This window comes from Sphingopyxis panaciterrulae, assembly GCF_014199295.1.
Lineage (GTDB): Bacteria > Pseudomonadota > Alphaproteobacteria > Sphingomonadales > Sphingomonadaceae > Sphingopyxis > Sphingopyxis panaciterrulae.
Genome location: NZ_JACIJH010000004.1, coordinates 1 through 115,343, shown reverse-complemented (window position 1 = coordinate 115,343; position 115,343 = coordinate 1). Strand labels below are relative to the sequence as shown.

95 protein-coding genes, 2 tRNA genes and 1 pseudogene (1 of these 98 running past the window's edge) are annotated in these 115,343 nt (G+C 66.5%); 60 read left to right on the top strand and 38 right to left on the bottom strand.

Annotation, left to right across the window (positions count from 1 at the left end):
• From ilvC to miaA, 4 genes are all read right to left on the bottom strand, one after another.
• Positions 1–1,007: the 5' portion of a ketol-acid reductoisomerase gene (ilvC, locus tag FHR21_RS08890; RefSeq protein WP_184097354.1), read on the bottom strand. The gene continues 28 nt to the left of window position 1, outside the view; the window shows 1,007 of its 1,035 coding nt (coding positions 1–1,007); it begins with the start codon at positions 1,005–1,007; the stop codon falls past the left edge of the window.
• 124 nt (positions 1,008–1,131) lie between these two features.
• Positions 1,132–1,647, bottom strand: coding sequence for an acetolactate synthase small subunit (ilvN, locus tag FHR21_RS08885; protein ID WP_184097352.1), 516 nt, complete (start codon positions 1,645–1,647; stop codon positions 1,132–1,134).
• 162 nt (positions 1,648–1,809) lie between these two features.
• Positions 1,810–3,564 carry a biosynthetic-type acetolactate synthase large subunit gene (gene ilvB / locus FHR21_RS08880; RefSeq protein WP_184097350.1) on the bottom strand — a complete coding sequence of 585 codons (1,755 nt, stop codon included), beginning with the start codon at positions 3,562–3,564 and terminating at the stop codon, positions 1,810–1,812.
• A gap of 88 nt (positions 3,565–3,652) precedes the next feature.
• On the bottom strand, positions 3,653–4,606 hold the full coding sequence (gene miaA, locus FHR21_RS08875) for a tRNA (adenosine(37)-N6)-dimethylallyltransferase MiaA (RefSeq protein ID WP_184097348.1): 954 nt from the start codon (positions 4,604–4,606) through the stop codon (positions 3,653–3,655).
• Here miaA and serB point away from each other — a divergent pair.
• Positions 4,605–5,489: a phosphoserine phosphatase SerB gene (serB, locus tag FHR21_RS08870; protein ID WP_184097346.1), complete on the top strand. Its 885-nt coding sequence runs from the start codon at positions 4,605–4,607 to the stop codon at positions 5,487–5,489. The genes miaA and serB overlap by 2 nt on opposite strands.
• Positions 5,490–5,533: 44 nt before the next feature.
• Here the strand turns inward: serB and FHR21_RS08865 are convergent, their stop codons facing one another.
• Complete coding sequence (locus FHR21_RS08865) at positions 5,534–6,565, bottom strand: fatty acid desaturase family protein (RefSeq protein ID WP_184097344.1); 1,032 nt, start codon at positions 6,563–6,565, stop codon at positions 5,534–5,536.
• 452 nt (positions 6,566–7,017) lie between these two features.
• Here FHR21_RS08865 and FHR21_RS08860 point away from each other — a divergent pair, with 452 nt between their 5' ends.
• Positions 7,018–9,645 (top strand): EAL domain-containing protein, encoded by a 2,628-nt coding sequence (locus FHR21_RS08860; protein WP_184097342.1) that lies wholly within the window; start codon positions 7,018–7,020, stop codon positions 9,643–9,645.
• A 63-nt stretch (positions 9,646–9,708) separates the two neighbouring features.
• Here the strand turns inward: FHR21_RS08860 and FHR21_RS08855 are convergent, their stop codons facing one another.
• From FHR21_RS08855 to FHR21_RS08845, 3 genes are all read right to left on the bottom strand, one after another.
• Positions 9,709–10,554 carry an RcnB family protein gene (locus tag FHR21_RS08855; protein ID WP_184097340.1) on the bottom strand — a complete coding sequence of 282 codons (846 nt, stop codon included), beginning with the start codon at positions 10,552–10,554 and terminating at the stop codon, positions 9,709–9,711.
• 124 nt (positions 10,555–10,678) lie between these two features.
• Positions 10,679–11,224, bottom strand: coding sequence for a (2Fe-2S)-binding protein (locus FHR21_RS08850; RefSeq protein ID WP_184097338.1), 546 nt, complete (start codon positions 11,222–11,224; stop codon positions 10,679–10,681).
• A 27-nt stretch (positions 11,225–11,251) separates the two neighbouring features.
• Positions 11,252–12,016 carry a class II aldolase/adducin family protein gene (locus tag FHR21_RS08845; protein WP_184097336.1) on the bottom strand — a complete coding sequence of 255 codons (765 nt, stop codon included), beginning with the start codon at positions 12,014–12,016 and terminating at the stop codon, positions 11,252–11,254.
• Between the two features lie 267 nt (positions 12,017–12,283).
• On the opposite strand from FHR21_RS08845, the gene rpsU reads away from it, so the two are divergent.
• Together rpsU and FHR21_RS08835 are read left to right on the top strand one after the other, a co-directional pair.
• Positions 12,284–12,490: a 30S ribosomal protein S21 gene (gene rpsU, locus FHR21_RS08840; RefSeq protein ID WP_003047635.1), complete on the top strand. Its 207-nt coding sequence runs from the start codon at positions 12,284–12,286 to the stop codon at positions 12,488–12,490.
• 333 nt (positions 12,491–12,823) lie between these two features.
• On the top strand, positions 12,824–13,327 hold the full coding sequence (locus FHR21_RS08835; RefSeq protein ID WP_184097334.1) for an FKBP-type peptidyl-prolyl cis-trans isomerase: 504 nt from the start codon (positions 12,824–12,826) through the stop codon (positions 13,325–13,327).
• Positions 13,328–13,638: 311 nt separating this feature from the next.
• Here the strand turns inward: FHR21_RS08835 and FHR21_RS08830 are convergent, their stop codons facing one another.
• From FHR21_RS08830 to pyrE, 5 genes are all read right to left on the bottom strand, one after another.
• Positions 13,639–14,751 (bottom strand): AI-2E family transporter, encoded by a 1,113-nt coding sequence (locus FHR21_RS08830; protein ID WP_184097332.1) that lies wholly within the window; start codon positions 14,749–14,751, stop codon positions 13,639–13,641.
• 4 nt (positions 14,752–14,755) lie between these two features.
• Positions 14,756–15,607, bottom strand: a complete 852-nt coding sequence (gene lepB / locus FHR21_RS08825; RefSeq protein ID WP_184097330.1) for a signal peptidase I — start codon at positions 15,605–15,607, stop codon at positions 14,756–14,758.
• A complete protein-coding gene (acpS, locus tag FHR21_RS08820; RefSeq protein WP_184097328.1) occupies positions 15,607–16,011 on the bottom strand; it encodes a holo-ACP synthase in 405 nt (134 codons plus the stop codon). The genes lepB and acpS overlap by 1 nt, the downstream gene beginning before the upstream one ends.
• A gap of 121 nt (positions 16,012–16,132) precedes the next feature.
• Positions 16,133–16,882, bottom strand: coding sequence for a pyridoxine 5'-phosphate synthase (locus tag FHR21_RS08815; protein WP_184097326.1), 750 nt, complete (start codon positions 16,880–16,882; stop codon positions 16,133–16,135).
• The gene (gene pyrE, locus FHR21_RS08810) at positions 16,879–17,463 is read right to left on the bottom strand and encodes an orotate phosphoribosyltransferase (protein ID WP_184097324.1); all 585 of its coding nucleotides are present in this window, start codon (positions 17,461–17,463) and stop codon (positions 16,879–16,881) included. Before pyrE ends, FHR21_RS08815 begins: the two co-directional genes overlap by 4 nt.
• A gap of 229 nt (positions 17,464–17,692) precedes the next feature.
• Between pyrE and coxB the strand changes: the two genes are divergently transcribed.
• The 10 genes from coxB (at position 17,693) to FHR21_RS08760 (ending at position 26,583) form a co-directional block, all read left to right on the top strand.
• A complete protein-coding gene (coxB, locus tag FHR21_RS08805) occupies positions 17,693–18,787 on the top strand; it encodes a cytochrome c oxidase subunit II (RefSeq protein ID WP_184097322.1) in 1,095 nt (364 codons plus the stop codon).
• Between the two features lie 19 nt (positions 18,788–18,806).
• Positions 18,807–20,477 carry a cytochrome c oxidase subunit I gene (gene ctaD / locus FHR21_RS08800; RefSeq protein WP_184097320.1) on the top strand — a complete coding sequence of 557 codons (1,671 nt, stop codon included), beginning with the start codon at positions 18,807–18,809 and terminating at the stop codon, positions 20,475–20,477.
• A 208-nt stretch (positions 20,478–20,685) separates the two neighbouring features.
• The gene (locus tag FHR21_RS08795; RefSeq protein WP_184097318.1) at positions 20,686–21,597 is read left to right on the top strand and encodes a heme o synthase; all 912 of its coding nucleotides are present in this window, start codon (positions 20,686–20,688) and stop codon (positions 21,595–21,597) included.
• Positions 21,594–21,743, top strand: a complete 150-nt coding sequence (locus tag FHR21_RS08790; protein ID WP_184097316.1) for a hypothetical protein — start codon at positions 21,594–21,596, stop codon at positions 21,741–21,743. Before FHR21_RS08795 ends, FHR21_RS08790 begins: the two co-directional genes overlap by 4 nt.
• Positions 21,740–22,306: a cytochrome c oxidase assembly protein gene (locus FHR21_RS08785; protein ID WP_184097315.1), complete on the top strand. Its 567-nt coding sequence runs from the start codon at positions 21,740–21,742 to the stop codon at positions 22,304–22,306. The genes FHR21_RS08790 and FHR21_RS08785 overlap by 4 nt, the downstream gene beginning before the upstream one ends.
• 76 nt (positions 22,307–22,382) lie before the next feature.
• Positions 22,383–23,258, top strand: a complete 876-nt coding sequence (locus tag FHR21_RS08780; protein WP_184097314.1) for a cytochrome c oxidase subunit 3 — start codon at positions 22,383–22,385, stop codon at positions 23,256–23,258.
• A 4-nt stretch (positions 23,259–23,262) separates the two neighbouring features.
• Entirely contained in the window at positions 23,263–23,658 is a 396-nt protein-coding gene (locus FHR21_RS08775; protein ID WP_338113114.1) for a DUF983 domain-containing protein, read from the top strand.
• Positions 23,651–24,289 (top strand): SURF1 family protein, encoded by a 639-nt coding sequence (locus FHR21_RS08770; RefSeq protein WP_246427136.1) that lies wholly within the window; start codon positions 23,651–23,653, stop codon positions 24,287–24,289. The genes FHR21_RS08775 and FHR21_RS08770 overlap by 8 nt, the downstream gene beginning before the upstream one ends.
• 13 nt (positions 24,290–24,302) lie before the next feature.
• The gene (gene thrC, locus FHR21_RS08765) at positions 24,303–25,700 is read left to right on the top strand and encodes a threonine synthase (RefSeq protein WP_184097310.1); all 1,398 of its coding nucleotides are present in this window, start codon (positions 24,303–24,305) and stop codon (positions 25,698–25,700) included.
• Positions 25,701–25,704: 4 nt separating this feature from the next.
• Positions 25,705–26,583, top strand: a complete 879-nt coding sequence (locus FHR21_RS08760; protein ID WP_184097567.1) for a class I SAM-dependent methyltransferase — start codon at positions 25,705–25,707, stop codon at positions 26,581–26,583.
• A gap of 144 nt (positions 26,584–26,727) precedes the next feature.
• On the opposite strand, the gene FHR21_RS08755 is transcribed toward FHR21_RS08760, so the two are convergent.
• Positions 26,728–28,428 carry a sulfatase family protein gene (locus FHR21_RS08755; RefSeq protein WP_184097308.1) on the bottom strand — a complete coding sequence of 567 codons (1,701 nt, stop codon included), beginning with the start codon at positions 28,426–28,428 and terminating at the stop codon, positions 26,728–26,730.
• An 82-nt stretch (positions 28,429–28,510) separates the two neighbouring features.
• A complete protein-coding gene (locus FHR21_RS08750; RefSeq protein ID WP_184097306.1) occupies positions 28,511–30,775 on the bottom strand; it encodes a TonB-dependent receptor in 2,265 nt (754 codons plus the stop codon).
• A gap of 447 nt (positions 30,776–31,222) precedes the next feature.
• Here FHR21_RS08750 and FHR21_RS08745 point away from each other — a divergent pair, with 447 nt between their 5' ends.
• The 9 genes from FHR21_RS08745 to FHR21_RS08705 all read left to right on the top strand — a co-directional run bounded on the left by FHR21_RS08745 (position 31,223) and on the right by FHR21_RS08705 (position 44,911).
• Entirely contained in the window at positions 31,223–34,252 is a 3,030-nt protein-coding gene (locus tag FHR21_RS08745; RefSeq protein WP_184097304.1) for a TonB-dependent receptor, read from the top strand.
• A 111-nt stretch (positions 34,253–34,363) separates the two neighbouring features.
• Positions 34,364–35,899 (top strand): tryptophan halogenase family protein, encoded by a 1,536-nt coding sequence (locus tag FHR21_RS08740; RefSeq protein ID WP_184097302.1) that lies wholly within the window; start codon positions 34,364–34,366, stop codon positions 35,897–35,899.
• Positions 35,899–36,615 (top strand): SapC family protein, encoded by a 717-nt coding sequence (locus tag FHR21_RS08735; protein WP_184097300.1) that lies wholly within the window; start codon positions 35,899–35,901, stop codon positions 36,613–36,615. The genes FHR21_RS08740 and FHR21_RS08735 overlap by 1 nt, the downstream gene beginning before the upstream one ends.
• Positions 36,608–37,639 (top strand): cupin-like domain-containing protein, encoded by a 1,032-nt coding sequence (locus tag FHR21_RS08730; protein WP_184097298.1) that lies wholly within the window; start codon positions 36,608–36,610, stop codon positions 37,637–37,639. Before FHR21_RS08735 ends, FHR21_RS08730 begins: the two co-directional genes overlap by 8 nt.
• Positions 37,636–39,138, top strand: a complete 1,503-nt coding sequence (locus FHR21_RS08725) for a tryptophan halogenase family protein (RefSeq protein ID WP_184097296.1) — start codon at positions 37,636–37,638, stop codon at positions 39,136–39,138. The genes FHR21_RS08730 and FHR21_RS08725 overlap by 4 nt, the downstream gene beginning before the upstream one ends.
• On the top strand, positions 39,135–40,079 hold the full coding sequence (locus FHR21_RS08720) for a glycoside hydrolase family 16 protein (protein WP_184097294.1): 945 nt from the start codon (positions 39,135–39,137) through the stop codon (positions 40,077–40,079). Before FHR21_RS08725 ends, FHR21_RS08720 begins: the two co-directional genes overlap by 4 nt.
• The gene (locus tag FHR21_RS08715) at positions 40,079–41,149 is read left to right on the top strand and encodes a LacI family DNA-binding transcriptional regulator (RefSeq protein WP_184097292.1); all 1,071 of its coding nucleotides are present in this window, start codon (positions 40,079–40,081) and stop codon (positions 41,147–41,149) included. Before FHR21_RS08720 ends, FHR21_RS08715 begins: the two co-directional genes overlap by 1 nt.
• Positions 41,142–42,338: an MFS transporter gene (locus FHR21_RS08710; RefSeq protein ID WP_184097290.1), complete on the top strand. Its 1,197-nt coding sequence runs from the start codon at positions 41,142–41,144 to the stop codon at positions 42,336–42,338. Before FHR21_RS08715 ends, FHR21_RS08710 begins: the two co-directional genes overlap by 8 nt.
• A gap of 89 nt (positions 42,339–42,427) precedes the next feature.
• Positions 42,428–44,911, top strand: a complete 2,484-nt coding sequence (locus FHR21_RS08705; protein ID WP_184097288.1) for a glycoside hydrolase family 3 protein — start codon at positions 42,428–42,430, stop codon at positions 44,909–44,911.
• Between the two features lie 16 nt (positions 44,912–44,927).
• Here FHR21_RS08705 and FHR21_RS08700 read toward each other — a convergent pair whose 3' ends face one another.
• Positions 44,928–45,932 (bottom strand): LacI family DNA-binding transcriptional regulator, encoded by a 1,005-nt coding sequence (locus tag FHR21_RS08700; RefSeq protein ID WP_184097286.1) that lies wholly within the window; start codon positions 45,930–45,932, stop codon positions 44,928–44,930.
• Between the two features lie 54 nt (positions 45,933–45,986).
• Between FHR21_RS08700 and FHR21_RS08695 the strand changes: the two genes are divergently transcribed.
• The 6 genes from FHR21_RS08695 (at position 45,987) to FHR21_RS08670 (ending at position 57,483) form a co-directional block, all read left to right on the top strand.
• Positions 45,987–47,519: an MFS transporter gene (locus FHR21_RS08695; RefSeq protein WP_246427135.1), complete on the top strand. Its 1,533-nt coding sequence runs from the start codon at positions 45,987–45,989 to the stop codon at positions 47,517–47,519.
• A 279-nt stretch (positions 47,520–47,798) separates the two neighbouring features.
• Positions 47,799–51,167 (top strand): TonB-dependent receptor, encoded by a 3,369-nt coding sequence (locus FHR21_RS08690; RefSeq protein ID WP_184097284.1) that lies wholly within the window; start codon positions 47,799–47,801, stop codon positions 51,165–51,167.
• A gap of 235 nt (positions 51,168–51,402) precedes the next feature.
• Entirely contained in the window at positions 51,403–52,947 is a 1,545-nt protein-coding gene (locus FHR21_RS08685; protein ID WP_184097282.1) for a tryptophan halogenase family protein, read from the top strand.
• Complete coding sequence (locus FHR21_RS08680) at positions 52,944–54,407, top strand: tryptophan 7-halogenase (protein WP_184097280.1); 1,464 nt, start codon at positions 52,944–52,946, stop codon at positions 54,405–54,407. The genes FHR21_RS08685 and FHR21_RS08680 overlap by 4 nt, the downstream gene beginning before the upstream one ends.
• Positions 54,400–55,434: a cupin-like domain-containing protein gene (locus FHR21_RS08675; protein WP_338113113.1), complete on the top strand. Its 1,035-nt coding sequence runs from the start codon at positions 54,400–54,402 to the stop codon at positions 55,432–55,434. The genes FHR21_RS08680 and FHR21_RS08675 overlap by 8 nt, the downstream gene beginning before the upstream one ends.
• A gap of 27 nt (positions 55,435–55,461) precedes the next feature.
• Positions 55,462–57,483 (top strand): glycoside hydrolase family 97 protein, encoded by a 2,022-nt coding sequence (locus FHR21_RS08670; protein WP_184097276.1) that lies wholly within the window; start codon positions 55,462–55,464, stop codon positions 57,481–57,483.
• A gap of 140 nt (positions 57,484–57,623) precedes the next feature.
• Here FHR21_RS08670 and sciP read toward each other — a convergent pair whose 3' ends face one another.
• Positions 57,624–57,923, bottom strand: a complete 300-nt coding sequence (gene sciP, locus FHR21_RS08665) for a CtrA inhibitor SciP (RefSeq protein ID WP_184097274.1) — start codon at positions 57,921–57,923, stop codon at positions 57,624–57,626.
• Between the two features lie 373 nt (positions 57,924–58,296).
• Here sciP and FHR21_RS08660 point away from each other — a divergent pair, with 373 nt between their 5' ends.
• The gene (locus FHR21_RS08660) at positions 58,297–59,565 is read left to right on the top strand and encodes a sensor histidine kinase (protein WP_184097272.1); all 1,269 of its coding nucleotides are present in this window, start codon (positions 58,297–58,299) and stop codon (positions 59,563–59,565) included.
• A gap of 21 nt (positions 59,566–59,586) precedes the next feature.
• Here FHR21_RS08660 and FHR21_RS08655 read toward each other — a convergent pair whose 3' ends face one another.
• Both FHR21_RS08655 and FHR21_RS08650 read right to left on the bottom strand, forming a co-directional pair.
• On the bottom strand, positions 59,587–60,387 hold the full coding sequence (locus FHR21_RS08655; RefSeq protein ID WP_184097270.1) for a LytR/AlgR family response regulator transcription factor: 801 nt from the start codon (positions 60,385–60,387) through the stop codon (positions 59,587–59,589).
• Entirely contained in the window at positions 60,384–60,542 is a 159-nt protein-coding gene (locus tag FHR21_RS08650; RefSeq protein WP_184097268.1) for a hypothetical protein, read from the bottom strand. Before FHR21_RS08650 ends, FHR21_RS08655 begins: the two co-directional genes overlap by 4 nt.
• A gap of 112 nt (positions 60,543–60,654) precedes the next feature.
• Here FHR21_RS08650 and FHR21_RS08645 point away from each other — a divergent pair, with 112 nt between their 5' ends.
• The 3 genes and pseudogenes from FHR21_RS08645 to FHR21_RS21295 all read left to right on the top strand — a co-directional run.
• A complete protein-coding gene (locus FHR21_RS08645; protein ID WP_184097265.1) occupies positions 60,655–65,163 on the top strand; it encodes an autotransporter domain-containing protein in 4,509 nt (1,502 codons plus the stop codon).
• A 940-nt stretch (positions 65,164–66,103) separates the two neighbouring features.
• A complete protein-coding gene (locus tag FHR21_RS08635; protein WP_338113111.1) occupies positions 66,104–66,724 on the top strand; it encodes a hemerythrin domain-containing protein in 621 nt (206 codons plus the stop codon).
• A 278-nt stretch (positions 66,725–67,002) separates the two neighbouring features.
• Positions 67,003–67,596: pseudogene (locus FHR21_RS21295) on the top strand (AraC family transcriptional regulator); the annotation flags it as partial.
• A 31-nt stretch (positions 67,597–67,627) separates the two neighbouring features.
• On the opposite strand, the gene FHR21_RS08625 reads toward FHR21_RS21295, so the two are convergent.
• Both FHR21_RS08625 and FHR21_RS08620 read right to left on the bottom strand, forming a co-directional pair.
• Positions 67,628–67,703, bottom strand: a tRNA-Thr gene (locus FHR21_RS08625).
• Positions 67,704–67,720: 17 nt separating this feature from the next.
• Positions 67,721–68,593 carry a hypothetical protein gene (locus FHR21_RS08620; protein ID WP_184097262.1) on the bottom strand — a complete coding sequence of 291 codons (873 nt, stop codon included), beginning with the start codon at positions 68,591–68,593 and terminating at the stop codon, positions 67,721–67,723.
• A gap of 208 nt (positions 68,594–68,801) precedes the next feature.
• On the opposite strand from FHR21_RS08620, the gene FHR21_RS08615 reads away from it, so the two are divergent.
• From FHR21_RS08615 to FHR21_RS08575, 9 genes are all read left to right on the top strand, one after another.
• Positions 68,802–69,380: a NifU family protein gene (locus tag FHR21_RS08615; protein WP_184097260.1), complete on the top strand. Its 579-nt coding sequence runs from the start codon at positions 68,802–68,804 to the stop codon at positions 69,378–69,380.
• Positions 69,381–69,420: 40 nt separating this feature from the next.
• Positions 69,421–70,014 (top strand): malonic semialdehyde reductase, encoded by a 594-nt coding sequence (locus tag FHR21_RS08610; protein WP_184097258.1) that lies wholly within the window; start codon positions 69,421–69,423, stop codon positions 70,012–70,014.
• 13 nt (positions 70,015–70,027) lie between these two features.
• Positions 70,028–70,645, top strand: coding sequence for a tRNA (adenosine(37)-N6)-threonylcarbamoyltransferase complex dimerization subunit type 1 TsaB (tsaB, locus tag FHR21_RS08605; RefSeq protein ID WP_184097256.1), 618 nt, complete (start codon positions 70,028–70,030; stop codon positions 70,643–70,645).
• Positions 70,642–71,115, top strand: a complete 474-nt coding sequence (locus FHR21_RS08600) for a GNAT family N-acetyltransferase (protein WP_338113110.1) — start codon at positions 70,642–70,644, stop codon at positions 71,113–71,115. The genes tsaB and FHR21_RS08600 overlap by 4 nt, the downstream gene beginning before the upstream one ends.
• A gap of 118 nt (positions 71,116–71,233) precedes the next feature.
• Positions 71,234–71,665 (top strand): Ros/MucR family transcriptional regulator, encoded by a 432-nt coding sequence (locus FHR21_RS08595; protein WP_184097254.1) that lies wholly within the window; start codon positions 71,234–71,236, stop codon positions 71,663–71,665.
• 126 nt (positions 71,666–71,791) lie between these two features.
• Positions 71,792–72,217 (top strand): Fur family transcriptional regulator, encoded by a 426-nt coding sequence (locus FHR21_RS08590; RefSeq protein ID WP_184097252.1) that lies wholly within the window; start codon positions 71,792–71,794, stop codon positions 72,215–72,217.
• Positions 72,189–72,983, top strand: a complete 795-nt coding sequence (locus tag FHR21_RS08585) for a 1-acyl-sn-glycerol-3-phosphate acyltransferase (protein ID WP_184097250.1) — start codon at positions 72,189–72,191, stop codon at positions 72,981–72,983. The genes FHR21_RS08590 and FHR21_RS08585 overlap by 29 nt, the downstream gene beginning before the upstream one ends.
• Positions 72,984–72,990: 7 nt before the next feature.
• A complete protein-coding gene (gene miaB / locus FHR21_RS08580; protein WP_184097248.1) occupies positions 72,991–74,328 on the top strand; it encodes a tRNA (N6-isopentenyl adenosine(37)-C2)-methylthiotransferase MiaB in 1,338 nt (445 codons plus the stop codon).
• 150 nt (positions 74,329–74,478) lie between these two features.
• On the top strand, positions 74,479–75,486 hold the full coding sequence (locus tag FHR21_RS08575) for a PhoH family protein (RefSeq protein ID WP_184097246.1): 1,008 nt from the start codon (positions 74,479–74,481) through the stop codon (positions 75,484–75,486).
• 420 nt (positions 75,487–75,906) lie between these two features.
• Here FHR21_RS08575 and FHR21_RS08565 read toward each other — a convergent pair whose 3' ends face one another.
• Entirely contained in the window at positions 75,907–76,287 is a 381-nt protein-coding gene (locus FHR21_RS08565; RefSeq protein WP_184097244.1) for a DoxX family protein, read from the bottom strand.
• Positions 76,288–76,425: 138 nt separating this feature from the next.
• Between FHR21_RS08565 and FHR21_RS08560 the strand changes: the two genes are divergently transcribed.
• The 8 genes from FHR21_RS08560 (at position 76,426) to FHR21_RS08525 (ending at position 84,739) form a co-directional block, all read left to right on the top strand.
• Positions 76,426–76,884, top strand: coding sequence for a carboxymuconolactone decarboxylase family protein (locus tag FHR21_RS08560; protein WP_184097242.1), 459 nt, complete (start codon positions 76,426–76,428; stop codon positions 76,882–76,884).
• Positions 76,884–77,750, top strand: a complete 867-nt coding sequence (locus FHR21_RS08555; RefSeq protein ID WP_184097240.1) for a sigma-70 family RNA polymerase sigma factor — start codon at positions 76,884–76,886, stop codon at positions 77,748–77,750. Before FHR21_RS08560 ends, FHR21_RS08555 begins: the two co-directional genes overlap by 1 nt.
• Positions 77,751–77,897: 147 nt before the next feature.
• On the top strand, positions 77,898–79,961 hold the full coding sequence (locus tag FHR21_RS08550) for a transglycosylase domain-containing protein (protein WP_184097238.1): 2,064 nt from the start codon (positions 77,898–77,900) through the stop codon (positions 79,959–79,961).
• 219 nt (positions 79,962–80,180) lie between these two features.
• Positions 80,181–80,702 carry an rRNA maturation RNase YbeY gene (gene ybeY, locus FHR21_RS08545; protein WP_184097236.1) on the top strand — a complete coding sequence of 174 codons (522 nt, stop codon included), beginning with the start codon at positions 80,181–80,183 and terminating at the stop codon, positions 80,700–80,702.
• A gap of 33 nt (positions 80,703–80,735) precedes the next feature.
• Positions 80,736–81,677, top strand: a complete 942-nt coding sequence (locus FHR21_RS08540; protein ID WP_184097234.1) for a hemolysin family protein — start codon at positions 80,736–80,738, stop codon at positions 81,675–81,677.
• Positions 81,678–81,898: 221 nt separating this feature from the next.
• Positions 81,899–83,053, top strand: coding sequence for a glycosyltransferase family 4 protein (locus FHR21_RS08535; protein WP_184097232.1), 1,155 nt, complete (start codon positions 81,899–81,901; stop codon positions 83,051–83,053).
• A 4-nt stretch (positions 83,054–83,057) separates the two neighbouring features.
• Entirely contained in the window at positions 83,058–84,389 is a 1,332-nt protein-coding gene (locus FHR21_RS08530) for a replication-associated recombination protein A (protein WP_184097230.1), read from the top strand.
• On the top strand, positions 84,386–84,739 hold the full coding sequence (locus FHR21_RS08525; protein ID WP_184097228.1) for an MmcQ/YjbR family DNA-binding protein: 354 nt from the start codon (positions 84,386–84,388) through the stop codon (positions 84,737–84,739). The genes FHR21_RS08530 and FHR21_RS08525 overlap by 4 nt, the downstream gene beginning before the upstream one ends.
• Here FHR21_RS08525 and FHR21_RS08520 read toward each other — a convergent pair.
• A complete protein-coding gene (locus FHR21_RS08520) occupies positions 84,736–85,143 on the bottom strand; it encodes a GFA family protein (protein WP_184097226.1) in 408 nt (135 codons plus the stop codon). The genes FHR21_RS08525 and FHR21_RS08520 overlap by 4 nt on opposite strands.
• 128 nt (positions 85,144–85,271) lie before the next feature.
• Between FHR21_RS08520 and FHR21_RS08515 the strand changes: the two genes are divergently transcribed.
• Positions 85,272–86,996 carry a hypothetical protein gene (locus tag FHR21_RS08515; RefSeq protein WP_184097224.1) on the top strand — a complete coding sequence of 575 codons (1,725 nt, stop codon included), beginning with the start codon at positions 85,272–85,274 and terminating at the stop codon, positions 86,994–86,996.
• Positions 86,997–87,021: 25 nt separating this feature from the next.
• Here the strand turns inward: FHR21_RS08515 and ptsP are convergent, their stop codons facing one another.
• The 3 genes from ptsP to FHR21_RS08500 all read right to left on the bottom strand — a co-directional run bounded on the left by ptsP (position 87,022) and on the right by FHR21_RS08500 (position 91,226).
• Positions 87,022–89,319 (bottom strand): phosphoenolpyruvate--protein phosphotransferase, encoded by a 2,298-nt coding sequence (ptsP, locus tag FHR21_RS08510; protein WP_184097222.1) that lies wholly within the window; start codon positions 89,317–89,319, stop codon positions 87,022–87,024.
• Positions 89,320–89,412: 93 nt separating this feature from the next.
• Positions 89,413–90,183: a hypothetical protein gene (locus FHR21_RS08505; RefSeq protein ID WP_246427132.1), complete on the bottom strand. Its 771-nt coding sequence runs from the start codon at positions 90,181–90,183 to the stop codon at positions 89,413–89,415.
• Positions 90,184–90,215: 32 nt separating this feature from the next.
• Positions 90,216–91,226: an NAD(P)H-dependent flavin oxidoreductase gene (locus FHR21_RS08500; protein WP_246427148.1), complete on the bottom strand. Its 1,011-nt coding sequence runs from the start codon at positions 91,224–91,226 to the stop codon at positions 90,216–90,218.
• 191 nt (positions 91,227–91,417) lie between these two features.
• Here FHR21_RS08500 and FHR21_RS08495 point away from each other — a divergent pair, with 191 nt between their 5' ends.
• Together FHR21_RS08495 and FHR21_RS08490 are read left to right on the top strand one after the other, a co-directional pair.
• Complete coding sequence (locus FHR21_RS08495) at positions 91,418–91,588, top strand: YezD family protein (protein WP_184097218.1); 171 nt, start codon at positions 91,418–91,420, stop codon at positions 91,586–91,588.
• A gap of 87 nt (positions 91,589–91,675) precedes the next feature.
• Positions 91,676–94,111, top strand: a complete 2,436-nt coding sequence (locus tag FHR21_RS08490; protein ID WP_184097216.1) for a TonB-dependent receptor — start codon at positions 91,676–91,678, stop codon at positions 94,109–94,111.
• Between the two features lie 60 nt (positions 94,112–94,171).
• Here FHR21_RS08490 and FHR21_RS08485 read toward each other — a convergent pair whose 3' ends face one another.
• Positions 94,172–94,333 (bottom strand): hypothetical protein, encoded by a 162-nt coding sequence (locus tag FHR21_RS08485; RefSeq protein WP_184097214.1) that lies wholly within the window; start codon positions 94,331–94,333, stop codon positions 94,172–94,174.
• Positions 94,334–94,634: 301 nt separating this feature from the next.
• Between FHR21_RS08485 and katG the strand changes: the two genes are divergently transcribed.
• Positions 94,635–96,824: a catalase/peroxidase HPI gene (katG, locus tag FHR21_RS08480; protein WP_184097212.1), complete on the top strand. Its 2,190-nt coding sequence runs from the start codon at positions 94,635–94,637 to the stop codon at positions 96,822–96,824.
• 80 nt (positions 96,825–96,904) lie between these two features.
• Here katG and FHR21_RS08475 read toward each other — a convergent pair whose 3' ends face one another.
• On the bottom strand, positions 96,905–97,348 hold the full coding sequence (locus tag FHR21_RS08475) for a hypothetical protein (RefSeq protein ID WP_184097210.1): 444 nt from the start codon (positions 97,346–97,348) through the stop codon (positions 96,905–96,907).
• 289 nt (positions 97,349–97,637) lie between these two features.
• Between FHR21_RS08475 and FHR21_RS08470 the strand changes: the two genes are divergently transcribed.
• The gene (locus FHR21_RS08470) at positions 97,638–98,222 is read left to right on the top strand and encodes a septation protein IspZ (RefSeq protein WP_184097208.1); all 585 of its coding nucleotides are present in this window, start codon (positions 97,638–97,640) and stop codon (positions 98,220–98,222) included.
• A gap of 38 nt (positions 98,223–98,260) precedes the next feature.
• Here the strand turns inward: FHR21_RS08470 and FHR21_RS08465 are convergent, their stop codons facing one another.
• Positions 98,261–99,508, bottom strand: a complete 1,248-nt coding sequence (locus FHR21_RS08465) for an aspartate kinase (RefSeq protein ID WP_184097206.1) — start codon at positions 99,506–99,508, stop codon at positions 98,261–98,263.
• 158 nt (positions 99,509–99,666) lie between these two features.
• Between FHR21_RS08465 and ubiG the strand changes: the two genes are divergently transcribed.
• On the top strand, positions 99,667–100,392 hold the full coding sequence (ubiG, locus tag FHR21_RS08460; protein ID WP_184097204.1) for a bifunctional 2-polyprenyl-6-hydroxyphenol methylase/3-demethylubiquinol 3-O-methyltransferase UbiG: 726 nt from the start codon (positions 99,667–99,669) through the stop codon (positions 100,390–100,392).
• A gap of 251 nt (positions 100,393–100,643) precedes the next feature.
• Here ubiG and FHR21_RS08455 read toward each other — a convergent pair whose 3' ends face one another.
• The 8 genes from FHR21_RS08455 to FHR21_RS08420 form a co-directional block, all read right to left on the bottom strand.
• Positions 100,644–101,315 (bottom strand): glutathione S-transferase family protein, encoded by a 672-nt coding sequence (locus tag FHR21_RS08455; RefSeq protein WP_184097559.1) that lies wholly within the window; start codon positions 101,313–101,315, stop codon positions 100,644–100,646.
• A gap of 92 nt (positions 101,316–101,407) precedes the next feature.
• Positions 101,408–101,842, bottom strand: a complete 435-nt coding sequence (locus tag FHR21_RS08450; protein ID WP_184097202.1) for a hypothetical protein — start codon at positions 101,840–101,842, stop codon at positions 101,408–101,410.
• Between the two features lie 123 nt (positions 101,843–101,965).
• Positions 101,966–106,492: a glutamate synthase large subunit gene (gene gltB / locus FHR21_RS08445; RefSeq protein ID WP_184097200.1), complete on the bottom strand. Its 4,527-nt coding sequence runs from the start codon at positions 106,490–106,492 to the stop codon at positions 101,966–101,968.
• A 62-nt stretch (positions 106,493–106,554) separates the two neighbouring features.
• On the bottom strand, positions 106,555–107,715 hold the full coding sequence (locus tag FHR21_RS08440) for a DUF2059 domain-containing protein (RefSeq protein WP_184097198.1): 1,161 nt from the start codon (positions 107,713–107,715) through the stop codon (positions 106,555–106,557).
• Between the two features lie 16 nt (positions 107,716–107,731).
• Positions 107,732–108,331, bottom strand: a complete 600-nt coding sequence (locus tag FHR21_RS08435; RefSeq protein WP_184097196.1) for a DUF2059 domain-containing protein — start codon at positions 108,329–108,331, stop codon at positions 107,732–107,734.
• A gap of 23 nt (positions 108,332–108,354) precedes the next feature.
• On the bottom strand, positions 108,355–109,797 hold the full coding sequence (locus FHR21_RS08430) for an NAD(P)-dependent oxidoreductase (RefSeq protein ID WP_184097194.1): 1,443 nt from the start codon (positions 109,795–109,797) through the stop codon (positions 108,355–108,357).
• A gap of 157 nt (positions 109,798–109,954) precedes the next feature.
• Entirely contained in the window at positions 109,955–110,752 is a 798-nt protein-coding gene (locus tag FHR21_RS08425) for an undecaprenyl-diphosphate phosphatase (protein ID WP_184097192.1), read from the bottom strand.
• A 173-nt stretch (positions 110,753–110,925) separates the two neighbouring features.
• Complete coding sequence (locus FHR21_RS08420; RefSeq protein WP_184097190.1) at positions 110,926–111,864, bottom strand: complex I NDUFA9 subunit family protein; 939 nt, start codon at positions 111,862–111,864, stop codon at positions 110,926–110,928.
• A 201-nt stretch (positions 111,865–112,065) separates the two neighbouring features.
• On the opposite strand from FHR21_RS08420, the gene FHR21_RS08415 reads away from it, so the two are divergent.
• The 4 genes from FHR21_RS08415 to FHR21_RS08400 all read left to right on the top strand — a co-directional run bounded on the left by FHR21_RS08415 (position 112,066) and on the right by FHR21_RS08400 (position 114,746).
• A tRNA-Leu gene (locus FHR21_RS08415) sits at positions 112,066–112,152 on the top strand.
• A gap of 217 nt (positions 112,153–112,369) precedes the next feature.
• Positions 112,370–113,587, top strand: coding sequence for a tyrosine-type recombinase/integrase (locus tag FHR21_RS08410; RefSeq protein ID WP_184097188.1), 1,218 nt, complete (start codon positions 112,370–112,372; stop codon positions 113,585–113,587).
• Between the two features lie 72 nt (positions 113,588–113,659).
• Positions 113,660–114,034, top strand: coding sequence for an MbcA/ParS/Xre antitoxin family protein (locus FHR21_RS08405; protein ID WP_079639557.1), 375 nt, complete (start codon positions 113,660–113,662; stop codon positions 114,032–114,034).
• Positions 114,012–114,746: an RES family NAD+ phosphorylase gene (locus FHR21_RS08400; protein WP_246427131.1), complete on the top strand. Its 735-nt coding sequence runs from the start codon at positions 114,012–114,014 to the stop codon at positions 114,744–114,746. The genes FHR21_RS08405 and FHR21_RS08400 overlap by 23 nt, the downstream gene beginning before the upstream one ends.
• Positions 114,747–114,910: 164 nt before the next feature.
• Here the strand turns inward: FHR21_RS08400 and FHR21_RS08395 are convergent, their stop codons facing one another.
• On the bottom strand, positions 114,911–115,222 hold the full coding sequence (locus tag FHR21_RS08395; protein WP_221235100.1) for a hypothetical protein: 312 nt from the start codon (positions 115,220–115,222) through the stop codon (positions 114,911–114,913).
• Between the last annotated feature and the right edge of the window lie 121 nt (positions 115,223–115,343).

Genomic DNA, 115,343 nt, shown 5'->3' with positions numbered 1-115,343 from the left:
TTCTTGGCGATCCATGGCATCATCGCGCGCAGTTCGCTGCCGATCTGTTCGATCGGGTGCGCGGCGGCGGCCTTGCGGCTGGCCTTGAGTTCGGGCTGGCCGGCCTGGTTGTCGAGAACGAAATCCTTGACGAAGCGGCCCGAGGTGATGTCGGCGAGGACGCGCTTCATCTCGGCCTTGGTCTCGTCGGTGATGATGCGCGGGCCGGTCTTGATGTCGCCATATTCGGCGGTGTTCGAGATCGAATAGCGCATGTTGGCGATGCCGCCCTCATAGAGGAGGTCGACGATCAGCTTGGTTTCGTGGAGGCACTCGAAATAGGCCATTTCGGGGGCGTAGCCCGCCTCGACCAGCGTCTCGAAACCCGCCTGGATCAGGTGGGTGATGCCGCCGCAGAGCACCGCCTGTTCGCCGAACAGGTCGGTCTCGCACTCTTCCTTGAACGTCGTCTCGATGATGCCGCTGCGGCCGCCGCCAACCGCCGAGGCATAGCTGAGCGCGAGCGCCTTGGCGTGGCCGTTGCCGGCATTGCCGCTCGCTTCCTGCGCGACCGCGATCAGGCAGGGGACGCCGCCGCCGCGCTGATATTCGCTGCGCACCGTGTGGCCGGGCCCCTTGGGCGCGACCATGAAGACGTCGATGTCGCCGCGCGCCTCGATCAGGCCGAAATGGATGTTGAGGCCGTGCGCGAAGGCGAGCGCGGCGCCGGGCTTCAGATTGTCGGCGAGGTCGTCATAATAGATTTTCGCCTGATGCTCGTCGGGGGCGGCGATCATGATGACGTCGGCCCAGGCGGCGGCGTCCTTGTTGGTCATGACCTGGAAGCCCGCGCCTTCGGCCTTCTTTGCGGTCGCCGAACCGGGACGGAGCGCGATCGCGACCTCGCGCACGCCGCTGTCGCGCAGGTTCTGCGCGTGGGCGTGGCCCTGGCTGCCATAGCCGACGATGACGACCTTCTTGCCCTTGATGAGATCCTGGTCGGCGTCGCGATCGTAGTAAACCTGCATGTCATTCTTCCCTATTCTTCTTTCGTCACCCCGGACTTGATCCGGGGTCCCGCTCAGCAACGGTGGAAAGCGGGACCCCGGATCGAGTCCGGGGTGACGGTGATTGAAACCCGATGCGTAAACCCTAAAGCGCCTCCGGCCCGCGGGCGATGGCGACGACGCCGGTGCGGCCGACCTCGACCAGCCCGCATTCGCGCATCAGCGCGATGAAGCGGTCGACCTTGTCGCTCGAACCGGTGATTTCGAAGATGAAGCTGGTCAGCGTCGTGTCGACGACCTTGGCGCGAAAGACGTCAGCCATGCGCAGCGCCTCGATCCTTTTGTCGCCGGTGCCCGCGACCTTGACCAGCGCGATCTCGCGTTCGACATGCGCGCCCTGGTCGGCGAGATCGATGACCCGGTGGACGGGGACGAGCCGGTCGAGCTGCGCGATGATCTGGTCGATGACCGCGGGCGGGCCCGAGGTGACGATGGTGATGCGCGACACCGCATGGTCGGCGGTGATGTCCGCCACGGTCAGGCTTTCGATATTATAGCCGCGCGCGGTGAACAGGCCGGTGATCTTGGCGAGTACCCCGGCCTGGTTGTCGACGGTGACGGCGAGCACATGGCGCTCGCCCGTTTCGGTGGTGATTTTCATGTCTTTACTCCCCCTCCCGCAGGCGGGAGGGGCCAGGGGTGGAGCGAGCGCAGCGAGCTTCTGCCGGTGCAGATGCCCACCCCGCTGCGACCAGGGAGCAAGCTCCCAAACCTCGCTGCCCCTCCCGCTTGCGGGAGGGGATATGAAAGCCGGAATGTCGCATCACACCAGCGCTTTCGCTTCGTCGTCCATCGTGCCGATGACGTCGCTCGGCTGGAGGATCATCTCGGTGTGCGCCGCGCCCGACGGGATCATCGGGAAGCAGTTGGCGAGCTTGGCGACGCGGCAGTCGACGATGACCGGGCCGGGCGTGTCGATCATGGTGCGGATGCCGTCCTCCAGCTCGCCGAGCGTATCGATGCGCAGGCCGGTCCAGCCATAAGCCTCGGCGAGCTTCACGAAATCGGGCAGGCTGTCGGAATAGCTGTTGGAATAGCGGCTTTCGTAGGTCAGTTCCTGCCACTGGCGGACCATCCCCATCCATTCATTGTTGAGGATGAAGATCTTCACCGGCAGGCGGTGCTGGCTGACCGTGCCCATTTCCTGGATGTTCATCTGCAGGCTGGCCTCGCCCGCGATGCAGATGACGAGGCGGTCGGGCCGGGCGACCTGCGCGCCGACCGCGGCGGGGAAGCCATAGCCCATGGTGCCGAGCCCGCCGCTGGTCAGCCAGCGGTTGGGGGCGGAGAAGCCGAAATGCTGCGCCGCCCACATCTGATGCTGGCCGACCTCGGTGGTGATGATCGGGTCGCGGCCGCGCGTCGCCTCGAACAGCGCCTTGACCGCGCGCTGCGGCATGATGTCGGCGTCGGGTTCCTTCTTCTCCGGGAAGTCGAGGCAGCGGGTCGCGCGCCAGCCGTCGATACGCCGCCACCATTCGCCGAGATCGCGCGCCTTATGGCCTTTTTCCTGCCACGCGGCGATCAGCGCGTCGAGCGCGCGTCCGGCGTCGCCGAGCACCGCGAGGTCGACGGGGACGATCTTGTTGATCGAGCTGCGGTCGATGTCGATGTGGATCTTCTTCGCGTGCGGCGCGAAGGCATCGAGGCGGCCGGTGACGCGGTCGTCGAAGCGCGCGCCGACCGCGATGATCAGGTCGGCACGGTTCATCGCCATGTTCGATTCATAGGTCCCGTGCATGCCGAGCATGCCGAGCCACTTCGGATCGTCCGCCGGAAAGGCGCCGAGCCCCATCAGGGTCGAGGTGATCGGCGCGCCGGTCAGGCCGACGAGCTGGCGCAGCGCTGCGCTCGCGTCCGGTCCCGCGTTGATGACGCCGCCGCCGGTGTAGAAGATCGGGCGCTCGGCCGCCGCGATCAGGTCGATCGTCGCCGCGATGGCGTCGGCGTCGGGCTCGACCTGCGGGCGATAGCTGTGATGCTCGATCAGCTCGGGCACGCTGTAGGTGCCGGTCGCGACCTGCACGTTCTTCGGAATGTCGATGACCACCGGGCCGGGGCGGCCGTGGGTCGCGATATGGAAGGCCTCGTGGATGATCGGGCCGAGCCGGTCGGGGTCCATGACCAGATAATTATGCTTGGTGCAGTGGCGCGTGATGCCCACCGTATCGCATTCCTGAAAGGCGTCGGTGCCGATCAGCGTCGTCGGCACCTGGCCGGTCAGCACGATCATCGGGATCGAATCGAGCAGCGCGTCGGTGATGCCGGTGACGGCATTGGTCGCGCCGGGACCGGAGGTGACGAGCACCACGCCCGGCTTGCCGGTCGAGCGCGCATAGCCCTCCGCCGCGTGGGTCGCCGCCTGTTCGTGGCGGACGAGGATGTGGCGGATCGTCGGGTGGTTGTAGAGCGCGTCATAGATGGGAAGGACTGCGCCGCCCGGATAGCCGAACACCGTATCGACCCCGAGGTCGACCAGCGCCTGAACCACCATGTCGGCACCGCTCATTTCCGTCACGACGAATCTCCTTTCCTGGCCCAGCCCGTGCGCGCGTCAGGGCGCGCTTGTGCGCTGCAACAGAATGGCGGGCAATAGGTGCATGATTCTATCCTGTCAACAGTCTATCACGTAATATTATTGCTATTTCCTTGATAGATTCGATGGATAATGATTCTCTTTGGCGCGGCCAGTCGGCCGAGAGCTGGTGGCGGAACCACGTGTACTGGCGCTTCGCATATTGGCGCGTCGCCGCCTGCGCCCGGTCGAGCGCCTCGTCGCGCGATATGTCGCCGCGCAGCCACGCCGCGATCTGCGGCACGCCGATCGCGCGCATGACGGGAAGGTCGGGGTCGAGACCGCGAGCAAGCAGCGCCTTGACCTCCTCGGCCGCGCCGGCCGCGAACATCGCCCCGAGCCGCGCGTCGCAGCGGGCGCGCAGCCACTCGCGCGGTGGCAGGAGGATGAGCGGGACGAGCGCCACCTCGTCCGCGATGCCGCCTTCGCGCGCGCGCTGCCAGTCGGCGAGCGGGCGGCCGGTTGCGCGCACCACCTCCAGCGCGCGGGCGACGCGTGCGGCGTCGGCGGGGGCGAGGCGCGCTGCGGCGGGGGCATCGAGCCGGGCGAGCGCGGCGTGGGCGTCGGCGACGTCCATTGCGCGCACCTCGGCGCGCACGGCTGGGTCGATCTCTGGCACCGGGGCGATGCCATAGAGCAGGGTGCGCAGATAGAGGCCGGTGCCGCCGACGAGGATCGGCACCTCATCATCCTCCCACGCTCGAGCGAGGGCGCGGCGGGCGTCGGCGGCCCAGCGTGCGGCGTTGCAGGCTTCGGCTCCGTCGATATGGCCGAACAGGCGGTGCGGCACTCCGGCCATCTCGGCCGGGGTCGGGCGCGCGGACAAGATCGCGAGATCGCGATAAACCTGGCTGGCGTCGGCATTCACCACTTGCGCGCGCCCCACCGCCTGCGCCAAAGCGACGGCAAGGGCGGACTTGCCGCTCGCGGTGGGTCCGGCGATAAGTGCGAGCCGAGGCCGCGAGGATGAAGAAGGAGATGCCATGTTCGTTGCGACGCTGATAGCAGCCGGAAAGCTGACGGGCGAGGTGGTGCGCGAGGCGATCGACCGCCTCGACGCGACGGGGCACGAGGTCGGCGCCCCGCACTGGCTCGACGAGGGCGATGCCGCCGATATCGTCTTTCACGGCAGCCTGGTCAGCGCGCGCGCCGAACTGGCGAAGATGGACCATGGCGCGCTCGACGTCATCGTCCAGCCGCTCGGCGACCGGACCAAGAAGCTGATCATCGCCGACATGGATTCGACGATGATCGGCTGCGAGTGCATCGACGAGCTGGCCGACTATGCCGGGATCAAGGCCGAGGTCGCGGCCATCACCCAGAAGGCGATGCGCGGCGAGGTCGATTTCCGCGGCGCGCTGATGGAACGCGTCGCGCTGCTCGGCGGGCTGGCCGAGGGCGTGCTCGCCGAATGCCGGATGGAGCGGGTGCGGCTGACCCGCGGCGCGCGCACGCTGGTCCAGACGATGAAGGCCTATGGCGCGCATTCGGTGCTGGTCACCGGCGGCTTCACTGCCTTTGCGGCGCCGGTCGGCGAGGCGATCGGCTTCGACCGGGTGGTCGCGAACGAGTTGCTGATCGAAGGCGGAAAGCTGAGCGGCAAGGTCGCCGAGCCGATCGTCGACAAGGATACCAAGCTCGAAACGCTGAAGAGCGAGGCGGCGAAGCATGGCCTGCCGCTCGCCGAGACGCTGGCGGTCGGCGACGGCGCCAACGACATCCCGATGCTGACCGCGGCGGGGCTCGGCGTCGCCTATCACCCGCATCAGGCGGCGGCCGACGCGGCCGACGCGGTGATCCGTCATCATGATTTGACCGCGCTGCTCTGGGCGCAGGGCTATGCGCGGCGGCAATGGGTGCTGGGGTAGCTTTCGAATAATCCTCCCCACGGCTGCGCCGCAGGGAGGATCGTCTATCCCGCCGCCGTCACCTGACGCAGCACCGCCGTGTAGCTGGGTGCGATGGTCATGGCGTCGTGCTTGCCGGCGCGGCCCAGGGCGGCATGGACCTGCGGCAGGCGGTAGCAGGGGACGCCCATGAACAAATGGTGCTCGGCGTGATAATTGACCCAATAGGGCGCCACCGTCGCGCGGGCGAGCCAGCCGGCGTGGGTGGTGCGCGCGTGGGTGAAGGGATCGTCGCTGCCGGTGGTCGTGCAGGCGTGCTCGGCGATGTTGCGGACGCGCAGATAAAGCTGGAAGGTCGTTGCCAGCGCCGCGAGCCAGAGCAGATACGGCGTCCAGCCGTAGAGGGTGAGCGAGGCGGCGAGCAGCACCGCCTGAACGAGCAGGAAGCGGCCGACCGCGCGCGTCACCGCCATCGCGCCGGCGATGTCGGCGGTCGGTGACGTCATGCCGTCGTCGGACTGCCTGTTGAACACCGTGCCGGCGCGGGTGCTGGCGCGGCCCTTTTCGGCCCGCTCGCCGCGCAGCATCGCCTTCAATCCCACGAGCGCATAGCCGAACTGCGCGACGCGCTGCTTGAAGAAGGTCTGGCCGGTGAGATCGCGCAGCACCTTGCGCCAGAGGCTGGCGCGCGTCGTCGGAAAGGGTTTCGACAGCGAGAGGTCGGGGTCCTCCGGTTGCTGCGTATATTTGTGATGCTGAAGATGATAGGTGCGATAGGCGATCAGGTCCGAGCCCACCGCGGCGCCGGTCAGCCATTGGCCGAGGAAATTGTTGAGTTTTCGGTTCGGATGCAGCGCGCCGTGCGCCGCGTCGTGCATCAGGATCGCGAACCCGAGCTGGCGGCCGCCGAGAAAGACGATCGCGAGCAGCCACGCGGCCGGATTCTGCGACCAGGCCGCAAGACCGACGAGTGTGAAGCTGACGATCCAGGCGTGTGCGACGAGCCAGATACCGCGCCACGACGAGGCGCGCGTCAGCGCCGACCATTGGGCGCGGTCGAAGAAGCGGTCGGGCGGCAGGAGGCGGACGGCAGGCATCGGGCGAGTGTAACAAGTTGCGAAGAGAAACTAAAGTGCTTCGATTGTGGGGATGAAGCCGATTGTCGATTATCCCCTCCGCATCCGTAGACGTCATTGCGAGCGGAGCGAAGCAATCTCCAGCAGGCGTCCCACCTTGTCGATGGCTGGAGATTGCTTCGTCGCGACGCTCCTCGCAATGACGAAGGGAGGCTACGGATGTCGCGGGGATAATCGCCGACCTGATCCGGGGTCCCGCTCAGCGACGCCGGAAACGCGGGAGCCCGGATCGACTCCGGAGTGGCGAAGCTTGTAAGATCGTGGCGAGGCTCATGAATGGTGCCCCGTTCTTAACCCGAAATATCCCCCATTTTGGCACAGCAATGGGGCGATTCATCCTTTGGAAATAAGGATTTGGAAACCCCTTTCTGCGAGGGCTCCAGCCGGGTCGAAAACAGCAGGATCGACGGATTTTGGCGGGGAAGGCGAATATCGTCCGGCAGCTTGCGAGCGTGGCGTCGAGCGACGAAACGCTGCTCGACTCGCCCGAATTCGTCGCCCGGCTGACCCGCGTCGCACAGCTTTGGCATTATGTGCTGATCGCGCGCACGCTCGCCTTCTTTTCCTTTGCCTTCTTTCCCGGCATCCCCGGATTTCTGACCGGATCGTGGCAGGGGCCGGTCATGGCGGCGGGGATCGCGTGCGACGTGGTGCTGACGGTGCTGGGGCAGGTGGCGCGGGTGAAGCGCGCGCGGTCGGCGCGGCAGTTGCGGCGGGCGGCGGCGCTCGGCATGGCGATGATCGCGCTCGGCACGCTGGCGAGCGCGGCCACAATGTTTGCGGCGACCGCGGTGCCCGACGGGCGTTTCTTCTTCGACGCCTTCACCGCGGTGCAGCTTGGCGCGATGCTGGTTGCGGCCTCGGCCTCGGCGATCGCGCGGCCGGCCTTCTTTGCCTTTGCCGGCGCGGCGGCCTTCGGCGGGGCGATCGGCGCCGCATCCTGGCCCTTCGCGCTGGCGGGAATCCTGTTCCTTGCGCTGCTGATCGTGATGATGCGCGAGGATATCCGTCACCAGCGCCGCGCGACGCGGGCGCGCCGACAGGCGGTCACCGAACAGCAGCGCGCGATGGGTCTGCTGCGCGAATTCGAGCGCGCCGGGCGCGGCTGGTTCTGGGAGACCGACCGCTATGGCCAGCTCGTCTATATCTCGCCGACCGTCGCGGCGAAACTGGGGCGGCCGCTGGACGAACTGCTCGGCCGGCCCTTTACCGAGATCATCAAGAAGCGCATCGGCAACGACGAGAATGAAGAGCGCACGCTGGGCTTCAGCCTGTCGTCGCGCACGCCGTTCAACGAGCTGATGGTGCGCGCCGCGGTGCCGGGCGAGGAGCGCTGGTGGTCGATATCGGGCCAGCCGATCGGCAACGCGCTCGGCCATTTCCAGGGCTTTCGCGGCAGCGGCACCGACCTGACCGAAAAGAAACGGTCGGAGCGCGAAATCAACCAGCTTGCGCGTTACGACACGCTGACGGGCCTTGCCAACCGGCTGCACATCACCGACCTGCTCGAACGCGCGCTGCGCAACCATATGGGGCAGCCGCAGCCCTGCGCGCTGCTGTTGCTCGACCTCGACCGCTTCAAGGCGGTCAACGACACGCTCGGCCATCCGGTCGGCGACCAATTGCTCCAGCAGGCGGCGGGGCGGCTGACCCAGATCATCGGCGACAAGGGGCAGGTCGGGCGGCTGGGCGGCGACGAATTCCAGATCGTGCTGCCGCAGATCATCCAGGCCGAGAAGATCGCGAGCATCGCCAATGCGATTATCCTGAGCCTCGCCAAGCCCTTCGCTATCGAGGGCGAGCAGGTGCGGATCGGATCGTCGGTCGGCATCGCGGTCGCCGACGGCGCGGCGGTGAGCGCGGCGGCGCTGGTGCGCAACGCCGACCTGGCGCTCTATGCCGCCAAGGACGCGGGGCGCGGCGTCTATCGCTTCTATGCCGACGCGATGCACGACGAGGCGAACGAGCGCAAGGCGATCGAGGATGCGCTGCGCGATGCGCTGGCGCGCGGCGAGCTGCGATTGCTCTATCAGCCGATCGTCGACGTCTCGCGCGAGCGGATCACCGGTTTCGAGGCGCTGATCCGCTGGGAGCGCGACGGCGGCGGGGTGAGCCCGGCGAAATTCATTCCCATCGCCGAGGAATCGAACCTGATCGTGCCGATCGGCGAATGGATCATCCGCACCGCCTGCGCGACGATCGCCAAGCTGGGGTCCGGCTATCGCGTCGCGGTGAACGTGTCGCCGCGTCAGTTCGCCAACGACAAATTGCCCGCGACGATCCTGAGCGCGGTGTCAGCCGCCGGGATCGCGCCCGAGCAGCTCGAGCTGGAGATCACCGAGGGGGTGTTCCTCGACGAAAGCGCCGAGAATCTGGCGATGTTCCAGCGGCTGAAGCGCACCGGGGTGCGGCTGGCGCTCGACGATTTCGGTACCGGCTATTCGGCGCTCGGCTATCTGAAGAAGGCGCCGTTCGACAAGATCAAGATCGACCAGAGCTTCGTGCTCGGCGCCGCCGACGCGGACAGCATGAACGCGGCGATCATCTCGTCGATCGTCGGCCTCGCGACCGCGCTCGGCATGGAGACGACCGCCGAGGGGGTCGAGACGCACGACGACCTGGCGTTGATCCGGCGGCTGGGTTGCAGCCATGTCCAGGGCTATATCTATGGCCGACCGATGAACCTGGATGGGGTGCTGGCGCTGATCGGCGAGGGCGGTGGGCGCGTCGTCGCGCAGGGATATCAGAGCGCGCGCGAGCCGCGGCGACATATCCTGCGGCGGATCGAGGTGACGAGCGGCGGCTATCGCTATGACGCGAACGTGCGCAACATCGCGTCGGGCGGGGCGCTGATCGAAGGGCTGTGGAATGTGCCGCCCGGCGCGGCGCTGACACTGGATTTCGGCGGGGGGACGCGGCTGGAGGCGACCGCGCGCTGGTCGGACGGCAACCGAGTCGGGGTGCAGTTCGCCGAGACGATCGAGGTCGAAGCGCTGATCGGGGCCGCGGGATCGGGTGCCAAGGGGCGCCGCGCGGCATAGCGGCATAAAAGAAGGGCCGGCAAGGCCAGCCCTTCAGTTGGTCTTCCGGTAACCGAAAGGATATTACCAGAAGAAGTCGTAGATGACGTCCACCACTTGGCCCGAATAGATGTCGACGAGCAGCGCGTCGTCATAATAGCGGACCCAGCGATAGCTGCCGTAGGCGGGCGGCAGACGATAATACCAGGGGTCGTTGATCCAGTAGCGCTCGCCGTAGAAGAGCGACCCCAGGGTGAAGCCGATGCTGAATCGCGTGTAGCGATGGTTGCGGTACGGCGAATAATAGCGCGGCATGCGGTAATAGCTGCGGTGCGCCTGGCGGTAATTCCGCCAGTCGTAGCGGCGGTCATGCCGCCAGTCGCGGCTCCAGTTGCGACGATCGCTGCGATTGCGGTCCCAACGACGGTCGTTGTCGCGGTCCCAGCGATGATCGTTGCGCCGATCGTTCCGGTCCCAGCGGCGATTGTCATTGCGGTTCCAGTCGCGGCCATCGCGGCGGTCGCCCCGGTTCCAATTCCGATTGTCGTTCCGATTGCGGTCGCGCGTGTCGCGCCGGTTGCGATCCGCCCAGTTGCGAGTTTCGCCACGGTTCCGGTCGACCCGGTTGCGATTCTCGCCGCGGTTGCGATCGGCCCAGTTGCGGTTCGTGCGGGTTTGCGGGCGCTGACGCTCGACGTGCGAGCGTTGGCGCTGCACCTGCGGCCGTTCGCGTCGGACTTGCGGACGGGTCTGGCGCTGTTGCACCCGCGGGCGCGATTCGCCGCGATGATTGCGCTGCGCATTCTGGCTGCGCGAATGATCGCCGCGCTGCGCATTGTGGGTGCGGGGGCTGTCGGGCCGCGCGAAGGCCGGGCCGAGCGGGGTGAGGATGGTCGCCGCCATCAGCAATCCCCCGAAAAACTTCTTCATCGTGCCTGTCTCCATTCCATGTCCCATGGGCCGAAGAGACCAGCCGGGAGCTTGGGACAAGTTATAGGCCTGGCAAGATGATCGGGTGCTGAACCGCATTGTTGCCTGCGGTTCAGCTTGCACCTCACGAACCCGGCGGCGCGCGCATCGCGGGGACGGCGCGCGCGGCGTCCTCTGGCCGAATGCCGGGCGGCGGGGCGGCGGCGATGCGCTCCTCGCCGCGCAGCACCCGCCCGGCGCGGCGCACCGCGGCGCGGATGCGCGGATAGGTGCCGCAGCGGCAGATGTTGGTGATCGCAGCGTCGATCTCGGCATCGCTGGGGCTGCTGTTGCCGCGCAGCAGCACCGCCGCGGCCATGATCATCCCCGACTGGCAGAAACCGCACTGCGGCACCTGTTCGGCGACCCACGCCTGCTGCACCGGATGGCTGCGGTCTCGCGACAGACCCTCGATCGTCGTGACGAGGCGTCCCTCGCACTCGGCGATGGTGACGAGGCAACTGCGGATCGCCTCGCCGTCGATGTCGACGGTGCAGGCGCCGCAATCGCCGGTGCCGCAGCCATATTTGGTGCCGGTCAGGTTCGACGCATCGCGCAGCGCCCACAGCAGAGGCGTTTCGGGGTCCATGCGATATTCGACCGGCCGGTCGTTGACCGAGAATTTCGTCATGCGATCCGCAATAGCGAAACGGCGAGATTAGTCACGCCAACTCGTGTCGATCTTGTCGACCTTGCGCACCATCGCGTCGAACTCGGCCTTGCCCGCGCCGCCGGGAATCTGTGCCTGATAGAGGTCGCGCTGGTGGACCTTGACGACATCGTCGCCGATCAGGATCGGCTTGCCCATACTCATCGTCGCGAGCTGGATCTCGCAGGCGCGCTGGAGCGCCCAATATTTGATGAACGCTTCGGACAGGGTGCGACCCATGACGACGGGGCCGTGGTTGCGGAGCATCAGGATGCGCTTGTCGCCGAGATGCTCGAGCAGCCGTACGCCTTCCTCCTCGCGCACCGTGATGCCCTCGAAATCATGATAGGCGATCTGGCCCATATAGTTGCAGGCATAGAAATTGGTCGGCTGCAGTCCGCCCTCGAGCGCGCAGACCGCCATCGTTGCGGTCGTGTGGGTGTGGATGATCGCGTGCGCGTCGGGCAGTTCGCGGTGGAACAGGCTGTGCTGGACGAAGCCCGCCTTGTTGACGTGCCACGGATTGTCGGCGTCGACCTTGTTGCCGTCGATGTCGATCTTGATCAGGCTCGACGCGGTGACCTCGCTGAAATGCATGCCATAGGGGTTGATGAGATAGCTGCCGTCCTCTTCGGGCACCTTCACCGTGATATGGTTGAAGATCATCTCGTCCCAGCCCATCATCGCGAAGATGCGATAGCAGGCGGCGAGTTCCTGCCGCGCCGTCCATTCGGCTTCGCTATATTTGCTGTTGCGCTTGAGCTGGGTCGCCATCGGATATCCTCTTTTCGCTATCGGTTTCGTCCTGCTACCTATGCCACAGGGGAAGGGGACGGCACAATGGCGGAGCGCCCGGCCGGGTACGTGCGACGGCCTGCCACGCGGGGGCTTGCATTTCGGCGCGAATCTCTCTAGTGGCGCTCCATCGGACGCCCGCGTTTTCGCGGCGCTCTTTTTATTGCCCGAATATCGGTGGCCAGCGGCGAACCGGACTTTTCCCGGAACCGCAGGCCGTCCGACGAACAGGAGACGACACGGCGTATGCAGATCATCGTTCGCGACAATAATGTCGACCAGGCCCTTCGCGCGCTCAAGAAGAAGCTGCAGCGTGAGGGCGTGTATCGCGAAATGAAGCTGCGCCGCCACTATGAGAAGCCGAGCGAGAAGCGCGCGCGCGAACGCGCCGCCGCCGTCCGCCGCGCCCGCAAGATGGAGCGCAAGCGGATGGAGCGCGACGGGATCAAGTAGCCGTCCATCCCGTTCGGGATCCTGATTCGAGAAACGGGCGCTGCGGCAACGCGGCGCCCTTTTTCGTTGGGGAAGGGGCGGACGGCGGGACACGGCGGTCAGCATTTCATAACCTTGTCATTCCCGCGAAAGCGGGAATCTCGTGTAGGGCTAGCCAACGCACGCTCTGGATTCCTGCTTTCGCGGGAATGACAAGGGTGGGCGAGTGGCCGCTTCCCACCCCGAGGACATGTGACCGTCGCCGCCAACTTCCCGCTGGACCGCTTGCGTTCCGTCCGCCTATAGGCGTGCCCGACATTCGCGCCCGCGGGCGCCAGCGAAGGATCAGCGACGATGAGTGTGACGACGGTTCCATTGCGCCCGGTAGGCAAGGGCGGGCTGTGGCTGCTGTGGATCGGCGTGGCGGCGCTGCTTGCGATCGCGGCGGGCGTCGCCTGGTCGCAGACCCGGGTGAACGGTTTCGAAGTCGTCAAGGCGGGTGAGGGGCCGAGCCCGACCGACGAGGATATCGTGCTGATCAAATATACCGGCCGCCTGTCCGACGGTACGGTGTTCGACCAGCAGGAACAGGCGCCGCTGCCGGTCGCCGGCTCGGTCCCGGGCTTTTCGAAAGCACTCAAGAAGATGCAGCGCGGCGGCAAGTACAAGATCGTGATCCCGCCCGAGGAAGGTTATGGCGAGCAGGCCGCCGGGCCGATCCCGCCGAACAGCACGCTCTATTTCGACGTCGAACTGCTCGATTTCCGCAATGCCGCCGAGGTGCGCGCGATGATGCAGCAGATGCAACAGATGCAGGGCGGCCCGGGTGGCCCGCCGTCGGACGCGCCGCAGCCGTAGGCGCGCACGGCGACGACTGCCGTTTTATCTCAAGGGCGCGATTCCCGGCCGCCTTTCTATTCCGTCTTCGTGCCTCTGTGCGCGTTCCCGAAAATCTCGCACGAGGGCACGAAGGAAAGCGTCATTCCCGCTTTCGCGGGAGTGACGAGGAACGGGAGCGGCGAGCCGTAAATCTGCAACACCCTTTTTCCGTTCGCCCTGAGCTTGTCGAAGGGCCGTTCTTTCCTTCGGGCGTCGCAAAGAAGGACGGTGCTTCGACAAGCTCAGCACGAATGGGAGTTAGGGCGGTCCGATAGACGGACGAGCGACGGCTATGCGGGCTCGGGGCGCGGCGCCGCTTTTCGTTTCGGCTGGTCCGCCGCATTGCGTTCGGCTTCGCGTTCGAGCGCGACCTTGATCATCGCGACGATCGGATCGGCGAGGAAGAGGCCGAGGATGCCGAGCAGAGTGCCGAGCAGGATCTGCGCGGCGAGGACGAGCGCGGGGGCGAGGTCGACGGTCTGTTTCGCGACCATCGGCACGATCAGATAGCCGTCGACCGTCTGGACGATGAAATAGATGGCGATCGCCCACAGGCCGGTGTCGGTGCCCGCCGAGAAGCCGACGAGCACGAGCAGCACGCCCGACACGATCGCGCCAATATTGGGGATGAAGGCGAGCAGGCCGGTGAGCAGGCCCATCAGCGCCGCCATCGGAATGCCGACGGCGAGGCAGGCGAGCCAGGTGCCGACGCCCTCGACCGCCATGCCGAGCAGCCGCCCCGCCATCAGCCGGCGCAGCGTGAAGCCCATGCGGGCGGTGGTGATGTAGAAATCCTCGCGCGCCTTCATCGGCAGCATCCAGGCGACGCCGCGTTCGTAGAGACGCGGCTCGATCGCGAGGAAGATGCCGAGCACCATGATCATGACGACACTGGTCAGCGCGCCGACGACGGTGCCGAGCGCCGCGGTGACGCGCCCGACGGTGCCGGCGAGATTGTCGGTGATCGTCTTGGTATCGAGCTGGAGATTGCCCATGCCGTGATCGCTTGCCCAGGCGGCGATGCGTTCGACCTGCGCCATCACGACCTTTTGCAGCGTCGCCGCCTGGTCGGCGATCTGCGAGCCGGCGAACATGACGGTCCAAGCCATGAAGGCGATGATCGCGAGGCAGACGATGAGCAGCCGCCAGCCGCGCGCGATCGGCAGGACGCGGCCGAGAAGGCGGGTGCCGCCGTCGAGCATCGACGCCATGACGATGCCGGCGAAGATCAGCAGGATCGGCTGGACGAGGATAATGCAGGCGCCGACAAGCAGCGCGAGGCCGACCCAGACGCTCGCCTTGATCAGTTCGGTGCGGACGAGCTCGGTGCGGATTTCGGTGGGGCCGGGGGCGTCGTCGCCGACCTTGGCGCGCGCCTTTGCCTGTTCCTTCTGCTCGGCCATCGCTTCACTCCCTGTCCGCGCCAGCGTCACGCGCGGGCCGGAGATCGGTTCCCGCACGGCCCGAACGCAGCGCGGTGAACCAGCTTAGCGGATTATACCATTTCACGCTGCCGTCGGTCGAAAAGCTGATGAATTCGGCGCGGCCCGCGATCACGTCGAAGGGAACGGGGCCGCCGAGCCCCTTGGCATAGACAGGGACGCGGCTGTCGGCGCTGCCGTCGCGGTTGTCGCCCATCAGGAACAGATGATCCGCGGGCACCTCAATCGGGCCGTAATCGTCTGTGACATAGCCCGGACCCATGTCGATCGTGTCGAAGGTCGCGCCGCCGGGCAGCGTCTCGCGCACGACGGGGAGCTCGAGCACCGCGCGGCCGTTCGCGTCGCGGGTGACGAAACGGAAGAGGTTCGAATCGGGGCCGGGGAGATTGGCGTCGACCGGGATCGACAGCATCGGCTGCACCTCGCGCCGGATCGGCTTCCCGTTGATGATCAGCGCACCCTGCCGCAGCTCGATCGTGTCGCCGGGCAGGCCGATCACGCGCTTGATATAGTCGATCCGCGTTACCGGATGTTCGAGCACGACGATGTCGCCGCGTTTGGGCAGCGTGCCGAACAGCCGCCCCTTCACCTTGGGCGCGAGGTGGAAGCTGACCGAAGCGTAGGACCAGCCATAGGGATATTTGCTGACGATGAGTTGATCGCCGTTGCGCAAGGTCGGCATCATCGAATCGGACGGGATATAGAAGGGCTTGGCGACACAGCTATGGATGCCGAGCACGAGCAGCAGGATCACCACGATGTCGCGGACCAGCTTGCCCCAGCTTCCCTCGTCGGCCGCTTTCTTCTTCTTCGCCATCATTCGTCCCGGATCGCTTCGATGATGACGAAGGCCTGCGCCCAGGGATGATCGTCGGTCAGCGTGAGGTGGATATGCGCGCTGTGCCCCGGCGGGACCATCTGCGCGAGCCGCGCCGCGGCGCCGCCGGTCAGCGCGAGGGTGGGAGCGCCGGAGGGGGCGTTGACGACGCCGATGTCCTTCATGAAGACGCCGCGTTTGAAGCCGGTGCCGACGGCCTTGGAGAAGGCCTCCTTGGCGGCGAAGCGCTTGGCATAGGTGCCGGCGCGGGTGAAGGGACGGCGTGCCGCCTTGGCGCGCTCGACCTCGGTGAAGACGCGTTTTTCGAAGCGCTCGCCGAAGCGGTCGAGCGAGGCCTGAATACGCTCGATATTGCAGAGGTCAGAGCCGAGGCCGATGATCATGACGGTCTCGACAGGCCGTCACCCCTGCGAAAGCAGGGGTCGCAGGAAGCTTGCCGCGCCGGCGCGGGGATGAACCGACAGCGGCCCCAGCTTTCGCTGGGGCGACGATGGGTGTTTCGGCTCACCCTCTCGCCTCGTCCATCAGCTCGCGCATCCGGCGCACGGCGCTTTCCAGCCCGGTGAAGATCGCTTCGCCGATCAGATAATGGCCGATGTTGAGCTCGGCGAGCTGGGGGATGGCCGCGACGGGGACGACATTGTCGTAGGTCAGGCCATGGCCCGCGTGCGGCTCGATGCCGTTCTTCCACGCGAGCGCGGCGGCGTCGGCGAGGCGGCGGAGCTCGGCGGCGCGGTCCTCGCCCTCGGCACGGGCATATCGGCCGGTGTGGAATTCGACGACCGGCGCCCTGAGGCGCATCGCCGCCTCGATCTGGCGCGGGTCGGGCTCGATGAACAGGCTGACGCGGATGCCGGCGTCGGAGAGGCGCGCCACGATCGGGGCGAGGTGGTTGTGCTGGCCCGCGGCGTCGAGCCCGCCCTCGGTCGTGCGCTCCTCGCGCTTCTCGGGCACGATGCAGGCGGCGTGCGGCGCGTGGCGCAGCGCGATGGCGAGCATCTCCTCGGTCGCGGCCATTTCGAGATTGAGCGGCAGGTCGGTCGCGACCTGGATGCGCGCGAGGTCGTCGTCGCGGATGTGGCGCCGGTCCTCGCGCAGGTGCGCGGTGATGCCGTCGCCGCCAACCGCCGCGACGATCTCTGCCGCGCGCACCGGGTCGGGATGGTCGCCGCCGCGCGCGTTGCGGATCGTCGCGACATGGTCGATGTTGACGCCGAGCCGCAGCCGCGCGCCGGGGGCGAAGGGGGCGGTCATGCCGCCGCGCGGCTTCCGGGCTTCACCGCCGGACTGGCGGCGAGATGGTTGGGCAACTCGCCCGGCGCATAGGTCGGGAAGTTGATCGCGACGAGTGGATAGAAGGGCACGCCGAGGTCGACGCTGCCCGCCGAGCGGTCGACGAGCGCGGCTTCGGCGACGACTTCGCCGCCGGCGGCGCGCACCGCCTCCATCGCCTCGCGCGACGACAGGCCGGTGGTCACGACGTCCTCGACCATCAGCACTTTCGCGCCCGCTTCGATCGCGAAGCCGCGGCGCAGCTCGAAGGTGCCGGTAGGACGCTCGACGAAGATCGCCGGCTTGCCGAGGGTGCGACCCATCTCGTGCCCGATGATGACGCCGCCCATAGCCGGCGAGACGACGAGGTCGATCGCGTGCCGCAGCTCGCGCGGCAGCTTGGCGGCGAGCGCCGAGGCGAGGCGGCCGGCGCGGTCGCTGTCCATCAGGACGCGTGCGCATTGCAGGTAATATTCGCTGTGACGGCCCGAGGAGAGGAGGAAATGCCCGTGCAGCAGGGCGTCGGCGGCACGGAACTCGGCCAGGATGTCATCGTCGGTCATGGGAGAATGATGTCTTTTGTCCAAAAGGCGGTCGCGGTCGGCGGCCGGTTCGTGCGGGGCGGATTTGCCCGCTGCAAAATAGTGTTAGAGATGCTTGAGGCAAGCGGCAAGCGGGTCTATAGCGCCCGCGAGATTCAGCTCGTCCGCCAGCCGCCGCGATCCGTCCGGCGGCTTTGCGCGGATGGGCGGATCATCGAAAAGACAACAGGCAACGGGCGGCACTATCCTTATGAAGAGCTTGAAAACCCTTGTAATTGCGGCGGTCTTGTCGCTCGGCACCACGGGTGCGGTGCAGGCGCAGACTCCGGCGACGGCACCCGCCGACGCGCCGGCGGCAGCCGCGACGGCGACTCCGGCTCCGACCGCGACCGACGCCGCAGCGACGACGGCGGCGCCGGCGACCGATACCGCCGCGGTGCCCGCGGGGGATGCGAGCTATGTGCCGATGAAGCCGACTCCCGGCGTCGGCCAGCCGGTCGATGCAGGCTGGAACTTCCAGCCGCAGGCGAGCGTGCTCGGCCATCAGGCCTATGGGCTGAGTCATCATATCCTGCTGCCCGTCATCTCCTTCATCTGTCTGCTGGTGCTCGGCCTGCTGCTCTGGGCGATCTTCCGCTATCGCGCGGCGGCGAACCCCGTGCCGTCGAAGACGACGCACAACACGCTGATCGAAGTGATCTGGACCGGCGTCCCGGTGTTGATCCTCGCGGTGATCGCGGTGCCGTCGATCCGCCTGCTCGCGGCGCAATATGAACCGCCCAAGAAGGACGCGCTGACGATCAAGGTCACGGGATACCAATGGTATTGGGGCTATGCCTATCCCGACCAGGGCATCGGCGAATATGTGTCGAAGATCCTGACCGAGGAGCAGGCGAAGGCGGCGGGCGAGCCCTATCACCTCGCGGTCGACAATCGCATGGTCGTGCCGGTCGGCAAGCAGGTGAAGCTGATCATCACCGGCGCCGACGTGATCCACAGCTTCGCGGTCCCCGCGCTGTGGACCAAGATGGACGCGGTCCCCGGCCGCGCCAACGAAACCACCTTCACCGTCGACAAGCCCGGCGTCTATTACGGCCAGTGCTCGGAACTGTGCGGCGTCGACCATGGCTATATGCCGATCGCGGTCGAGGCGCTGCCGATGGACAAGTGGAAGGCGTGGGTCCGCTCGAAGGGCGGCAACCCCGATCCGCAGCCCGCAGCGGCTGCCGCCGCGGCGCCGGCCCCGGCCGGTCCGATCCCGGCGACCTCCACCACCGCGCCCGCGCAGACGCCCGCCACGGCGCCCGGCGCGACCCCCGCCGCCTCGCCGGCGACGACGAACTGATTGATCGAGGGCCCATAAAATGACCGATATCGCAGCCACTGCACCCGTCCATGGCCATGCCGACCATGCGCATGACGAGCATGACCACAAGCCGGGTTTCTTCGTCCGCTGGTTCATGTCGACGAACCACAAGGACATCGGCACCCTCTATCTGATGTTCGCGATCGTCGCCGGCATCGTCGGCGGCGTCATGTCGGGCATGATGCGCCTCGAACTTGCCGAGCCGGGTATCCAGTATCTGCATGGCTGGGCGCAATTCTTCGATCCCGCTGCGGGCGATACGCAGGCCAAGCATTTCTGGAACGTGCTGATTACCGCGCACGGGCTGATCATGATCTTCTTCATGGTCATGCCGGCGATGATCGGCGGGTTCGGCAACTGGTTCGTGCCGCTGATGATCGGCGCGCCCGACATGGCCTTTCCGCGCATGAACAACGTCAGCTATTGGCTGACGACCGTGGCGTTCGTGCTGCTCGTCGGTTCGATGTTCGTCCCCGGCGGTAGCGGTCTGGGCGCGGGCACGGGCTGGACGCTTTATGCGCCGCTATCGACCAGCGGGTCGGTCGGCCCGGCGGTCGACATGGTGATCTTTTCGGTCCACCTTGCCGGTGCTTCGTCGATCCTCGGCGCGATCAACTTCATCACCACCATTTTCAACATGCGCGCGCCGGGCATGACGCTGCACAAGATGCCGCTGTTCGTGTGGTCGATACTCGTCACCGCCTTCCTGCTGCTGCTCGCGCTGCCGGTACTCGCCGCGGCGATCACCATGCTGCTGACCGACCGCAACTTCGGCACCACCTTCTATGATGCGACGGGCGGCGGTGATCCGGTACTCTATCAGCACCTGTTCTGGTTCTTCGGCCACCCCGAAGTCTACATCATGATCCTGCCGGGCTTCGGCATCGTCAGCCAGGTCATCTCGACCTTCAGCCGCAAGCCGGTGTTCGGCTATCTCGGCATGGCCTATGCGATGGTCGCGATCGGCGTCGTCGGCTTCATCGTGTGGGCGCACCACATGTTCACCGTCGGCATGAGCGTGAACCTGAAGATGTATTTCACCGCGGCGACCATGGTCATCGCGGTCCCGACCGGCATCAAGATCTTTAGCTGGATCGCGACCATGTGGGGCGGCAGCCTGCGCTTCACCACCCCGATGGTCTGGGCGCTCGGCTTCATCTTCATGTTCACCGTCGGCGGCGTCACCGGCGTCGTGCTCGCCAACGGCGGCGTCGACACCAATTTGCACGACACCTATTATGTCGTCGCGCACTTCCACTATGTGCTGTCGCTCGGCGCGGTCTTCTCGCTGTTCGCCGGCTTCTATTACTGGTTCCCGAAGATGTCGGGCCGGATGTACAGCGAGGTCCTGGGCCAGCTCCACTTCTGGATTTTCTTCATCGGCGTCAATATCCTGTTCTTCCCCCAGCATTTCCTGGGCCAGCAGGGCATGCCGCGCCGCTATCCCGACTATGCGGAAGCCTTTACCTATTGGCACCATATTTCGTCGATCGGCTATGCGATCATGGCCGTGGGCATGTTCTTCTTCTTCCTGAACCTCGTCTATGCGTTCGTCGCGGGGAAGAAGGCGGCGGACAATCCGTGGGGCGAAGGTGCGACGACGCTCGAATGGACGCTGTCGAGCCCGCCGCCGTTCCACCAGTTCAACGAACTGCCGCGTATCGCCTGACCCGATTTCGCCCCCCGGCCGGATTTCGGCCGGGGGCATTTTTCGATCTGCGCAAATCATGCGCATGTAAAATATGCCGTTCGCCCTGAGCTTGTCGGAAGGGCGGTTCTTTCTTTTGACGGCACCTGAAGAGAAGAACGGTCCTTCGACAAGCTCAGGACGAACGGATATGTTGCGGTCGACGCAGATCAATGGTTCCAAGTTCGATATGACCCAGAGCCTGACCAACGGCGAAATGAGACTTCCCGCCGACTGGCGCGACCTGTTCGCGCTGACCAAGCCGCGCGTGATGTCGCTCGTCGTGTTCACGGCGCTGTGCGGGCTGCTCGCGGCGCCGGGGCATGTCCATCCGGTGCTCGGCTTCTCCTCGATCCTGGCGATCGCGCTTGGCGCGGGGGCGTCGGGGGCGCTCAACCAATGGTATGAGGCGGGACTCGACGCGAAGATGAAGCGGACCGCCGGGCGTCCGCTTCCCGCGGGGCGGCTCGATCCGCAGACGGCGCTGCATTTCGGCGTCGGGCTCGCCGCCTTCTCGGTCTTTCTGATGCTGTTCGCGGCCAATTGGCAGGCGGCGGCGTTGCTGACCGTGTCGATCCTCTTCTATGTCCTCGTCTATACGATATGGCTCAAGCCCCGGACGCCGCAGAATATCGTGATCGGCGGCGCGGCGGGCGCCTTTCCGCCGCTGATCGGCTGGGTCGCCGCGACGGGGAGCGTGGCGCCGCTGCCGGTGCTGCTGTTCCTGCTGATCTTCCTGTGGACGCCGCCGCATTTCTGGGCGCTCGCCCTTTTCGTGCGATCGGACTATGCCGCCGCTGGCATCCCGATGATGCCGGTCGTGGCGGGTGAGCCGTCGACGCGGCGCCAGATTCTCTTCTATGCGCTCATCATGGCCGTGGCCGCGATCGCACCCTGGCCGCTCGGCTATACCGGCGCGCTCTATGGCTGGTGCGCGGCGGCGCTGTCGGCGGTCTTCGTTGCGCTGTCGGTCCAGGTCGGACTGCGGCGGACGGGCGAGGGCGACCGGATGCAGCCCGAGAAGCGATTATTCGCTTTCTCTGTCGCCTATCTCTTCCTCCTGTTCGGCGCGGTGGTCGCCGACCATTGGCTGATCGCATGACCGACGAAACACCCCCCGAACCGTTCGACGAGGCCGAATATCGCCGCCGCCAGCGCAGTCGCGCCAACCTGATGGGCTGGATTCTCGGCGGGCTGGCCTTTCTCTTCTTCTTCATTACCATAGCGCGGATGATGGGGCCGAAATGACGAGCGAGACGACACGCAGGAAGAACAGCCGCACCGGGATCATCGCCGGGCTGGCTGCCGCCGCGATGGTCGGGCTCGGCTTCGCGGCGGTGCCCCTCTATAATCTGTTCTGCAAGGTCACCGGCTTCAACGGCACGACGCAGCGCTACGATCCGGTCGCTGCGGCGGCCGAGCCGAAGGTGCTGAGCGACACGGTCTCGGTACGCTTCGATTCCAACGTGTCGCCCAAGCTGCCGTGGAAATTCTATCCCGAGCATCCGCGCGACACGGTGAGCATCGGCGCGCGCGACATGGCGATCTTCATCGCCAGGAACGAATCGTCGCAGCCGGTCACCGGCACCGCGACCTTCAACGTCACGCCGTTGCAGGCGGGCAAATATTTCACCAAGATCCAGTGCTTCTGCTTCACCCAGCAGACGCTGCAGCCGGGCGAGCAGGTCCGGATGCCGGTGCTCTTCTTCGTCGACCCCAAGATCAAGGACGATGTCGATGCGCGCGACATTCAGGAAATCACGCTGAGCTATACCTTCTACCCTGTGGACGAAGGGAAAAAGGCGAGCTAAGGCCGCGATCGAGAGTCTTTCAAGACCGGCGGGCGATGGGGAATCGCGGCGCTGGGGCATAACATGGGAAACAGACATGGCTGGTGCCAAACATCACGACTATCACCTCGTAAACCCCAGCGTCTGGCCGATGATCGGCTCGATCGCCGCGCTCGTCATGTTCTTCGGCGCCGTGATGTGGATGCACGACGACTATTTCGGCGCCACCGGCAAATGGGTTTTCGGTCTGGGCGTTGCCGGGGTCATCGCGACCTTCTTCCAATGGTGGTCGGACGTCATCAACGAAGCGCACGCCGGCGACCATACGCCGGTGGTGCAACTCCACCTGCGGTACGGCATGATCCTGTTCATCGCGTCGGAAGTGATGTTCTTCGTTGGTTGGTTCTGGGCCTGGTTCGATTTCGCGCTGTTCCCGGTGCCGGTCGAGATCGTCGACGGCGCGGTCAATTCGCTGTTCGGACAGGACGGCGCGGCGGCGATCACCATGTGGCCGCCCAAGGGCATCCACGTCATCGACGCCTTTTCGCTGCCGCTGCTCAACACGCTGATCCTGCTCTGCTCGGGCACGACGATCACCTGGGCGCATCATTCGCTGATCCACGGCGACCGCGAAGGCCTGAAGAAGGGTCTGTGGGCGACGGTCATCCTGGGCGCGGTCTTCTCGATGATCCAGGCCTATGAATATGCCGAAGCGCCGTTCCCCTTCGGCACGATCAACTATACGTCGGCCTTCTTCATGGCGACCGGCTTCCACGGCTTCCATGTGCTCGTCGGCACGATCTTCCTGATCGTCTGCCTGGTGCGCACCTACAAGGGCCATTTCACGCCGCAGCAGCATTTCGGCTTCGAGGCGGCGGCCTGGTACTGGCACTTCGTCGACGTCGTGTGGCTGTTCCTCTTCATCATCGTCTATGTCTGGGGCGGCTGGGGCGCGCCGGTCGCTGCGCACTAACCAGGTGCCGGACGAGACCCCAAGCCAGAAAGGGCAGCCGCCGGTCGGGCGCGCTGCCCTTTTCGGTCTCTGCCCCGAGTGCGGCGCGCGGACGCTGTTCACGGGCGCCGCGACCTTCGCGCCGCGCTGCCGCGCCTGCGGACTCGATTTCGGGCGCTATAATGTCGGTGACGGTCCCGCGGCCTTTCTGACCCTGATCATCGGCGCTCTGCTGATCGCCGTCGCGCTGGCGGTCGATTTCGCGTTCGAGCCGCCGCTGTGGGTCCATGTCGTGTTGTGGGTGCCCGTAACCGCGCTCGCGGTGGTCGGGGGCCTGCGCGTCGCCAAGGCGGCGCTGCTCGCAAGCGAGCATCAGCGTCAGGCGGCCGAGGGGCGGGTAGAGGACAAGCCGCATGATTGACCCAGCCGCCCCGGCGCGCCGCTGGCCGCTGATCCCGACCCTGCTCGTCGCCGCCGCGATCCTGACCATGATCGCGCTCGGTGTCTGGCAGTTGCAGCGCAAGGGCGAGAAGGAGGCGCTGATCGCGCTTTACGAACGCAATCGCGCGATGTCGGCGACGGTCGCCTATCCGGCGCTGCCGCCGGTTCCCGACGCGATGCTCTATCGCAAGAGCAGCGTGACGTGTCTCGAGCCCGTGCGCTGGGACCCGCGCAGCGGCACCGACCGCGAGGGCAAGAGCGGCATCCGTATGGTCGCCGACTGCCGCACCGGCGCCGAAGGGCCGGGGGTGCTGGTCGACGTCGGCATCGCCGAGGATTTCACGCCGCCTGCATGGAAGGGCGGGACGGTGCAGGGAACGATCGTGCCCGGCCCCGAGCAGCCGAGCCTGATCGCGCGGCTGACCGGCCGCGCAGTGCCGGCGCGCGCGATGCTGGTCGCCGATGCGCCGGTCGCGGGGTTGCGCGCCAGCGCGGTTCCGAACGGTGCCGACGTGCCGAACAACCACCTCGCCTATGCGGTGCAATGGTTCCTTTTCGCCGCCGCGGCGGCGGTCATCTATATGCTGGCGCTTCGTCGTCGCAGGCTCTAAGCGCTGGGCCGCCATGGATTATATCAGCACGCGCGGCTCTGCGCCGACCCTCGATTTTCGTGCCGCGACGCTCGCCGGGCTGGCGAGCGACGGCGGCCTCTATGTGCCGGCCCAGTGGCCGCGACTGAGCGAGGAGGAAATCCGCGCGCTCGCGGGGCTCGACTATGTCGAGACGGCGGTGCGGGTCATGGCGCCTCTCGTTGCCGGATCGCTGTCCGAAGACGAGCTGCGCGCGCTGTGCCGCGCCGCCTATGGCCGCTTCGGGCACGACGCGGTGACGCCGCTCGTCCAACTCGACCATCGCCACTGGCTGCTCGAGCTGTTCCACGGGCCGACGCTGGCGTTCAAGGACGTCGCGCTGCAATTGCTCGGCCAGCTTTTCGAGACCTTCCTCGCGGGCGGCGGGACCGACATCACGATCGTCGGCGCGACATCGGGCGATACCGGCTCGGCGGCGATCGAGGCGGTGGCGGGGCGCGAGCATATCCGCATCTTCATGCTCCATCCCGAGGGTCGGGTCAGCGACGTGCAGCGGCGCCAGATGACGACGGTGCTGGCGCCCAACGTCCACAATATCGCGATCGACGGCAGCTTCGACGACGCGCAGGCGATGGTGAAGCGGTTGTTCGGCGACGCGGAGGCGCGCGGCGCGCTGACGCTGTCGGCGGTGAACAGCATCAACTGGGCGCGGCTGATGGCGCAGGTCGTCTATTATTTCTACGCCGCCGTTCGGCTCGGCGCACCCGGGCGCGAGATCGCGTTCAGCGTGCCGACGGGCAATTTCGGTGATGTCTTCGCGGGCTATGTCGCGGCGCAGATGGGGCTGCCGGTTGCAAAGCTTGTCGTCGCGACCAACGTCAACGATATCCTCCACCGCGCGCTGACCAGCGGCGACTATAGCGCGGACAGCGTGACGCCGACCGCGACGCCGAGCATGGACATCCAGGTCAGCAGCAATTTCGAGCGGCTGCTCTTCGACCTTTCGGGCCGCGACGGCGGCGCGATCGCCGCGATGATGGGCGAGTTCGATGCGAAGCGCGCGATGACGATCCCCGCTGACATGCGGAGCGGCGCGAGCGGGCTGTTCTCGAGCGCGAGGATCGACGGCGACGCGATGGCGCTCGCGTTGCGCTGGGCGCAGGAGCATGGCGGGCAGATCATCGACCCGCACAGCGCCGTCGGGCTGGCCGCCGCGCGCGGTCTCGATATCGACCCCGCGGTGCCGGTGGTCACGCTGGCGACTGCGCATCCCGCGAAGTTCCGCGACGCGGTCGAGCGCGCGACCGGGGTGCGGCCGCCGCTGCCGCCGCGGCTCGGCAATCTGTTCGATCGCGAGGAGCGCTATGAAAAGCTCCCCGGCGATTATGACGCGGTGAAGGCCCATATCCTCGCCGAAACGGCCCGTGGCTGACCTGCTGCCCATCCGGACACTGATCGGCGAGGGCTGGGAGGATTATGGGCTGGTCGACAGCGGCGGCGGGCGCAAGCTCGAACGCTATGGCCGCTATCGCTTCATCCGGCCCGAGCCGCAGGCGATGTGGGCGCCCGCGCTGCCCGCGAGCGCGTGGGAGGAGGCTGACGGCGAGTTCATCCCTGCGTCGGACGAGGATGGTGGCGGCCGCTGGTATTTCCAGAAGGCCGTTCCCGCCGAGGGCTGGCCGCTCGGCTGGCGCGAGACGCGCTTCACCGCGAGTTGCACGCCGTTCCGGCATCTCGGCTTCTTTCCCGACATGGCGCCGGTGTGGGACTGGCTGCGCGAGCGGGTTGCCGACAAGGCTGATCCGGCCTTCCTCAACCTGTTCGGCTATACCGGGGTCGGCAGCCAGGCGCTCGCCGCGACGGGGGCTGCGGTCACCCATGTCGATGCGTCGAAGAAATCGGTCGCGCAGGCGCGCGACAATGCCGCGCTGGCGGGGATGGCAGAAAAGCCGATCCGCTGGATCGTCGACGATGCGGGGAAATTCACCGCGCGCGAAGTGCGGCGCGGGCGGCGCTATGATGCGATCCTGCTCGACCCGCCGAAGTTCGGGCGCGGTCCGGGGGGCGAACGCTGGCAGATCGAGGAGGGGCTGGCGCCGCTGCTCGCCGACTGCCGGCAGTTGCTCGACGGGGACAGCCGCGCGCTATTCCTGACCGTCTATGCCGTACGCATGTCGGCGCTGGCGATCGGGGAGTTGCTTGCACAGAGTTTCGCCGACCTGCCCGGCACGGTCGAATGCGGCGAACTCGCGGTGCGCGAGGAAGCGCGGGGGTTGCTGCTGCCGACCGCGATCTTCGCGCGCTGGAGCCGCTAGGGCGGCGTGACATTGACTGGAATCGTCATTGCGAGCGGAGCGAAGCAATCTCCAGCTATCGGCGAGGCCGGTCGATAGCTGGAGATTGTTTCGTCGCCTGCGGCTCCTCGCGATGACGAGCGCATCAGTTTAAGGTCAGGCTTCCTAAACCGGCTGATTATACATTTCGGTCGGGCCCGGATATTCGCGGCCATCGTCGGCACCCACCTCGCGCGCGATCAGCGCGTTCACCATCTTGTTGAGACGCAGCACATCGTTCCTGTGCTTGGGGTCGTGCGCGAGGTTCACCATCTCGCCCGGGTCGGCGTGGGTGTCGTAGAGTTCGAGGTCGTTCATCGCGGTCAGCGTTTTCCAGTCGGTCGGCGTATGGTGATGCGCCGGCGCGAAATAGCGTGCGAACTTGTAGCGCCCGTCGTGGACGCCGCGGTGCAGGCGGCGCTTCGAGAGGTCGAAGCGTTTGCTGTAATCGGGCTCGCCCGAGGGCAGCGTCGCGGTCCGGTCCTTCGTCGGCTCCCAATAATGGACGACGGCATAGTTGAAGAGATGCCCCTGGCGGTCGCGCTCGGTCGGCGCGGTGGGCGAGGCCAGCAGACCCGAGACGTCGAGGCCGGGGAGGCCGGGAAAGCGGCTCGCCTGCTCGTCGCCGGACAGGCCCGCGAGGGTCATCAGCGTCGGGGCGAGGTCGATCGCGCCCATCAGCCCCTTGGTCGTGCGCCCGCCCGGAAAGTCGGGGTGCGCGACGATCATCGGGATATTCACCTCTTCGCGGTACATGGTCGCGCCCTTCTGGCGCATGCCGTGCGCGCCCGCGCGCTCGCCATGGTCGCTGGTGTAGATGATGATCGTGTTGTCGATCTGTCCGCTTTCCTTGAGCGCCCACAGCAACTGCCCGAGCCGCCGGTCGACGTCGCGCAGGCAGTTGTAATAATAGTTGATGAAGCGGTGCCAGCTTTCCTCGTCGTCGTGGCGCATGATGCCGTAGAAGAGATCGTTGAGGCGGACGATCGCACGGTGCGCCTCGGGCTTGGTGCTGAGGTCGTCCTTGTAGAAGCTTGCCGGCAGGTCGAACTTGTTGTCGACCTCGTAGAGCGGGTCGCCGGGCTCGCGGCGCAGCGGGCCGAGGGCGTTGGGATCGGGGCGGCTTTCGGCCTGCTTGCCCGTCGCGTCATAGAACATGATGTCGTGCGGATTGACGAGCCCGACGACCTGGAACCAGGGCTTGCCACCCGCCTTGTCGCGCCGCGCATAGTCGAAAATCGCGCGCGCCGCATCGCCCGCGACGGCTATGTCGGATTTGTAGCCGTCCCACGTCAGCCCGACTTCCTCGCCGTCGAAGCCGTAATCGTGGAAGCCGTATTTCTCCATCGCATTCTCGGTCGTCGGATAGATGCCGCCGGGAATGCGCGTCCAGTTGCGTTCGTAGTTGATGCGGCTGAGATGCCACTTGCCCTTGTAGGAGGTGTAATAGCCCGCGGCCTGCATCATGTGGCCGAGCGTCGGCATATCCTCGGCCGCGACGGGGTAGGGGGCGTTGTCGCTGTTGAGGAACAGCCCCGTCTGCTGGGTGTGATGGCCCTGGAAGATCGTCGAGCGCGACGGGGTACAGGGCGTGGTGTGGATGTGATAATTGTCGACCAGCAGGCCGCGTTCGAGCATCTCGCGATGCGCGGGCAGTTTTTCGAGCAGCCCTTCGGGGTAGCTGGCGATGCTCTGTTCCTGATCGGTGACGATCATCAGCACATTATAGGGCTTGCCGTTGCGGGCGACCGCCGGCCCCGCGATCCCGGCGGCGGCGAGCGCCCCCATGCCCCCGACGAATGTGCGGCGATCGACATCCCAACCCATTTTGCTCTCCCGTTCCGTCCCTTCCTGCACGGAAAAAGGCCCGCGGCGCGAGGGACGCGCGCGCCGCGGGTCTTATCTTGCGTCAGAATTTGAACGCGACGTCCACGCCGAATTCGCGCGGCGGCTGATAATATTGCTGGATCGGCGTCGCGCCGGCGGAGATCGCGCCCGAAATGACCTTCTGGTTGGTCAGGTTCGATCCGTAGACGGTGACCTTCCACGCATTGTCGAAGCCGGCGACTGCGATGCTGGCGTTCACCAGCATCACTTCCTTGCGGTAATAGCCGGGATCATTGTCGCGCCCCCAGGTGTTGAAGCGGCTCGAATAGCGGCCGTCACCGTGTAGCTTGACCTCGCCGAACCCGGTCGGGATCGCATAGTCGGCCGAGATGCTGCCGCTCCACTCGGGGGCGTTGGCAAGGTCGAGATGCGAGGAGTCGGTGGGCACGGCATAGGTGCCGTTGGGCACGCCGTTGATGAGGATCGGCACCGCGGGGCCGCACTGGCCTGCCTCCGGCGAACCGTCGGTGAAGACGCCGTCGGTGTCGGCGCAGAAATCGGTGTAGCGCGCGTGCAGATAGGCGAGATTGGCGCCGAGGGTGAAGCCCGGCGCCGGCCGCAGGACCGTTTCGACCTCGACGCCATAGATTTTCGCCGCCGCGATGTTGGTCGTGATATTTTCCGGCCGCACCGCACCCATCGTCGTCACCGAGCCTTGCAGGTTGCGGTAATTGTTGACGAATCCCGCGACGTTGAAGCGCAGCAGGCGGTCGAAAAGGTCGGTCTTGGCGCCCACTTCGAAGGCGTTGACATGCTCGGGGCCGTACGGTCCGATATTCTCCGGCGTCGTGCCGCGCGAGTTGAATCCGCCGGCCTTGTAGCCCTGCGAATAATTGGCATAGACCATCGCCGCCGGCGCCAGTTCATATTCGACGGTCAGGCGGGGCGTGAATTCGGCCCAGGTCGCCTTGCGGCTGGTATCGAAGGCCGAGGTCTGGACGTCGTTCACCAGCACCTGCGACGCGATGTCGTATTTCTTGCGGTCGTGGCTGTAGCGCCCGCCGATCGACAGGGTCAGCCGGTCGGTCGGATGCGCGTTGACCAGCGCGAACATCGCATAGCTTTCGGTGTCCTGGTGCAACTGCGCCAGCGTCGTCGCCGCGGGATTGGCGTAGACGGTGTTGAGCTGGCGCCATTTGTCGGCCTGGTAGTAGAGGCCGACGACGAAATCGACCGGCTCGCCTTCGGGCGAGACATAGCGCAGCTCGGCGCTTTTCGATTCGCCGGAGAAATCGCGATAGACGTCGAGCCCCGGCAGCGGCGTGATGAGCCCGTCGAAATCGCCGTGCGTCAGATAGGTGAGGTGGCGATAGCCGAGCACCGCGCTGACCGTGCCGTAACCGACGTCGAGGTTCGAGGTCCACGACCCGCCGTAGCTTGCGGTGTTGGCGAAGGGATCGAAGGGCACCGCCGCCTTGCGCACGTCGGTCTTGACCGCGTCGGGCAGCAGATCCCAGTTGGGATCGCCATTGTCGAGCACATGCGGCGCGGGACCGGTCGTCTTCTGCTTCAGCCAGTCGATGACGAGCGTCGAATCGAAGGCGCCGCCCTGATCATATTCGAGTGCGCCGCGCACCGATTTGACGTTGGCGGCGTTGAGCCGGTTGCCGGTGATGACGTTGCGGCTGTAGCCGTTATAGTCACGGAAGTTGACCGCAACCTTCGCCGCGAGCGCGTCGTTTGCGAAGCGGCCGCTGTTGATCTTGCCGCGAACCTGCTTGAGCCCGTTCGACCCTGCGGTCAGCCGCACCTCGCCGCCGAAATCATCGGTGGGGCGCGCGGTGATGACATTGAGCGTGCCGGCGAGGTTGTTCTTGCCGAACAGCACGCCCTGCGGACCCTTCAGCACCTCGATCCGCTCGACGTCGAACAGGTCGAGCATCGTGCTCGACACGAAGGGGATATAGACGCCGTCGATGACCGTGCTGACCTTGGGGTCGGCATTGGGATCGGGATCCGACGTGCTCATCCCGCGGATCGAGATCATCGGGACGTTGGCGACCAGCCCTTGCGTCTGGAGAACGACGTTGGGCGCGAGGCCGTTGAGGCTGGTGATGTTGGTGCTGCCGCTCGCCTGCACCATTTCGCTGTTGAAAGCCGAAATGGCGATCGGCACGTCCTGCACGCTTTCGGAGCGGCGCTGTGCGGTGACGACGATGTCGCCGCCGAAACCCTGATCGGTCGGAGCCGCGCCGTCGCCGGCCGCGGCGGGGTCCGCCGACTGGGCGTAGGCTGGCGCCGCAAGCACGGCGGCGGCGGTCGAAAGCAATAGAAATCCGGTCCTCATCCTGTCCTCCCAAACCGGCCGCACACATGCCCCGGCCGCGCACTATCGCGGCGGTCGCGCTGGACACCCATCCGGGCCTTTCGTTTTGAGGGAGCGGGCCGAATCCCTGGCGAGCGCCATCTGAGCCGGGTGACGATCGAGGCGTTTTCCGTCTGGAGCGCCATCACGCGGACGGATATTTCCCGTTCCCGCCATTCTTGTAGCATTCCGGAAAAATACTTCAAGTACTAAGTATTATTTTGCGGGGGGCACGGATTCCCGCGGAGGAGCGCGGTCAAGGGGCAGCGCTTTCCCGTCATTCGTCTCCGGTTTCACGCGTCCGGAGAGGTGCAGCATTTTTGCACCACCGCATCGCAATCGTATGCGGCCCAGATTGACAGAGAGAACGTTATCAATTAGGTGAACGTTCACATTAAGCGAATGCCGCCGGAACACGAGCGGCGGAACATGGGGAGGATAGGGGTGCAGGCATCTCACAAGCTTTGGCTCGCCAGATTGCTGGTCGGCACGTCGGCGCTGTCGCTGATGGGCGCGGCTCAGACCGCCATGGCGCAGGAAAGCGCCGACGACACCGTTGCCGACGGCGACGCGATCGTCGTCACCGGCATCCGCGCCAGCCTTGCCGCGTCGGCCGACATCAAGCGCAACGCGCAAGGCGTCGTCGACGCGATCTCCGCCGAGGATATCGGCAAGTTCCCCGACACCAACCTCGCCGAGTCGCTGCAGCGCATCACCGGTGTGTCGATCGACCGTTCGAATGGTGAAGGTTCGCTGGTCACGGTTCGCGGCTTCGGTCCCGAGTTCAATCTGGTGACGCTGAACGGCCGTCAGATGCCGACCGCGCTGATCGGTGACGGCGGCAGCGCGCCTTCGTCGCGCTCGTTCGATTTCGCCAACCTCGCGTCCGAGGGTATCGCCGCGGTCGAGGTGTACAAGAGCGGCCGTGCGACGGTGGAGTCGGGCGGCATCGGCTCGACGATCAACATCCGCACTCCGCGTCCGCTCGACAAGCCGGGGCTGCGCGGCAGCCTGGCGGTCAAGGGTGTCTATGATTCGTCGCGCAACAACGGCAATCCGATCACCCCCGAAATATCGGGGATCGTCAGCAGCACCTTCGCGAACGACACGATCGGCATCCTGCTCATCGGCTCCTATCAGAAGCGCAAGGCGAGCGTGAACCAGGCCAATGTCGGCTGGCGCGACGGCTATCTGGGTAGCGAGAACAACTGGGGCTCGCTGGCGCAACCGGGCGATCCTCGCTACGATAATATCACCAACCGTCCCGAGGGGAATGACGTCTATCAGGTTCCGCAGAATGCGTCCTACGACCTGAACGACATCAATCGCGAGCGGATCAACGGCCAGGCGGTCCTGCAGTTCCGTCCGACCGACGCGTTGACCGCGACCGTCGACTATACCTATTCGCGCAACACCGTCGAAACGCGCAACAGCAATGTCGGCGTGTGGTTCAACCATGAAGACACGTCGAGCGCGTGGACCGACGGCCCGATCGCGGGTCCGATCTTCTATTCCGAACATTTCGGTGCCCCCACGGGCGTGCCGGGCCCCGACGCCCTCTATGGCGGCAAGGATCTGTCGTACAGCGGCGCGTTGACGGAAAACCGCGCCGAGAACAAGTCGCTGGGCTTCAACCTCGAGTGGGAAGCGCCGGGCGGGGTGACGATGGAACTCGACGCCCATCATTCGACCGCGCAGGTGAATCCGGTCAATAATTTCGGATCGAGCATGTCTCTCGGCAACGCGGTGTTCGGGGTCGAGAACCAGACGATCAATTTCGAGAACGACCTGCCGGTCATCTCCTATAACATGTATCCGGGCATCGACCCGCTCGACGCATCGATGGTCACCCCGACCGGCGACGCTTTCCGCAACGCCTATTTCCGCAACCGCATCGACCAGGTGCAACTGCGCGGTCATTACGACCATGACGAGGGTTTCCTCGACAGCATCGATTTCGGTGTCTCCTATGTCGACAGCAAGGTGCGTTCGGCCTTTGGCACGATCCAGAACGACGACACCTGGGGCGGCGCGGGGCCGGCTTCGGACATTCCCGACGACATCTTTACGCTGGTGACGCTCCCCGACAAATTCCCGGGGCTCGCGCAATCGGGGATGATCGACAGCTTCTATACCTTCGACTTCGAGCGGCTTGCCGGGCTGATCGAGGAAAATTACCAGGCGTGCAGCGATCCGACGACCGGATCGGCTCAGCCGGGCACCTGCCTTGCGACCTTCAACACCGACCGCCGGATCACCGAAAAGACGCTTGCGCCCTATCTGCAGGTTGCGACCCAGTTCGACCTGATGGGCAATCCGGGCCATTTCGTCGCCGGCGTGCGATACGAGACGACGACCATTTCGTCGGCGGCGCTGGTGCCGGCGCCGGTGACCACCGACTGGGTGGGCGAGAATGAATTCAACGTCGTCTCGTCGGGCGACAGCGAGTTCACGCGCTTCAAGGGCCATTATCAGAACTGGCTGCCGGCGTTCGACCTCGACGTTTCGCCGATGGACAATGTCAAGCTGCGCGCGTCCTACAGCCACACGATCACGCGCCCCGACTATGCGAGCATGCAGGGCGGGCGCACGCTCGACACATTGTTCCGCGTGGGTGGGGGCACCGGCGCCCAGGGCAATCCGGGCCTGATCCCCTATAAGTCGAAGAATATCGACCTGTCGGCGGAGTGGTATTACGCGCCCTCCAGCTATGTGTCGGTGGGCTGGTTCCACAAGGATGTGAGCAACTTCCTCTCCTCGACCCGCGTCGACTCGACCGCCTTTGGGCTGACCACGCCGGTCGACGGGCCGCGCTGGCAGGCGGCGCAGGCGGCGCTCGGTTCGGGGGCGACGGTCGGGCAGATCCGGCAATATATCTTCGAAAACTTCCCCGAGACGGCGACGATTACCGGAGGCGGCGGGGGTACCCCCTATTCGGGCATCATCCACGCCGCGCCGGGCGACCCGCTGCTCAATTTCGAGATCACGCAGCCGATCAACAGCGACCAGACCGCGTCGCTCAACGGGTGGGAGTTCGCGCTTCAGCACAGCTTCTGGGATACCGGCTTCGGCGTCATCCTGAACTATACGATCGTCAACGGCGACGCGACCTATGACAATAGTCAGCCGTCGACAGTGGCGCAGTTCGCGCTGACCGGCCTCAGCGACAGCGCCAATGCCGTTGCCTATTACGACAAGGGTCCGATCCAGGCCCGCGTCGCGTGGAACTGGCGCGACAAGTTCCTCGCAGGAACCGGACCCAACCCCTTCTATGTCGAGGCGTATTGGCAGATCGACGCGAGCGCGAGCTGGGAGTTCGTTCCGGGCATCACCGGTTTCGTCGAAGGGATCAACCTGACCGGCGAAGGGCGGCGCGGGCACCTGCGTCACAAGAACAACGTCACCTTCGCATCGCCGGGCTTCGCCCGCTATGCGGCGGGGGTCCGGTTCGCTTTCTGACGCAAGAGGCGGCACCCTCCCGCCGCTTCCCTGGCGAGAGAGCCGCACCGCTTGCCCGGTGCGGCTCTTTTGCGTGACGACAGCGGGCGCTTCGCCTAGGATTATGACGGAATGAACGGCACGATCGAGAAGGTGGTCATCGTGGGCGGCGGCACCGCCGGATGGCTGGCGGCCTGCTCGCTCGCCGCGGCGCGTCCCGGTCTCGACGTGACGCTAATCGAGGCGCCCGACATTCCGACCATCGGGGTCGGCGAGGGCACCTGGCCGACGCTGCGCGCGACGCTGGCGGCGATCGGCCTGGACGAGGCCGGGTTTCTGACCGCCTGCGACGCATCCTTCAAGCAGGGATCGCGCTTCGACGGCTGGGTCGACGGCGGCGCGGACGACCGCTATTTCCACCCCTTCACCTCGCCCCCCGACGCGCCGGTCGGGGAATTGCTCGCGGCGTGGCGGGAGGACGCACCCGACCTGTCCTTCGCGGCGGCGATGACGCCGCAGGTGGCGCTGTGCGACCGCCATCTCGCGCCGCGCCAGCGGGCGATGCCCGCCTATCAGGGCGCGGCCAATTACGCCTATCATCTCGACGCCGGAAAGCTGGCGGCACTGCTGACGCGCCACGCGACGCAGCGGCTAGGGGTGCGCCATCTCGCCGACCATGTCGTCGACGTGCTGGGCGACGGAGAGGGCGGCATTGCCGCGGTCCGCACGCGCGAACATGGCGACATCGCCGCCGGGCTGTTCGTCGACTGCACCGGCCATGCCGCGCTGCTGATCGGGCGCCATCTGGGGGTCGAGTGGATCGATCGCGGCAACGTGCTTTTCAACGACCGCGCGCTCGCGGCGCAGGTGCCGGTCGCGCCGGGCAGCCCGATCGCCTCGCAGACGATCGCGACCGCGCACGCGGCGGGCTGGATCTGGGATATCGGCCTGCCGGGGCGCCGCGGCATCGGCTGCGTCTATGCGAGCCGCTTCCTCGACGACGAGGCGGCCGAAGCGGTGCTGCGGTCCCATATCGCCGCGGTGCTGCCCGATGCGCCCGATGTGGCGGTGCGCAAGCTGAGCTTTCCGACCGGCCACCGCGCGCGTTTCTGGCAGGGCAATTGCGTCGCGGTCGGGCTGTCGGCGGGGTTCATCGAACCGCTCGAATCCTCGGCGATCGTGCTGATCGAGCTGTCGCTGCGCGCGCTGGCCGAGAATTTCCCGGCGAGCCGCGCCGCGATGGCGATCCATGCCGAGCGCTTCAACACGCTGTTCCGCTATCGCTGGGATCGTGTCGTCGAGTTTCTGAAGCTCCATTATGCGCTGAGCCGCCGCGATGAGCCCTATTGGCGCGCGCAGCGCGACCCGGCGCATGTGCCGCAGCGGCTTACCGACCTGCTCGCGCTGTGGCGCGACCAGCCGCCGTCGGCGTGGGACTTTCCGCAGATCGACGAGATATTCTCGGCCGCGAGCCACCAATATATTCTCTATGGCATGGGGTTTCCCCTGCCCGAGGGGCTGGCGGTGAGCGACCGGGCGCGGGCGGCGATCGCCGCGAGCCGACAGCGCGCGCGGTCGCTGACGGCGGGGCTTCCCGCCAACCGCGATTATCTGGATGCGCTGCACGCCGAAACCGGCGCGCGTGCCGCCGCGATGGAAGGCTATTGATGACCCGGCACGTTCCTCTCGACAAGACGGCTCACCGGGACCTGCGCGTCCGCACCGAGGCCAGCGCGGCGCTGGGCGACGCGGTGATGGCGACGCTGACCGTGCCGAACGAGTTCCGCAACGTGCAGGGCCATTTCCCGATCCTGTTCCGCCGCGAGCCGGGGCAGGGCGATTTCGTCGCACTGGCGCTTTTCGGTTTCGAAAATGGCAAGAATCTGTTTCTGGACGGTGCGCGCTGGGATGCGCGCTATCGCCCCTGGTCGCTGGCGATCCAGCCCTTTCTGATCGGGCGGCCGGAAAGCGGCGACGGGCCGGGGCAGGTCCATATCGACCTGGGCCACCCGCGCATTGCCGAGGGCGGCGAAGGGATGCGTGTATTCGATGAGGACGGTCGGGCGACGCCCTTCCTTGATGCGATCGCCGAACGGCTCGGCGCACTCGACGCGGGCTTTCGCGCGAGCGGCGATTTCTTTGCGGCGCTGCGTGACCATGAACTGCTCGAGCCCTTCACGCTCGAAGTACCGCTCGACGACGGGTCGAAGCATTCGCTCGTCGGCTATCACATCATCGACGAGGCGAAGCTGCAGGCGCTCGACGCCGTGACGCTGGGCAGGCTGCATGCGGCCGGACATCTGATGCCGATCTTCATGGCGATCGCGTCGCTGTCGCAATTTTCGGCGCTGGTCGCGCGCAAGAACCGGGCGCGCCATGGCTGAACGCGGCGGTTCCATCCATGACCGGTTGGCGCGCGTGCCCGAGCGCGAATGGAAAAAGGGGGCGGGGCTCGACGCGCTGTTGAAAGAAGCGCGCGAGCCCTTTGTCCTGCGCGGGCTGGTCGCCGACTGGCCGCTGGTCGCGGCGGGGTGGGAGTCGGCGCGCGCGGCGCGGCGCTATCTGCTCGACCATGCGCGCGACCGGCCCTTTTCGGTGTCGATCGGACCGCCGGGGCATGACGGGCGGCTGTTCTACGACGCCGACATGGCGATGAATTTCCGCAGCGGAACGGGCAAGCTGGCCGACATCTTCGCCGGGATCGACAGCGCCGAGGATCAGGGAGAGGCGCGCACCGTCTATCTCGGCTCCATCGACATCCCGTCGCATTTCGACGGGCTCGACACGGCCAATCCGATCGATCTCGGCGCGCGCGAGCCCTACAAGAGCATCTGGATCGGAACGCGGACGCGGATCGCGGCGCACAACGACTTTCCCGACAATCTTGCCTGCTGCGCCATGGGGCGCCGGCGCTTCACCCTGTTCCCGCCCGACCAGTTCGCGAACCTCTATCTGGGGCCGATCGACAACACGCCGGCCGGGCGGACGGTGAGCCTGGTCGATTTCGACGCACCCGACCTCGCCGCGCATCCGCGCTTCGCCGAGGCGATGGCGCAGGCGCGGACGGTGGAACTCGATCCCGGCGACGCGGTCTTCATCCCGTCGATGTGGTGGCATCATGTGGAGGGGCTCGAACCCTTCAACATCCTAGTCAACTATTGGTGGCGCGACACCCCTGCCTGGCTTGGCCAGCCGCAGGTGGCGCTCAATCACGCGATCCTCGCGATCCGCGACCTGCCGCCCGAGGAGAAGGCGCTCTGGCGCGATCTGTTCGACCATTATGTATTCGAGAACGACGCGGCGCTGACCGACCATATTCCGGACCACGCGCGCGGTATCCTGGCGCCACTGACCGCCGAGAGTGCGGGGCGGCTGCGTGCCTTTCTGTTGAGGACATTGAGCCGATGAACGAGGACAAGAGCATCCAGCGCATCGTGATCGCGGGTGGGGGTACCGCGGGGTGGATGACCGCCGCGGCGATCGCGCGGACGCTGGGACAGGCGGTCCAGCTTACGCTGGTCGAATCCGAGGCGATCGGGACGATCGGCGTCGGCGAAAGCACGATTCCGCCGCTGGTCAACTATAACCGGCTGCTCGGCATCAACGAGGCCGATTTCATGCGCGCGACGCAGGCGACCTTCAAGCTGGGCATATTGTTCGACGACTGGAAGGATATCGGCACCCGCTATTTCCACAGCTTCGGGCTGACCGGCAAGGATCATTGGTCGGCGGGCTTCCAGCATTTCTGGATGCACGGCCGCGCGAAGGGGCATGACGCGCCCTATGAGGAGTATTGCCTGGAACTGGTCGCGGCGCTTGCGGGCAAGTTCGCGCACCTGCCCGACGACCGGCTGAACTACAGCTATCAGCTCGATTCGGGACTGTATGCGCGTTTCCTGCGCCAGATGGCGGAGGCCGACGGCACGACGCGGATCGAAGGCCGGATCGCGCAGGTCGAGCTCGATGGCGAGAGCGGCGATATCGCGGCGCTGCGGCTCGACGGCGACCGGCGGATCGAGGGCGATCTGTTCATCGACTGCACCGGCTTTCGCGCGCTGTTGATCGAGGGCGCGCTGCACGCGGGGTTCGAGGACTGGACCCATTGGCTGCCTTGCGATTCCGCGATCGCGATCCAGACGCCCAACGTTGGACCGCCGGCCCCCTATACGCGGGTGATGGCGCATGACGCAGGCTGGCAGTGGCGCATCCCGCTCCAGCACCGCACCGGCAATGGGCTCGTCTATTGCAGCCGCTATCTGGAGCGCGACGCGGCGCTCGATCGGCTGCTCGGCAATATCGAGGGCGATCCGCTGACCCAGCCCAATTTCCTGCGCTTCACCGCCGGGGTGCGGCGGCGGCAATGGTATCGCAATTGCGTCGCCATCGGCCTGTCGGGCGGCTTCATGGAGCCGCTGGAATCGACCGCGATCCATCTGATCCAGCGCTCGGTGCTGCGCTTCATCCGCATGCTGCCGGCGGGTCGCGTCAGCGCGCGCGACATCGCCGAATATAACGACCAGCAGGAACTGGATGCCGCCCAGATCCGCGACTTCCTGATCCTTCATTACAAGGTGACCAACCGCCGCGACAGCCCCTTCTGGCGGCATTGCGCCGACATGCCGATCCCCGACAGCCTGGACCAGAAGATCGAACTGTTCCGCGAAACCGGGCGCGTCTTTCGCCGCAACGAGGAATTGTTCGCCGAGAATAGCTGGGTGCAGGTGATGCTGGGGCAGGGGATCGAGCCGCGAAGCTATCACCCGATCGCGACCAAGCTGCGCGACGACGAACTCGACCGGCTGCTGAAGATGCTGCGTGGGCAGGTCGCCGACACGGTTGCGTCGCTGCCCGACCATCAGGCCTATGTCGCGCGCTATTGCGGCGCCGAGGTGCCACAGGCGGCATGATCGCAGCATTGGCCCTGCTGGCCGCCGCGGGCGCGGCGGAGCCCGTCGGCGCGACCGGGGCGCCGGATGCGGCGGGCTGGCGGCTCGTCTGGTCCGACGAGTTCGACGGGCCTGCGATCGACCGCGGCAAATGGGATTTCGACGTCGATTGCTGGGGCGGCGGCAATCGGGAGCGGCAATGCTATACCGACCGGCGCAGCAACGCCGCGGTCGAGAACGGTCGGCTGGTGATCACCGCGCGCAAGGAGCGCTGGACCGGGCCGGCCTTTCCGCTGTCGCAGCGGAGCGATCCGGCGAAAGCGAACGCGCAGGCGACCGGCGAGTTCACGTCGGCGCGGCTGGTCACGCGCGGCAAGGCGGCGTGGACCTATGGCCGGATCGAGGTGCGCGCGAAGCTGCCGCAGGGGCAGGGAACGTGGCCGGCGATCTGGATGCTGCCGGAGGATGCGCGTTACGGCCCCTGGGCGGCGTCGGGCGAGATCGACATCTTGGAGGCGGTGAACCTGGGCGTGCGGTGCGAAGACTGCGGGGACGGGACCGAGAACCGCATTCTCGGCACGCTGCATTTCGGCGGTGCCTGGCCGGACAACCGTCACAAGGGCGCCGAGGTCGCGCTGCCCGCGCCGCTCGACGGCTGGCACGTCTTCGGCCTCGTCTGGCGCGAGGGGCGGATCGACTGGACGGTCGACGGCCGCATCTATGCGACGCAGGTCGCGGGCGCCTGGGCCACGACGGGATCGAGCGACCCGGCGGCGCCTTTCGACCGGCCGTTCCACCTGATCCTGAACCTCGCGATCGGCGGCGGGCTGGCGGAAAGCCGAGGGGTCGGCGGGGTCGACGACCTGGGCTATCCGAAAAGGATGGCGGTGGACTGGGTTCGCGTATGGCAATGCGGCGAAGAGGACGCTAGCACGGCGGCATGCAACGGGGCGGGAAACTGATGGGACGTCGGCGGCAGGCGGTCACCATCCGGCACGTGGCGGCCGATGCGGGGGTGTCCCTGCAGACGGTGAGCCGCGTCATCAACAACGAGCCGAACGTGCGGCCCGAGATGCAGCAGCGCGTCCGCGCCTCGATCGACAAGCTGGGTTATGTCCCTTCGATCGCGGCGCAGCGGATGAGCGGCTCGCGCTCCTATCTGATCCTCGCGATCAACGATCGCGAACGTACCATCGCCGACTGGCGCGGGCGGCAGGGGATCGACTGGGTCGATCAGATGTTGCTCGGCGGAATGCTGAAATGCGCCGAACTCGGCTATCGGATGATCTTCGAGCTGGTCGACACGCATAACGACCATGTCGAGCGCGAATTGCGCGCGACGATCGCGGCGCTGCAGCCCGACGGTGTGGTGCTGACCCCGCCGCATTCGGACAACCCGCTGATCGTGGGTCTGCTCGACAAGGCGAAGATTCCGTTCGCGCGTATCGGCTCGCTCGGCGGCGAGGCGGGGATCGCGCTGACGATGGACGACGAGGGATCGGCGCAGCTTGCGACCCGGCACCTGATCGACCTGGGACACCGGCGCATCGGCTTCATCGCCGGATCGCCCGAATATAATCTGAGCGGCTGGCGCGTCGAGGGCTGGCGCGAGGAGATGGCGGCGGCCGGGCTCAATGCCGATGGTCTGCTCGTCGCGGGCGATTTCAGCTACGCCTCGGGCGAGGAGGCGGCGCGAACGTTGCTGGATAGCCCCGACCCGCCGACCGCGATCATCGTCAGCAACGACCAGATGGCGCTCGCGACGCTGGAGGTGGCGCGCTCGCGCGGGCTAGAAATTCCGCGCGACCTGTCGCTGATCAGCTTCGACAACACGCCGATCGTGCGCTTCACCCAGCCGCCGCTGACCGCGGTCGACCAGCCGATTGCCGAGACGGTGTCGCGCGCGGTCGAGCTGATCATCGCGCAGCAGCGCGGCAAGCCGAAGACCGACGCGCCGACGGTCGTGCGCGGCAGCCTCGTCGAGCGCGCCTCGACCGCCCCGCCGCCGCCCGGCCGCGGACGGAATGGCTGAGACCGGCGCCCCGCGCCGCCAGTCGCTCGGCTTCCTGCTGCTCTATGCGCTCGCCTGGGCAGGCGGCGCGATGGCCTATGTGCCCTTCCTGACCATCCTGCTGCCGGCGCGGATGACCGCGCTCGTCGGGGTGAGCGACGTCGAATATCTGGGCTATGTCACCTTCTGCGGCGCGGTCGCGGCGAGCCTGGCGGGCATCGCCTTCGGCTGGCTGAGCGATGTGACGCGCAATCGCCGCGGCTGGATCGCGGCGGGGCTGGTGCTGACGATCCTGCTGCTGCTTGCGGTGCCGCTCGCCAAGGATGTGTGGACGCTGATCGGCATCATCCTGCTGTGGCAACTCGCACTCAACATGGTGCTGAGCCCGCTCGCCGCCTGGGCGGGCGACTGCGTCCCCGACGAGCAGAAGGGGCTGCTCGGCGGGCTGATCGCGCTGTCGCCCGCGCTCGGTGCCTGGTCGGGGGCGATCGCGACGACGCCGGGGCTGGTATCGGTCGACGGGCGGCTCGCGGTCGTCGCGGGGCTGGTCCTGCTGGCGGTCACGCCGGTCCTGCTGTTCGGCCGCCCGCGCCCGTTTCCGGAACTGACCGCCCCGCCGCCGGTGTGCGCCGACGGCGACGTCGCGGCGCGGCCAAGGGGGCCGGCGGTGCGGATGTGGCTCGCGCGGCTGCTCGTCCAGATCGCCGAGGCGGCGCTGTTCGCCTACCTCTATTTCTGGTTCCGGTCGATCGACCCCGCGATGCAGGACAATGAAAAGGCGCGGTTGTTCAGCGTCGCGCTGACCCTCGCGGTGCCGGTCGCGCTGCTCGCGGGGCGCTGGGCCGACCGTCGCGACCGGCCTTTCCTGCCGCTGGTGATCGGGGCGAGCGTGTCGGCGATGGGACTGGTCGGAATGGCGCTCGCCGGCGATGCCGGCATGGCGAAGGCGAGTTATCTGATCTTCGGCATCGCGACGACGGTGTTCCTGTCGCTCCATTCGGGGCAGACGCTGCGCATCCTGCCGCGATCCGACCGGCGCGGGCGCGACCTGGGCGTCTTCAACCTGACCAATACGGTGCCGTCGCTGATCATGCCGTGGCTGACCATCTCGCTCGTCCCCGGCTTTGGCTTCGAGACGCTGTTCCTGCTGCTTGCCGCGCTCGCCGCGGGGGCCGTGCTGCTGCTCGCGACCCTGCCGCGCGGACGCTGAGCTTCCGCTGCGAAACTAGCCCTTGATTTCGCGCGGGGGCTATGCGAGACGATTATTGATAACGTTCACATATCGGGATTGGGAGAGACATGCGGCGAACGGCACTTGCGATGGCGACGGCGCTTCTGCTGGGGGGAACGGCGCTTGCGACGGCGCCCGAGGGTGACACCGGTGCCGCGACCGTCCATCCCGAACTCTGGCCGGCGGCGAAGAGCCCGGCGGCGATCACCGACGCCGCGACCGAGGCGCGCATCGACGCGCTGATGGCGCGGATGACGATCGAGCAGAAGGTCGGCCAGTTGATCCAGGCCGATATCAGCACCGTGACGCCCCAGGACCTCGAAACCTATCCGCTCGGTTCGATCCTTGCGGGCGGCAATAGCGGCCCCAATGGCAATGAGCGGTCGAGCGCGGCCGACTGGGCGGCGCTGGTCGGCGAGTTCCGCGCCGTGTCGCTGCAGCCGCAGGACAATGGCGTCGCCATCCCGATCATCTTCGGGGTCGACGCGGTGCATGGACATAATAATATCCCCGGCGCGACGCTGTTTCCGCACAATATTGGGCTGGGCGCGGCGCACGATCCCGAACTGATCCAGCGCATCGGCGCGGTGACCGCGGCCGAGATCGCGGGCAGCGGCATCGAATGGACCTTTGCCCCGACGCTCGCGGTGCCGCAGGATCTGCGCTGGGGACGCAGCTATGAAGGCTATTCGTCCGATCCGCGGCTCGTTGCCGATTATGCGCGCGCGATGGTGCTGGGGCTGCAGGGGGCGCTCGTGACCGGGCGGCCGGTCGGGCCCGCGCATGTCGCGGCGACCGCCAAACATTATCTCGCCGACGGCGGCACCTTCGAGGGCAAGGATCAGGGCGACGCGAAGATCGGCGAGGACGAACTGATCGCCAAGCATGCGCAGGGCTATCCTGCCGCGATCGACGCCGGCGCGCTGACCGTTATGGCCAGTTTCTCGAGCTGGAACGGAGTCAAGACCCACGGCAACAAGGGACTGCTGACCGACGCGCTCAAGGGCAAGATGGGTTTCGAGGGCTTCGTCGTCGGCGATTGGAACGGCCACGGCCAGGTCGCGGGATGCAGCGTCACCGACTGCGCGCAGGCGGTCAACGCCGGGCTCGACATGTATATGGCCCCCGATAGCTGGAAGGGCCTCTACGAAAGCACGCTCCGCGAGGCGAAGGACGGCACGATCGGCGCCGAGCGGCTCGATGATGCGGTGCGGCGCATCCTGCGCGTCAAATACAAGCTCGGGCTGTTCGATACCGACCATGTCGACCGCGGCGATGTCGCGGCGGTCGGTGCGCCCGATCATTTGGCTGTCGCGCGCGAAGCGGTCGCCAAATCGCTGGTGCTGCTCAAGAATAATGGGGGCCTGTTGCCGATCAAGCCGGGCGCCAAACTGCTCGTCGCTGGGCCGGGCGCCGACAATATGGCGATGCAGGCGGGCGGCTGGACGATCAGTTGGCAGGGCACTGACGTCACCCACGACGATTTTCCGAACGGCCAGACGATCTGGGAAGGGCTGAAACAGGCGGCCGAGGCCGCGGGTGGCAGCGCGATCTTGTCGGCCGACGGCAGCTTCACCGACAAGCCCGACGTCGCGATCGTCGTGTTCGGCGAGGAGCCCTATGCCGAGTTTCAGGGTGACGTGCCGACGCTCGACTATCAGCCCGCCGAAGCGACTGACCTTGCGACGCTGAAGAAGCTCAAGGCCGCGGGCGTGCCGGTGGTCGCGGTCTTCCTCTCGGGCCGGCCGCTGTTCACCAATCCCGAGATCAACGCCGCTGATGCCTTCGTTGCGGCGTGGCTTCCGGGGTCGCAGGGGGCGGGCGTGGCCGACGTGCTCGTCGCGCGCGCGGATGGAAAGGCGGCGAAGGATTTCACCGGCACGCTGCCCTTCGCATGGCCCGCCGACGCGCGTTCGCCGGTGGAAAAGCCGCAGTTCGCGGTCGGCTATGGCCTGACCTATGCCGATGACAAGACCGTGCCTACGCTGCCCGAGGAACTGGGCGTCGACGTCGCGGCGATGATGAATGTCGAGAATTTCTTCGCCGGCGGCCGCGCGCGGGCGCCGTGGACGCTGTCGATTGCCGACGCGGGCGGATCGCGGCAGGTCGAATCGGCGCCGCTGGACAGCAGCTATGGACTGCTCCGGACGCGCTCGGTCGACGTGCATGCGCAGGAGGACGGCAAGGCGTTCGTGTGGAGCGGTCCCGCGACCTTCAACCTGTCGGGTCCGGTCGCCGACATGACGCGCCAGCTCAACAACAGTTTCGCGTTGCGGCTCGACTGGCGGATCGACGCCGCGGGGACGGCGCCGGTGACGCTCGCGCTCGGCGGCGTGCCGCTCGATATCGGCGCGATGGTTCGCGCCGCGCCGGTGGGTGACGTCTCCACGCTGAAGGTGCCGCTGCGCTGCTTTGCCGACGCGGGCGCCAATCTGGCGCGGGTCGATTATGCGGTATCGGTGACGGCCGACAAGGGCTTTGCGGCGACCCTGCTCGGCGCCAGGGTCGAGGCGGTGGGCGAGAATCTGCCCTGTCCGGCGAAGGCCGAATAGGGATCGGGCGAGGCGCTCAGGCCCCGCACGACTCCCGCACGATCAGATTGGTCGGCAGATATTCGGGCGGCTGTTCCGAATCGGAATCCATGATCTGCGACACCAGTCGCCGCCCGGCCTCGGCCGTGTCCTGCTGGATCGTGGTGAGCGCAGGCGTGCTGAGCCGCGCAAGCAGCATGTCGTCGTAGCCGACCACCGAGACATCCTTCGGCACCATTCGCCCGCCCTTGCGCAGCGCGCGGATCGCGCCGAGCGCGATGAGGTCGCTGGTCGCGACGATGCCGTCGATGTCCTGCCCGCGCGTCAGGAGTTTGGTGGTCGCGCTTTCCGCCGATTCGAAGCCGAAGTCGACGCGGATATCGAGCGCGACATCGAAAGCCACGTCGCTCGCCTCGAGCGCCTCGAGATAGCCCTGGTGGCGCTGCATCGCCTCCGGGTCGCTGCTGCCGAGGAAGGCGATGCGGCGGCGGCCGAGGCGGAGGAGGTGGAGCGTCGCGCGGCGGCCGCCGAGCAGATTGTCCGAGCCGACCGAGCGATATTTCTGTCCCGGCAGATGTGCGCCCCAGACGACGAAATTGCCATTCGAGTCGGCGAGTCGGTTGAATTCGTCGTGGAGCATCGACTGGCCGAGGAAGATCACGCCCTTGGCGCGGCTGGTCGTCGTCACCGCGACGAGATCGTCGAAATCGCGCGGTGCGGTGTGGCTGACGGTGAAGTCGCAGTCGCGCGCGCGCGCCGCCTCGCCGATGCTCGCCAGCAGTTCGAGGAAGAAGGGGTGCGAGAGCGGCAGCGGCCGGCCCTGCATATGCGGGGTGACGACGACGATCGAGCCTTCGGACCCGAGCGGCGCCGCGGGCATCGAACTGCGAAAGGGATAGTTGTTCTCGCGCGCCAGCGCCCAGATGCGCTTCTTGGTCTTGAGGCTGATGAGCGGATGATCGTTGAGCGCGCGCGACACGGTCGAGATCGAGACTCCCGCCATCTTTGCGAGGTCTTCCAATCTGGTATTGCTGTGGGTCATGAACAGATCATCCGTGTCTGACGTGGGCGAGCGTTAGCCGCGCGGGGGAGGGCAATGCAAGATTTGCAGAGCGGTGAGGGGGCGGTATTTCGCAGCGAGCCGCCGCGCGCGGGCGCGGCGGACGGCTTTCGCCTGTGGAGCATGTGCTTTGCGCTGTTCGGCATCCAGATCGTCTGGGGGCTGCAGAATGCCAATACGAGCCGCATCTTCCAGGCGCTCGGCGCCGACGTCGCCGAACTGCCTCTGCTGTGGATCGCGGGGCCGATCACCGGACTGATCGTCCAGCCGATCATCGGGCATCTGAGCGATCATTCGCGCTCGCGCCACGGCAGGCGCCGGCCCTTTCTGGTCGCGGGCGGGCTGCTGTCGGCGCTCGCGCTGGTCCTGATGCCCAATGCCGCGACGCTGTGGGCGGCGATCGCGGCGCTGTGGCTGCTCACCGCGTCGAACAATATCGCAATGGACCCCTCGCGCGCGCTGGTCGCCGACAATCTGCCGCACACGCAGCGGGCGCGCGGCTATGCGGTGCAGGTCTTCTTCATCGGCACCGGCGCGGTCTTCGCCTCGTCGCTGCCGTGGGTGCTGGTCAACTGGTTCGGCGTGTCGGGGGTCGGCGAGGCGGGCGGGCTGCCGTCGTCGGTGCGCTATGCCTTCTACATCGGGGCCGCCTGCCTGCTCGCCTCGATGCTGTGGACCGTGCTGACCACCCGCGAGCGGCCCGCCGACGCGTCCCTGCGGCGCGTGGCACGCGAAGGCGAGATGGGCGAGCCGCCGGTGCTGCGCCGCGCCTGGGCGCTTGCCGCCGGGGGCGCGGGGCTGCTGGCCGTCGCGCTCGCGCGGGGCTGGCAATGGGAGGTCGCGCTGCTCGCCGGGGCCGCGCTGCTGGTCGGGGCGGCCGAGATCGCGGTGGCGCGGCGCCGCGCGCGCGGTGACGGGGCGCTGGGGATGCTCCAGATCGTCGAGGATTTCCGCCGCATGCCGCGCGCGCTGCGCCAGCTTGCGCTGGTGCAATTCTTCACCTGGTTCGCGCTGTTCGCGATGTGGATCTATGCCGCGCCGGCGGTGGCGCGGGCGCATTACGGCACCGGCGACGCGGCATCGGCGCCATTCAACGCCGCCGCCGACTGGGTCGGCATGCTGTTCGCAGGCTATAACGCCGTCGCCGCGCTCGCGGCGCTGGCGCTGCCGGGGATCGCGGCGCGGATCGGCGAGCGGCAGACCTATGCGCTGTGCCTGCTGTGCGGCGCGGCGGGGATGGCGGGGTTCGTGATCCTGCCCGATCCGGACCTGCTGTGGCTCGCCTCGCTCGGCATCGGGCTCGCCTGGGCGGCGGTGCTGTCGCTGCCCTATGCGATCATCGTCGGAGCGGTCGCGCCCGGGAAGGTCGGCGTCTATCTGGGCATCCACAATATCTTCCTCGTCGTGCCGCAGCTCGTCGCCGCGGTCTGCCTGGGGCCGGCGATCCGCCATCTGTTCGGCGGCGAGCCGGGACCGGCGCTTGCGCTGGCCGGCGGGCTGCTCGTGCTGGCCGCGGGGGCGGCGCTGTTCATCGGGCCGCGCGCGGAAGTTGGCGAAAGTGCCGCGTAGCATGAGGTCGATGGCATATGCAAATATTTGCATATATATTGCTACTCTGCAATCGTATTCAGCCGATATGTCACGCAGATTCTGAGCCATTTTCCGCTTGAATCCTGAGAATAACAGAGAAATAATTCATAAAATCAATTGGATGAAGCCCATATAAAACGGGCTTGCCTATTCTGCAATAATACGCAAAAAAGTGCAAACAGATGGCGCGACGATCGGCCGCCCATGCTGTGCGAACGATAGGCCCAGCCAATGGGCGGATCAGGGAAGGGGAGAGCCATGACGCTCAAGGGATTCGGAATCGGTGCGCGGTTGCGCGGTGGGGTGTCGCTGGCGGTGCTGGCGGGCGCGGGATTGCTGGTGGCGGCGCCGGCCGCGGCGCAGGATGCGGCCGCGCCGGCGGACGAGACTGCCGGCAGCGGCAGCGATATCGTCGTCGTCGGCGTGCGCAGCGCGCTGCAGACGGCGCAGGAGCGCAAGAAGAATGCCGAGACCGTCGTCGATTCGATCGACGCGACCGATATCGGCGCCTTTCCCGACAATTCGGTGTCGAGCGCGCTGCAGCGCGTGCCGGGCATCACCGTGTCGCGGCTCCAGTCCACCGACGACAGCACTCACCCGTCGGGCGAGCCGGCCGGCGTTCTGATCCGCGGCCTGACCTTCGTGCGCACCGAGGTCAACGGGCGCGACAGCTTTTCGGCCGATAGCTATCGCGGGCTGAATTTCAACGATATCTCGCCCGAGCTGATGGCGCGTATCGACGCCTACAAGAACCAGACCGCCGACATGATCGAGGGCGGGATCGCGGGCACCGTCGACCTGCGCACGCGGCTGCCGTTCGACGAGCCGGGGCTGATCGTCACCGCCAATGCCAAGGCGACCTATGGCGACCGGTCGGACAAGTGGAACGGCGAATTCTCCGCGCTGATCAGCAAGACCTTCGACACGCCCGCGGGCCGCTTCGGCCTGATGGCCGACTATGCGCGCAGCCATGTCGTGACGCGGACCGAAAGCGTCATCATGGACAAGATCCGCACCTATTGCTCGGCGGGCGCGGTCAATCCCGACGGCAGCGGGGTGGTCGACGCCGACGGCAGCGTCCATTGCGACGCCAACCCCTTCGGCGGCACCGGCTGGGCGTTCGCCCCCGACGGCATCCGCTATTCGCAGGTCGATTACGACCGCACGCGCGAGGGCATCGCGCTGGCCGGGCAATATGAAAGCCCGACCGGCGACGTGCGCGCGAGCGTGCAGTTCATCCAGTCGACCTATCACAACGCCTGGCTGGAAAATGCCTCGCACGCGATCCTCGAGGGCACCTATTTCGGCACGCCCGCGTTCAACCCGGTCGCCTCGACCATCCTGCGCCCGCAGATCGGCAGCTCGCCCTTCGTCTTCGGCGCCGACGGGATGCTCGAATCGGGCCTGCTGACCCAGGCCTATGGGAGCTGGCGCGGCAGCTTCGAGAATGCGGGGGTGATGACCGACACCGGATCGGCCGTCCCCGGCCAGCCCTTCGTCAGCTATTGCCCCGATCCCGCCGCCTGCACCAACGGGATGTATTTCCAGAACGAGGCGCGCAATTTCGACCACCGCGAAAAGACGCGCGACCTGTCGGCCAATCTGCAATGGGACGCGACCGACCGGCTGCATGTCAATTTCGACGCGCAGTGGATCAAGGCGAAGACCACCAACGACGATATCCTGGTCGCGACCGGGTCGATGGCCGATTATGATTACAGCGTGAACAAGGACGGCACGCCCGAGATAAGGCTGCTGCCGGGGTCGGGCGTCAACTACGCCGACGGCGGCCTCGCCAATCCGCACAATTACTGGATGCCGTTCATCCAGGCGCATCTGGAGGATAATGACGCCGAGGAACTCGCGCTGAAGGCCGACGTCGATTACGAGTTCGAGGGCAGCGACTGGATCGATTCGCTGAAGGTCGGCGTCCGCTATTCGGACCGCGAGCAGAATATCCGCTATTCCTCGTTCAACTGGACGCCGATCGCGGCGTCGTGGAACTGCAACGGGCCGGGCTTCAACGTCGACAACAGCACGCCCGCCGCCTATCCCGCCGGATGCGGCGCGCGGCCCGATTTCCAGGGCTATGGCGCGGGGCTGTTCGTGCCCTACAGCCTGGGCGGCGGCTTCTACAACGGCAGCGCCTATGACAATGGCGATCTGGTCTATCTGAGCCGCGAGGCGATCCGCGACCGCGCCAAGCTGGTCGAGGGGCTGGCGGGGCCGAACACCAGCCCGCCGATCCTGCCCGGCTGGTCGCCGATCTGCGACCGCGCCGAGGCGACCGTCGGCTGCTTCACCCCGCCCGAGGTGATGAAGGCGACCGAGAAGACCAAGGCGGCCTATGCGATGCTGCGCTTCGGCGGCGACAATGCGATGCTGGGCGGCGTCAATGTGCGCGGCAACATCGGCGTTCGTATCGTCCGCACCGACATCGACAGCACGGGCAGCGTCGGCTTCCCGCAGCCCAATATATTCACCCAGTTGCTGCTGACGCCGTGCGGCACGCCGCTGGGTCCCGACGCGGTGGTCAATCCGGCCTGCTATCTGACCGACGATCTGATCGCCTTTGCCGACGGCAGCGGGACGCCGAACAATTTCAAGGCGTCCTACACCAACGTCCTGCCCAGCCTGAACGTCCGCTTCGGGCTCGACGACCATAATTTCGTCCGCTTCGGCTATTCGCGGGCGATGGCGCGGCCCGATTTCGGCCTGCTTCGCAACTATGTGTCGATCCAGGCGCCGCTGATCGACACGAGCGCCGACAGCCCGTTCATCGTCCGCGACGGCGCCGGCAACATCACCGGCTATAATTTCATCTTCCGCGCCGAATCGGGCTTTGCGGGGCTGAAGCCGGTGCTCGCCGACCAGTTCGACCTGACCTTCGAACATTATCGCGGCGCGACCTCGTTCCACGCCGACATCTTCTACAAGAAGCTGCGCAACACCGTGTCCTATGGCGAGTTCATCCGCAGCTTCGACAATGGCGGGTCGGAGCAGACGGTGGTGATGCGCGGGCCGCGCAACGTGAAGGACGGCGGCGAGCTTTACGGCCTCGAAGCAGGGTTCCAGACCTTCTTCGACTTCCTGCCCGGATTGCTGTCGGGGCTGGGGATGCAGGCGAATTATACGCTGGTCGAGCAGAGCGGCATCAGCAATTCGAACCTTGCGACGCAGGGCGCGCTCGACGGCGGCGGCACCGGCGGCTTCGGGGCGGGTCTCGACGTGTCGGGCGGGCGCGGCGCGGTGATCGACTCGCACCGGCTCGCGGGCATTTCCAAGCATACGTTCAACATCGTGGGCCTGTACGAGAAGGGACCGGTGGCGCTGCGCCTCGCCTATAACTGGCGCTCGCGCTTCCTGACCAACAACCTCGACTGCTGCATCGGCCTGCCGGTGTTCCAGAAACCGGTCGGCTTCCTCGACGGGTCGATCCGCTTTTCGCCGACGCCGTGGCTGGAGCTGTCGATCGAGGGGCAGAATCTGCTGAACACGACGACCGTCTATCAGCAGCAGATCTTTGGCGACACGGCGCTGACGCCGGGGGCCAAGCCGGTCTATCGCGACGCCAACTGGGGCCGGGTCGACCGCCGCTTCCAGTTCGGGGCGCGTGTGAAATTCTGACCAAGGGGGAGGGGGCGGCCGGGCGGTCGCCCCTTTTTGGGGGAGCGATAGTCTTGACAGCGCAGGTTCCTCCCCCTCGTCACCCTGAACTTGTTTCAGGGTCCATGGTCCGCCCTCGAACAGGGCGCGGCGCGGAAGGAGAGATCTGGCCATGGATGCTGAAACACGTTCAGCATGACGATGCGGGGAGGGCGGGCGCCATGGATTGGCCCGCTTCGATGACAATGGAGCGGCGATGACGGACAGCCCCTATCGGATCGTCATATTGGGCGGCGGCACCGCGGGCTGGATGGCGGCGGCCGGGCTGGCGCGGCTGCTGCCCGCCGCCGATTACGACATCACGCTGATCGAATCCGATGCCATCGGCACGGTCGGGGTCGGCGAGGCGACGCTGCCGCATATCAAGGATTTCAACGACATGCTGGGCCTCGACGAGGCCGAGTTCATGCGCGCGACGATGGCGAGCTTCAAGATCGGCATCGAGTTCGTCGGCTGGGGCCGCGCGGGCGAGCGTTATATCCACCCCTTCGGCACCTTCGGCGAGCGCTGGGCGGGCGCCGATTTCCAGCATCACCATGCGCGGGCGCGGCTGGCGGGCAGCGATACGCGGTCGCTTCAGGCCTACAGCTTCGCGGTCGCGGCGGGCCGCGCCGCCGCCTTCGAGCATCCGGGCGAAGACCCGGCGTCGATCCGCTCGGCCTATGCCTATGCCTATCATTTCGACGCCGGCCTCTATGCGCGGCACCTGCGCCAGTGGGCGACCGCGCGCGGGGTGCGGCGGATGGAGGGTCAGGTCGTCGACGTTGCGCGCGACGGCGAGAGCGGCGACGTCGCGGCGCTGACGCTGGAATCGGGCGCGGAGGTCGCGGGCGACCTGTTCGTCGACTGTTCGGGATTCCGCTCGCTGCTGCTCGGGCAGACGCTGGGGGTACCGTGGCGCGACTGGAGCGAATGGCTGCCGTGCGACCGCGCGCTGGCGCTGGCGTGCGAGGGGACGGCGCCGCTGATCCCGCTGACCCGCTGCACCGCGCAGCGCGGCGGCTGGACCTGGCGCATCCCGCTTCAGCATCGCACCGGCAACGGCCATGTCTTCGCCAGCGGCTTTTGCAGCGAGGAGGAGGCCGAGCGCACTTTGCGCGGCGCGATCGACGGCGCGGCGCGGGGCGAGCCGCGGCTGCTGCGCTTTCAGGCCGGGCGGCGTGGCGCGGGCTGGGCGGGCAATGTCGCGGCGATCGGCCTGTCGAGCGGGTTCCTGGAGCCGCTCGAATCGACGAGCATCTTCCTGATCCAGGCGGCGGTGACCGACCTGGCGGCGCTGATGCCGCGCCGCGGGGACAAGGTCGATGCGCGGCTGCGCGCCGAGTTCAACCGATTGTTCGAGATCCATTACGACCGCACCCGCGATTTCATCGTCCTCCACTATGCGGCGAACGCGCGCGAGGGCGAGCCGCTGTGGGACCATCTGCGCCACATGACGCTGCCCGACAGCCTGGCGCACAAGATCGCGCTGTATCGCGAAAGTGCGATCGCGCCCGACTATGCGCTCGGCCTCTTTTCGCGCGATAGCTGGCTGTCGGTGTTCGAGGGGCAGGGGATCGTGCCGCGCGCCTGCAGCCCGCTCGCCGAGCGGCTGCCGCTGCCCGAATTGCAGCGGCGGCTCGACGAGCTGGCGGAGCGGATCGCGATCAACGCCGCCGAGATGACGCCGCTCGCCGACTATATCGCGGGCACTTGCGCGGCCGAGGGCGTCGTGCTGCCCGGCATGGCGAGCGCGGCATGAGCGTCGTCGCCATCCTCGGGCGCGATGCGCCGCTGTGGCTGACGGCGGCGGCGCTGCGGCGCGCGCTGGCGCCGGGGGGGGTCGAGGTGTGCGCGGTGGCGCTGCCCGGCGACGCGGCGCCGGGCGACGTCTGGCGCGCGTGGCCGGGGATCGAGGCGCTGCACGCGCGGATCGGCATCGACGAGGCGGCGCTGCTGCGCACGGCGCGCGGCGCCTTCACGCTGGGGCAGAGCATCGGCGACGCGAGCGGGGCGGGGCAGGCGCCGCTGCTGCTCGCGCACGGCGGGATCGGCACCGCCGTCGCGGGGGAGGATTTCTTTCCCCACTGGGTGAAGGCGCGGCATCGGGGGCTGGGCGCCGGGCTCGACGATTTCTCGCTGACCGCGACCGCGGCGCGGCAGGGGCGGCTGTTCCTGCCCGATGCGGCGAGCGCGCGCTATGGCCGCGCCGATTACGGCTATCACCTGCCCGCCGCCGGCTATGCGAAGAGCCTGAAGGCGATTGCGGCGCATCTGGGGGTGCGGGTGTTCGAGGCGGGCGCGGTCGCGGCCGAGCGTGACGGCGCGGGGATTGCGGCGCTGCGCCTCGACGACGGGACGCGGGTCGAGGCGGCGCTGTTCGTCGATGCGACGCGCGAGGGCGCGCTGCTGCGCGGAGCGCTGGGCGAAGCGTTCGAGGGCTGGGATGCGCCGGGCGACCGGATGCTGACCGCGCTGGCGCCGCGCGGGGCGACGGTGCCGCCCTGTGCGGAGGTGCGCGCGGGGGCGGACGGCTGGACCGGCCTCTATCCGGCGCTGACGCATGTGCATGTCGCGCATGTCTGGCGGGATGCGAGCGATGAAGAGGCGCTGCGCGCGGCGGCGGCGGCGAGCGGGCTGGAACTGGAGGCGGTGGCTGTCCGGGGGGTGGCGCCGGGCGCTGCCAGCCGGCCGTGGACCGCGAACGTCGTGGGTGTCGGCGAGGCGGCGGCGGCGTTCGATCCGCTGCACGGCTTCGCGCTGCACGGGTTGCAGCTTGGGCTCGTTCATCTGATCGCCTGTTTTCCGGCGGACGGGGCGATGGCGGCGCGGCGCGCCGAGTATAACCGGCTGATGACGATGCACGTCGCGCGGGTGCGCGATTTCGAGGTCGCCTATTTTGCCTTGCAGCGCCATGCGGGCGCCTTCTGGGACACGGCGCGGGCGCTGCCGCGCTCGGTCGAGCTGGCGCATCTGATCGCGCTGTTCCGCGCTCGCGGCGAGATCGCGCCGCAGGAGGGGGAGAGCCTGCCGCCCGACGCGTGGCGGGCGCTGCTCACCGGGCTGGGCGTGGTGCCCGAGGGCTGGCGGCCGTCTGCCGACCGGCTGGCGGACGAGACGGCGGCGGCGCATTTCCGCGCGATGCTGGGCTTCGTGCGCGAGCAGGTGCTGCGCCAGCCGACGCACGATGCGATGCTGGCGCGGATCGCCCGGCGTGGCTGAGCCGACGCGTCTCGACCCGCCGCCGGCGGCGCCGTCGCCGCTCGATGCGTCACCGCGCGTCGCGGTCCGCCGCGTGCCGGCGCCCGCCGATTTCGCCGCTATCGTCGCGGCCGGACATCCCGTCGTGCTGAAGGGGCTCTTCGACGACTGGGTCGCACTGGCGGCCGGGCGCGCGTCGCCCGGCCACCTGACAAGCTATCTGGCGGGGCTCGACCGCGGCGCGCCGGTGCCGCTGATGGAGGCATCCGCGCGGTCGAAGGGACGCTTCGCCTATCGCGCCGACATGCGCGAGTTCAGCTTCACCAAACGCCGCGTGCCGCTGCGCGAGGCGCTGGCGCGGATCGCGGCGCTGGAGGGGCGCGAGGATGCGCCGACCGCAGCGATCCAGATGCTCCCGCTCGCCGAGGCGATGCCCGATTTCGTGGCGCAGAACCCGATGCCGCTGCTGTCCGCCGATATCGGGCCGAAGCTGTGGCTGGGCGGCGCGGTCAGGACGCAGACGCATAACGACCGCGATCATAATCTCGCCTGCGTGATCGCGGGGCGGCGACGCTTCCTGCTCTTCCCACCCGAGCAGGTCGCGAACCTTTATATCGGGCCGCTCGGCAATCCGCCGCCCTTGTCGCTTGCCGACCCCGAGATGCCCGATTTCGAGCGTTTTCCGCGGTTCCGCGAGGCGATGGCGGCGGCGCGCGTCGCGTGGATCGAGGCCGGCGATGCACTGTTCCTGCCGCGTTACTGGTGGCATCATGTGACGTCGCTGGGTCCGTTCAACGCGATGGTCAACTACTGGTGGGGCGGCGATGACGAGCCGTACCATGTCTTCCTCGCCGCGCTGCTCGCGCTCCGGGATCTGCAGCCTGGCGCGCGCGCCTATTGGCGGACGATGTTCGAGGCGCATGTGTTCGGCGATCCCGAAACATCGGCCGGCCATATTCCCGAAAGCCTGCGCGGCGCGCTCGGCGCGATGCGGCCGGGCGAGCGCGCCGATCTGCGCCGCCGGCTCGCCGCCGCCTTCCGGTCCTGATCCTTCCCCAGCAAAGAGAAACGCCCCATGACCCCGAAAACCACCCTGTTGCTCGGCCTGTCGATGCTCGCGATGGCGACCCCCGCGGCGGCGCGCGAATGCGTGCGTTCGCCCGGCGCGGTGCTGGAGCTGTGCGTGTCGGTGGCGGACGGCCGGGCGCTCTATGCGGTGACGCGCGGCGGGACGGAGGTGATCGCGCCGTCGCGGCTCGGGCTCGCCTTCGCGGGCGAGGCCGACCCGCGCTACACCGCGATCACCAGCACCGCGCGCAGCGCGTCGGACACGACATGGGAACAGCCGTGGGGCGAGCAGCGGCTGATCCGCGACAAGCATAGCGAGCTGAAGGTCACGCTGGCGGGCGATACCCCGCTCAGCCAAGCGGTCGGCGTGACCTTTCGCCTGTTCGACGACGGCTTCGGCTTTCGCTATGACTATGCGGGCATTCCGGCAGGGCAGGCGGTGGCGGTGACCGCCGACCACAGCCAGTTCCGCACCGTCGGCGCCTATCGGGCGTGGTGGTACGAGGCGCTCGGCGTCGACCGCGACGAATATCTCTACAAGGAGAGCGACGCGCGGCGCGTCACGCTGGCGGAGACGCCGCTGACGCTGAAGGGCGACAACGGCCTCTATCTGAGTTTCCACGAGGCGGCGCTGGTCGATTTCCCGTCGATGCTGCTCGCGGGCGACGGCGCGGGCGGCTATTCGGCGTGGCTGATGCCGTGGCCCGACGGGACGCTGGCGAAGAAGACGGGGCCGTTCGCGACGCCGTGGCGCACCGTGCTGGTCGGCGACAGCCCCGGCGCGCTCGCCGACAGCCGCATCACGCTGAACCTCAACGAACCGAACAAGCTTCCCGACATCGGCCAATGGTTCAAGCCCGGCAAATATGTCGGCATCTGGTGGGAGATGCACCTCGATAAATCGACCTGGGCGAGCGGGCCGAAGCATGGCGCCAACACCGCCAATGTGAAGCATTATATGGATTTCGCGGCGAAATACGGCTTCGACGGCGTGCTGGTCGAAGGCTGGAACAAGGGCTGGGACGGCGACTGGACCGCGAACGGCGACAAGTTCAGCTTCACCGAGGCTTATCCCGATTTCGACATCGACGCGATCGCCCGCTACGGGAAAGCGAAGGGGGTGAAGCTGATCGGGCATAACGAGACCGCGGGGGCGATCGAAAATTATGCGCGGCAGCTTGATGGTGCGCTGAAACTCTATGCCGATCACGGCGTGTCGGTGGTCAAGACCGGCTATGTTCGCCCGAGCGGCACGATCGTCGACGGCGACGGCGGGCCGCAATGGTTCGCGGGCCAATATGCGGTGCGCCATCATCTCGACGTGGTGAAGCGCGCGGCGCAATATCATATCGCCATCGACACGCACGAGCCGGTCAAGGACACGGGGCTGCGCCGCACCTGGCCGAACTGGGTCAGCCGCGAGGGCGCGCGCGGGCAGGAGTTCAACGCCTGGGGCAATCCGACCAACCCGCCCGAGCATATGACGATATTGCCCTTCACCCGGCTGCTCGGCGGGCCGATGGATTTCACGCCGGGCATCTTCGACATCGCGCGCGGCGGCAAGGAACTGACGCGGCGCGTCCAGTCGACGCTGGCGACACAGCTTGCCGAATATGTCGTCGTCTATTCGCCGATCCAGATGGCGGCCGACCTGCCCGAAAATTACGAGGCGCGTCCCGATGCCTTTCGGTTCATCCGCGACGTGCCGACCGACTGGGAGACATCGAAGACGCTGCAGGGCGCAATCGGCGACTATGTCGTCGTCGCGCGGCAGGCGCGCGGCGGCGGCGACTGGTATCTGGGTGCGATCGGCGACGAGGAGGCGCGCGATCTGAGCCAGCCGCTGTCCTTCCTGGCGCCGGGCAAGCGGTATGAGGCGCAGATCTATGCCGACGCGCCGGGGGCCGATTACCGCACCAACCCCGAGGCGCTGGCGATCGGCAAGCGGATCGTGACGCGCGCCGACACATTGCCGCTCGCCCTCGCGCCGGGGGGCGGGGCGGCGATAAGGTTCAAATTGCTCGATTAAAGCGGCGTGCGTTAAATCTGCACCACCCTTTCTTCCGTTCGTGCTGAGCTTGTCGAAGCACCGTCCTTTTTCTTGCTACGCCCGAAAGAAAGAACGGCCCTTCGACAAGCTCAGGGCGAACGGGATAGGGTGATCCAGATTTAACGCACGCCGCCCTGGCCGGCGGCGGGCTTGCGATATTGCTTCAGGCGCGTGATGCGCAGCCCCGCAACGCCGGCGCGTTCGATCGTGCGGCGCCATCCCGCGAGTTCCTCGTGGCTCAGCCGGTAGCGCGCGCGAGCTTCCTCGACGCTGAGCAACCCGCCGTCGATCGCGGCCAGCACCTCCGCCTTGCGGCGGCAGACCCAATAGGTGGTGCTGGAAGACGGCAAATCCTCCAGGGTCAGCGGACCCAATGGTCCCATCACGGACGCCGGCCGATCGGCCTTTTGTTCGAGCACAACGAATTCTCCATTCGCGCGGCGATGCCGCTTCGTGCCCCCCGCGCCCTGCCTGCGCGAACCAGGTTAACAAAAGCTTGCCAAAACATCCTCGCTGCGACGAGCCGTGCGTCGCGCCGGGGTGGGCCGGGCTTCATCCCCGACCCCATTTCCGAAACGCGGCGTCGCCGTGCGGTACATTCGTCCGCCAGTTAATCGAGCAGCGAGCGCACCGACGACAGCAGGCCGCGTCGCGAGGGGAAGACCGCGTGGACGATCTCGCTTGCCGGCCGCCATTCGGGCAGCACGGTCGTCGGCCGCCCGCTTTGCAGATCGTCCCACAGCGGCTCGCCGTCGCCACGTCATCGGGGTCGATCCCGATGACGGGGCCAAAATGGAGACGCCGCGGTCACGCTCCGGAGCGGTCCCCGGGACCTTGCCCGCCACAGCATATTATGGTCTGGCTGTCGCGCGCAGACAGGCTGGTTTGTCGGTGGCCGGCGAGAGGGCAAAGCGGGGAAGCATGAAGTTTCGATGGAACAGGGAGCGATCGCCCGAACTGCGGCTGGCGTTCCAGCTTTCGATGATCCTGTGGCTTGCGTCGAGCACCGTCGTCACGCTTGGTGCGATCTTCGTCGGCCAGATGCATACGCTGAGCGCCTATCTGATCGTTCCGATTACCGTTTGCACGGCGGCTGCGATCACGACGCTGCTCTATGGTCCGGTCCGACTTCTCCAGAACAGGCGGGCGATCATTGCCGTGCCGGCCATCATCGTCACCATCGCGCTGGCGGCATCGTTGCAGACGGTCGCCGATTACGGAACCCAGGCGCTGTTCGTTCCGATCTTTCCGGATCATGTCATGCCGGACACGAACCCCAAATTGCTCCTGATAACCTGGACCATCTATTTCGCGCTTTATACCTGCAATGCGGCACTGCTCTGGCTGTCCTTCGTCGCGCATCTTTCCAAGACGCGCGAGATCGCGCTGACGCAGACGAAACTGGACCTCGCGATCGCGGAAGCACGCAGCGCGCAGGCGGAGCTCAAGATGTTGCGCCTGCAACTCGATCCGCATTTCATGGTCAATTCGCTCAGCGCCATTTCCACCCTGGCCATTACCCATGACGAACGCGCGGCGGCCGAGATGGCGGATAGCCTGGCGGATTTTTTGCGCTTTTCCCTCGAGCAATCCGATGGCGCCGAGCAGCCGCTGACCGACGAGATCGCCCTGGCGCGCGCCTATCTGGGGGTGGAGCAAATCCGCTTCGGCGACCGGCTCCGCGTCGAAATCGATTGCCCGGATGATCTTGGGAAGGCCCTGATCCCGAATTTCATCCTCCAGCCGTTGGTGGAAAATGCGATGAAGCACGGTTTCAACAGTGCCGTGGGCGGCATGAGGCTGAGGATCGCGGCGCGCGCGGTGGACGGCAATCTGGTCCTGACGGTCGACGATCATGCGCGGGAGAGGCGCGCCGTGCCGGCGGCACCGGGCCTGGGCATCGGCCTTGCCAACACGCGAGAGCGGCTGGAAACGATGTACGGATCGGGCGCCGCGCTGATCACGACCCCGCTGACCGACGGTTTCCGGTCCGAAATCCGCCTTCCGGTGAAATTCGCCCTTCACGACACCCGTGAAACCCGCGTCGCGGAGTTGGCATAGCAAGGGGCGCGGGCGCGCGGCCTATCCGGCCGCTTTGGGGCTCATGCGTTCGCGCAGCGGCTTGAGATAGGTTCTGCCCACCCGCACTTCGGTTCCCGACCGGAGCAGCACATGGACATTGCCATAACCGCGATCGCGGATGGATTCGATCTGATCGAGGCGCACCAGCGCGGATCGGCGCACGCGGATGAAGTGCTCGCTTCCCAGGCGGTCGCTCAGCGCCGCCATGGTCGTGCGAAGCAGAAAGGCGCGCTCGTGATTATGGATGTGGACATAGTCGCGTTCGGATTCCGCCCATTCGACCTCCCGCAGCAGCAGGCGCACATGATTGTCGCCTCGCTGCACCCAAATCTCCCGTTCGTCGCTGTCGGTCGCGGCGGGCGGCGTCTGTTGCCGCAGCTCGTGGACGACGCGTTCGAGATGGGCGGCGTGCTGCGAGGCGCGTTTCTGTTCGATCTGGTCGCGGGCGTGATCGAGCGCGGTGGTCAGCCGGTCGGCCCGTAGCGGCTTCAGCACATAATCGACCGCGCGCGCCTCGAAGGCGCGGACGGCGTGCTGGTTGAAGGCGGTCACGAATATGATCTGCGGGCAATGGCCGCCGGTCTGAAGCAGATGTTCGGCCAACTCCACGCCCCCCAGCCCGGCCATCTGGATGTCCAGCAACAGGACGTCGGGCCGCAAGCGGTCGATCTGCGTCAGCGCATCGAGCGGATCCTGAATGGTCGCGATGAGTTCCGCGCCTTCGATATCGGCCAGCAGCAGCGCGACGCGCCGGAGCGCCAGTTCCTCGTCGTCGACCGCCATGACCTTCAAAATCGTCATCTTGCCGGTTTCCGTTTCAGGCCGGCGCCGTTCGTCGCGCCGGTCGACCATTCGTCGTGCCCGTCCGCGCCCCGCACCCCTCGCCGCATCGCGTCGGTCGCGGCGCTGAGCCATTCGTCGCGCGGCCTATCCCATTCACCGGGCGCGGTGGCCATTGGGACCTCCCGCAATCGCCGCACGCTCGGCCCGGCCGCCGATGGCCTGTGCGAAACTTCCATGAAAGGCTCCCCAATGACCAAGATCCCGACGAATATCGCCTCTATCCGAATGCCGCTAAAGGAAATTTCGCTCGCTACCGCAAGCCTGCATCCTGCCCGCGGGATCGTCGGCGCGGGGATTTCGACACTGGCCCTGATCCTGGCTTCGGCAAGCCCTGCGTTCGCACAGGAAATCATCGACGACAAAGTGAACGACGGCGTCGTGACCGTGCCCGGCGATCAGGCCAGCCCGTGGGTGGTCGACGGCTATATCTATGTCGGTGACCAAGGCATGGGTACGCTGACGGTCGAGAATGGCGGCGTGATCGAGCAGGATTCGTCCTTTGCGTCGGTCATCGGCTATACGGCCGACGGTGAAGGCATGGTGACGGTTTCGGGCACCGATGCCGGCGGCAACGCGTCCACCTGGACCAACAATAGCGGACTGACCGTCGGCCGAGGTGGAAAGGGAATGCTTGTCGTCGAAGGCGGCGGCGTGGTCACGTCCTCGACCGGCACGCTCGGAGAGCGGGTGGGCGGCGCCGGTACGGCGACGATCACGGGCACGGACGGCAATGGCAATTCGTCCGGTTGGCTGACCACAAGCGGATTCTATGTCGGCCACTTCAGCGGCAGCGGCACGGGCGCGCTGAACATCCTCGACGGCGGGCTGGTCACCAGCCGCGGTGGATCGATTTATGGCCCGGATGGGGGCGAGAGCACCGTTCTGGTTTCTGGCGTCAATGCCGACGGAACCCATTCCACCTGGAACGCCGAAGGCGGGCCGATGGCGGTGGGCGCGGAAGGTCGCGGCGTGCTGCGGATCGAGGACGGCGGGGTCGTCAAGAACTTTGCCGGCATCATCGCCAGAACATCGGAGGCCGCCAGCGAGGTCATGGTGACGGGCACGGGGTCCCAATGGATCAACGGAGCCAGCCTGACCATCGGGGAGCGGGGAGAAGGCTTGCTGACCGTCGCCGACGGCGGACGAGTTTCGGCCAATGACGTCAATCTGGGCGACGACGACACGGGGCATGGCATCGTGCTGATTTCGGGCGTGGATAGCGCGGGGAATGCCTCGACCATCGAAGCTCATGGCAGCGTTTCGGTCGGGGACTGGAGCAGCGGTAAAATGACCATCGAAGGCGGCGGGCAGGTGATTGCCGCCAGAGACGGCTATGTCGCCGCCAATCTGGGCACGACCGGAACGGTTCTGGTCTCCGGCACCGACGCCGCCGGCAACGCATCGACCTGGTCGATGGAAGATAATCTCCGCGTCGGCTCTCAGGGCGACGGCACGCTGACCATCGCCGCTGGCGGCCTGGTCACTGCCGGGGGATCGGTTACGATCAGCGGTCGCACCGTCGGCAGCGGCGCGATCACGGTGTCGGGCGCCGATGGCGCGGGGAGCGCATCGGCCCTGGACGTGGGCGACGAACTCGCCATCGCGAGTTATGGAACGGGCGCGCTGACCATTTCCGACGGAGGAGCGGTGTCGGTCGGCAGCAAGGCCTATATCGGTTTCTATGCGGACAGCATCGGCACGCTGACCATCGGCGCCGCGGCCGACGAGGCCGCCGCTGGCGCGGGTGCGTTTGACGCCGCGACGTTGGGTTTCCGAGCCGGGGACGGCACGCTCGTCTTCAATCATAGCGATGACGATTACATCTTTTCAACAGCTCTCGATTCGGCCGGTCTCGTTTCGACCGGCCCCGGCACGCACCGCGTCGAGCATTATGCCGGGCAAACCAGGTTGACGGGCGACAGTTCGGCGTTTTCGGGGACGACGATCATCCACGGCGGACAGGTGGCGGTGGACGGCTCGCTCGGCGGCGCGGCGAATATTCTTTCCGGCGGCACGCTGTCGGGCACCGGCTCGCTCACCGGGGCCGTCGATATTGCCGACGGCGGCATCCTGCTGGGCGTGCAGGGCCAGACCCTCACCATGGCATCGCTGGCCCTGTCGAACGAATCGGCTATCGCCGTGACGCTGGGTGCGCCCGGCAACGGCGCCGGCCTGTTCCATGTGACGAACGACCTCGCGCTCGACGGACAGTTGAGCGTCACGGCCGGCCTCGGCTATGGTCAGGGCGTCTATCGCCTGTTCGATTATGACGGGACGCTCACCGATGGCGGCCTCGATATCGCCGCGATGCCGACCGGCACGACCGGCCAGATCCAGACCTCGGTTGCACAGCAGGTCAACCTCGTCGTCGCCGGAGGACAAAACCCGGATCCCGAACCCGGCGCGGTTCCCGACATCCAGTTCTGGAATGGCACGACGACGGTGGCCAATGGCATGGTCAACGGCGGCAGCGGCATCTGGAATGGAACGGACACCAACTGGACCGACGCCGATGGCGCCCGCGCGGATGCGTGGGGCAGCAAATTCGCGGTGTTCCAGACCAATCCGGATCTGGTCACGATCGATGGCGGCGTCTCGACCACCGGGATGCAGTTCATCGGCGAGGGCTGGCAGGTCGAGGGCGATGCGATCACGCTCGCCGGCGACAACGGCGCCACCACCATCCGCGTCGGTGACGGCTCGGCGACCGGCACCCATGTCGCGACGATCGCCGCGAATCTGTCCGGCGCCGGCGCGCTGGTCAAGGACGATAGCGGCATGTTGATCCTGACGGGCGAGAATGGCTATTCGGGCGGGACAGAGATCAGGGCGGGAACGCTCCAGATCGGCAACGGCGGCACCGCCGGCTCGATTCAGGGCGACGTCGCCAATGACGGCGTTCTGGCATTCGACCGCTCGGATGCGATCGGCTTCGACGGCACGATCACCGGTTCGGGCGATGTGACGTTGCTTGGCGGCGACGTGACCTTCACCGCGGCCCATGGCTACACCGGGACCACCGCGCTGCTCGCCGGCGCGACCCTGCGGCTCGGCAACGGCGGCACGGCGGGCGCGATCGCGGGTCCGGTCGACAATGACGGGACGCTGGTGTTCCACCGCTCCGACGATATCGCCTTTGCCGGCGCGATCGGCGGGAACGGCAATATCCGCCATCTGGGCGGCGGCAAGACGGAACTGACCGCGGACTCCAGCGGCTTTGACGGAACGACCGACATCGAAGCGGGCACGCTGGTGGTGAACGGCGCGCTGGGCGGCGCGGTGACCGTGCTGGCCGGCGGCCGCCTGCAAGGCACGGGCACGGTGGGCGATACGATGGTGTCGGGCACCATCGCGCCGGGCAATTCGATCGGCACGCTCAACGTTGTGGGCAATATCGGTTTCGCGGCCGGGTCGACCTATGAAGTGGAGGTCAATGCGGCGGGCGAGGGCGACCTGATCGCCGCATCGGGCGCGGCCACGATCGACGGCGGCTCGGTGAAGATTCTGGCCGGCGCGGGCGATTACAGGCCGCAGACCGACTACACGATCCTCACCGCCGACGGCGGGGTGAGCGGCACCTTCACGGATGTCACGACGAACCTCGCCTTCCTCGATCCCTCGCTCCTCTACGATGCCAATGATGTGACGCTGCGCCTGACGCGCAACAGCATCAGCTTTGCGGGCATCGGGCAGACGCCGAACCAGATCGCGGCGGGTGCCGGGACCGAAAGCCTCGGTCTGGGCGATCCGGTGGCCGATGCGGTCGTGACCCTCTCGGCCGCGCAGGCACGCGATGCCTTCGATCAACTCTCCGGCGAGATTCACGCCTCGACACGCAGTGCGCTGATCGAGGACAGCCGGTTCGTTCGGCAGGCGATATGGGACCGCTTGCGCAGCACGGGACAGGACAGCCGCGGCGGTGCCTGGGGCCAGGCGATCGGTTCGTGGGGGCATCTCGGCGGCAATGGCAATGCGGCGCGGCTCGACCATTCGACCGGCGGCATCCTGATGGGCCTCGATTGGGCAGGCGAGGCGATGCGCCTGGGCGTGACCGGCGGCTATAGCCATATGAAGGCCGACGTCGATGCGCGCGGCTCTTCGGGCAAGGCCGACAGCTATCACCTCGGTGCCTATGCGGGCGGCCAGTGGGACGGCGTCGCGCTGCGAACCGGCCTGGCCTATAGCTGGCATAATATCCGGACGACGCGGACCATCGGCTTCGCGGGGTTCAGCGACACCGCACGCGCCGAATATGATGGCACCACGTTCCAGGCGTTCGGTGAAATGGGCTATGCCTTCGACCTCGATCGGGCGCAGATCGAGCCGTTCGCCAACCTCGCCCATGTCCGGGTGCGTAGCGATGCCTTCGGCGAAACGGGCGGAGACGCGCGCCTTTCCGGCGGCAAGGCGGCGACCGATGTCACCTTCTCGACGCTGGGGCTGCGTGCAGCGACGACGTTCGATCTCGGAAAGGCCGACGCGACCCTGCGCGCCGCGGCGGGATGGCGCCATGCGTTCGGGGACGAAGCGCCGATTACGACGATGCGTTATCAGGCGGGCGGCAGTGTCTTCCGGATCGCCGGCCTGCCGGTGGCGCGCGACGCCGCGATCATCGATGCCGGGCTGGACGTCGCCATTTCCGGCCGGACCCGGATCGGCATCAGCTACAACGGCCAGATCGGCAGCCGTCTCGCCGACCATGCCGCCAAAGCCAGCATCAGCTTCAGCTTCTGAACCATGGACGATCGGGGCTGCCACCATCGAGGCTGGCGCCGCCCTTCACGAGGCCCCCGTGCTTCTCTCTATCGAGAGGCACGGGGGCGCTTGTCTGACGTCGACCGCACGGAGCAAAAGACTGAGCTTCGGAACCGCGGGCCGAGCAGCAAGGGTATCGCGGCGATTGCACGCGCATTGGAGTGAAGGAACAAGCAGGTTGCCCGCAAGCTTGCTTCGTAATGGTCGCCGGAGCAGATTTTCGGGCTGACTCGAGCGAGCGTTCCCGAACGACGAGGATATGCGCGGGCTCGACCGCGGCAAAGAGTTCCTGCGTTCGGCAAGGCCCAGGGGCGTTATCCCGCGGTAGGGCCGCGTCGGGCTTTTCGGCATTCTCGCCCTCACGATCAAGCGGCCGTTGCAAGGAAGCTTATCACGGACATTGTCCTCGGACGGATTGATATTCGAGCTGCGGATTCCGGTATCGCCTTCATCCCGCGCTAAGGAGGCTCCCTGTCTCGACGATCGGGATGTCCCGGAACCTCAAGATAGAAAAGAGCGTTCTGTCAGTAGAAAAGCGGGGACCGACTTGCGTCGTGGGTTCTCGCCAAATCATAAGCTGTGGAGAACTGCGATGCCAAAGCCCGATGTTTCGCCGAGCCTTGCCAATTCACTCCACCATCACAGTCCAGGCTTGGGCAGTTCGCAAGTCGATACAGCCATTGGCAGCGGCGGGGAACTTCACCAGAATGTGCCGGGCCAGGCCGACCATGGGGATGGCACAGCCCATCTGACCGACCATTTCGGCCACCGTTGCAGGCGCACGCAGGCCTTGCTCGACACGGCCAATGTAGCGCCGGACGAAGCGTCGTTCCGGTCGAGACTTTCATGAAAACGGGCGTAACGCGGCATTGGGCGCGCGAACCCAAGGTGCGCGATCTGGCTTGAAAGGGAGGATGACATGACCACACAGGCAATCGAAGGCGGCAAGGCGAAACGCAAAGCGGCCAAGCAGGCAAAGACCGATGCGGTCGCCAGGGCGATGGCACTGGCCCCCGACCTGGCCGCGCGCATCGGCAGTACGCCGAAAACGAAATTCCGGGGCGATCCCGGCGTCTTCGGGCGTCTTGTCGAAGATCATGACAAGCACCGCGCCTTGCTGGCGATGATCGAGGAGACAGCGGGCAAATCGCCGGAACGCCAAAGGCTGTTCGAGGAATTGGTCAAGGAACTCAAGGCTCACGCAGCGGCAGAGGAGCAGGCGCTCTGGTCAACGGTCTTGCGCGATCCGGAGACGACGGATGATGCCCGGCACGCCATTGCCGAACATAAGGAAATCGACGACATGCTCGCCGACCTGGCCGCGCGTGACATGGCCTCGCCCGGATGGCTCCGCCGGTTCGCCGGTCTCAAGGACGAGTATCTCCATCATATCCGCGAGGAGGAGCAAGAGCAGTTCGTCGCGGCGCAGGACCATCTGCAACCGGCCGACGTCCGCTATATGCACCGCGTCTTCAATCGCCGGAAAAAGGAAGAGAAAGCGGCGGCAAAGGTCGAGAAGAAGCTAAAGCTCAAGGGCTGACCGCGGCAGGCAAGGGTATAGGACACCGCTCCGCAGGTGGCGGCGATGATGAAAAGGGGTTGCCGTGCAATCGCCGACAGCGGACGACCGCCGGATATCTCCGCGGTGGTCGGCATCGGTAATCTGACGCCCACCAGCACCACCGCCGACAGGACCGCCACGAGCGCCTGCACGAGGAAGGTCGCCGCGAACATATGCGGGGGTCATGGTCCAGGTAACCAGTTGCGGCCCCACCGGTTGCAGCGCCGCCGGACGCGAAGCCGCCCGCGCCGATAACGATGCGTGCGCAATCGCTTGCCCCGCGCAGCTATTTCCCCGATCACACCCACGATTGGGGGCAACTGGTCTATGCGATTTGCGGCGTGCTCACCGTCGCGATAGCCGGTCGTTCCTTCGTCATCTCTCCCGACCAGGCGGTATGGCTTCCCGCCGGTGTGTCCCATCGCGTCGGCTCGCTGGCCGGCGCCGAATTTCGCAGCCTCTGGGTCGTGCAGGACGCCGGCGCGGGGCTTCCCGCCGCGCCCATCGTCCATGCCGTCCGTCCGCTTCTCAAGGCGCTGATCGTGGAGATTGCTGAGCTTCCACGCGATGGCGATGGCGATGGCTATGCCGGCCGCGTCACCCAACTGATCCTCGATCAACTGCGTCGTGCTGCGCCGATCCCGGCCGCCTTGCCCTGGCCGCGCGATGAAGCCCTCGCGGAACTCTGCGTGGCCCTGTACGCCGATCATCGCTCGGCGGGGCAATGGGCGCGCGCGCTTGGCATGTCTTCGCGGACCCTTTCCCGCCGGTTCGAGACCGAGATCGGCATGAGCCTGCGCTCCTGGCGCCGCCGGATGCGGTTGTTCAAGGCCGTCGAACTGCTCGGCGGCGGGATGGATGTGCGTAGTAGCCACGGCGGTCTGGTGCCGGCTGTCGGACTCGAACCGACGACCTACCGCTTACAAGGCGGTTGCTCTACCAACTGAGCTAAGCCGGCGCGCCGCGTTCTTTGCGTCAAACGATGCCGAAGGTCCAGCCCTCGATGCGGGCGAGCGCGTCGGTCAGCGGGGCGGGGGACCAGGGCGCCGTCTCGCCCGCGATCGCGCGCAGCCATGCGGCGGTCAGCAGCGCGTCGCTCGCATGGTCGCTGATCGGCCCCGACAGGCCCGCCGGCCGCGAGCCGAGCGCCGCCAGCGCGGTGTCGAGCGCGGCGCCGTCGCGGATCTTGCTGCGCCCGCCCCGCACCCCGGCGCGGCGCGCGGCGAGGCTGGTATAGATTTCGACGAGCAGCGGCCCGCGCGCCGGCACCGGGTCGTGCGGCCAGAGCGGGATGCGCCCGCCGAGCCGGTGGAGCAGCCGCATCCCTGACAGGCTCGCCTTGCCGACCTGCGCCGCGCCGACGAGATTGAAGTTGCTGACGCTCGCCGTCTGCTTCGTCGCGCGCTGGTGATGCTCGACGACACGCAGCCGCCCCGCGCCCGGCTCGAACAGGTCGCCGACCACGCCGCCACCGTGGCGGAAATGGCGCCGCGCCTGGGCATGAGCGAGGAAGGCGCCTGCCTCCAGATGCGGGTCGCGCGTCGCGAGCCGTTCGACCAGCGCCCACAGCGCCGGCATGTCGGCCGGGCTGTCCTGCCATTCGGGGAAATAGGCGCCCCGATCCCGAAAGGCGAAGGCGGCCGAAAAATCGAAGCCGATCAGCATGTCGGCACCCGAATCTGCGACACCCTCCAGCCAGTCGGCGATCTCGGTGCGCGACCAGATGTGGCCGGGCCGCACGAGCGCCGGCGCCTGGGTGCCGCGCGCGATGGCCAGCGCGATGCCGCGCTGGCGGGGCCCGCGCGCACCCGACCAGTCGAGCGCGGCGAATTGGGAGAAACGGCGCATCAAGATTGCCCTAGGATCGATCGACATTCAGAAGATGGCGAGCCGAAAATGGCAAGTTTTCGCGACCCGGAGCTCAGCATGCTTTCTGCACGTGAGCACCGGAAGCTCGGGAAGCTGCCATTTGCAGGCCGCCAGGGCTGAATGTCGATCGATCCTAGCGCATGTGTACCACCTTGCACAAAGGGCCGATGCATCCCACATGCGCCTCATGCTGATCGAAACCGAATCGACGCCCAACCCGGCGACCCTGAAATTCCTGCCCGGCCGTCCGGTCATGGAGGCGGGAACGCGCGACTTTGCCAGTCCGGAGGAAGCCGCGGCCTCGCCGCTTGCGACGGCGCTCTTCACCCTCGGCGACGTCACCGGCGTCTTTTTCGGCCGCGACTTCGTTTCGGTGACGATCGCGCCCGGCGCCGAATGGGCCGATGCGAAGCCCGACGTGCTCGGCATCGTCATGGATCATTTCCTTGCCGACATGCCGCTGTTCCATTCGGCGAGCGCGGCGGGCATCGCGGTGCCGGCCGAAGAGGAGGGCGGTTTCGCCGACGATCCTGCCGATGCCGACATTATCGACCAGATCAAGGATCTCATCGAAACGCGCGTCCGCCCCGCGGTTGCCAATGACGGCGGCGACATCATCTATCGCGGCTTCGACAAGGGCAATGTCTATCTGAAGATGCAGGGCGCCTGTTCGGGCTGCCCGTCCTCGACCGCGACCCTGAAGCACGGCATCGAAGCGCTGCTCAAACATTATGTCCCCGAAGTGACCGCGGTTCACGCGATCTGATAATCGAGTACGGACCCTAATCCGCAACAGGAGAATGCCGATGAGCGAGCCGCTTTCCGACAGCGCCCTCGACCAGCTCTTTCGTGCCGCGCGCACCTATAACGGCTATGTCGACCGGCCGGTGAGCGAGGAGCAATTGCGGGCGATCTGGGATTTGATGAAATTCGGCCCGACGAGCGCGAACAGCCTGCCGGCACGGGTCGTCTGGTGCGTGTCCGATGCGGCGAAGGCAAAGCTCGCGGCGCTGTCGATGCCCGCGAATGGCGAGAAGATCCTGAAAGCGCCGGTCACCGCGATCATCGCGATGGATACCGAATTCTACGAGCATCTGCCGGAATTCTTCCCCCACACCGACGCGCGCAGTTGGTTTGCGGGCAATGCGCCGCACGCCGAAACCACCGCCTTTCGCAACTCGAGCCTGCAGGGCGCCTATTTCATCCTCGCGGCGCGCGCGCTCGGTCTCGATACCGGGCCGATGTCGGGCTTCGACAATGCTGCGGTCGACGCGGCCTTCTTCGCCGACACGCCGCAGGTGAAGAGCAATTTCATCTCGACCCTCGGCTACGGCGATCCGGCGAGCATCTTCGAGCGTAGCCCGCGCCCGGATTTCGACCGCTTCAACCGCATCGACTGACGGCGCTTCGCCCGTGCGAACCCTGGTCATCGATTCGGCGAGCGAAGCCTGTTCGGTGGCCCTGTTCGACGCGGACGAACTGGCCGACCATCGGCACGAAGTGATCGGCCGCGGCCACGCCGAGCGGTTGGTGCCGCTGATCGCCGAACTGGCGGATGGTGGCCGCGCCGACGCGATCGCCATCGGCTGCGGCCCCGGCAGTTTCGCCGGGGTGCGCATCGGCGTCGCGGCGGCGCGTGCGCTCGGCCTCGGCTGGCAGGCGCCGGTGCGCGGCTTTTCGACCCTTGCGCTGGTCGCGGCTGGAGCGGCCGACGCGATCCTGGATGCGGACGGCGGCCTCGTCGCGATGGAGGGCGGGCACGGCCAATGGTTCGTGCAGTCCTTCGCCGCCGACCTCGCGCCGCGTGGAGAACTCCAATCGCTCTATCCCGATGCGGCGGTGGAATTGGACGACGCGCTCGTCGTGGGCAACCGCGCAGAAGCGTTCGTCGGCCGGCGCGGCGCGGGGCGGGCGCTGGCGGTACTGCCCGACGCGCGCAGCTTCGCGCGGCTTCCCACCGCGGCGCTGTTCGACGATCCCAGCCCCATCTACGGCCGCGCGCCCGACGCGAAGCCGATGGCGACAGCGTGAGCGAGACGATCCGCCTCGAACGTGCGCGTGTCGGCGACGTCGCCGCGGTGATGCGCGTGATGGAGGCCGCGTTCGACCCCGCATATGGCGAAGCGTGGAGCACGGCGCAGCTTCTCACCCTCTTCGCCTTGCCGTCGGCGCGTGTCGTCATCGCGTGGGACGGGGAGGCGCCGTGCGGCTTTTCGGCGGTGCGCATCGCCGGGCCGGAGAGCGAACTGCTGCTGCTAGCCGTCGATCCGGCGCGGAGGGGGCAGGGGATCGGCCGCCGCCTGCTCGCCGACTGGCAGGGCTGGGCGGCCGCGGAGGGCGCGCAGGACTTCTTTCTCGAAATGCGCGCCGACAATGACGCGATCCATCTCTATCGCCGCGCCGGATTTGCCGAGTGCGGCCGGCGCGCGGCCTATTATCGCGGCGGTGACGGAAAGATGCGCGACGCGATTACCATGCGGTGGACCGACAGCGCTCTTTAATCGCCGCATTCCGCATTGCATAATTGCATCCAGAATGGCATGAATTGGCCGTGGGGAAAGAAAAACCTTAGTAATCCCCGTCCCTTTTTCAGGGTCGCATGCACAAGGATAAACGCTCATGTCGGATCAGGCCGATACCAATGAAATGCTCGTGACGCTGACCGCCGACATCGTCGCGGCGCATGTCAGCAACAACAGCGTCGCGATTTCCGATCTCGCCATGCTGATCGGCAACGTCCATGCCGCGCTCTCGGGCCTCGGCAATCAGCCGGTGGAGGAGGAAAAACCGGTTCCCGCCGTGTCGATCCGATCCTCGATCAAGCCCGACTACATCGTCTGCCTCGAGGACGGCAAGAAGCTGAAGATGCTGCGCCGCCATCTGATGACGCATTATGGCATGACCCCCGATGATTATCGCGCCAAATGGGGCCTGCCCGCCGACTATCCGATGGTCGCGCCCGAGTACGCCGAAAAGCGCCGCGCGCTGGCAAAGCAGATCGGCCTCGGCACCAAGGGACGCGGCGGCGGCCGCAAGCGCCGCAAGGCCTGAGCACGGCCGCGCAGCGGATGGCGAACGGGGCGGCGGCGTGAGGCGCCGCCCTTGTTCTATCCCGGCCGCGGCCCTATAGTTTAGGTAAGATGAGACACGACTGCGCAATTTGCAGGAAAGGCCCGCATGTCCGGAACGATCGACCTTGAAGCCCTGTGCCACGAAAAGGGGCTGCGGATCACCGAGCAGCGACGCATCATCGCGCGCGTGATTTCGGATTCCGAGGATCATCCCGACGTGGAGACGCTTTACGAGCGCGCCTCGGCGCTCGACAGCGGCATTTCGATCGCTACCGTCTATCGCACCGTCCGCCTGTTCGAGGAAGCGGGCATCCTCGACCGCCACGATTTCGGCGACGGCCGCTCGCGCTACGAAGCGGCGCCCGAGGCGCATCACGACCATCTGATCGACGTCGAGACCGGCAAGGTCATAGAATTCGTCGATCCGGAGCTCGAGGCGCTGCAAAAGGTCATCGCCGAACGGCTCGGCTATCGCCTCGTCGATCACCGCATGGAACTTTATGGTGTCTCCCTCGATCGCAAGCGCGACTGATCGCGCTCCGATCACCTGGCGCTCGGTCGTGCGCCTCGCCGCGATGGTGCTGGCGCTGCTGTTTCTGATCGTTCCGCATCTCTGCTATCGCGCCATCGGCCGGCCGTCGCCGATGGTCATGGCCTTTCTCAACGCCGCCGGCTGGATCGCGGGCCTGCGCGTCCGCACCACCGGCACGCGGCTGCGGCGCGACGTGTTGTTCGTCTCCAACCATGTGAGCTGGCTCGATATCCTCGCGCTCGGCGGCGCGGCGCGGTCGGCCTTCGTGTCGAAGGCGGAGGTCGGGACCACCCCGCTCGTCGGCTGGCTCGCCGACCAGAACCGCACCATCTATGTCCAGCGCGAGGCGAAGCGCGAGATCCACAATCAGGCGAACGAGCTTCGCGGTGCGCTCGCGCGGGGCCGCCCGGTGACGCTGTTTCCCGAAGGGACGACCGGCCCCGGCGACGGGCTGCTGCCGTTCCGCGCCTCCCTGCTCCAGGCGGTCATCCCGACGCCGCCGCGGCTGCGCGTCCAGCCGGTGCTGCTCGATTATGGCGAGGATGCGCCCGACATCGCGTGGCTCGACCCCGAATCCGGGCTCGACAATTTCAAGCGACTGCTCGCGCGCAAGCGCCCGATCCGCTTGACCATCCATTATCTCGATCCGCTGCCCGACGCGGTGGAGGCCGATCGCAAGGCGCTGGCCGAGGCGGCACGCGCGGCGATCGCCGGACGGATGGACGAGGCGGCGCGCTCTTCCGCGACCGCGCGCTATCGCCTATAGCGCGCCGATGAAATCCGACTCTCAAAAGACTTTTCACGTCAAATCCTTTGGCTGCCAGATGAACGTCTATGACGGCGAGCGCATGGCGGAGATGCTGGGCGCCGAGGGCTATGCGCCCGCTGCCGAGGGGGCCGACGCCGATCTGGTCGTGCTCAACACCTGCCACATCCGCGAGAAAGCGGCGGAGAAAGTCTATTCGGACATCGGCCGGCTGAAGCGTGCCGACGGCAGCCGCCCGACGATTGCGGTCGCGGGCTGCGTCGCGCAGGCCGAGGGCGCCGAGATCGCGCGCCGCGCGCCGAGCGTCGACGTCGTCGTCGGTCCGCAGGCGTATCACCGTCTGCCCGACCTGATCGCGCGCGCCCAGCGTGGCGAGAAGGCGATCGACCTCGACATGCCGCTCGAAAGCAAGTTCGGCGCGCTGCCGAAACGCGCCGGCGGCCAGCGCCCCACCGCCTTCCTGACCGTGCAGGAAGGCTGCGACAAATTCTGCACCTATTGCGTCGTCCCCTATACGCGCGGCGCCGAGACGAGCCGGCCCTTCGCCGATCTGATTGCCGAGGCGCGGGCGCTGATCGCGGGCGGGGCGCGCGAGATCACGCTGCTCGGCCAGAACGTCAACGCGTGGGACGGCGCGGACGAGCGGGGCAGGGTGATCGGCCTCGACGGGTTGATCCGCGCACTGGCTGCGGAGGACGGGCTCGAACGCATCCGCTACACGACCAGCCACCCGAACGACATGGCCGACGGGCTGATCGCCGCGCATGGCGAGGTCGACAAGCTGATGCCCTTCCTCCATCTGCCGGTGCAGGCGGGTAGCGATCGCATCCTCGCCGCGATGAACCGCAGCCACAGCGTCGAATCCTATCTGAAGGTGATCGAGCGCGTCCGTGCGGCGCGTCCCGACATCGCCATCTCGGGCGATTTCATCGTCGGCTTCCCCGGCGAGAGCGAAGCCGATTTCGAAGCGACGCTCGATATCGTCCGCGCGACGAATTATGCGATGGCCTACAGCTTCAAATATTCGCGCCGCCCCGGCACGCCGGCGGCGTCGATGGATGGCCAGATCGACGAGGCGGTGATGAACGACCGGCTCCAGCGGCTTCAGGCGCTGCTCAACGAACAGCAGCAGGCGTTCAACGAGAGGACGGTGGGCCGGACGACGCGCCTGCTCCTCGAACGCAAGGGCAAGCATGACGGCCAGCTCATCGGCAAGTCGCCCTGGCTCCAGTCGGTCCACGTCACCGCGCCCGGCCTGGCGATCGGCGACATGGTTGACGTGCGGGTCACCTCCGCCGGCCCGAACAGCCTCGGCGCCGAACCGCTGATGGAAGAAGTCGCCTAGTGCGATCCGCTGAAACAAAAACTCCGTTCGTGCTGAGCTTGTCGAAGCACCGCCCTTCTTGTTGCGACGTCAAAAGAAAATACGGCCCTGCGACAAGCTCAGGGCGGACGGTTTTATTTCGCTGAACCTGGTTCAAGGAGTGCTGCCCACGTGTCCAAACGCCCGCTCACCGCCGCAACGCCCGCCGAACCCGGTGATCGCGTCCGATTGACGGCGGAGTTCGAGCGGACGCAGCTCTTGGGCATCCTCTTCGGCGAGTTCGACCGCAACCTCGTCGCGATCGAGAACCGCCTCGGCGTCTATATCTCGGCGCGCGGCAACCGCGTGCAGATCGAGGGGGAGGCGGAGGCCGCGGCGCGCGCCCGCGACGTGCTTACCGAACTCTACGATCGGATCGAGCGCGGCGAGGAGATCGACGCCGGCCTCGTCGACGCGGTGATCGCGATGACCGCGCAGCCGACGCTCGACGGCATCATTCGCCAGGATGCGAGCGAGGCGCCGACGGTGATGATCCGCACGCGCAAGAAAACGATCGTTCCGCGCGCGCCCTCGCAGGTTCCCTATATGCAGGCGCTTGCGCGCGACGACGTGATCTTCGCGCTCGGCCCCGCGGGCACCGGCAAGACCTATCTCGCGGTCGCGCAGGCGGTCGCGCAGCTCATCACCGGGAGCGTCCAGCGCCTGATCCTCTCGCGTCCCGCGGTCGAAGCGGGGGAGAAGCTCGGTTTCCTGCCCGGCGACATGAAGGAAAAGGTCGATCCCTATCTGCGCCCGCTCTACGACGCCTTGCACGACTGCCTGCCCGCCGAGCAGGTCGAGCGCCGCATCGCGTCGGGAGAGATAGAGATCGCGCCGCTCGCCTTCATGCGCGGCCGCACCCTCGCCGACGCCTTCATCATCCTCGACGAGGCGCAGAACACGACGATCCCCCAGATGAAGATGTTCCTCACCCGCTTCGGCATGAACAGCCGCATGGTGATCTGCGGTGACCCCAAGCAGGTCGACCTGCCCGCGCCGGCGACCTCGGGCCTCGCCGATGCGGTCGCGCGGCTCGAGGGGGTCGAAGGCATCAACGTCAGTCGCTTCACCGCCGCCGACGTCGTCCGCCACCCGATCGTCGGGCGGATCGTCGAAGCCTATGAAGGACCGGGGGCGTAGGGCCGCCTTCACAAAGAGTGGCAGCTTTGGGGTGGGAAACTGCCTCGCGGCCTCGTCATGCTGAACTTGTTTCAGCATCCATGGCCGGACCTCTCACCCTGCGCTGCGCCGAAGGAAACGGCAGGCCATGGACCCTGAAACAAGTTCAGGGTGACGATGAAAGAGAAGGCAGGCTTTCGATCTCCCCGCACGTAAAAAGGCCCGCCGGAGACCGGCGAGCCTCTGGTTTGTGGGAATGTGCGGGCCGGTGCGACTTGGCCTCGAAGGCTGCCAGCCCGGTGCTGCCAGGGCGCGAGGATCGCAACCGTCAGGGAGAGCCGCAGCGGTAGGCCGAGCGCTGCGAGAAAACTCTCTCCGCCTTCATGAGCTTCGTTCACCTCGCCTGCGCCATGATATGGTTATGTTGAATGCAGACAATGCCTAGGCCTTCCTCGCGCCGTCGACGCTCCAGATCCCCGCGCCGCGCGTCGCGATGAACAGGAAAAGGAAGCAGTAAAGCACGATCGTCTCGCCGCCGTTGGCGATGGGATAGGGGCCGTTGCTGCCGTGCACCATCCAGTAACCGACGGCCGCCATGCCGCTGGCGATGAAGGCCGCGGGGCGGGTGAAGAGGCCCAGGACGATCAGGCCACCCGCGACCAGTTCGATCGCTCCCGCCGCGTGCAGCATCGGATTGAGCGGCATCGGGAAATCGGTCGGGAAATTGAAGAATTTCTGTACCCCGTGCGCGAGGAACAAAAGGCCCGCGACGATGCGCAGCAGCGCATAGGCCTGTTCGCCGAAACCATCGAGAAATTTCATGATCGTCCCCTCCATGTCGCGATCGACAAAGGCGACGCTATCGGATTTCTCCCGAAACACGAAATTTTTTCGTGCGCCATGTCACATCCGCCGACCCTGCCTCGTCAGGCCGGTACAACCCAGCAAAGGAGATGTGACATGACCAGCATAACCGACCCCTTCGCCGCCTCCCCGCAACTGATGAAGCAATGGATGGCGGTCAGCCTCGCGGCTGAAAAAAGCCTTGAAAAGAGCCTGATCGAGCTGGTCAAGATCCGCTCGTCGATCCTGAACGGCTGCGCCAACTGCATCAATATGCACACCGCCGATGCCCGCGCGCATGGCGAGACCGAGCAGCGCATCTACCTGGTCGCGGCGTGGCACGAAGCGCCGGTCTACACGCCGCGCGAGCGGGCCGCGCTCGCCTGGACCGACGCCTTGACGCGCCTGTCGCAGGGGCACACACAAAAAGAAGCGCGCGAAGCGCTCGAAGCGCATTTCACGCCGGAGGAGCAGATGAACCTGACCGTGATGATCAACGTCATCAACGGCTGGAACCGCATCGCGGTCGGCTTCGACCTCTGGTACGAAGGCGGCGTGCCGGCGAAGGCCGCCTGATGACGGCGCCGGGCCGCCAGGACAGCGCGGACGCGGCGGCGGATTTCGACCCGCTGCGCCCGCTGCTGACCCGCGTCGCCTATCGCATGCTCGGCTCGCTCGCCGATGCCGAGGATGTGGTGCAAGACGCCTTCCTGCGCTGGCTCGGCACCGATCGCGCCGCGGTCGAGGTGCCCGAGGCGTGGTTGCGCCGCACCGTGACCCGCCTCTGCCTCGACCAATTGAAATCGGCGCGGTACCGGCGCGAAACCTATGTCGGGCCGTGGCTGCCCGAGCCGCTCGTCGAGGAGGAGCCCGACGACGACGTCACCCTGCCGCTGATGCTCGCGCTCGAACGGCTCTCGCCGCTGGAGCGCGCGGCCTTCCTCCTCCACGACGTGTTCGGCGTCGGCTTCGATGAGGTCGCGGCGACGATCGGCCGCGACGCCGCGGCGGCGCGCCAGCTCGCCGCCCGTGCCCGCACCCATGTTCGCGAGGCGCGCCCGCGCTACAAGCTCGAAAAGCAACGCGGCCTCGAAATCGCGAGCGCCTTCTTCGCCGCTTCGCGCAGCGGGGACATGGACACCCTCGGCGCGCTGCTCGCCGCCGATGTCGGCATGTGGTCCGACGGCGGCGGCAAGCGCCCCGCCGCGGTCGTGCCGGTGCTGGGTTTCGACACGGTGCTGAAGCTTCACCGCAGCCTCGCCGTGCTGTTTGCCAAATATGGCTCGACGCTGGTCCAGACCGGCCTGATCAACGGCCTGCCGGGCTTCGTCACCCGCGAGGCCGACGGCGAGCTCCAGACCACGGCGCTGGAGATCGAAGCGGGCCAGATCGTCGCCATCTATGTCATGCGCAACCCCGACAAGTTGCGGCATATGCATTAGGACCGGAGGGAGAATCCCGGAGATTCATGCTCTCTCCCCTGCAGCGGAGAGAGCTTTTGCTTGCTCCGCCAATCTTTGCGCTCACCTGCATCCGCCCACCAATCCCATTTGCCTCGCCTGTATTGTCAGTGTAATACGGGGGCCGGCATGACCGCGTTCAACCACCCGCTTTTCTCCTCTCCGCCGCCGCCGGCGGAGGAAGTGCCGCTTGTCCCGCCGACCGATGCCGCCGCGCGGCGGTCCGAATCCCGCTGGCGCCGGCGGCTGCGCTGGGTCGGGCGGGGCTTTGCGGCGTTCGCGCTTCTCTTCATTCTGCTCGTCGGCTGGCTCGCGATCACCGCGCCGCTGTCCAAGTCGCTGGAGCCGATCGCGCCGCCCGAACTCACCCTGCTGGCGTCCGACGGCACCCCGATCGCGCGTACCGGCGCGATCGTCGAAACGCCGGTCGAGGTGGCGAAGCTGCCGAAGCATGTCACCGGCGCCTTCGTCGCGATCGAGGACCGGCGCTTCTACAGTCATTGGGGCATCGACCCGCGCAGCATCGCGCGGGCTCTCTGGACCAACATGACCTCGGGCCGCACCCAGGGCGGCAGCACCATCACCCAGCAACTCGCCAAATTCACCTTCCTCTCGCCCAAGCAGACCCTCGGCCGCAAGGCGCGCGAGGCGCTGATCGCCTTCTGGCTGGAAGCGTGGCTGACCAAGGACGAGATTCTCGAACGCTATCTGTCGAACGCCTATTTCGGCGACAATTGCTATGGGTTGCGTGCCGCCTCGCTCCATTACTTCAACCGTCAGCCCGAAAAACTCGACCCCGCGCAGGCGGCGCTGCTCGCGGGATTGGTCAAGGCGCCCTCGCGCCTCGCTCCGACCCGCAATCCGGACCTCGCGATGGACCGGATGCGCCTCGTGCTCGGGGCGATGGCGGAGGAGGGCTATATCACGCCGCAGCAGGCGAGGGCGGCGCGTGCCCCGCGCATCGACGGGCGCGACCGCCGGGAGCTTCCGACCGGCACCTATTTCGCCGACTGGGCGCTGCCCGAGGCACGCAAATTGAGCGACGTCGGCTATGCGCGCCAGACGATCCGCACGACGCTCGATTCGCGGCTCCAGGCGGCCGCCCGCCGCGCCGTCGCGCGCGCGCCGCTCGGCAAGGCGCAGATCGCGCTCGTCGCGATGCGTCCGAACGGAGAGGTGGTCGCGATGATCGGGGGCAAGGACTATGCCGACAGCCCGTTCAACCGCGCGACGCAGGCGCGGCGCCAGCCGGGCTCGACCTTCAAGCTCTTCGTCTATCTCGCCGCGCTGCGCAACGGGTGGGAGCCAGAGGACGAGATCGACAACCGGCCGATCGAAACCGGCAGCTATCGTCCCAAGAATGCGGGCGGCGCCTATTCCCCGACGATCAGCCTCGAGCGCGCCTTCGCTACCTCCAGCAACGTCGCGGCGGTGCGACTGTTCCAGGAGGTCGGCGCCGACAAGGTCATTGCGATGGCGCGCGCGCTCGGCGTCACCGCACCGCTGCCCAAGGGCGATTCCAGCCTCGCGCTCGGCACGTCGAGCATGACCCTGCTCGAGCTGACTTCGGCCTATGCCGCGGTCGCGGCCGATAGCTATCCGGTCGAACCGCACGCCTTCGAGGCGGCGGAGAAGGGCTGGTTCACCCGCTTCATTTCCGGCCCCGACAGCTTCGGGTCGCGCGAGCACGACGATATGGAACAGATGCTGCGTGCAACGGTTAACCGTGGCACCGGCCGCGCGGCGATGCTCAGCGTCCCCAATTTCGGCAAGACGGGCACCAGCCAGGACAATCGCGATGCGCTGTTCGTCGGCTATGCCGGCGACCTCGTCGTCGGCGTGTGGGTCGGCAACGACGACAATTCGCCGCTGCGGGGCGTTTCGGGCGGCGGCCTGCCGGCGCGCGTCTGGCGCGACTTCATGACCCAGGCGCTGGGGCAGAAGAGCGCGCCGAAGCGGACGACCCCGCCCGCGAATCCCGAAGGGCCGGTGCAGCCGCTCGACGTGCCCGACATCGGCGCCATCCCGGTCGGTGATCGGACCAGCGTCGGCGTGCAGGACGGGCAGGCGGTCATCCGAACCGAGATCAATGGCACCGCCATCGACCTCAAGCTCCCCCTCGGCGACCGGCCGCCCACGCCGCCCGCGGGCGCGCCGGCTCCCGAACCGGCGCCCCAGCCGACGCCGCCATGACCCGCGCTTCCCAACCCCGTTCGCCCTGAGCTTGTCGAAGGGGCGTTCTTTCGTTCGGCGCGGAAGACCGATGCCCCCCCGCAATTTCCGCTGTCCTACAATATCGCGGCGCGTTACCGTCTCCGACATGGTCCTGACTTTCCTCCATCCGGCCCGAAAAACGCGATTTGCGAGTGAAGTTGCGCGGATTTCCGCCCTTTTTCGTATCGGGCCCATTGCATGCTGAGCGTCGAAACCCAGCAGGCCTCGCCCTGGCCGGACAGTCTCGATTGGGACGCGCGGGCAGGGGAGGCGGTCGCCGCGGCGCTCGCGCTGACCCCCTGGGCGGGCCTCGCCGATGCCGCGCCGCTTGTCGAGGTCGCGGTGCGGCTGACCGGCGACGACGAGGTGCAGGCGCTCAACCGCGACTTTCGCGGCAAGGACAGGCCCACCAACGTCCTCTCTTTCCCGCAGGTGCAGGCCGACCTGCTCGCCGGCCTCGCCAACAGCGACGCCAAAGAATCCGGGGGGGGAGAGATATTGCTCGGCGATATCGTGCTGGCGCGCGAAACCTGCGCGCGCGAGGCGGCGGAGAAGGGCATTTCGCTGGCGGATCATGCAACGCACCTGATCGTCCACGGTACGCTCCATCTCGTCGGCTATGATCATATCGACGATCCGGCCGCCACGGCGATGGAGGCGCTGGAGGTGAAAGCCCTTGCATCGCTGGGCATCGCCAATCCATATGACGATCAGGACTAGGGTCAGAACCCCAACAAGGATAGACGCACCATCATGCCCGACGACCAGGGACCTTCGAACCGATCGGAAGAGGACAGTAGATCCGGCCTGCTGGCCGGCCTCAAATCCTTGTTGTTTGGCGGAAATGGCGAGCCAAGCCTGCGCGAACAGATCGAGGAGGCGATCGACGAGGCCGAGGAGGAGGGCGCCGAGCGCCGCGGCAGCAGCATCGTCGGCGACCTGTCGCCCATCGAACGCAAGATGCTGCGCAACCTTCTCCATTTCGGCGAGGAGACGGTCGACGACGTCGCGGTGCCGCGCTCCGACATCATCGCCATCGACGAAAGCGCGTCCTTCCAGGATATCGTCGCCCTCTTTGCCGAGGCGGGGCACAGCCGCCTGCCGGTCTATCGCGAAAATCTCGACGAGGTGGTCGGGATGATCCACGTCAAGGACGTGTTCGCGGTGCTCGCCGAGGGCCGCGTGCCGCCGCCGCTGATCGACCTGATCCGCCAGCCGCTCTACGTCCCGCAATCGATGGGCGTGCTCGACCTGCTCGCCGGGATGCGCGCGCAGCGCACCCATCTCGCGATCGTGATCGACGAATATTCGGGGACCGAGGGTCTCGTGACCATCGAGGATCTGGTCGAGGAGATTGTGGGCGAGATCGAGGATGAGCATGACGACGAACCGGCCATCCTCTTCGCACCGGGTGAAAACGGTTGCTGGGAGGCGGACGCGCGCGCCGAACTCGACGACATCGGCGAGACGATCGACCCGCGGCTGGCCGAGGTCGAGGAGGATGTCGATACCGTCGGCGGCCTCGCCGCGGTGCTGGCCGGCCATGTCCCGGAGGTCGGCGAAATCCTGCTCCACCCCAGCGGCTGGCGCATCGAGGTGACCGAGGCCGACGAACGCCGCGTCCATCACCTCCGCCTCCACCCTCCGGTCGAGGTCGACCTCGAAGCCTCGCCGGACCGCGGCGACGAATTCTGACGCGACGGCGGTGGGTCCGTCCGGCTTTGGAAGGAGCCATTCCCCGTCTCGTCACCCCGGACTTGATCCGGGGTCCCGCTTTTCCGGCGTCGCTGAGCGGGACCCCGGATCAAGTCCGGGGTGACGAAGAAAGCAAAAGCACATGCCTGCCGTCAAACCGATCGCCTGGCGACCCGACCGCTCGATTGCCTTTGCGGGGCGATATGACTAGCGCAGGGGAAATGGACGCTTCCGACCTCCGCATCGCGCTGTTCAGCGGCAATTACAACATGACGGTCGACGGCGCCAACAAGGCGCTCAACCGGCTCGTCGGCTATCTGCTGCGGCAGGGGGCGGCGGTGCGCGTCTATTCGCCGACGGTCGACGACCCCGATTTCGCGCCGACCGGCGATCTCGTCAGCGTGCCGTCGATGGCGATCCCCGGACGCGGCGAATATCGTATTCCCTTGTCCTTCTCGTCCCGGGTGCGCGAGGATATCAGCAAGTTCGCGCCGAACATCCTCCATATATCGAGCCCCGACCGCGTGTCGCGGCAGGCCGCGGCCTGGGCGCGGCGACGGCGCATTCCGGTCGCCTGCTCGGTCCACACGCGCTTCGAAACCTATTTTCGCTACTATAATCTCTCCTTCCTCGAACCGCTCTGCGTCGCCTGGCTGCGCCGGCTCTATCGCCGCTGCGACGCGCTGATCGCACCCTCCGAAAGCTTTGCGCAGGTGTTGCGCGAGCAGCGGATGAACTACGACATCGGCATCTGGACCCGCGGGGTCGAGCGCGAGATTTTCCATCCCGGCCGCCGCGACGCGGACTGGCGGCGCGAGCTCGATATCGACGACGACACGCCGGTCATCGGCTTCCTCGGCCGGTTGGTCATGGAAAAGGGGCTCGACGTCTTCGCCGACACGATCGACGCGCTGCGCCGCCGCGGCGTTCCGCACGAGGTCGTCGTGATCGGCGAGGGGCCGGCTGGCGACTGGTTCGAATCGCGCCTGCCCCGCGCCCGCTTCGTCGGTTTTCAGGGCGGCGAGGCGCTCGCCCGCGCGCTCGCTTCGTGCGACATGCTGTTCAACCCGTCGGTGACCGAAACCTTCGGCAATGTAACGCTGGAGGCGATGGCGTGCGGCCTGCCGGTGGTCGCGGCGCGCGCGACCGGCAGCGCGAGCATCGTCAAGCACGGCCAGACCGGCTATCTCGTGTCGCCCGGTGCGATCAGCCTCTTCGCCGACGAGCTCGAACGCTATTGCCGCGACCCGCAGATCCGCGCCGCGCACGGCGCCGCGGCGGTGCAGGAAAGCACGGCTTATCAGTGGGATGCGATCAACCAGTCGGTCGCCGATACCTATATTCGCCTGATCCGCCAGAAGCAGCGCGTGGGCTGAGACGATGGCGGCGGACCTGTTCGGCGACGACACCCCGGCGGCGACACCCGACAACGGGGCTGCCGGCCCGGCGCCGCTCGCCGAGCGGCTGCGCCCCAACAGTCTCGCCGAGGTGGTGGGGCAGGAGCATCTGACCGGCCCCGACGGCGCGATCGGCCGCATGGTCGCGGCGGGGCAATTGTCGTCGATCATCCTCTGGGGCCCGCCGGGCACCGGCAAGACGACGATCGCCCGCCTGCTCGCCGAGGCGGTCGGGATGCGCTTCGCGCCGCTGTCGGCGGTCTTCTCGGGGGTCGCCGACCTCAAGAAGGCCTTTGCCGATGCCGAGAAGATGGCGGCGGCGGGCAAGCGCACCCTGCTGTTCGTCGACGAGATACACCGCTTCAATCGCGCGCAACAGGACGGCTTCCTGCCCTTCGTCGAGCGCGGCACGGTCGTGCTCGTCGGCGCCACGACCGAAAACCCCAGCTTCGCGCTCAACGCCGCGCTGCTCAGCCGGGCGCAGGTGCTGGTGCTGCACCGCCTCGACGAAGCCGCGCTCGAAACGCTGGTCGAGCGCGCCGAGACCGAGGTCGGGCGGCCGCTGCCGGTCACCGCCGACGCCCGCGCCGCGCTGATCGCCAGCGCCGACGGCGACGGCCGCTTCCTGCTCAACCAGGTCGAGACCTTGTTCGCCGCCGCGATCGACGCGCCGCTCGATCCCGCCGAACTCGCGCAATTCCTGCATCGCCGCATGCCGGTCTATGACAAGGACCGCGACGGCCACTACAATCTCATTTCGGCGCTGCACAAGGCGATGCGCGGCTCGGACCCGCAGGCGTCGCTCTACTGGCTGGCGCGGATGCTCGTGGCGGGGGAGGAGCCGCTCTACGTGCTGCGCCGCATCACCCGCTTCGCGAGTGAGGACATCGGGCTCGCCGACCCGCAGGCGCTCGTCCAGTGCCTTGCCGCGAAGGATGCCTTCCAGTTCCTCGGATCGCCCGAGGGCGAGTTGGCGATCGTGCAGGCGTGCCTCTATTGCGCGACCGCGCCCAAATCGAACGCCGCCTATGCCGCGCAGAAGGCGGCGTGGGCCGCGGCGCGCGACACCGGCAGCCTTGCGCCGCCCGCGAACATTCTCAACGCGCCGACGAAGCTGATGAAGGATCTCGGCTATGGCGCCGGCTACAGCTACGATCATGATGCACCCGAAGGCTTTTCGGGCGACAATTATTGGCCCGCCGAGATGGAGCCGGCGACCTTCTATCGCCCCGTCGACCGCGGTTTCGAAAAGCGCATCGCCGAACGACTAGCCTGGTGGGACGAGCGGCGGCGCGAACGGAGGGACGGCGAATGACGCGCCGTTTCGACAATTGGGACGAGGTCGTCGCTTTCGCCTGCGCGCTGCCCGATGTCGAAATGGCCCCTTTCTATGGCACGCCCTGCCCGAAGGTGAACGGCAAGGCCTTCGTCTCGCCGGGGCGCGAAGAGGGCAGCTTCCACGTCATGGCGCCGCATGAGGAGAAGGAGCTTCTTCTCGAAACCGACCCCGACAGCTTCTGGCAGACACCGCACTATGAAGGCTGGCCGGGCCTCCTCGTGCGCTATGGCGCGCCCGATCCCGACCGGGTCGCCGACGTCATCCGCCGCGCCTGGTGGGACCGCGCGAAGAAGGCGCAGCGCGAGGCCTTCGGGCCGCGGCCTTAACCCGGATAGCGTTCGAAACTCGGCATCTGGTCGAGCTTTTCCATCCAGCCGATGCGCTCGGCGGTCTGGATCTGCACCTGCGCCGGGATCAGGTCGGGGTCGTCGAGCGTCGCGGTCTGGACGTCGATCTGGCCGGGGAAAATCGCCTCGTTGGTGTAGAAGAGGCCGGTGCCGCATTCGCCGCAGAAATGGCGGCGGCCATGCTCGGACGATGCATAGATTTTCGGAGTCCCGCTGACCTCGAGCGCATCCTGCCCGACCAGACCCCAGCCGACGAGCGGTGCCCCGGCATGGCGGCGGCAATCGCTGCAATGGCACAGGGCATGATGAACGACTTCGGTCGGCATCGAATAATGAATGTTTCCGCAATGGCAGCGGCCGGTGGCGCGAGACGGAGATGTCATGACGAATATCCTTTCGATTGCCATGGGAACATATCATGAACTCATGCTGCTCGGCTAGATCAATATGACTCTCGGCGCGAAACAGGGTTAACGTAAAATCAAGCATGTTCGGGCAGGAGGGACGCGATATGGACCCCTATGCCACAAGGAACCCCGCGGGGGCCGCGCTATCCTCGCGCCTGCTGTCCCCGCTTCCGCGCTATGCGATCGGGGTCGCGGCTTGCGGGGTGGCGGCGGCGGCGCTGCTATCCGTTCCCGGGCTCGGTCCCTGGTATCTGCAGCGACAGGATCAGTGGCTTCTGATCGCCGGGGCCTTGCTGTTGATAGCCTGCCTGCGCGGGCTCGCCGGTCGCCAGACCGCTTTCGACGCATCATGGCGACTGGCGCTGGCGGTGGGCGCGGCGATGATGCTCGCGACGCTGGCCGGCCATTATTGGATTCTCTCGGCTTATGACCTCAGCGCCGATGAGCGACTGGCGAATTTCGACGCCGCCATTCTGGCAAAGGGACAGCTTGTCGCGCCGCTCCCGGCACAATGGTGGGATCATGCCGATGCGCTCAACACGATGTATATGTTCATCACCGACCACCGTGAAGCATGGGCGTCAGCCTATCTGCCGGTTAACGCCGCGCTTCGAGCCCTGGTCGGCTGGGTCGCCGTACCGACCCTGACCGGTCCGCTGTTGACGCTCCTGGGCGCGCTCGCGCTTTGGGCCTGCGCGCGGCGCATCTGGCCTGAAAATCGCGAGGCGGCCGTCGTCGCCTTGCTGCTCTATGCCGGGACGGGGCAGATATGGCTGAACGGCATGACCGCCTATGCCATGCCAGCGCATCTGACGGTCAATCTGTTCTGGTTGTGGCTCGTCCTGCGACGCCGCTGGTGGGCAGATATAGTCGCACTCACGCTGGGGCTTTTCGCGGTCGGCTTGCATCAAATTCATTATCATCCGCTGTTCGCGGCGCCCATATTGTTCCTCCTCCTGTTGCGGAAGGAGTGGGGACGCGCGGCTTTCTACGCGCTCGGCTATCTGGCGATCGGGCTGTTCTGGCAGGATTGGATCTATGGGATATCGACGCTGACCCTCAACGGTCCGCTGCCGGCCGACGGATCGGGCGGCGCCAGCTATTTCCGGCGCATGGCGGGCGTTTTCAGTGCCGCCGACGATATGCGCTTCAACATGATCGCCAATCTGTTCCGTATGGTGACGTGGCAGCATCTGTTGCTGCTGCCGCTGTTTCTGCTCGGTGTCCGGGCCGCACGCCGCGATCGCCTGGCGGCGGCGCTGCTTGGCGGCATCATCGTGACGCTTCTTGCGCGTCTCGCGATTCAGCCCATTCAGGGCCATGGCCTCGGCTATCGCAACACCCACGGCCTGATCGGCAATTTCATTCTGCTCGCCGTCTACGGCTGGGTTTCGCTCGGCGATACCCTGAATCGTTGGCGTCCCTTGCTGCTGCGCACCACCGCGGCAAGTTGCCTTGTGCTATTGCCTCTGCAGGCCTGGATGTCGCATCTCTTCTATGCGTCCTTTGCCGACGTGTCGGATCGCATCGACATGGCCCCGGTCGATTATGTCGTGATAGGCACCGATGATGCGCCCTATTCCATCGACCTTGTGCGCAACGATCCCTTTCTCCACCATCGTCCCATCAGGCTGGTGCGCGAAAAGCTCGATCCGGTGCTTCAAGCGCAGATATGCGCCGCCAACCCATCGATCGCGTTGGTCGGACCGGCGGCGCTGAAACCGATCACCGCCTATTTCAACACCGCGCCATCGGCGTCGGCCGAGGTTGAAAACTGGCAGCTTGCCGCCAGCCTGAGCCGGTCGGGGTGCCGCGTCGAACCGCTCTGAGCCGGCCTGCGACCTCTCGTTCGCCTCAGTCCCCCAGGTCCACCCCATTGGACTCCGCCCATGCCCGATATTGCCCCCGCGGGTCCGCGGCCGGCCGCGCCAGCATCGCGGGCATATCGGTGCGGAGCGCACCGAGATCGAGCGAACGGATCATGGCTTTTACAGGGCCGACGCCCGCCGGGGTGATCGACAGTCGCTCGATCCCCGCGCCGAGCAGGGCCATCGCCTCGAGCGGCCGCCCACCCATCTCGCCGCAGACGCCGAGCGCGACCTTGCTGCCGTCGACCGTCTTCACCACCCGTGCGATAAAGCGCATCACGGTCGGCGAGAGCCAGTCATAGCGCTCGGCGAGCCGGGGGTGCGCGCGGTCGGCGGCGAAGAGGAACTGGGTCAGGTCGTTGGTGCCGATCGACAGGAAATCGAGATGTGGCAGAAGCAGGTCGAGCGTCTCGGCCAGTCCCGGCACCTCGAGCATCGCGCCATAGCGGATCGCGGCCGGCAGCTTCTTGCCGCGGCTGGCGAGCCAGGCGCGCTGGCCGACGAACAGGTTGCGCGCCGCTTCATATTCCCACGGCTCCGATACCATCGGGAACATGACGTTGAGGGTGCGACCGGCGGCCGCCTCCATCAGCGCGCGCGCCTGGACCTTCAGCAAACCCTCGCGTTCGAGCGCCAGGCGCAGGGCGCGCCAACCCATCGCCGGATTCTCTTCGAGCGCATTCTCGTCGACGTTCATATAGGGCAGCGCCTTGTCGCCCCCGATGTCGACGGTGCGGAAGATCACCGGGCGGTCGCCCGCCGCATCGAGCACGTCGCGATAGAGGCGCTGCTGCCGCTCGCGCTGCGGCAGGGTGGCCGAGACGAGGAACTGGAATTCGGTGCGGAACAGGCCGATGCCGCGCGCGCCGGTCAGGTCGAGCGCGGCAATATCCTCGCGCAACCCCGCGTTGATCATCAACTCGATCGTAACGCCGTCCCTGGTGACCGCGGGCAGGTCGCGCAGCGCGGCGAGATCGGCGCGCCGCTTCTGGGAAATTTCGAGCTTGGCTTCGAAGGCGTCAAGCATCGCGGCGGTCGGCCGCACCTGCACCGTGCCGGCGGCGGCGTCGAGCAGCAGCAGGTCGCCCTCGCGGATCGAGGTGCGCACGTCGCGGACGCGGCCAATCACCGGCACCCCCATCGCGCGCGCGACGATGATGACGTGGGCGGTCAGCGATCCTTCCTCCAGCACCACGCCCTTCAGCCGGCGGCGATCATATTCGAGCAGTTCGGCGGGGCCGAGATTGCGCGCGATCAGGATCGAATCCTGCCGCAGGCCCATCTGCGCCGCGGTCCCCATCTGGCCCGACACGATGCGGATCAGGCGGTTCGACAGATCTTCCAGGTCGTGCATGCGGTCGCGCAGCAGCGGGTCGTCGATCTGGCGCATTCGCATTCTGGTGCGCTGCTGGACCCGCTCGATCGCCGCCTCTGCGGTCAGGCCGCTGTCGATCGCCTCGTTGATCCGCCGCGACCAGCCCTCGTCATAGGCGAACATCTTGTAGGTTTCGAGCACCTCCTCATGCTCGCCGCCAATGCCGAATTCGGCCTGGCTCGCCATGCGGTCGATCTGCTCGCGCATCTTGTCGAAGGCGGCATAGACGCGGTGCCGCTCGGCCTCGATGTCGTCGGCGACCGTATGTTCGATGGTGATGCGCGGCTGGTGGAAAACGGCGATGCCCGCGCCCATGCCGTTGACCAGCTTCTGCCCCGACAGGCGCTGCGCCGACTGGTCCGCCTCCGCCGCATCGATGCGCGCGGCGGTGTCGACCAGATCGGCGTTGGCGATCAGTTCGGACAGCACCATCGCCACGGTCTGCAGCGTTTCGATCTCTATCTCTTCATAGCGGCGCGGATCGCTGTGCTGGACGCAGAGCACGCCGACCGCCCGCTCGCGCCGAATGATCGGGACACCGGCAAAGCTGTGGAACAATTCCTCGCCCGTTTCGGGGCGATAGGAAAAGTCGGGGTGCGCGGCGGCTTCGTCGAGGTTCAGCGTCTCGATCTGCTCGGCGATCATGCCGACAAGGCCCTCGCCGAGCGCAAGCCGCGTCACATGGACCGCTTCCTGCTTGAGGCCGCGGGTCGCGAAAAGCTCGAGCGAGCCGCCGCGCAAGAGATAGATGGAGCAGACTTCGCTGTTCAGGCATTCGCCGATGATCCCGACGACCTGGTTGAGCTTGCCCTGGGCGTTCGTTCGCGACGCCATCACTTCGTGCAGGCGGGTCAGGATGGTGCGGGCGGACTGGGCGGCGGTCGTGGGAGGTGGCGGGGCGTTCGTCATCGACACCCCTGCTAACAGATGCCGCAGCCGAGCGCCATTGCTGCGCGCGGCTGCCGTTCATCTCTTTCGCGGCGCGGTCTCCGCCGGGTCGGGTCAGACTCCGTCGGCTGACGAAGCGACTGCGGCGGTCGTGGTGGCTTCTGCGTCCACCGGGCCAACGGCTGCGGGATCGACCGGGCCGACAGGGATGACGGAGGCCGGCGTCGGGGTCGTCATCACCGGGGGCGGTGCATATTTGGCATCCCACGCCGCGACCTCGGCCTGATATTTGGCATAGGATTCATAGAAATCGACGAAGGGCTCATCGAGCTTCGCGAGGTTGGCCGGCGCCTGCTCGACCACCTGCGCGCTCGGTGTCGAAGAAACGATCTGCGCAATTTCATTGGCGCGGCTGCAGAAGCTTCGCTGGGCTGGCGGCTGCGCGAAATAGTTGAAAAGTTTCGTCGACAATTTGTCGCGCGCGGCGATCCCGTTGGTGCCGGTTTCCTTGCGAAGGTCGGCGATCACGGTTTTTTCGGTCGACTTGATCGGCTTGGCGTGTGTCTTGATGATGTTGTTGTAGGCCGCAACGAGTGTCGGTTCCTCGATGCCGCGGCACCCGATCGCCGCGACGTTGAGTGCGATCTTCAATTGCCAGAAGGCCCTGTCGCCCGAAATATTGCTGTTCATGGTCACGAAGCGCCCGTCGAGCCCACGCATCGGCAGGATCTGGGTCAGCGACGCCTGGTTCGGCGGGGTCGGGCGCGGGGGTACGACGATGACGACGGGTTCGGGTGGGGGAGGCGGTGGCGGCGGCGGCTTGGGAGCGCAAGCGGCGACGCTCGCCAGCAGCCCGACAACCATGATTTTACGCGACGAATTCATTATGCTCTCCCCAGCCGCAGCAACATGCGGCGTCAACCCCGAGCGTGCAAGGCGGCGTCGGCCTGTTGCACCAAAGCTGCGATGATATCGGCCACGCTTTCCTCCTGCGTTACCATACCTACAGATTGCCCTGCCATTAACGAACCGCCCTCGACATCGCCATCGATGACGGCGCGGCGGAGCGCCCCGGCCCAATAATGCTCGATCTGAAGCTGGGCTTCCAGCATGTCGACATCGCCCGCGTCGAGCAGATTCGCGACTTCGCGCTGCTTTGCGGTAAAGGCCTCGGTACCGTTGTTCTTGAGCGCACGGACGGGGATGACCGGCAGGCGCGGGTCGATCTGGACGCTCGTGATCGCGTCGCGCGCCGACGCGCGGATAAAAGCCTTCTTGAAATTGGGGTGGGCGATGCTCTCGCTGGCGCAGACGAAGCGGGTACCGAGTTGGACGCCCGACGCGCCCATCTCCAGATAGCCCGCGATCGCTTCGCCGCGGCCGATGCCGCCGGCGACGAAGATCGGCAGGTCTTGCGCGAGTTCAGGGAGGATTTCCTGCGCGAGCACGCTGGTCGAGACGGGGCCGATATGGCCGCCCGCCTCCATCCCCTCGATCACCAGCGCATCGACGCCCGAGCGCATCAGCTTCTTCGCGAGCGCAAGGGTCGGCGCGAAGCAGATGACCTTCGCGCCCGAGGCCTTGATCGCCTCGAGGCTGCCCTTGGGTGGCAGGCCCCCGGCGAGCACGACATGGCCGACGCCATGTTTTGCGCACACCTCGATCAACTCGAGGAGCTGGGGGTGCATGGTGATAAGGTTGACGCCGAAATTGCGCGTCGCGAGTTCTTTCGTCGCCGCGATCTCGGTATCGAGCAGTTCGGGGGTCATCGCACCGCAGGCTATGACGCCGAACCCGCCGGCGTTGCTGATCGCGCTGACGAGATGGCGTTCCGAAACCCAGCTCATCGCGCCGCAGAGAATGGCGTAATCGCTGCCGAGAAGCTCGGTCCCGCGCGCCATCAGGTCGTTCAATTTGCTCATCGTCAGTGCCTTTGCCAGCACATCGCCGCGCGCGCAATCGGGCTTCGCGCTCGGGCGGCCGGTCGCCGCGCGGGTTTTTAACGGAACCCGTTCGCCGTGAGAACCTGTCCTTTGATCGCGGAAAGCAAAACAATCATTGTCAACTTAAACGATAGGAATAATCTTAATCCCGACTCAACTGATAGGGGAGTGATGACATGACCACGCCGAAACTGCAGCCCAAGGAGGAGCGTGACCCCACGGCGCGAGCGGTGCAGACGGTATTGGAAGCCTTGGACAAGCTTCGTTTCGGAGCAATTCAGTTGACCGTGCACGACGGACGGCTGGTTCAGGTCGACGTTACCGAGCGACACCGCTACCCCAACTGAATTCCGATCTCCCGAGGGGGTTAACCCCATATCCTGCCGCAGACCGGACCACCGGATGTGGCAATTTTCTTGCAACAGGAAATTGCCATGACTGCCAATCGCATATCCGCTCGCCGACGGCTTTCGGCGACCTTTTTCACCTTTGCCTCGCTTCTCGCGCTGGCCTCCGTCCCGGCTACCGCCGAAACGGACACGGACGAGGATGTTGCTGCGACCGATACGACCGCCGATGACACGGCTGCTGCGGATCAGGGCAGCTATGGCGGCGATATTCTCGTCACCGCGCGCCGCCGTGCCGAAACCGCGCAAGACGTGCCGATCGCCATCTCGGTCGTGGGCGGCGACCAGATCGACAATACCGGTAGCTTCAACGTCGGTCGCCTGCAGCAACTGGCGCCGGCGCTGCAATATTATTCGTCGAACCCGCGCAACAGCGCAGTCAATATCCGCGGCATCGGCGCGCCTTTCGGGCTGACCAACGATGGGATCGAGCAGGGGGTCGGCATCTATGTCGACGACGTCTATTATGCGCGCGTCGCTTCCTCGACCTTCGATTTCCTCGACGTCGCGCAGATCGAGGTGCTGCGCGGGCCGCAGGGCACGCTCTATGGCAAGAATACGACGGCCGGCGCGATCAACATCACGACCAACCAGCCGACCTTCGATTTCGAGGGCAAGGCCGAACTCAGCATCGGCAATCTGAATTTCAAGCAGGCGAAGACGGCGGTCTCGGGCCCGCTGTCGGACACGCTCGCGGCGCGGATCGCGGTGTCGGCGACAAGCCGCCGCGGCACCATCTACAATGTCACGACCGACCGCTGGATCCAGAGCCAGGACAATATCGGCCTGCGCGGTCAACTCCTCTGGCGCCCGACCGACAATCTCGACGTCACGCTGACCGGTGACTGGAACCGGCAGGATGCGGTGTGCTGCGGGTCGGTGTTCGTTCGCACCGGCGCGACGCAGCGTCCGCTGAACCGGCAGTTCGCGGCGCTTGCGGCGGCGCAGGGCTACGCCTTCCCCAGCACCAACCCCTATGACCGGCTGACCGACCTCGACGCCAATCTCAACGCCGGCAACGAGATCGGCGGGGTTGCGCTGCGCGTCAAATGGGATATCGGGCCGGGTACGCTGACCTCGATCACCGCGTGGCGTTATTGGGACTGGCAGCCCGAGAATGATCGCGATTTCACCGGCCTGCCGGTGGTCACCAAGTCGCAGAACCCCTCGCAGCAGAACCAATATACGCAGGAACTGCGCTATAATGTCAGCAGCGAGCGCTTCGACTTCGTGCTCGGGGGCTTCGCCTTCTATCAGCGGATCGACACGCAGGGTACCGAGGGGCATGGCCCGGCATCGAGCCGCTGGACGATCAATCCTTCGAACCCGCTGTCGCAGGACCCGTCGGTGCTCGACGGGCTGACCGCGATCAACACCCAATATCTGAAGAACACCAGCCTCGCGCTGTTCGGTCAGCTTAGCTGGAAGGTCAGCGACCGTTTCAGCATCCAGCCGGGACTGAGACTCAATTACGACAAGAAGGACGGCTATTACCAGCGCCTCGTCGTCGCCGGCGACGGCTCGCCGGTGACCCGCGACCTGACCGATCCGGTGTCGGCGGCCCGGCTCGCGGTCTTCAATCCGCAGGAATATGCACCGTCGTTCAGCGACTGGAACTTCAGCTACGATCTGACCGCGACGTGGAAGCCGACGTCCGGCATCCTGCTCTATGCGACCTATGCCAAGACGTTCAAATCGGGGGGGATCAACCAGAATGGCGTGCCGAACGGCGCCGATGGCAATCCGCTGCTCGCCGCCGCGACGATCAAACCCGAGTCCGTCCAGCACTATGAGGCGGGGGCGAAAGCCGAGTTCTGGGACCGGCGCGGTACCTTCAATCTGTCGATCTTCCGCACCGACATCAAGAATTACCAGGCCAATGTGAACAACGGGCAGTTCGGGGTGCTGCGCGGCTATCTCGCCAACACCGGCAAGGTGCGGACGCAGGGTGTCGAGGCCGATTTCTCGATCCGGCCGAGCGAGCGCTTCCGCGCCTATGCCAATGGCGCCTACACCGACGCCAAATATGTCCGTTTCGTCGATGCGCCATGCCCGCCCGAACTGTCGGGCGGCGCCGACAGTCCGCCGAACTGTGATATTTCGGGTCAGCGCCTGCCAGGCGTCTCGAAATGGGCGTTCAGCTTCGGCGCCGAGGCGAATGCGCCGGCGCGGCTGCTCGATCAGGCTGGCGAGGTCTATCTGGGCTATGACGGCAGCTATCGGTCGAACTTCTCGTCCAATGCGTCGGCGTCGGCCTATACCTGGATCGATGGCTATGCGCTGTCGAATTTCCGGGCGGGGTTCCGGACCGAGGCGGGACTCGATATCTTTGCCTGGGTGCGCAATGCGTTCGACAAGAACTATATCGACCAACTGTTCGTCGGGCCGGGCAACACCGGCCTGATCACCGGTCTGCCGGGCGATCCGCGGACGTGGGGCGGGACGATCAAGACGCGCTTCTGAGCCGCGGGCAAGAAAAGGGGCCGCCCCGGCGCGGGGCGGCCCCTTTTCTGTGCGGCCTCGTCAGCGCTGCTGGGGCTGACGGTCCTGCTGGTCGCGGCGGGGCTGCTGGCCCTGCTGGCGATCCTGGCCGCCCTGCTGTTGCTGCTGCTGGCGATCGCGGTCGCGATCTTCCTGCTGCTGCTGGTTCTGGCCGGGCTGTTTCTGTTGATCCCGGTTGGCCATCGTCCTTCTCCTGCAAGTGCCGCAGGCATGCCGTCATGTCGCGGCATGAGGAATAACCCCCGGCTGGCGGCCAATGTTCCGCCGCCGCGCTCACCCGTGGTCTTTCCGGGCCGGAGACTGATCGGCCCGATCAATCACTCAATCCATCTTATTCGGTTTTTCCCGTGACAGTGCATGGGCCTATCCTTGGCCCGTCGAAGCGAAAGGAGGGCCGTTACCGACTCGCCGCTTGCGTGCGCCGCCCGTTGGCGGCCGCTACCCTTTTCACCAGGAAACCAATAGGATAAAGAGGAGAGACTGCATGAACGCCGAGACCCCCGTGGACCCCGCAAAGGGCTGCCCGGTCAGCCAGGACCGGTTTCGCTCGCTGCTCGGGCGGACGAACAAGGATTGGTGGCCCGACGCGCTGCCGGTCGAAATATTGCACCAGGGCGGCGTCTCGCCCGATCCGATGGGCGAGGATTTCGATTACGCCGCGGCGTTCCGATCGCTCGACTATCAGGCGGTGAAGGATGATCTGACCGCGCTGATGACCGACAGCAAGCCGTGGTGGCCGGCCGACTATGGGCATTATGGTCCTTTCTTCATCCGCATGGCGTGGCACGGCGCGGGCACCTATCGTACCGCCGACGGTCGCGGCGGCGCGAATGCCGGGCAACAGCGCTTCGCCCCGCTCAACAGCTGGCCCGACAACGGCAATCTCGACAAGGCACGCCGCCTGCTGTGGCCGGTGAAGCAGAAATACGGCAGCAAGATCAGTTGGGCCGACCTGTTCATCCTCGCCGGCAACGTCGCGATCGAATCGATGGGCGGGCCGGTGTTCGGCTTCGGTGGCGGCCGCAAGGACGTCTATGAGCCCGAACGCGACATCTATTGGGGCGCCGAGGACCAATGGGTCAACGAAGGCGTGCAGACGCGCATCGACCCCGAAAAGCAGATGGACCTCGAAAACCCGCTCGCGGCAATCCAGATGGGGCTGATCTACGTCAACCCCGAGGGTCCGGGCGGCAATCCCGACCCGCTGCAATCGGCGCGCGACATCAAGATCACCTTCGAGCGCATGGCGATGAGCCATGAGGAAACGGTGGCGCTGACGGCCGGGGGACACACGTTCGGCAAGGCGCATGGAGCGGGCGACGCGAGCCTGGTCGGCGGCGCTCCCGAAACCGGCGACATCACGCTGATGGGGCTCGGCTGGTCGAGCAGCTTCGAAACCGGGGTGGGCGCGCACGCGATCACCAGCGGCCTCGAGGGCGCGTGGGTCAACACCCCCACCCAATGGTCGGAGAATTTCTTCCGCCTCCTGCTCGACTATGACTATGAACTGGTGCGAAGCCCGGCCGGGGCGCAGCAGTGGCAGCCGATCAATCAGAAAGAAGAGGATATGGCCCCCGATGCCCATAATCCGGGCAGACGTGTGCCGACGATGATGACCACCGCCGACATGGCGCTGAAGATGGACCCCGAATTTCGCAAGATCTCGGAAAGGTTCCGCAATGACCATGAGGCGTTCAAGGACGCCTGGGCGCGTGCCTGGTTCAAGCTGACCCACCGCGACATGGGGCCCAAGGTCCGCTATCTCGGGCCCGAGGTGCCGGCCGAGGATCTGATCTGGCAGGACCCGGTTCCGGCGGGCGCCATGCCGTCCGACGCCGATGTCGCGGCGTTCAAGAGCGCGATCCTTGGCTCGGGGCTCAGCGTCGGCGAACTGGTCAAGGCGGCCTGGGCTTCGGCCTCGACCTTCCGCAAGAGCGACTTCCGCGGCGGCGCCAATGGCGCTCGCGTCCGGCTCGCGCCGCAGAAGGATTGGGCGGTCAACGATCCGGACGAGCTTGCGAAGGTGCTGGCGAAGATCGACGAACTGCGCGGGCCTCTGTCGATGGCCGACGCGATCGTCCTTGCCGGATCGGCGGCGGTGGAAAAGGCGGCGAAGGATGCGGGCTTTGCTGTCGACGTGCCCTTCACCGGCGGGCGCGGCGATGCGACGCAGGAGTGGACCGACATCGAAAGCTTCGAGGTCATGGAGCCTCGGGCCGACGGCTTCCGCAACTATCTCGCGACCAAGCACCGGGTGAAGACCGAGGAACTGCTGATCGACCGCGCGTCGCTGCTCGGCCTGTCGGCGCCCGAGATGACAGTGCTCGTCGGCGGGCTGCGCGTCCTCGGCGCCAACCAGGGCGGCAGTCGGAACGGCGTGTTCACCAACCGGGTGGGCCAGCTCACCAACGACTTCTTCGTCAACCTGCTCGACATGGACACGATCTGGGAGGTCGTCGACACGAGCGGCGACGAGGAGTTCATCGGCTATGACCGCGGCGGGCGGCAGGAACGCTGGCGCGCGACGCGCACCGACCTGATCTTCGGTTCCAACTCGCAGCTCCGCGCGACGGCCGAGGTTTATGCCGAGAAGGGTCATGAGGAGAAGTTCGTGAAGGATTTCGTCAAGGCCTGGGTGAAGGTGATGAATGCCGACCGCTTCGACCTGGCGTAACGAACGGGGCGGGAGCTGGCCTCTGGCCGCTTCCGCCCCGAATCCGCCCTTAAAGCGACAAAAGATACGGCCGTGCGCCTCTATTCTGTCTCCTTTGTCGCTTTAAGGCGGGATGGCGGCACGGTTTCGTCGCGCAGCGCGGCGTGGACCACCGCCATGTCGGGACCGCCGCTGACGTCGACCGCGCCGCCGCGCAGCACGCGCACGATGGTGACGCCGTTCAGCGCCCTATCCATCGCATAATCATATTGGCGCATCCGCCCCATGGAGATCGCGCGATCCCATGCCGCCGCGAAGCTCTCCGCGCCGGGGCGCTCGCGCAGCCGATAGGCCGATGCGCGCCCCATCCCCACCGCCTTCGCCGCCGGGCCGACCGATCCCATCGCCTCGAGCGCGCGGATGAAGCAGGCCTGCGTTTCGGGCGTCCAGCCGTCGGCGCGGCGGCGCTGCCGCGGCGCCGGGATGAAGGCGAGGCAGCTTCCCTCGAGAAGCGGGGCGGGCGGCGGCGGTGAAGGATGGTCCATCGACGAGTTTGGAGCATGATTTGATAATGTAGGAAAGGGATTTTTCGGGGGCGGAGGTTCGATGAAGGAGTGGCCGATCGCCTGCGGCGCCGCGCCGGGCGTCACCCGGGGTCTCGCCGCTTCGCGGGAGACAAAGCGGGACCCCGGATCAAGTCCGGGGTGACGAGGAAGGTGATGGGGTTTTTCGGGGTTTGGCGCGCCCCCATGTTTACACCGTAAATTTGTTCTTGACGCGTGATGCCTGCAATGTTTACGTTGATAACATTGAGTCGTGCGAAAGGACGAAATCATGAAATCGCTTCTCTACGCCGTCGGGCCGCTCGTCTTCGATTCGCTGGGCGTGATCGTCTTCGCGGTGCTGCTCGGGCTGGGGGCGAGTGTGGTCGCGGCGACCATCGCGGGCACCGTCGCTGCGGTCGCGGTGGTCGGCTGGGAAGTCGTGCGCGCCCGGCGGCCGGCGCCGCTGCAATGGATCAGCCTGGCCATGGTGCTGTTTTCGGCGGCCGCGACCCTGCTGACCGGCGACCCGCGATTCCTGATGATCAAGCCGACCATCGTCTATCTGATCGTCGCCGCCGCAATGCTGCGCCGCGGCTGGATGAACCGCTATATTCCGCCCGAACAGGTTGCCGAGGTCGGCGACGTGATGGAGCGCTTCGGCTTCGTCTGGGCGGCGATGATGGCGGCGACGGCGGTCGCCAATCTGGTCGTCGCGCTGGCCTTCACCCCCTGGTGGCCGCTGTTCATCGGCGTGTTTCCGCTGGCATCAAAGGCCGGGTTGTTCGCGGTGCATTTCGCCACCGTGCAATATATCCGGCGGGCGCGTGCGCAGCGGCGGATCGGCCCGCTCGCGCCGATGCTGGCGACGGAATAGCCGATCTTCCTCCACGAAGGGGGGAGGGAAGGTGGCGCCTATTCGGCGTCGAGGCCGTATGCGGTGTGGAGGACGCGTACCGCCAGTTCGGTTTCGTCCTCGTCGATCAGCACGCTGACCTTGATCTCGCTGGTCGAGATCGCCTGGATGTTGATGCCCCTGTCCGCAAGCGCGCGGAACATCGTGCTGGCGACGCCCGCGTGGCTCTTCATACCGACGCCGACGACGCTGACTTTGGCCACCTTGTCGTCCGACAGAATGCGGTTGAATCCGATCTTGTCCTTCGCGCTTTCGAGCATGTCGATCGAGCGGATGAGGTCGGCGGCGGGAACGGTGAAGGTCACGTCGGTCTCGCCCTTGTCTCGCCCGACGTTCTGGATGATCATGTCGACGTTGATCCCCGCCGCGGCGAGCGGGCCAAAGATGTTGGCGACGCCGCCCGGACGGTCGGGGACGCGGGTGACGATGATCTTCGCTTCATTCTTGTCGTGGGCGATGCCGGTGATGAGCTGCCGTTCCATCTGGACTTCCTCTATTTCCTCGTCGCTGACGATCATCGTGCCTTGCTTCGGCGCCCCGTCGCCCTCGACGAAGCTGGAGAGCACCTGGACGCGCACCCCCTCCTTCATCGCGAGGCCGACCGAACGGGTCTGGAGCACCTTGGCGCCGACGCTCGCCAGTTCGAGCATCTCTTCATAGGTGACATAGTCGAGCTTGCGGGCGCGGGCGACGATGCGCGGGTCGGTCGTGTAGACGCCATCGACGTCGGTGTAGATATCGCAGCGGTCGGCCTTCACCGCCGCCGCGACCGCGACCGCGCTGGTGTCCGACCCGCCGCGGCCGAGCGTCGCGACGCGGCCGTCGTCCATCATGCCCTGAAAGCCCGGAATCACCGCGACCTCGCCGCGGCCCATCGCGGCCGCCAGCGCGCCGGTCTCGATCTCGAGAATGCGCGCGCGGGCGTGCGCTTCCTCGGTGCGGATCGGGAGTTGCCAGCCGAGCCAGCTTCGCGCCGGGACGCCCATCGATTGTAGCGTCAGCGCGAGGAGACCCGAGGTCACCTGCTCGCCCGATGACACGACGACGTCATATTCGGCGGGGTCGTAGCGCGGGTTCGCCTCGCGGCAGAAATTGACGAGGCGGTCGGTCTCGCCCGCCATGGCAGAGACGACGACCGCGACTTCGTTGCCGTTCGCCGCTTCGCGCGCGACGAGCCGCGCCACGGTGCGAATCCGCTCGGTGCCCGCCATCGACGTGCCCCCGAATTTCATCACGATCCGCGCCATGTCGCCCCGCTTTCCCGATCTGGTTTCGGCCGCAACTTTCCAAGATTTCCGCGGCGTTCGGCTGTTAGGCAAGGGGAGGCGCGAAGGCAAGGTGGGGATGGGCCCTTCGGGGATAAATTTTCTTGCCGCCTCGAAACGAGGGTGTCACACCCGCGCGCATGAGTGTCGCGACGATCAACCCGCACGAAGCCGCCCATTTCGGCGCGCTGGCCGCCGACTGGTGGGACCCGCACGGCTCGTCGGCAATGCTGCATCGGCTGAACCCGGTGCGCCTGTCCTATATCCGCGCGCAGATCGACGCGCACTGGCACGGCGATGCGCGCGAACGGCAGCCGCTGACGGGCAAGCGTGCGCTCGACGTCGGCTGCGGCGCCGGCCTGCTCGCCGAGCCGCTGGCGCGGCTGGGCGCTGCGGTGACGGGAGTCGACGCGGCGCCCGAGAATATCGCGGCGGCGCGGAGCCATGCGGCGGGGCAGGGGCTGGCGATTTCCTATCATGCGGGGGAACTGGCGGCGCTGCCGCCCGCGACCTTTGACCTCGTCACCTCGATGGAGGTGGTCGAACATGTCGCCGACCCGTCGGCGTTCGTCGCCGAACTCGCCGCGCGGCTCGCGCCGGGCGGGCTGATGATCCTGTCGACGCCGAACCGCACGGCGCTGTCGAAGCTGCTGCTCGTCGAGGCGGCCGAGCGCGTCGGCGCCGTGCCGCGCGGGACGCACGACTGGGATCGGTTCCTGAAGCCGGAGGAGTTGACCGACCTGCTTGAAGGCGCGGGGCTGGAGGCGATCGACCGCACAGGCCTGTCGCCGTCGCCGGCGCGCGGCTTCAAGCTGGGTGGCAGCGAGGCGCTGAATTATCTGATCGCGGCGCGGTGGCGCGGTTAGAGCGACGCGCGTAAAATCTGATCCACAGTCCCGTTCGACACGAACGGAAGACAGGCGATGCTGATTTACGGCTCGCCGCGCTGGAATAGAGACACGCTGTTTACGGACGTCGCCCCTGCGAAGGCAGGGGCCGCTGTCGGCCTGTCCCGATGGGGCGGCATCAGGCCGCCACGCCCCCCCGTTTTCGCGGAGGTTGACCCCTGCCTACGCAGGGGCAGGCTGCTTCGGAACGCTTCGCATTCCGTTGCGCGTCAAAAATCGACGTCTTCATAATATTTCGGCGGACTGACGATCTCCATCCGCTCGGCGAGGAGCGGGCGAAAGCTGGGGCGCGATTTGAGGCCTGAATACCAGCCCTTGGTCTGGTCGTGTCCGGTCCAGTCGATCCCGCCCAGATAGTCGGCGACCGAGATATGCGCGGCGGCGGCGAGGTCGGCGAGGCTCATCGTCGCGCCGGCGAGCCAGGTGCGATGATCGATCAGATAGTCGATATAGTCGAGATGGTTGTTCGCGGCTTTCATTGCCTCGCGCAGCGCGCCGCCGTCGGGCGGCTGGCGGTGGACGATGCGCTTCTGCATCCGCTCGAACAGCAGCGGCCCGGTGACTTCGTAATAGAAATCCTGGTCGAACCAGGCGACGAGGCGGCGAATCTCGGCGCGCTGGGCGGCGGTGCCGTTGATCATCGCCTTGCCCTCGACCGTTTCCTCGAAATATTCGGCGATCGCATTGCTGTCGATCAGAAGCTGGCCGCGCTCCTCATCGACCATGACCGGGGTACGGCCGGCAGGGTTGAGGTCGATGAATTCGTCGCGTCGTTCCCACGGCGATTCGCGCACCAACTCATAACCCACGCCCTTTTCGCCGAGCAGAAGGCGAACTTTGCGCGAGAAGGGACACAGGGGGAATTGATAGAGCTGCCACATGCTCACGGCATAGCGGCAGCGGGGCCGGGGGCGCAACGGCTATGCGGCGGCAGGACGGGATATTGCCGCTCGCCCAGGGCGAACGGAAGGGGTCAGCGCCGCGCCGCGTCGGCTTCCCTGCGCCATTGCGCGGCGAGATCGCGCGCCATGTCGCGCAGTACCGGCGCATAGGCCGCAGCAGCGCCGGCGAGATGGCCGGCCATGCGCGTGCCCGCGCGGACCTCGTCGCCCATCCGTGCGCCATAATCGGGATCGCGGCCCGCCACCTCGCCGAGCGTGGCGTCGGGCGGGATATAAGCGGCGTCGGAGTCGGGGTCGGCGCGGGCGACCGCCTCGGCGAGCGGGCCGACGCGAAGCTGCATCAGCGCATCGACGAGGGCGGCGACGGTATCGGCCATGCGGTCCTGCGCGGCGGGGTCGCTCAGCACCTCGGCGGCATCGCCCATGGCGCCGTCCTGCGCGGCCGCTGGCAGCGGCGCGGCGAGCGCGAGGAGGGGAAGGGCGATCAGGGGCAGGCGGCGGATCATGGGCATCATCCTTTGCGGCAAGGACGCGGAGGTATCGGCCGCCGCTCCATACAGAGGCGACGCTTTCGCTGCGGTGAACGCGGCCGGCGATGCGGCGAACCGCATCGGCACGGCGATGAACGCCTATTCCGCGGCGACCACCTCGGGCTCGGCGTCGCTCAGCGGATGGGCGAGGCGGCTCAGCATCTCCTTGGGGCAGACCTGCCAGAACTGGCCGCGGCGGCGATCCCAGTCGGAGAGAATCCCCTCCGACCATTTGCTGCCCGTCGCCTGCGCGTGATCGGCGATCAGCGCCTTGAGCGTCGCTTCCCAATGCGCGCTGTCGAGGCGCTGCCAGACGATCGATTCGCCGTTGGCGCGGCGTTCGAAGCTGGCGTCCTCGTCGAGCACGAAGGCCATGCCGCCGGTCATGCCGGCGCCGAAGTTCGAGCCGACGGGGCCGAGGATCACCGCGGTGCCGCCGGTCATATATTCGCAGCCGTTCGCGCCGCATCCCTCGACGACGACCTCGGCGCCCGAGTTGCGCACCGCAAAGCGCTCGCCCGCCTGGCCCGCCGCGAGCAGCGTGCCCGCGGTCGCGCCATAAAGGACGGTGTTGCCGACGATGCTGTTGTGCTGGCTGACCAGCGGGCTCGACACGGTGGGCCGCACGATGATGCGGCCACCCGACAGGCCCTTGCCGACATAGTCGTTCGCATCGCCGAATACCTCGAGCGTGATGCCCTGACACAGGAAGGCGCCGAGCGACTGGCCGGCGGTGCCGCGCAGGCGAATCTCGACATGGCCCTGCGCGAGACCGGTCATGCCGAAACGCTGCGTCACCTCGGCCGACAGGCGGGTGCCGACGGCGCGATGGGTGTTGCGGACATTATAGGTGAGCTGCATCCGCTCACCGCGCTCGAACAGGGGCTTCGCGTCGTTCAGTATCTGCGCGTCGAGGCTGTCGGGCACCGGGTTGCGGAAGTTCGGTCCCTTCGAGCGGCGCTGATCGTCTGGCGCGTCGACCTTGGCGAGGATCGGGTTGAGGTCGAGGTCGTCGAGATGCTCGGCGCCGCGGCTGACCTGGCGGAGCAGCTCGGTGCGGCCGATCACCTCGTCGAGGCTGCGGCAGCCGAGCTTGGCGAGAATCTCGCGCACTTCCTCGGCGATGAAGGTCATCAGGTTGATGACCTTCTCCGGGCTGCCGGTGAATTTGGCGCGCAGCTTTTCGTCCTGGGTGCAGACGCCGACTGGGCAGGTATTGCTGTGGCACTGGCGCACCATGATGCAGCCCATGGCGACGAGGCTGAGCGTCCCGATGCCGAACTCCTCGGCGCCGAGGATCGCGGCGATCACGATGTCGCGCCCGGTCTTGAGCCCGCCGTCGGTGCGCAGGCGGATGCGGTGGCGCAGCCCGTTGAGCGTCAGCACCTGATTGACTTCGGACAGGCCCATTTCCCACGGCGTGCCGGCATATTTGATGCTGGTCTGGGGTGATGCGCCGGTTCCGCCGGTGTTGCCCGAGACGAGGATGACGTCGGCATGCGCCTTGGCGACGCCCGCCGCGACGGTGCCGATCCCCGCCGAGCTGACGAGCTTGACGCAGACGCGCGCCTTCGGATTGATCTGCTTGAGGTCGTAGATGAGCTGCGCGAGATCCTCGATCGAATAGATGTCGTGATGCGGCGGCGGCGAGATCAGCATCACGCCCGGCGTCGAATGGCGCAGGCGGGCGATGAATTCGGTGACCTTGAAGCCCGGAAGCTGGCCGCCCTCGCCGGGCTTGGCGCCCTGTGCGACCTTGATCTCTATCTCGTCGCAGGCGCCCAGATATTCGGCGGTGACGCCGAAACGGCCGCTCGCGATCTGCTTGATGTTGCTGTTGGCATTGTCGCCGTTCGCATAGGGGCGATAGCGCGAGCTGTCCTCGCCGCCTTCGCCCGACACCGCCTTGGCGCCAATGCGGTTCATCGCGATGGCCAGCGTCTCGTGCGCCTCGGGCGACAGCGCGCCCAGCGACATGCCGGGGGTGACGAAACGCTTGCGGATCTCGGTGATCGCCTCGACGCTGTCGAGCGGCACGCCCTGCGCGGGGAAATTGAATTCGACGAGGTCGCGCAGATAGACGGGCGGCAGGTCGGCGACCCCGCGCGCGAATTGCAGATAGGTCGAATAGCTGTCGGTCGCGACCGCGGTCTGGAGCAGGTGCATGAGCTGCGCCGAATAGGCGTGCGCCTCGCCCCCCGCGCGCTGGCGATAGAAGCCGCCGACGGGCAGCGCGGTCACGCGGCGGTCGAACGCCGCCTCGTGCTTTTCGACCGCGTTGATGAACAGCGACTGATAGCCCTCACCCGAAATCTTGGCCGGCATGCCAGGGAAGAGATCGTTGACGAGCGCGCGGCTGAGGCCGACCGCCTCGAAATTATAGCCGCCGCGATAGGAGGAGATCACCGCGATCCCCATCTTCGCCATGATCTTGAGCAGGCCGTCGCCGATCGCCTTGCGGAACTGCTGGCGGCAGTCGGCGAGCGACAGCTCGCCGAACAGCCCGCGCGCCTGGCGGTCGGCGATCGCGGCTTCGGCGAGATAGGCGTGAACGGTGGTCGCGCCGACGCCGATCAGCACCGCGAAGGCATGGGTGTCGAGCACCTCGGCCGAGCGGACGTTGATCGAGGCATAGCTGCGCAGCCCCTTGCGGACGAGATGGGTGTGGACCGCGGCGGCGGCGAGCACCATCGCGACGCCGACCCGGTCCTCGCCGATATTCTGGTCGGTCAGGAACAATTCGCTGCGCCCGGCGCGCACCGCATCCTCGGCCTCGCGGCGGATGCGTGCGATCGCGTCGCGCAGCGCCGACGCGTCGCCGCCGGCGGGGAAGGTGCAGTCGATGTCGGCGACGGCATCGCCGAAATAGGCGCGCAGCCGATCCCAGTCGTCGCCGACGAGAACGGGCGATTCGATGACCAGCACATGCTCGCTCTGCCCCTTTTCGTCGAGGATATTGGCGAGATTGGCGAAGCGCGTGTTGAGGCTCATCACATGCCGTTCGCGCAGGGAGTCGATCGGCGGGTTGGTGACCTGGCTGAAATTCTGGCGAAAGAATTGCGCGACGTGGCGCGGCTTGTCGGAAATGACCGCGAGCGGCGTGTCGTCGCCCATCGAGCCGATCGCTTCCTTCGCATCTTCGACCATCGGAGAGAGGATCAGTTCCATATCCTCCATCGTCAGCCCGGCCGCGACCTGACGGCGAAGCAACTCGGCACGGTCGAAGGCGGGGATGCTCGCCTTGCCGGCCCTGGGCAGGTCGGCCATCGTCCGGAACCCCTTGACGCGAGCGGCATAATCCTGCGTCCCGGCGATCCGGTCCTTGATCGCGCGATCCTCGTAGAGCGTGCCTTCGTCGAGGTCGACGGCGATCATCTGGCCGGGGCCGAGGCGCCCCTTCTTGCGGATGCTCGCCTCGGGCAGCAGCACCATGCCGCTTTCGGACCCGACGACGAGCAGATTGTCGGCGGTCAGCGAATAGCGCAGCGGGCGCAGCGCGTTGCGGTCCATCCCCGCGACCGCCCAGCGGCCATCGGTCATCGCGAGCGCGGCGGGGCCGTCCCACGCCTCCATGACGCTGGCGAGATAGGAATACATCGCCTTGTGCGCGTCGGGAATGTCGTCGTCATGGCCCCAGGCTTCGGGCACCAGGATCAGCTTCGCGGTCGGCGCGTCGCGACCGGCGCGGCAGAGCGTTTCGAACACCGCGTCGAGCGCCGCGGTGTCGGACGCGCCCGCCGGGATCACTGGCTTGATATCCTCCGAATGCTCGCCGAAGGCGAGGCTCGCCATCTTGATCTCGTGGCTGCGCATCCAGTTGCGGTTGCCGCGGATCGTGTTGATCTCGCCATTATGGGCGAGGGTGCGGAAGGGCTGGGCCAGCCACCATTGCGGAAAGGTGTTGGTCGAATAGCGCTGGTGAAAGATCGCGACCCGGCTCTCGAACAGCTTGTTCGTGAGGTCGGGATAGAATTCGGCGAGGCTCTCGGCGAGGAACAGCCCCTTGTAGATGATCGAGCGGCACGACAGGCTGCAGATATAGAAATCGGCGATCTGCGCCGCGATCACCTTTTTCTCGATGCGGCGGCGAACCAGATAGAGCTGCTTTTCGAATTCGGCGGCCGACTGCTCGTCGGGCATCGGCCCGGCGATCATGATCTGCTCGATCTCGGGGCGCGTGCGCTGCGCCTTATCGCCGATCACCGACACGTCGACCGGCACCTGGCGCCAGCCATAGATGGTATAGCCCGCCTCGATGATCTCGGTCTCGACGATGGTGCGGCATTCCTCCTGCGCGGACAGGTCGGTGCGCGGCAGAAAGATCATGCCGACGGCGAGGCGGTTCGGGCGCACCTTATGCCCCGACGCCGCGATCGCATCGTCGAAGAAGCGTTCGGGCAGATCGACATGAATCCCCGCCCCGTCGCCGGTCTTGCCGTCGGCATCGACCGCGCCGCGGTGCCAGACCGCGCGCAGCGCCTCGATTGCCGCCTCGACGACGCGGCGCGATGGCTTGCCGTCGGTCGCCGCGACCAGCCCGACGCCGCAGGCATCGGATTCGAGGTCGGGCCGGTACATGCCCGTTTCGGCGAGCCGCGCGTGATCGGGGGTGGGGAAATGCGTCATGTCTTCGTTCCTGACAGGTCCGCGTCGTCGCCCCGGTTGAGGCCGGGGCGATGAGCGGCTTTTCAATCCATTGGTGGCTTTGTCTTGCGAGCGTTGGCGACCGCCTGTTCCTGCGCGTCGAAGACGGCCGATGCGGCGTTGCCGGCCGCCTCTTCCAGCGCTTCGACTTTCTGCCGATCCGCTTCCGACCAATTGTCGCGGTCATAGGCGGGATCTTCGATCGCGGCATCGGCGGCGACCTCGGCCGCTTCCGCCGCGTCCGCTGCGGCGTCGACCGCATCGTCGGAGGCGCTCCAGTCGTCGTTCGGCGCTGCCTCGACCTCGACCGCCTCGGGAGGGGAGGCCCAGGCGTCGCGGTTGTCCTTCAACACCTGGACATCGACCTTCATCAGCTTGGCGAGCGTCTTGAGTTCGGCGTCGCTGAGGTCGGTCAGACTCCTGTCCTTGGGCAGATCGTCGAATTTCTCCGCGACCTTCGGGGCGCGGTCGATGAAGTCGAGCACCATCGGCGGAACCGCCTTCGCGACCGCCAGCATCACTTCGGGATCGGCCTGTGCCGCCATCCATTCGCTGGCATAGGCTTGGCCGGTGGGTGTCGCGAAAAAGCCGTTGAGTTCGCCGAGCTGGTCGGCCGTGAACTTGCGCGCATAGGCCTTTGCCATACCCTCGCGCATCGGCGGTTCGAGGTCGGCGAGGGCTTCGCTGATCAGCGGTTTGACGATCCTGGTGATCTGATCCTCGCGCTGCTGGCGGTGGGGGTCGAACAGATCGGCGACCGCGGTCTTGCTGGCGGCGTCGAGCGCGGCGACCTTGTCGCTCTCCACCCCCGTCTTGATCGACAGCATCAGGTCCGACGCGCCGTCGACCTGCCCCATCAGCGTCTTGAACATCTTGCCGTAAAGATTGTCCATCATCCGCTCGAGGCTGCCCGTCGGGATCAGCGCGGCAGTCGTCCGCTGCGCGAGCGCGAGGCGCGCGGGCTCGATCGGCGGCAGGTCGCTGGTATCGAACATCTGCTCTATCAGCGCGATCGCCTCGTCCATCTCCTTCTGCATCTTGGCCTTGGCGTTGGCGAGCGCGGCGTCCGAAACGGCGGCGTCCTCCGCCGCAGCCTGATCGGCGACGACTTCGGCGTCCGGCGCTTCCTGCGCCGCGGCGATGGCAGGAAAGGGCGCGACGATCATCGCGCCGGCGAGAAGGATGGCCTTGAAGCTCTTCGTCATTTCCATATCCTCCCGCTCAGGACTGCGTCGACGCATCGGTCTGGACGCCCGCGTCCTTCAACTCCTGGCTCAGCCGTTCGAGTTCGGCGGGCAGCCGTTCCATGCTGCTCGCGATCGACTGGCGCTGCCATGCAGCGATGTCGGGGTCGGACATGATGTTCATCGATTCGGTCACATAGATGCGGCCGGTCGGGGTGCGGAAAAACGTCTCGATCTCGCCGAGTTGCGCCACGGTGAAGCGACGGGCGTAGGCGCGGGCCATCGCGTCGAACAGGCCGGGCAACTGGGTGCGGAGCTGCTCGACCGTCAATTGCTGCTGGCGCGCGACGAAGCGGTCGAAGACCGTCTTGGCCTTGGGATCGGCGGCCAGTTCCGCGGCGCCGAAATGCTGCTGCATCCCTGCCGAGACATTGGCCATCGTGACCGCGACGAGCTGTCCCATCATCTCCTCGCGCTGGGCCGCGGGCATCATCACCTCGATCAGGCTTTGGGCGGCGGCGATTCGGTCGGAGGCTGGCGCCTCCGCCGGAGCCACGGCGGCGGACGCCGCCTCCTGCGCATGGAGCGGCGGAGCGGCGAACGCGGCGGTGAGCAGCATATATTTCCAGGTCGACATGTCGGTGTTCCTTACCCTGTTGATCAGGCTGCCTTCCTCTCGTCTTTTGCTTTCGCTTTCAACCATTTCGACATCTGGTCCGCGACGTCGGTGCCGTCGCGAATGCCCCAGACCACCAGGCTGGCGCCGCGTACGATATCACCGGCGGCGAAGACGCCCGGCAGGCTGGTCATCATCGTCTGATGGTCGACGCGCAGCGTGCCCCAGCGGGTGACGCTGAGTTCGGGCGCGCCGAAGAGCTGCGGCAGGTCCTCGGGATCGAAGCCCAGCGCCTTGATCACCATATCGGCGGGCAGATCGAAGCTGCGCCCAGGGTCGGCCTCCGGGCTGTGGCGGCCGCTCGCGTCGGGGGCGCCGAGGCGCATGCCGGCGACCGCGACCTGCTTGACCCGCTTGTCGGCGGTGAAGCGTTCGGGGGCCGACAGCCAGACGAATTCGACGCCTTCCTCCTCGGCATTGGCGACTTCGCGCTGCGACCCCGGCATATTGTCGCGGTCGCGGCGATAGAGGCATTTGACCGATTTGGCGCCCTGGCGGACCGCGGTGCGGACGCAGTCCATCGCGGTGTCTCCGCCGCCGACGACGACGACATGCCTGCCCTTCGCGTCGAGCCGGCCGTCGTCGAAGGCGGGGACGGCGTCGCCGAAGCCCTTGCGGTTCGAGGCGATCAGATAGTCGAGCGCGGCGATCACCCCCTCGGCCTCATTGCCCGGCACGGCGATCTCGCGCGCCTTGTAGACGCCGGTCGCGATCAGCATCGCATCGTGGCGCCGGCGCAGTACGTCGAGCGTCGCGTCGCGTCCGACCTCGAAGCCGAGGTGGAAGTGGATGCCCGCCTCGACGAGCCGCTCGATCCGGCGCATCACGACATCTTTCTCGAGCTTGAAGCCGGGGATGCCATAGGTCAGCAGCCCGCCGGCACGGTCGTGCCGGTCATAGACATGCACCTCATGCCCCGCGGCGCGCAGATGTTCGGCGGCGGTGAGGCCAGCGGGGCCGGCGCCGACGATGCCGACCGACTGGCCGGTCGCGGGGCCGACCCGCGCCGGCTCGACCCAGCCCTCGGCCCAGGCGGTATCGGTGATATATTTTTCGACGCTGCCGATCGTCACCGCGCCGTGGCCGGAGAATTCGATCACGCAATTTCCTTCGCACAATCGGTCCTGCGGGCAGATGCGGCCGCAGATCTCGGGCATGGTCGAGGTTGCGTTCGACAGCTCATAGGCCTCGCGCAGCCTGCCCTCGGCGGTCAGGCGCAGCCAGTCGGGGATATGATTGTGCAGCGGGCAATGCACCGCGCAATAGGGCACACCGCATTGCGAGCAGCGCGCCGCCTGCGCGTCGGCGTCCGGCGCGGCATAGCGCTCCGCTATCTCGCGAAAGTCGCGCGCGCGCTCTTCGGGCGAACGCTTGCCCGGATATTGTTGGTCGCGCTCCACGAACTGAAGCATGCGGTCGGAAGCCATACAAAATCCCCTTCTGAAGGGGGCGAATGCAGGGCACCCGACACGCTGTCACCAGAAAAATGCAATTTAGGGAATGATCACTGCCCTAAAATGGACTCTCAAGACGGAATATTTTGCATCACGCAACATAATTTCCAAAATTATGTCCGATACGGACCTATCTGAGGGCGAGCCATACCAGTGCCGCGGCCCCGATGATGATCCGATACCAGGCGAAGGGCGCGAATCCATAGCGGGTGACGACCGCAAGGAAGGCCTTGATGACGATCCAGGCGACGATGAACGAGACGAACGCCCCGACGCCGATCAACCCCAGGTCGTCCCCGGTGATCGCGTCGCGATGCTTGAAGAGCTGGAGCGCCGTTGCACCGCTCAGCGTCGGCAGCGCTAGGAAGAAGCTGAATTCGGCCGCGGTCTTGCGGTCGACGCCGAGCGACATCGCGCCCATGATCGTCGCGCCCGAGCGGCTGACGCCGGGGATCATCGCCAGGCATTGGACGATGCCGATCAGGATCGACTGGCGCGTCGATAGCGCGGCGACCCCGCCGCTCTCTCGCGGCTTGGCGAAACGTTCGACGAGCAATATGCCGAAACCGCCAATGACCAGCGCCCAGGCGACGACGACGGCATTTTCGAGCAGCATCTCGATCTGGTCCCCGAAGGCGAGCCCCAGGATCACCGCGGGAAAGAAGGCCAGCAACAGGTTGCGCACGAAGGCGATGGCGACGGGGTCGCGGCGGAAAAATCCGACGAACATGTCCCAGAACAGATGGCGATAAAGGACGACGATCGCGAGGATCGCGCCGGGCTGGATCGCGATGTTGAACACCGCCCATTTCGACGCGTCATAGCCGAGCAACTCGGTCGCGAGGATCAGGTGCCCGGTCGACGACACGGGCAGGAATTCGGTCAGCCCTTCGACGATGCCGAGGATGATCGCGGTCAGCCAGATCATCGGCGGATTCCTTCAAGCGGCGGTCGGGTGGGGGAGGGGCTCATGGTCGGGCTTTCGGATTGCGGGGGAATCGAGAAGGGCGCCCGGTGGAGGCCGGGCGCCCTTGGCATGCGTCTAGGCGGTGCGAAGGCGTTTTTCCAGACCGCGCCAAAGCGGAATGCCGCGGCGTGGCCTCACCGGGCCGCAATCGCGGCGAAGCGGCCGTTGCGGCGATATTGGACCAGCCAACCGTCGACGACGTCGGCCAGCGCGGTCGGCGTGATGCCGAGCTGTGCAAGCCCGTCGCTATCGTCCGTGACGACGGTGTCGGTCTGCAGCATCAGCCACTGATCCCTGGTGATCGGTGCGCCGGGCAGCCAGCCAAGCCCGCTCGCGAGCGCCGCGCCGACCGCGTCGGGCACCTCGACGAACAGGCGTTTGCGTCCGGTGGCGTTCGCGATCCACTGCTGAAGCGCGGCCATGGTCAGCCCCTGCGGTCCGCCGAGTTCGAAGGTCCGGCCCGCCGCCGACGCATCGAGCGCCGCGACTGCTGCCTCTGCCACGTCGCCGACATAGACCGGCTGGAATTTCGCTTTGGGGGCAATCACCGGCACGACCGGTGACATCCGGATCAGCGCCGCGAAGCGATTGATGAAGCGGTCCTCGCGCCCGAAGACGATCGAGGGACGCAGGATCGCCGCGGTGGGGAAGGCCGCGCGCACCGCCGCCTCGCCGCCGCCCTTGCTGCGACCATAGGCCGAGGGGCTGGCCGTATCGGCGCCGATCGCCGAGACATGGACCAGTGCGCGCACGCCGGCCTGCCGCGCGGCGGCGGCGATATTCGCCGCACCCTTGGCATGCACCGCCTCCATGTCGTCGAAGCTGCCGACGAGATTGACGACCGCGTCGCTGCCCTGGACCGCGCGCGCGACGCCGGTCGCCTCGCGGACATCCACGGCAACGAACTGCATCTGCCCAAGCCCCCCCAGCGGTTTCAGGAAGGTCGCCTGCCGCGGTTCGCGCTGCGCGACGCGGACGCGCGCGCCGCGCGCCAGCAGCTTCTGCACGACATAGCGGCCGACGAAGCCGCCGCCGCCGAAAACGGTGATCAATTGTCCGTCGAGTTTCTGCATGACCCTTGCCCGTGACCGATTCTCTCGCGCGGCGCCCACAGGCACCACCCGCGCTCCCATGCCGCGAAGCGTCCGGCGGAGCAAGGGGCAGGGGCGCCCGCAGCCGCAAATCCGCCACCGCGCGGCAAAATATCGTCATGGACGGCCGAGCGCGGTTGACAAGCAGTCGCCCCCGCCGCTAAGCGCCCGCTCCTACCCCGTGCCCAGATGGCGGAATTGGTAGACGCACCAGCTTCAGGTGCTGGCGATCGCAAGGTCGTGGAGGTTCGAGTCCTCTTCTGGGCACCATTTACCCTTCTCCTGACATCCCAGAACCATCGACAAAACGGCAGAAATCTGCCATTTTCTCCTTGGTCTTGTCTTTTGGTGTCCGAGGATATTTCACTCGATCTCACTCGAAATGGGGCCACCGGAATAGGCGATGGCCCCACGGCCATTTTCTGGTGGCCCCACTGCTCGCTTGAGATGTAGCGCCGGCCGAGACCTGCTTGCAGGAGTTGAGTCGATGTCCCTTACCGATGTTATGATCCGTTCGCTGAAGCCGGAGGGCCGGCCCTACAAGCGCGCGGACGCTGGAGGCCTCTATCTCGAAGTGCGTCCGACAGGCGCGAAGCTCTGGCGCTTCAAGTATCGGCATCTTGGAAAAGATAACCGCATCGCGCTCGGAGCCTATCCGGAAGTGCGCTTGGCCGAGGCGAGGCAATTGCGCGACGATGCCCGACGTAAGCTGCGCGAGGGCGTGGACCCGCTTGCCGAGCGCAAGCGTCAGAAGCTGATCGCGCAATTCAATGCCGGAAACACGTTCGGCGACATCGCCAAGGAGTACATCGACAAGTCGGTCGCCGAGGGGCGAGCCGATGCGACGACAGTCAAGGCGAACTGGCTGCTCGACCAGCTCAAGCCGATCGCGAACATGCCTGTCGCCGATCTCAAGCCTGTTGAGGTGCTCGCTGCACTCAAGAGGATCGAGGCACGCGGCAAATATGAGACGGCGCGGCGCGCCCGCTCCTTTGCCAGCAGGGTTTTCCGCTATGCGGTAGCAACCGGAAGAGGAGAGAGCGATCCAACGGCCGTATTGCGGAGCGCGCTGATTGCTCCGCGTGTGACGCACCACGCTGCGCTGCTGGAGCCGGAGGCGGTCGGCGCGTTGCTGCGGTCTATAGATGCATATTCCGGAAATGCGATCACTCGCCTCGGGTGTCAGATCGCGCCTCATGTGATGGCCCGGCCCGGAGAGCTTCGTAAGGCGTTGTGGTCGGAGATCGATCTCGACAATGCAGTCTGGGACATTCCTGCGGAGCGGATGAAGATGCGCCGGCCTCATGCCGTGCCGTTGTCATGTCAGGTCGTGAGCTATTTGAGCGAGCTTCATGAGCTGACCGGACCCGAAGGGTTTGTCTTCCCTGCCTTTCATACGTTTCGCCGGCCAATGAGCGAGAACACGCTCAATCAGGCGTTTCGCCGGATGGGATACTCCACCGGGGAGGTGACGGCTCACGGACTCCGAACCACTGCCTCTTCGCTCTTGAACGAAAGCGGCAAGTGGCATCCCGACGCAATCGAGCGTTCCCTGGCGCATGCAGACGCCAATGCCGTGCGCGGGACTTACAATCGAGGGCGCTATTGGGATGAGCGCGTAGCGATGCATCAGTGGTGGAGCGATTATCTGGACGCCTTGCGGGCATCGGACGAAGCTCAGATAGCGGCGCTGATATCGAAATGAAGCGCCGCCCCTTGCAAATCTTCTAGATTGTTCCTAAGAATGATAATGTAGATTCTCATTCTGGAGAATGATATGGCGACGCGGCTAGCCTCTCAAGCGGATCAAGGACGAGTGCTCTCGGAGGCAGTCGCGCGCGTGGCTACGTGTTGGAAACTGACGAATGAGCAGTTGGGCTCGGTCGTCGGAATTTCTGCTGCAACGGCATCGCGGCTTCGTTCCGGCAGTTATCAACTCCAGCGAGCCGAGAAGGCGTTCGAACTTGGGCAGTATCTTGTCCGGCTTTTTCGCAGCCTCGATGCGCTCATGGGGAGCGACGACGCGGCGTCGACGTCTTGGCTGAAGTCGGAAAACTTGGATCTTGGCGGCAGACCCATCGATCTGATCCGGACGATCCGCGGTCTGAACGACGTGGCCGACTATGTCGATGACTACCGCGCCCGCGTTTGAGCGAACGCCGAAACCGGAGCATTTTCGCGCCTACGGTGGAAAGTTGTGGCGGATCGTAGAGGCACAACATCGGATTTCGACTAACCGTCTGGCTGCTGGCGCCGACGATCAAGCGTTGCTCGAACAGCTTGTGGAAGAAGTGAAACCGACCTTGCCGGTAGCGGCGAGACACCTTCACTATCTGCTCGCAACCCCGTTTCGCTACGGGCATAAGAGTAGCTCGAGATTTCGCCGCGCTGGCGAGAAGCCCGGCATCTTCTATGCCGCAGAGGCAATTGGCGCTGCGATCGCCGAGACAGCCTATTGGCGGCTGCGCTTCTACTCTCGGTCGCCTGGATTCCAGCCGCCGAGCACGACCGTGGAGCATTCGGCAATCAGTGTCTCGGTTGCGATGGATCGTCTGCTCGACCTGTGTGCAGGACCATTTGTTGCGGGAGCGTCGCTGTGGATGGCGAGGGACGACTATTCCGCTTGCCAGCAATTTGCGTCTGAAGCGCGAGAGATTCACGCGCAGGCTATCCGCTATGCGTCCGTTAGAGATCCTCAGCATCGTGCGAACGTGGCCCTGCTGGACCCATCGGTTTTCCGCGACCCAGCGCCTCGCAATGCCCAAACCTGGCATATTCGCTACGAGCAGGGTGAGTTGATCGCCCTTCGCGCCTTCCCGTCGGAAGAGAGGTTCAGTTTTCGCCCTTCAGATTTCGGCCTCTGACTGAGCTCTTTGTCAAAGGGAGTTGGTTCAGACGATCAGCGATTGCGGCGGAGCTATTTGGCCTTGATGTAAACCCGAAGCAGATCGCGCTTAATGTTGACGGCACCAGATTTTTCGCTCGGCGAGACCATGCCCAAAGACGATGAAGAAGCGCTGACAGCCGCCTATTCGATGATTTCGGCCTTGGCGCATTTCTTCTCGAAATCGAGCAGCGCGCGCCGCCACTGCTCGCGATTGGCGCCCGGAACGATACTGAAGAACAGAAGATTGGGAGCGACGCGCCCGCGAATGACCGGGCAGTCCGCCGGACTTCCCACCAGCGAGACGAGGTTGCTTCGAATATCGATGGCTCGCTGTATCGGGTCGCACTGGCGAGCGAATTGGATTGCAACGACAGACTTGCGCGCGGCTACATAGTCGGCGGTTTCGCTGAAGAGCGAATATTTAGGCCGGGTTCGCGAGGTCATTGAGCCCACCTCAAAGCCGTTGTCCGGATCGAGGATGGTGACACGCCTCGAAGAGGAGACCCGGATCGGCAAAGGCGGGACCCTGGCGGCGCAGCTGTCGCGGCTCGACCTGATCGTGCTCGACGAGCTC

Excerpts from the sequence above, each read along its gene's own strand:
- FHR21_RS08400 (WP_246427131.1), top strand. The coding sequence starts at position 114,012 with ATGACTACCGCGCCCGCGTTTGAGCGAACGCCGAAACCGGAGCATTTT.
- acpS (WP_184097328.1), bottom strand. The coding sequence starts at position 16,011 with ATGATCATCGGCCTCGGCTCTGACCTCTGCAATATCGAGCGTATTCAG.
- ilvN (WP_184097352.1), bottom strand. The coding sequence starts at position 1,647 with ATGAAAATCACCACCGAAACGGGCGAGCGCCATGTGCTCGCCGTCACC.
- FHR21_RS08670 (WP_184097276.1), top strand. The coding sequence starts at position 55,462 with ATGACCCCGAAAACCACCCTGTTGCTCGGCCTGTCGATGCTCGCGATG.
- FHR21_RS08865 (WP_184097344.1), bottom strand. The coding sequence starts at position 6,565 with ATGCCTGCCGTCCGCCTCCTGCCGCCCGACCGCTTCTTCGACCGCGCC.
- FHR21_RS08850 (WP_184097338.1), bottom strand. The coding sequence starts at position 11,224 with ATGACGAAATTCTCGGTCAACGACCGGCCGGTCGAATATCGCATGGAC.
- FHR21_RS08520 (WP_184097226.1), bottom strand. The coding sequence starts at position 85,143 with ATGACATCTCCGTCTCGCGCCACCGGCCGCTGCCATTGCGGAAACATT.
- FHR21_RS08555 (WP_184097240.1), top strand. The coding sequence starts at position 76,884 with ATGACGGCGCCGGGCCGCCAGGACAGCGCGGACGCGGCGGCGGATTTC.
- FHR21_RS08635 (WP_338113111.1), top strand. The coding sequence starts at position 66,104 with ATGACCACACAGGCAATCGAAGGCGGCAAGGCGAAACGCAAAGCGGCC.
- FHR21_RS08705 (WP_184097288.1), top strand. The coding sequence starts at position 42,428 with ATGCGGCGAACGGCACTTGCGATGGCGACGGCGCTTCTGCTGGGGGGA.
- FHR21_RS08700 (WP_184097286.1), bottom strand. The coding sequence starts at position 45,932 with ATGACCCACAGCAATACCAGATTGGAAGACCTCGCAAAGATGGCGGGA.
- FHR21_RS08660 (WP_184097272.1), top strand. The coding sequence starts at position 58,297 with ATGGAGACGCCGCGGTCACGCTCCGGAGCGGTCCCCGGGACCTTGCCC.
- FHR21_RS08620 (WP_184097262.1), bottom strand. The coding sequence starts at position 68,593 with ATGCGCCGTTTCTCCCAATTCGCCGCGCTCGACTGGTCGGGTGCGCGC.
- miaB (WP_184097248.1), top strand. The coding sequence starts at position 72,991 with ATGAAATCCGACTCTCAAAAGACTTTTCACGTCAAATCCTTTGGCTGC.
- ctaD (WP_184097320.1), top strand. The coding sequence starts at position 18,807 with ATGACCGATATCGCAGCCACTGCACCCGTCCATGGCCATGCCGACCAT.
- FHR21_RS08730 (WP_184097298.1), top strand. The coding sequence starts at position 36,608 with ATGGCTGAACGCGGCGGTTCCATCCATGACCGGTTGGCGCGCGTGCCC.
- FHR21_RS08835 (WP_184097334.1), top strand. The coding sequence starts at position 12,824 with ATGAGTGTGACGACGGTTCCATTGCGCCCGGTAGGCAAGGGCGGGCTG.
- FHR21_RS08750 (WP_184097306.1), bottom strand. The coding sequence starts at position 30,775 with ATGAGGACCGGATTTCTATTGCTTTCGACCGCCGCCGCCGTGCTTGCG.
- FHR21_RS08655 (WP_184097270.1), bottom strand. The coding sequence starts at position 60,387 with ATGACGATTTTGAAGGTCATGGCGGTCGACGACGAGGAACTGGCGCTC.
- serB (WP_184097346.1), top strand. The coding sequence starts at position 4,605 with ATGTTCGTTGCGACGCTGATAGCAGCCGGAAAGCTGACGGGCGAGGTG.
- FHR21_RS08725 (WP_184097296.1), top strand. The coding sequence starts at position 37,636 with ATGAACGAGGACAAGAGCATCCAGCGCATCGTGATCGCGGGTGGGGGT.
- FHR21_RS08430 (WP_184097194.1), bottom strand. The coding sequence starts at position 109,797 with ATGGCTTCCGACCGCATGCTTCAGTTCGTGGAGCGCGACCAACAATAT.
- FHR21_RS08770 (WP_246427136.1), top strand. The coding sequence starts at position 23,651 with ATGATTGACCCAGCCGCCCCGGCGCGCCGCTGGCCGCTGATCCCGACC.
- FHR21_RS08695 (WP_246427135.1), top strand. The coding sequence starts at position 45,987 with ATGCAAGATTTGCAGAGCGGTGAGGGGGCGGTATTTCGCAGCGAGCCG.
- FHR21_RS08525 (WP_184097228.1), top strand. The coding sequence starts at position 84,386 with ATGACGCGCCGTTTCGACAATTGGGACGAGGTCGTCGCTTTCGCCTGC.
- FHR21_RS08450 (WP_184097202.1), bottom strand. The coding sequence starts at position 101,842 with ATGATCCGCCGCCTGCCCCTGATCGCCCTTCCCCTCCTCGCGCTCGCC.
- FHR21_RS08740 (WP_184097302.1), top strand. The coding sequence starts at position 34,364 with ATGAACGGCACGATCGAGAAGGTGGTCATCGTGGGCGGCGGCACCGCC.
- FHR21_RS08425 (WP_184097192.1), bottom strand. The coding sequence starts at position 110,752 with ATGATCTGGCTGACCGCGATCATCCTCGGCATCGTCGAAGGGCTGACC.
- FHR21_RS08685 (WP_184097282.1), top strand. The coding sequence starts at position 51,403 with ATGACGGACAGCCCCTATCGGATCGTCATATTGGGCGGCGGCACCGCG.
- FHR21_RS08845 (WP_184097336.1), bottom strand. The coding sequence starts at position 12,016 with ATGGCGACCCAGCTCAAGCGCAACAGCAAATATAGCGAAGCCGAATGG.
- pyrE (WP_184097324.1), bottom strand. The coding sequence starts at position 17,463 with ATGACCGACGATGACATCCTGGCCGAGTTCCGTGCCGCCGACGCCCTG.
- ybeY (WP_184097236.1), top strand. The coding sequence starts at position 80,181 with ATGCTGAGCGTCGAAACCCAGCAGGCCTCGCCCTGGCCGGACAGTCTC.
- FHR21_RS08795 (WP_184097318.1), top strand. The coding sequence starts at position 20,686 with ATGACCCAGAGCCTGACCAACGGCGAAATGAGACTTCCCGCCGACTGG.
- coxB (WP_184097322.1), top strand. The coding sequence starts at position 17,693 with ATGAAGAGCTTGAAAACCCTTGTAATTGCGGCGGTCTTGTCGCTCGGC.
- FHR21_RS08830 (WP_184097332.1), bottom strand. The coding sequence starts at position 14,751 with ATGGCCGAGCAGAAGGAACAGGCAAAGGCGCGCGCCAAGGTCGGCGAC.
- FHR21_RS08755 (WP_184097308.1), bottom strand. The coding sequence starts at position 28,428 with ATGGGTTGGGATGTCGATCGCCGCACATTCGTCGGGGGCATGGGGGCG.
- FHR21_RS08590 (WP_184097252.1), top strand. The coding sequence starts at position 71,792 with ATGTCCGGAACGATCGACCTTGAAGCCCTGTGCCACGAAAAGGGGCTG.
- FHR21_RS08405 (WP_079639557.1), top strand. The coding sequence starts at position 113,660 with ATGGCGACGCGGCTAGCCTCTCAAGCGGATCAAGGACGAGTGCTCTCG.
- FHR21_RS08420 (WP_184097190.1), bottom strand. The coding sequence starts at position 111,864 with ATGCAGAAACTCGACGGACAATTGATCACCGTTTTCGGCGGCGGCGGC.
- FHR21_RS08475 (WP_184097210.1), bottom strand. The coding sequence starts at position 97,348 with ATGGACCATCCTTCACCGCCGCCGCCCGCCCCGCTTCTCGAGGGAAGC.
- FHR21_RS08785 (WP_184097315.1), top strand. The coding sequence starts at position 21,740 with ATGACGAGCGAGACGACACGCAGGAAGAACAGCCGCACCGGGATCATC.
- FHR21_RS08435 (WP_184097196.1), bottom strand. The coding sequence starts at position 108,331 with ATGTCGACCTGGAAATATATGCTGCTCACCGCCGCGTTCGCCGCTCCG.
- FHR21_RS08690 (WP_184097284.1), top strand. The coding sequence starts at position 47,799 with ATGACGCTCAAGGGATTCGGAATCGGTGCGCGGTTGCGCGGTGGGGTG.
- FHR21_RS08530 (WP_184097230.1), top strand. The coding sequence starts at position 83,058 with ATGGCGGCGGACCTGTTCGGCGACGACACCCCGGCGGCGACACCCGAC.
- FHR21_RS08710 (WP_184097290.1), top strand. The coding sequence starts at position 41,142 with ATGGCTGAGACCGGCGCCCCGCGCCGCCAGTCGCTCGGCTTCCTGCTG.
- FHR21_RS08490 (WP_184097216.1), top strand. The coding sequence starts at position 91,676 with ATGACTGCCAATCGCATATCCGCTCGCCGACGGCTTTCGGCGACCTTT.
- FHR21_RS08595 (WP_184097254.1), top strand. The coding sequence starts at position 71,234 with ATGTCGGATCAGGCCGATACCAATGAAATGCTCGTGACGCTGACCGCC.
- FHR21_RS08505 (WP_246427132.1), bottom strand. The coding sequence starts at position 90,183 with ATGAATTCGTCGCGTAAAATCATGGTTGTCGGGCTGCTGGCGAGCGTC.
- FHR21_RS08650 (WP_184097268.1), bottom strand. The coding sequence starts at position 60,542 with ATGGCCACCGCGCCCGGTGAATGGGATAGGCCGCGCGACGAATGGCTC.
- FHR21_RS08610 (WP_184097258.1), top strand. The coding sequence starts at position 69,421 with ATGAGCGAGCCGCTTTCCGACAGCGCCCTCGACCAGCTCTTTCGTGCC.
- FHR21_RS08495 (WP_184097218.1), top strand. The coding sequence starts at position 91,418 with ATGACCACGCCGAAACTGCAGCCCAAGGAGGAGCGTGACCCCACGGCG.
- lepB (WP_184097330.1), bottom strand. The coding sequence starts at position 15,607 with ATGGCGAAGAAGAAGAAAGCGGCCGACGAGGGAAGCTGGGGCAAGCTG.
- FHR21_RS08515 (WP_184097224.1), top strand. The coding sequence starts at position 85,272 with ATGGACCCCTATGCCACAAGGAACCCCGCGGGGGCCGCGCTATCCTCG.
- rpsU (WP_003047635.1), top strand. The coding sequence starts at position 12,284 with ATGCAGATCATCGTTCGCGACAATAATGTCGACCAGGCCCTTCGCGCG.
- FHR21_RS08470 (WP_184097208.1), top strand. The coding sequence starts at position 97,638 with ATGAAATCGCTTCTCTACGCCGTCGGGCCGCTCGTCTTCGATTCGCTG.
- FHR21_RS08615 (WP_184097260.1), top strand. The coding sequence starts at position 68,802 with ATGCTGATCGAAACCGAATCGACGCCCAACCCGGCGACCCTGAAATTC.
- FHR21_RS08560 (WP_184097242.1), top strand. The coding sequence starts at position 76,426 with ATGACCAGCATAACCGACCCCTTCGCCGCCTCCCCGCAACTGATGAAG.
- FHR21_RS08715 (WP_184097292.1), top strand. The coding sequence starts at position 40,079 with ATGGGACGTCGGCGGCAGGCGGTCACCATCCGGCACGTGGCGGCCGAT.
- katG (WP_184097212.1), top strand. The coding sequence starts at position 94,635 with ATGAACGCCGAGACCCCCGTGGACCCCGCAAAGGGCTGCCCGGTCAGC.
- FHR21_RS08680 (WP_184097280.1), top strand. The coding sequence starts at position 52,944 with ATGAGCGTCGTCGCCATCCTCGGGCGCGATGCGCCGCTGTGGCTGACG.
- FHR21_RS08735 (WP_184097300.1), top strand. The coding sequence starts at position 35,899 with ATGACCCGGCACGTTCCTCTCGACAAGACGGCTCACCGGGACCTGCGC.
- FHR21_RS08440 (WP_184097198.1), bottom strand. The coding sequence starts at position 107,715 with ATGACGAAGAGCTTCAAGGCCATCCTTCTCGCCGGCGCGATGATCGTC.
- FHR21_RS08745 (WP_184097304.1), top strand. The coding sequence starts at position 31,223 with ATGGGGAGGATAGGGGTGCAGGCATCTCACAAGCTTTGGCTCGCCAGA.
- miaA (WP_184097348.1), bottom strand. The coding sequence starts at position 4,606 with ATGGCATCTCCTTCTTCATCCTCGCGGCCTCGGCTCGCACTTATCGCC.
- FHR21_RS08855 (WP_184097340.1), bottom strand. The coding sequence starts at position 10,554 with ATGAAGAAGTTTTTCGGGGGATTGCTGATGGCGGCGACCATCCTCACC.
- gltB (WP_184097200.1), bottom strand. The coding sequence starts at position 106,492 with ATGACGCATTTCCCCACCCCCGATCACGCGCGGCTCGCCGAAACGGGC.
- FHR21_RS08720 (WP_184097294.1), top strand. The coding sequence starts at position 39,135 with ATGATCGCAGCATTGGCCCTGCTGGCCGCCGCGGGCGCGGCGGAGCCC.
- FHR21_RS08485 (WP_184097214.1), bottom strand. The coding sequence starts at position 94,333 with ATGGCCAACCGGGATCAACAGAAACAGCCCGGCCAGAACCAGCAGCAG.
- FHR21_RS08645 (WP_184097265.1), top strand. The coding sequence starts at position 60,655 with ATGCCGCTAAAGGAAATTTCGCTCGCTACCGCAAGCCTGCATCCTGCC.
- FHR21_RS08540 (WP_184097234.1), top strand. The coding sequence starts at position 80,736 with ATGCCCGACGACCAGGGACCTTCGAACCGATCGGAAGAGGACAGTAGA.
- thrC (WP_184097310.1), top strand. The coding sequence starts at position 24,303 with ATGGATTATATCAGCACGCGCGGCTCTGCGCCGACCCTCGATTTTCGT.
- FHR21_RS08410 (WP_184097188.1), top strand. The coding sequence starts at position 112,370 with ATGTCCCTTACCGATGTTATGATCCGTTCGCTGAAGCCGGAGGGCCGG.
- FHR21_RS08535 (WP_184097232.1), top strand. The coding sequence starts at position 81,899 with ATGGACGCTTCCGACCTCCGCATCGCGCTGTTCAGCGGCAATTACAAC.
- FHR21_RS08790 (WP_184097316.1), top strand. The coding sequence starts at position 21,594 with ATGACCGACGAAACACCCCCCGAACCGTTCGACGAGGCCGAATATCGC.
- FHR21_RS08815 (WP_184097326.1), bottom strand. The coding sequence starts at position 16,882 with ATGACCGCCCCCTTCGCCCCCGGCGCGCGGCTGCGGCTCGGCGTCAAC.
- FHR21_RS08565 (WP_184097244.1), bottom strand. The coding sequence starts at position 76,287 with ATGAAATTTCTCGATGGTTTCGGCGAACAGGCCTATGCGCTGCTGCGC.
- FHR21_RS08465 (WP_184097206.1), bottom strand. The coding sequence starts at position 99,508 with ATGGCGCGGATCGTGATGAAATTCGGGGGCACGTCGATGGCGGGCACC.
- FHR21_RS08780 (WP_184097314.1), top strand. The coding sequence starts at position 22,383 with ATGGCTGGTGCCAAACATCACGACTATCACCTCGTAAACCCCAGCGTC.
- FHR21_RS08455 (WP_184097559.1), bottom strand. The coding sequence starts at position 101,315 with ATGTGGCAGCTCTATCAATTCCCCCTGTGTCCCTTCTCGCGCAAAGTT.
- ubiG (WP_184097204.1), top strand. The coding sequence starts at position 99,667 with ATGAGTGTCGCGACGATCAACCCGCACGAAGCCGCCCATTTCGGCGCG.
- FHR21_RS08550 (WP_184097238.1), top strand. The coding sequence starts at position 77,898 with ATGACCGCGTTCAACCACCCGCTTTTCTCCTCTCCGCCGCCGCCGGCG.
- ptsP (WP_184097222.1), bottom strand. The coding sequence starts at position 89,319 with ATGACGAACGCCCCGCCACCTCCCACGACCGCCGCCCAGTCCGCCCGC.